The sequence below is a fragment of the Marinobacter sp. BW6 genome (assembly GCF_008107725.1).
In the GTDB taxonomy this organism is placed as follows: Bacteria; Pseudomonadota; Gammaproteobacteria; order Pseudomonadales; family Oleiphilaceae; genus Marinobacter.
Genome location: NZ_VIRN01000054.1, coordinates 1 through 115,343, shown reverse-complemented (window position 1 = coordinate 115,343; position 115,343 = coordinate 1). Strand labels below are relative to the sequence as shown.

Annotated in this window: 114 protein-coding genes, 5 tRNA genes, 1 rRNA gene and 1 riboswitch (1 of these 121 running past the window's edge); of the genes, 21 read left to right on the top strand and 99 right to left on the bottom strand. The window is 56.4% G+C overall.

Annotated features, from left to right (window positions below; genetic code table 11):
* The 4 genes from argS to hslU form a co-directional block, all read left to right on the top strand.
* On the top strand, positions 1-89 hold the final stretch of the coding sequence (argS, locus tag FMN52_RS05340) for an arginine--tRNA ligase (protein ID WP_148607628.1). 1,597 nt of this gene lie to the left of the window's left edge; only the last 89 of its 1,686 coding nucleotides appear in the window; the start codon falls outside the window, past its left edge; its stop codon occupies positions 87-89.
* Positions 90-94: 5 nt separating this feature from the next.
* Positions 95-733, top strand: coding sequence for an SPOR domain-containing protein (locus FMN52_RS05335; protein ID WP_148607627.1), 639 nt, complete (start codon positions 95-97; stop codon positions 731-733).
* A 90-nt stretch (positions 734-823) separates the two neighbouring features.
* Positions 824-1,354, top strand: coding sequence for an ATP-dependent protease subunit HslV (hslV, locus tag FMN52_RS05330; protein WP_008170810.1), 531 nt, complete (start codon positions 824-826; stop codon positions 1,352-1,354).
* 12 nt (positions 1,355-1,366) lie between these two features.
* The gene (gene hslU, locus FMN52_RS05325; protein ID WP_148607626.1) at positions 1,367-2,695 is read left to right on the top strand and encodes an HslU--HslV peptidase ATPase subunit; all 1,329 of its coding nucleotides are present in this window, start codon (positions 1,367-1,369) and stop codon (positions 2,693-2,695) included.
* A 53-nt stretch (positions 2,696-2,748) separates the two neighbouring features.
* Here the strand turns inward: hslU and FMN52_RS05320 are convergent, their stop codons facing one another.
* The 3 genes from FMN52_RS05320 to FMN52_RS05310 all read right to left on the bottom strand — a co-directional run bounded on the left by FMN52_RS05320 (position 2,749) and on the right by FMN52_RS05310 (position 6,965).
* A complete protein-coding gene (locus FMN52_RS05320; RefSeq protein WP_148607625.1) occupies positions 2,749-3,990 on the bottom strand; it encodes a patatin-like phospholipase family protein in 1,242 nt (413 codons plus the stop codon).
* A 122-nt stretch (positions 3,991-4,112) separates the two neighbouring features.
* Entirely contained in the window at positions 4,113-6,419 is a 2,307-nt protein-coding gene (ptsP, locus tag FMN52_RS05315; RefSeq protein WP_148607624.1) for a phosphoenolpyruvate--protein phosphotransferase, read from the bottom strand.
* A gap of 15 nt (positions 6,420-6,434) precedes the next feature.
* Complete coding sequence (locus tag FMN52_RS05310) at positions 6,435-6,965, bottom strand: RNA pyrophosphohydrolase (RefSeq protein WP_148607623.1); 531 nt, start codon at positions 6,963-6,965, stop codon at positions 6,435-6,437.
* A gap of 173 nt (positions 6,966-7,138) precedes the next feature.
* On the opposite strand from FMN52_RS05310, the gene FMN52_RS05305 reads away from it, so the two are divergent.
* Positions 7,139-7,795 (top strand): HAD family hydrolase, encoded by a 657-nt coding sequence (locus FMN52_RS05305; protein WP_148607622.1) that lies wholly within the window; start codon positions 7,139-7,141, stop codon positions 7,793-7,795.
* A gap of 8 nt (positions 7,796-7,803) precedes the next feature.
* Here the strand turns inward: FMN52_RS05305 and FMN52_RS05300 are convergent, their stop codons facing one another.
* The 3 genes from FMN52_RS05300 to FMN52_RS05290 form a co-directional block, all read right to left on the bottom strand.
* On the bottom strand, positions 7,804-9,000 hold the full coding sequence (locus FMN52_RS05300) for a class I SAM-dependent rRNA methyltransferase (RefSeq protein WP_148607621.1): 1,197 nt from the start codon (positions 8,998-9,000) through the stop codon (positions 7,804-7,806).
* A 207-nt stretch (positions 9,001-9,207) separates the two neighbouring features.
* Positions 9,208-9,600 carry a glycine cleavage system protein GcvH gene (gene gcvH, locus FMN52_RS05295; RefSeq protein ID WP_148607620.1) on the bottom strand — a complete coding sequence of 131 codons (393 nt, stop codon included), beginning with the start codon at positions 9,598-9,600 and terminating at the stop codon, positions 9,208-9,210.
* 46 nt (positions 9,601-9,646) lie between these two features.
* Positions 9,647-10,537 carry a LysR family transcriptional regulator gene (locus FMN52_RS05290; RefSeq protein WP_148607619.1) on the bottom strand — a complete coding sequence of 297 codons (891 nt, stop codon included), beginning with the start codon at positions 10,535-10,537 and terminating at the stop codon, positions 9,647-9,649.
* Between the two features lie 119 nt (positions 10,538-10,656).
* Between FMN52_RS05290 and metE the strand changes: the two genes are divergently transcribed.
* Positions 10,657-12,936 (top strand): 5-methyltetrahydropteroyltriglutamate--homocysteine S-methyltransferase, encoded by a 2,280-nt coding sequence (gene metE, locus FMN52_RS05285; protein ID WP_148607618.1) that lies wholly within the window; start codon positions 10,657-10,659, stop codon positions 12,934-12,936.
* On the opposite strand, the gene cpdA is transcribed toward metE, so the two are convergent.
* From cpdA to thiC, 4 genes are all read right to left on the bottom strand, one after another.
* Positions 12,930-13,736, bottom strand: coding sequence for a 3',5'-cyclic-AMP phosphodiesterase (cpdA, locus tag FMN52_RS05280; RefSeq protein ID WP_148607617.1), 807 nt, complete (start codon positions 13,734-13,736; stop codon positions 12,930-12,932). The two genes, metE and cpdA, sit on opposite strands and share 7 nt — an antisense overlap.
* Positions 13,737-13,938: 202 nt before the next feature.
* Positions 13,939-14,424, bottom strand: a complete 486-nt coding sequence (locus FMN52_RS05275) for a DUF1249 domain-containing protein (RefSeq protein WP_148607616.1) — start codon at positions 14,422-14,424, stop codon at positions 13,939-13,941.
* Complete coding sequence (locus tag FMN52_RS05270) at positions 14,424-15,041, bottom strand: NUDIX domain-containing protein (protein WP_148607615.1); 618 nt, start codon at positions 15,039-15,041, stop codon at positions 14,424-14,426. Before FMN52_RS05270 ends, FMN52_RS05275 begins: the two co-directional genes overlap by 1 nt.
* Before the next feature lie 61 nt (positions 15,042-15,102).
* Positions 15,103-16,980 (bottom strand): phosphomethylpyrimidine synthase ThiC, encoded by a 1,878-nt coding sequence (thiC, locus tag FMN52_RS05265; protein ID WP_148607614.1) that lies wholly within the window; start codon positions 16,978-16,980, stop codon positions 15,103-15,105.
* Between the two features lie 88 nt (positions 16,981-17,068).
* Positions 17,069-17,191: riboswitch (TPP riboswitch) on the bottom strand.
* Positions 17,192-17,373: 182 nt separating this feature from the next.
* Here thiC and FMN52_RS05260 point away from each other — a divergent pair.
* Positions 17,374-18,756, top strand: a complete 1,383-nt coding sequence (locus FMN52_RS05260) for a TolC family outer membrane protein (RefSeq protein WP_148607613.1) — start codon at positions 17,374-17,376, stop codon at positions 18,754-18,756.
* A 49-nt stretch (positions 18,757-18,805) separates the two neighbouring features.
* Here the strand turns inward: FMN52_RS05260 and waaA are convergent, their stop codons facing one another.
* Positions 18,806-20,059 (bottom strand): lipid IV(A) 3-deoxy-D-manno-octulosonic acid transferase, encoded by a 1,254-nt coding sequence (waaA, locus tag FMN52_RS05255; protein WP_148607612.1) that lies wholly within the window; start codon positions 20,057-20,059, stop codon positions 18,806-18,808.
* Positions 20,060-20,201: 142 nt separating this feature from the next.
* Between waaA and lpxL the strand changes: the two genes are divergently transcribed.
* Genes lpxL through FMN52_RS05235 form a run of 4 tightly spaced genes read left to right on the top strand, consistent with a single transcriptional unit; the run spans position 20,202 to position 24,341 of the window.
* Entirely contained in the window at positions 20,202-21,128 is a 927-nt protein-coding gene (gene lpxL / locus FMN52_RS05250; protein ID WP_240339400.1) for an LpxL/LpxP family Kdo(2)-lipid IV(A) lauroyl/palmitoleoyl acyltransferase, read from the top strand.
* A 47-nt stretch (positions 21,129-21,175) separates the two neighbouring features.
* On the top strand, positions 21,176-22,171 hold the full coding sequence (locus FMN52_RS05245; protein ID WP_148607610.1) for an ELM1/GtrOC1 family putative glycosyltransferase: 996 nt from the start codon (positions 21,176-21,178) through the stop codon (positions 22,169-22,171).
* The gene (locus FMN52_RS05240; protein ID WP_148607609.1) at positions 22,168-23,283 is read left to right on the top strand and encodes a glycosyltransferase family 4 protein; all 1,116 of its coding nucleotides are present in this window, start codon (positions 22,168-22,170) and stop codon (positions 23,281-23,283) included. Before FMN52_RS05245 ends, FMN52_RS05240 begins: the two co-directional genes overlap by 4 nt.
* Entirely contained in the window at positions 23,280-24,341 is a 1,062-nt protein-coding gene (locus FMN52_RS05235) for a glycosyltransferase (RefSeq protein ID WP_148607608.1), read from the top strand. Before FMN52_RS05240 ends, FMN52_RS05235 begins: the two co-directional genes overlap by 4 nt.
* Before the next feature lie 16 nt (positions 24,342-24,357).
* Here the strand turns inward: FMN52_RS05235 and FMN52_RS05230 are convergent, their stop codons facing one another.
* Entirely contained in the window at positions 24,358-25,152 is a 795-nt protein-coding gene (locus FMN52_RS05230) for a glycosyltransferase family 2 protein (RefSeq protein WP_148607607.1), read from the bottom strand.
* Between the two features lie 132 nt (positions 25,153-25,284).
* On the opposite strand from FMN52_RS05230, the gene FMN52_RS05225 reads away from it, so the two are divergent.
* The 3 genes from FMN52_RS05225 to FMN52_RS05215 are packed head-to-tail and all read left to right on the top strand — an operon-like array spanning position 25,285 to position 29,611.
* On the top strand, positions 25,285-26,706 hold the full coding sequence (locus FMN52_RS05225; RefSeq protein ID WP_148607606.1) for a mannose-1-phosphate guanylyltransferase/mannose-6-phosphate isomerase: 1,422 nt from the start codon (positions 25,285-25,287) through the stop codon (positions 26,704-26,706).
* A complete protein-coding gene (locus FMN52_RS05220) occupies positions 26,703-27,608 on the top strand; it encodes a lysophospholipid acyltransferase family protein (RefSeq protein WP_148607605.1) in 906 nt (301 codons plus the stop codon). The genes FMN52_RS05225 and FMN52_RS05220 overlap by 4 nt, the downstream gene beginning before the upstream one ends.
* The gene (locus FMN52_RS05215) at positions 27,602-29,611 is read left to right on the top strand and encodes a glycosyltransferase (RefSeq protein WP_148607604.1); all 2,010 of its coding nucleotides are present in this window, start codon (positions 27,602-27,604) and stop codon (positions 29,609-29,611) included. The genes FMN52_RS05220 and FMN52_RS05215 overlap by 7 nt, the downstream gene beginning before the upstream one ends.
* Here the strand turns inward: FMN52_RS05215 and FMN52_RS05210 are convergent.
* The 4 genes from FMN52_RS05210 to FMN52_RS05195 are packed head-to-tail and all read right to left on the bottom strand — an operon-like array spanning position 29,570 to position 33,562.
* Positions 29,570-30,616, bottom strand: coding sequence for a polysialyltransferase family glycosyltransferase (locus FMN52_RS05210; protein ID WP_148607603.1), 1,047 nt, complete (start codon positions 30,614-30,616; stop codon positions 29,570-29,572). The genes FMN52_RS05215 and FMN52_RS05210 overlap by 42 nt on opposite strands.
* Before the next feature lie 34 nt (positions 30,617-30,650).
* Positions 30,651-31,730 (bottom strand): CDP-glycerol glycerophosphotransferase family protein, encoded by a 1,080-nt coding sequence (locus tag FMN52_RS05205; protein WP_148607602.1) that lies wholly within the window; start codon positions 31,728-31,730, stop codon positions 30,651-30,653.
* Complete coding sequence (locus FMN52_RS05200; RefSeq protein ID WP_148607601.1) at positions 31,731-32,849, bottom strand: glycosyltransferase; 1,119 nt, start codon at positions 32,847-32,849, stop codon at positions 31,731-31,733.
* Positions 32,846-33,562 carry a 3-deoxy-D-manno-octulosonic acid kinase gene (locus FMN52_RS05195; protein ID WP_148607600.1) on the bottom strand — a complete coding sequence of 239 codons (717 nt, stop codon included), beginning with the start codon at positions 33,560-33,562 and terminating at the stop codon, positions 32,846-32,848. The genes FMN52_RS05200 and FMN52_RS05195 overlap by 4 nt, the downstream gene beginning before the upstream one ends.
* A 156-nt stretch (positions 33,563-33,718) precedes the next feature.
* Here FMN52_RS05195 and FMN52_RS05190 point away from each other — a divergent pair, with 156 nt between their 5' ends.
* Positions 33,719-34,783 (top strand): glycosyltransferase family 9 protein, encoded by a 1,065-nt coding sequence (locus FMN52_RS05190; protein WP_148607599.1) that lies wholly within the window; start codon positions 33,719-33,721, stop codon positions 34,781-34,783.
* Between the two features lie 88 nt (positions 34,784-34,871).
* Here the strand turns inward: FMN52_RS05190 and FMN52_RS05185 are convergent, their stop codons facing one another.
* The 3 genes from FMN52_RS05185 to glnE all read right to left on the bottom strand — a co-directional run bounded on the left by FMN52_RS05185 (position 34,872) and on the right by glnE (position 39,278).
* Complete coding sequence (locus FMN52_RS05185) at positions 34,872-35,279, bottom strand: DUF6165 family protein (RefSeq protein WP_148607598.1); 408 nt, start codon at positions 35,277-35,279, stop codon at positions 34,872-34,874.
* 88 nt (positions 35,280-35,367) lie between these two features.
* A complete protein-coding gene (locus FMN52_RS05180; RefSeq protein ID WP_148607597.1) occupies positions 35,368-36,294 on the bottom strand; it encodes a branched-chain amino acid transaminase in 927 nt (308 codons plus the stop codon).
* A 77-nt stretch (positions 36,295-36,371) separates the two neighbouring features.
* Entirely contained in the window at positions 36,372-39,278 is a 2,907-nt protein-coding gene (glnE, locus tag FMN52_RS05175; protein ID WP_148607596.1) for a bifunctional [glutamate--ammonia ligase]-adenylyl-L-tyrosine phosphorylase/[glutamate--ammonia-ligase] adenylyltransferase, read from the bottom strand.
* Positions 39,279-39,358: 80 nt separating this feature from the next.
* Between glnE and FMN52_RS05170 the strand changes: the two genes are divergently transcribed.
* The gene (locus FMN52_RS05170) at positions 39,359-40,537 is read left to right on the top strand and encodes a potassium channel family protein (RefSeq protein WP_148607595.1); all 1,179 of its coding nucleotides are present in this window, start codon (positions 39,359-39,361) and stop codon (positions 40,535-40,537) included.
* A gap of 27 nt (positions 40,538-40,564) precedes the next feature.
* Here the strand turns inward: FMN52_RS05170 and FMN52_RS05165 are convergent, their stop codons facing one another.
* From FMN52_RS05165 to typA, 6 genes are all read right to left on the bottom strand, one after another.
* Positions 40,565-41,428: a CYTH domain-containing protein gene (locus FMN52_RS05165; protein WP_148607594.1), complete on the bottom strand. Its 864-nt coding sequence runs from the start codon at positions 41,426-41,428 to the stop codon at positions 40,565-40,567.
* A gap of 94 nt (positions 41,429-41,522) precedes the next feature.
* The gene (locus tag FMN52_RS05160) at positions 41,523-42,545 is read right to left on the bottom strand and encodes a porin (RefSeq protein ID WP_148607593.1); all 1,023 of its coding nucleotides are present in this window, start codon (positions 42,543-42,545) and stop codon (positions 41,523-41,525) included.
* A 137-nt stretch (positions 42,546-42,682) separates the two neighbouring features.
* Positions 42,683-43,696 (bottom strand): porin, encoded by a 1,014-nt coding sequence (locus tag FMN52_RS05155; RefSeq protein ID WP_148607592.1) that lies wholly within the window; start codon positions 43,694-43,696, stop codon positions 42,683-42,685.
* Between the two features lie 488 nt (positions 43,697-44,184).
* Positions 44,185-44,643, bottom strand: coding sequence for a D-aminoacyl-tRNA deacylase (gene dtd / locus FMN52_RS05150; RefSeq protein ID WP_148607591.1), 459 nt, complete (start codon positions 44,641-44,643; stop codon positions 44,185-44,187).
* Positions 44,644-44,735: 92 nt separating this feature from the next.
* Complete coding sequence (pip, locus tag FMN52_RS05145) at positions 44,736-45,698, bottom strand: prolyl aminopeptidase (RefSeq protein WP_148607590.1); 963 nt, start codon at positions 45,696-45,698, stop codon at positions 44,736-44,738.
* Between the two features lie 112 nt (positions 45,699-45,810).
* Positions 45,811-47,622, bottom strand: a complete 1,812-nt coding sequence (typA, locus tag FMN52_RS05140) for a translational GTPase TypA (protein ID WP_148607589.1) — start codon at positions 47,620-47,622, stop codon at positions 45,811-45,813.
* 560 nt (positions 47,623-48,182) lie between these two features.
* On the opposite strand from typA, the gene glnA reads away from it, so the two are divergent.
* From glnA to ntrC, 4 genes are all read left to right on the top strand, one after another.
* The gene (gene glnA, locus FMN52_RS05135; protein WP_148607588.1) at positions 48,183-49,586 is read left to right on the top strand and encodes a glutamate--ammonia ligase; all 1,404 of its coding nucleotides are present in this window, start codon (positions 48,183-48,185) and stop codon (positions 49,584-49,586) included.
* A gap of 176 nt (positions 49,587-49,762) precedes the next feature.
* A complete protein-coding gene (locus tag FMN52_RS05130) occupies positions 49,763-50,287 on the top strand; it encodes a DUF4124 domain-containing protein (RefSeq protein ID WP_148607587.1) in 525 nt (174 codons plus the stop codon).
* A 254-nt stretch (positions 50,288-50,541) separates the two neighbouring features.
* Entirely contained in the window at positions 50,542-51,636 is a 1,095-nt protein-coding gene (glnL, locus tag FMN52_RS05125) for a nitrogen regulation protein NR(II) (protein WP_148607586.1), read from the top strand.
* Positions 51,633-53,060: a nitrogen regulation protein NR(I) gene (gene ntrC, locus FMN52_RS05120; RefSeq protein WP_148607585.1), complete on the top strand. Its 1,428-nt coding sequence runs from the start codon at positions 51,633-51,635 to the stop codon at positions 53,058-53,060. Before glnL ends, ntrC begins: the two co-directional genes overlap by 4 nt.
* Before the next feature lie 62 nt (positions 53,061-53,122).
* Here ntrC and FMN52_RS05115 read toward each other — a convergent pair whose 3' ends face one another.
* From FMN52_RS05115 to FMN52_RS05025, 19 genes are all read right to left on the bottom strand, one after another.
* Entirely contained in the window at positions 53,123-56,785 is a 3,663-nt protein-coding gene (locus FMN52_RS05115; RefSeq protein WP_148607584.1) for a DUF6701 domain-containing protein, read from the bottom strand.
* Positions 56,782-57,195, bottom strand: coding sequence for a hypothetical protein (locus FMN52_RS05110; RefSeq protein ID WP_148607583.1), 414 nt, complete (start codon positions 57,193-57,195; stop codon positions 56,782-56,784). Before FMN52_RS05110 ends, FMN52_RS05115 begins: the two co-directional genes overlap by 4 nt.
* Positions 57,185-57,970, bottom strand: coding sequence for a type II secretion system protein (locus tag FMN52_RS05105; protein WP_148607582.1), 786 nt, complete (start codon positions 57,968-57,970; stop codon positions 57,185-57,187). The genes FMN52_RS05110 and FMN52_RS05105 overlap by 11 nt, the downstream gene beginning before the upstream one ends.
* Positions 57,970-58,461 carry a type II secretion system protein gene (locus tag FMN52_RS05100; protein WP_148607581.1) on the bottom strand — a complete coding sequence of 164 codons (492 nt, stop codon included), beginning with the start codon at positions 58,459-58,461 and terminating at the stop codon, positions 57,970-57,972. The genes FMN52_RS05105 and FMN52_RS05100 overlap by 1 nt, the downstream gene beginning before the upstream one ends.
* Entirely contained in the window at positions 58,458-58,916 is a 459-nt protein-coding gene (locus tag FMN52_RS05095; protein WP_148607580.1) for a type II secretion system protein, read from the bottom strand. The genes FMN52_RS05100 and FMN52_RS05095 overlap by 4 nt, the downstream gene beginning before the upstream one ends.
* A gap of 75 nt (positions 58,917-58,991) precedes the next feature.
* A complete protein-coding gene (locus tag FMN52_RS20080; RefSeq protein ID WP_141697248.1) occupies positions 58,992-59,462 on the bottom strand; it encodes a type II secretion system protein in 471 nt (156 codons plus the stop codon).
* 41 nt (positions 59,463-59,503) lie between these two features.
* Complete coding sequence (locus FMN52_RS05085) at positions 59,504-60,016, bottom strand: prepilin-type N-terminal cleavage/methylation domain-containing protein (protein ID WP_148607579.1); 513 nt, start codon at positions 60,014-60,016, stop codon at positions 59,504-59,506.
* 37 nt (positions 60,017-60,053) lie between these two features.
* Complete coding sequence (locus tag FMN52_RS05080; RefSeq protein ID WP_148607578.1) at positions 60,054-60,635, bottom strand: hypothetical protein; 582 nt, start codon at positions 60,633-60,635, stop codon at positions 60,054-60,056.
* Entirely contained in the window at positions 60,636-61,865 is a 1,230-nt protein-coding gene (locus FMN52_RS05075; RefSeq protein WP_148607577.1) for a type II secretion system F family protein, read from the bottom strand.
* Positions 61,865-63,634, bottom strand: a complete 1,770-nt coding sequence (locus tag FMN52_RS05070) for a GspE/PulE family protein (RefSeq protein WP_148607576.1) — start codon at positions 63,632-63,634, stop codon at positions 61,865-61,867. Before FMN52_RS05070 ends, FMN52_RS05075 begins: the two co-directional genes overlap by 1 nt.
* A complete protein-coding gene (locus FMN52_RS05065; RefSeq protein WP_148607575.1) occupies positions 63,634-64,668 on the bottom strand; it encodes an MSHA biogenesis protein MshN in 1,035 nt (344 codons plus the stop codon). The genes FMN52_RS05070 and FMN52_RS05065 overlap by 1 nt, the downstream gene beginning before the upstream one ends.
* The gene (locus tag FMN52_RS05060; protein WP_148607574.1) at positions 64,659-65,498 is read right to left on the bottom strand and encodes an AAA family ATPase; all 840 of its coding nucleotides are present in this window, start codon (positions 65,496-65,498) and stop codon (positions 64,659-64,661) included. The genes FMN52_RS05065 and FMN52_RS05060 overlap by 10 nt, the downstream gene beginning before the upstream one ends.
* A gap of 1 nt (position 65,499) precedes the next feature.
* A complete protein-coding gene (gene mshL, locus FMN52_RS05055; protein ID WP_148607573.1) occupies positions 65,500-67,212 on the bottom strand; it encodes a pilus (MSHA type) biogenesis protein MshL in 1,713 nt (570 codons plus the stop codon).
* 17 nt (positions 67,213-67,229) lie between these two features.
* Entirely contained in the window at positions 67,230-67,535 is a 306-nt protein-coding gene (locus tag FMN52_RS05050) for a hypothetical protein (protein ID WP_240339399.1), read from the bottom strand.
* A 43-nt stretch (positions 67,536-67,578) separates the two neighbouring features.
* Positions 67,579-68,268, bottom strand: a complete 690-nt coding sequence (gene gspM / locus FMN52_RS05045; protein ID WP_148607571.1) for a type II secretion system protein GspM — start codon at positions 68,266-68,268, stop codon at positions 67,579-67,581.
* The gene (locus FMN52_RS05040; RefSeq protein ID WP_162851857.1) at positions 68,268-68,873 is read right to left on the bottom strand and encodes a PilN domain-containing protein; all 606 of its coding nucleotides are present in this window, start codon (positions 68,871-68,873) and stop codon (positions 68,268-68,270) included. The genes gspM and FMN52_RS05040 overlap by 1 nt, the downstream gene beginning before the upstream one ends.
* The gene (locus FMN52_RS05035) at positions 68,870-69,802 is read right to left on the bottom strand and encodes a biogenesis protein MshI (RefSeq protein WP_240339398.1); all 933 of its coding nucleotides are present in this window, start codon (positions 69,800-69,802) and stop codon (positions 68,870-68,872) included. The genes FMN52_RS05040 and FMN52_RS05035 overlap by 4 nt, the downstream gene beginning before the upstream one ends.
* Before the next feature lie 236 nt (positions 69,803-70,038).
* On the bottom strand, positions 70,039-70,569 hold the full coding sequence (gene ssb, locus FMN52_RS05030; RefSeq protein WP_148607570.1) for a single-stranded DNA-binding protein: 531 nt from the start codon (positions 70,567-70,569) through the stop codon (positions 70,039-70,041).
* A gap of 57 nt (positions 70,570-70,626) precedes the next feature.
* Positions 70,627-71,997 carry an MFS transporter gene (locus FMN52_RS05025; protein WP_148607569.1) on the bottom strand — a complete coding sequence of 457 codons (1,371 nt, stop codon included), beginning with the start codon at positions 71,995-71,997 and terminating at the stop codon, positions 70,627-70,629.
* Positions 71,998-72,181: 184 nt separating this feature from the next.
* Between FMN52_RS05025 and uvrA the strand changes: the two genes are divergently transcribed.
* Positions 72,182-75,022 carry an excinuclease ABC subunit UvrA gene (gene uvrA, locus FMN52_RS05020; protein WP_148607568.1) on the top strand — a complete coding sequence of 947 codons (2,841 nt, stop codon included), beginning with the start codon at positions 72,182-72,184 and terminating at the stop codon, positions 75,020-75,022.
* A gap of 203 nt (positions 75,023-75,225) precedes the next feature.
* On the opposite strand, the gene rplQ is transcribed toward uvrA, so the two are convergent.
* The 55 genes from rplQ to rrf form a co-directional block, all read right to left on the bottom strand.
* The gene (gene rplQ / locus FMN52_RS05015; protein ID WP_064230334.1) at positions 75,226-75,624 is read right to left on the bottom strand and encodes a 50S ribosomal protein L17; all 399 of its coding nucleotides are present in this window, start codon (positions 75,622-75,624) and stop codon (positions 75,226-75,228) included.
* A gap of 33 nt (positions 75,625-75,657) precedes the next feature.
* Positions 75,658-76,662 (bottom strand): DNA-directed RNA polymerase subunit alpha, encoded by a 1,005-nt coding sequence (gene rpoA, locus FMN52_RS05010; RefSeq protein WP_008174911.1) that lies wholly within the window; start codon positions 76,660-76,662, stop codon positions 75,658-75,660.
* Between the two features lie 35 nt (positions 76,663-76,697).
* Entirely contained in the window at positions 76,698-77,318 is a 621-nt protein-coding gene (rpsD, locus tag FMN52_RS05005) for a 30S ribosomal protein S4 (RefSeq protein WP_069185086.1), read from the bottom strand.
* A gap of 18 nt (positions 77,319-77,336) precedes the next feature.
* Positions 77,337-77,726, bottom strand: coding sequence for a 30S ribosomal protein S11 (gene rpsK / locus FMN52_RS05000; RefSeq protein WP_007153992.1), 390 nt, complete (start codon positions 77,724-77,726; stop codon positions 77,337-77,339).
* Positions 77,727-77,739: 13 nt separating this feature from the next.
* A complete protein-coding gene (gene rpsM / locus FMN52_RS04995) occupies positions 77,740-78,096 on the bottom strand; it encodes a 30S ribosomal protein S13 (protein ID WP_148607567.1) in 357 nt (118 codons plus the stop codon).
* Positions 78,097-78,236: 140 nt separating this feature from the next.
* On the bottom strand, positions 78,237-78,350 hold the full coding sequence (rpmJ, locus tag FMN52_RS04990) for a 50S ribosomal protein L36 (RefSeq protein ID WP_008174902.1): 114 nt from the start codon (positions 78,348-78,350) through the stop codon (positions 78,237-78,239).
* Positions 78,351-78,380: 30 nt separating this feature from the next.
* Positions 78,381-79,703, bottom strand: coding sequence for a preprotein translocase subunit SecY (gene secY / locus FMN52_RS04985; RefSeq protein WP_064230335.1), 1,323 nt, complete (start codon positions 79,701-79,703; stop codon positions 78,381-78,383).
* A gap of 17 nt (positions 79,704-79,720) precedes the next feature.
* The gene (gene rplO, locus FMN52_RS04980) at positions 79,721-80,155 is read right to left on the bottom strand and encodes a 50S ribosomal protein L15 (RefSeq protein ID WP_088558160.1); all 435 of its coding nucleotides are present in this window, start codon (positions 80,153-80,155) and stop codon (positions 79,721-79,723) included.
* A gap of 1 nt (position 80,156) precedes the next feature.
* Positions 80,157-80,345: a 50S ribosomal protein L30 gene (rpmD, locus tag FMN52_RS04975; RefSeq protein WP_148607566.1), complete on the bottom strand. Its 189-nt coding sequence runs from the start codon at positions 80,343-80,345 to the stop codon at positions 80,157-80,159.
* A gap of 4 nt (positions 80,346-80,349) precedes the next feature.
* Positions 80,350-80,850 (bottom strand): 30S ribosomal protein S5, encoded by a 501-nt coding sequence (gene rpsE / locus FMN52_RS04970; RefSeq protein ID WP_008174892.1) that lies wholly within the window; start codon positions 80,848-80,850, stop codon positions 80,350-80,352.
* 12 nt (positions 80,851-80,862) lie between these two features.
* Positions 80,863-81,210, bottom strand: a complete 348-nt coding sequence (gene rplR, locus FMN52_RS04965; protein ID WP_148607565.1) for a 50S ribosomal protein L18 — start codon at positions 81,208-81,210, stop codon at positions 80,863-80,865.
* A gap of 9 nt (positions 81,211-81,219) precedes the next feature.
* Positions 81,220-81,753, bottom strand: coding sequence for a 50S ribosomal protein L6 (gene rplF / locus FMN52_RS04960; protein WP_148607564.1), 534 nt, complete (start codon positions 81,751-81,753; stop codon positions 81,220-81,222).
* Between the two features lie 9 nt (positions 81,754-81,762).
* Entirely contained in the window at positions 81,763-82,155 is a 393-nt protein-coding gene (gene rpsH / locus FMN52_RS04955) for a 30S ribosomal protein S8 (protein WP_008174886.1), read from the bottom strand.
* A gap of 88 nt (positions 82,156-82,243) precedes the next feature.
* Positions 82,244-82,549: a 30S ribosomal protein S14 gene (gene rpsN, locus FMN52_RS04950; protein ID WP_008174884.1), complete on the bottom strand. Its 306-nt coding sequence runs from the start codon at positions 82,547-82,549 to the stop codon at positions 82,244-82,246.
* A gap of 12 nt (positions 82,550-82,561) precedes the next feature.
* Entirely contained in the window at positions 82,562-83,101 is a 540-nt protein-coding gene (rplE, locus tag FMN52_RS04945; protein ID WP_088558161.1) for a 50S ribosomal protein L5, read from the bottom strand.
* A 15-nt stretch (positions 83,102-83,116) separates the two neighbouring features.
* Positions 83,117-83,437 (bottom strand): 50S ribosomal protein L24, encoded by a 321-nt coding sequence (rplX, locus tag FMN52_RS04940; protein WP_008174881.1) that lies wholly within the window; start codon positions 83,435-83,437, stop codon positions 83,117-83,119.
* Positions 83,438-83,454: 17 nt separating this feature from the next.
* The gene (rplN, locus tag FMN52_RS04935; RefSeq protein WP_007154005.1) at positions 83,455-83,823 is read right to left on the bottom strand and encodes a 50S ribosomal protein L14; all 369 of its coding nucleotides are present in this window, start codon (positions 83,821-83,823) and stop codon (positions 83,455-83,457) included.
* 15 nt (positions 83,824-83,838) lie between these two features.
* Complete coding sequence (gene rpsQ, locus FMN52_RS04930) at positions 83,839-84,105, bottom strand: 30S ribosomal protein S17 (RefSeq protein WP_008174879.1); 267 nt, start codon at positions 84,103-84,105, stop codon at positions 83,839-83,841.
* A 1-nt stretch (position 84,106) separates the two neighbouring features.
* Positions 84,107-84,298: a 50S ribosomal protein L29 gene (gene rpmC / locus FMN52_RS04925; RefSeq protein ID WP_148607563.1), complete on the bottom strand. Its 192-nt coding sequence runs from the start codon at positions 84,296-84,298 to the stop codon at positions 84,107-84,109.
* Entirely contained in the window at positions 84,298-84,711 is a 414-nt protein-coding gene (gene rplP / locus FMN52_RS04920; protein WP_148607562.1) for a 50S ribosomal protein L16, read from the bottom strand. The genes rpmC and rplP overlap by 1 nt, the downstream gene beginning before the upstream one ends.
* 12 nt (positions 84,712-84,723) lie before the next feature.
* On the bottom strand, positions 84,724-85,407 hold the full coding sequence (gene rpsC / locus FMN52_RS04915; protein WP_064230338.1) for a 30S ribosomal protein S3: 684 nt from the start codon (positions 85,405-85,407) through the stop codon (positions 84,724-84,726).
* A gap of 11 nt (positions 85,408-85,418) precedes the next feature.
* The gene (gene rplV / locus FMN52_RS04910) at positions 85,419-85,751 is read right to left on the bottom strand and encodes a 50S ribosomal protein L22 (protein ID WP_008174870.1); all 333 of its coding nucleotides are present in this window, start codon (positions 85,749-85,751) and stop codon (positions 85,419-85,421) included.
* 16 nt (positions 85,752-85,767) lie between these two features.
* The gene (rpsS, locus tag FMN52_RS04905) at positions 85,768-86,043 is read right to left on the bottom strand and encodes a 30S ribosomal protein S19 (RefSeq protein ID WP_007154011.1); all 276 of its coding nucleotides are present in this window, start codon (positions 86,041-86,043) and stop codon (positions 85,768-85,770) included.
* A 23-nt stretch (positions 86,044-86,066) separates the two neighbouring features.
* The gene (rplB, locus tag FMN52_RS04900; protein ID WP_069185080.1) at positions 86,067-86,894 is read right to left on the bottom strand and encodes a 50S ribosomal protein L2; all 828 of its coding nucleotides are present in this window, start codon (positions 86,892-86,894) and stop codon (positions 86,067-86,069) included.
* 17 nt (positions 86,895-86,911) lie between these two features.
* Positions 86,912-87,205 (bottom strand): 50S ribosomal protein L23, encoded by a 294-nt coding sequence (gene rplW / locus FMN52_RS04895; RefSeq protein ID WP_008174862.1) that lies wholly within the window; start codon positions 87,203-87,205, stop codon positions 86,912-86,914.
* Positions 87,202-87,807 carry a 50S ribosomal protein L4 gene (gene rplD / locus FMN52_RS04890; RefSeq protein ID WP_064230340.1) on the bottom strand — a complete coding sequence of 202 codons (606 nt, stop codon included), beginning with the start codon at positions 87,805-87,807 and terminating at the stop codon, positions 87,202-87,204. Before rplD ends, rplW begins: the two co-directional genes overlap by 4 nt.
* Positions 87,808-87,818: 11 nt before the next feature.
* Positions 87,819-88,457, bottom strand: a complete 639-nt coding sequence (gene rplC / locus FMN52_RS04885; protein ID WP_148607561.1) for a 50S ribosomal protein L3 — start codon at positions 88,455-88,457, stop codon at positions 87,819-87,821.
* 76 nt (positions 88,458-88,533) lie between these two features.
* A complete protein-coding gene (rpsJ, locus tag FMN52_RS04880; RefSeq protein ID WP_004580743.1) occupies positions 88,534-88,845 on the bottom strand; it encodes a 30S ribosomal protein S10 in 312 nt (103 codons plus the stop codon).
* A 185-nt stretch (positions 88,846-89,030) separates the two neighbouring features.
* Positions 89,031-90,227, bottom strand: coding sequence for an elongation factor Tu (gene tuf / locus FMN52_RS04875; RefSeq protein ID WP_008174851.1), 1,197 nt, complete (start codon positions 90,225-90,227; stop codon positions 89,031-89,033).
* 35 nt (positions 90,228-90,262) lie between these two features.
* Complete coding sequence (gene fusA, locus FMN52_RS04870; RefSeq protein WP_148607560.1) at positions 90,263-92,368, bottom strand: elongation factor G; 2,106 nt, start codon at positions 92,366-92,368, stop codon at positions 90,263-90,265.
* 18 nt (positions 92,369-92,386) lie between these two features.
* Positions 92,387-92,857: a 30S ribosomal protein S7 gene (gene rpsG, locus FMN52_RS04865; RefSeq protein ID WP_008174847.1), complete on the bottom strand. Its 471-nt coding sequence runs from the start codon at positions 92,855-92,857 to the stop codon at positions 92,387-92,389.
* A 114-nt stretch (positions 92,858-92,971) separates the two neighbouring features.
* Entirely contained in the window at positions 92,972-93,346 is a 375-nt protein-coding gene (gene rpsL / locus FMN52_RS04860; protein WP_148607559.1) for a 30S ribosomal protein S12, read from the bottom strand.
* Positions 93,347-93,513: 167 nt separating this feature from the next.
* The gene (gene rpoC, locus FMN52_RS04855) at positions 93,514-97,728 is read right to left on the bottom strand and encodes a DNA-directed RNA polymerase subunit beta' (RefSeq protein WP_148607558.1); all 4,215 of its coding nucleotides are present in this window, start codon (positions 97,726-97,728) and stop codon (positions 93,514-93,516) included.
* A gap of 76 nt (positions 97,729-97,804) precedes the next feature.
* Positions 97,805-101,884 carry a DNA-directed RNA polymerase subunit beta gene (gene rpoB, locus FMN52_RS04850; RefSeq protein WP_148607557.1) on the bottom strand — a complete coding sequence of 1,360 codons (4,080 nt, stop codon included), beginning with the start codon at positions 101,882-101,884 and terminating at the stop codon, positions 97,805-97,807.
* 241 nt (positions 101,885-102,125) lie between these two features.
* Positions 102,126-102,503, bottom strand: a complete 378-nt coding sequence (gene rplL, locus FMN52_RS04845) for a 50S ribosomal protein L7/L12 (RefSeq protein WP_008174836.1) — start codon at positions 102,501-102,503, stop codon at positions 102,126-102,128.
* A 40-nt stretch (positions 102,504-102,543) separates the two neighbouring features.
* On the bottom strand, positions 102,544-103,074 hold the full coding sequence (rplJ, locus tag FMN52_RS04840) for a 50S ribosomal protein L10 (RefSeq protein WP_064228578.1): 531 nt from the start codon (positions 103,072-103,074) through the stop codon (positions 102,544-102,546).
* 225 nt (positions 103,075-103,299) lie between these two features.
* Complete coding sequence (gene rplA, locus FMN52_RS04835; RefSeq protein WP_088829385.1) at positions 103,300-103,998, bottom strand: 50S ribosomal protein L1; 699 nt, start codon at positions 103,996-103,998, stop codon at positions 103,300-103,302.
* A 1-nt stretch (position 103,999) separates the two neighbouring features.
* Positions 104,000-104,431 (bottom strand): 50S ribosomal protein L11, encoded by a 432-nt coding sequence (gene rplK, locus FMN52_RS04830; RefSeq protein WP_008174831.1) that lies wholly within the window; start codon positions 104,429-104,431, stop codon positions 104,000-104,002.
* Between the two features lie 119 nt (positions 104,432-104,550).
* Positions 104,551-105,084 carry a transcription termination/antitermination protein NusG gene (nusG, locus tag FMN52_RS04825; RefSeq protein ID WP_088558168.1) on the bottom strand — a complete coding sequence of 178 codons (534 nt, stop codon included), beginning with the start codon at positions 105,082-105,084 and terminating at the stop codon, positions 104,551-104,553.
* 12 nt (positions 105,085-105,096) lie between these two features.
* A complete protein-coding gene (secE, locus tag FMN52_RS04820) occupies positions 105,097-105,465 on the bottom strand; it encodes a preprotein translocase subunit SecE (protein ID WP_064228582.1) in 369 nt (122 codons plus the stop codon).
* A 33-nt stretch (positions 105,466-105,498) separates the two neighbouring features.
* Positions 105,499-105,574: transfer RNA gene (locus FMN52_RS04815), tRNA-Trp, on the bottom strand.
* A gap of 37 nt (positions 105,575-105,611) precedes the next feature.
* The gene (gene tuf, locus FMN52_RS04810) at positions 105,612-106,808 is read right to left on the bottom strand and encodes an elongation factor Tu (protein WP_008174851.1); all 1,197 of its coding nucleotides are present in this window, start codon (positions 106,806-106,808) and stop codon (positions 105,612-105,614) included.
* Between the two features lie 51 nt (positions 106,809-106,859).
* Positions 106,860-106,935, bottom strand: a tRNA-Thr gene (locus tag FMN52_RS04805).
* A gap of 13 nt (positions 106,936-106,948) precedes the next feature.
* Positions 106,949-107,023 (bottom strand) — tRNA-Gly (locus FMN52_RS04800).
* Between the two features lie 10 nt (positions 107,024-107,033).
* Positions 107,034-107,118: transfer RNA gene (locus FMN52_RS04795), tRNA-Tyr, on the bottom strand.
* Positions 107,119-107,157: 39 nt separating this feature from the next.
* Positions 107,158-107,233: transfer RNA gene (locus FMN52_RS04790), tRNA-Thr, on the bottom strand.
* 31 nt (positions 107,234-107,264) lie between these two features.
* A complete protein-coding gene (locus FMN52_RS04785) occupies positions 107,265-107,939 on the bottom strand; it encodes a hypothetical protein (protein ID WP_240339397.1) in 675 nt (224 codons plus the stop codon).
* A complete protein-coding gene (locus tag FMN52_RS04780) occupies positions 107,936-108,670 on the bottom strand; it encodes a type III pantothenate kinase (RefSeq protein WP_148607556.1) in 735 nt (244 codons plus the stop codon). Before FMN52_RS04780 ends, FMN52_RS04785 begins: the two co-directional genes overlap by 4 nt.
* Positions 108,667-109,632 carry a biotin--[acetyl-CoA-carboxylase] ligase gene (locus FMN52_RS04775; RefSeq protein ID WP_148607555.1) on the bottom strand — a complete coding sequence of 322 codons (966 nt, stop codon included), beginning with the start codon at positions 109,630-109,632 and terminating at the stop codon, positions 108,667-108,669. Before FMN52_RS04775 ends, FMN52_RS04780 begins: the two co-directional genes overlap by 4 nt.
* 102 nt (positions 109,633-109,734) lie before the next feature.
* On the bottom strand, positions 109,735-112,137 hold the full coding sequence (locus tag FMN52_RS04770; protein ID WP_148607554.1) for a DUF6160 family protein: 2,403 nt from the start codon (positions 112,135-112,137) through the stop codon (positions 109,735-109,737).
* Between the two features lie 20 nt (positions 112,138-112,157).
* Entirely contained in the window at positions 112,158-112,706 is a 549-nt protein-coding gene (locus tag FMN52_RS04765) for a hypothetical protein (RefSeq protein WP_148607553.1), read from the bottom strand.
* Positions 112,703-113,782: a hypothetical protein gene (locus FMN52_RS04760; protein ID WP_148607552.1), complete on the bottom strand. Its 1,080-nt coding sequence runs from the start codon at positions 113,780-113,782 to the stop codon at positions 112,703-112,705. The genes FMN52_RS04765 and FMN52_RS04760 overlap by 4 nt, the downstream gene beginning before the upstream one ends.
* A gap of 10 nt (positions 113,783-113,792) precedes the next feature.
* A complete protein-coding gene (locus FMN52_RS04755) occupies positions 113,793-114,905 on the bottom strand; it encodes a hypothetical protein (RefSeq protein ID WP_240339396.1) in 1,113 nt (370 codons plus the stop codon).
* 89 nt (positions 114,906-114,994) lie between these two features.
* Positions 114,995-115,150: a hypothetical protein gene (locus FMN52_RS19745; protein ID WP_153245339.1), complete on the bottom strand. Its 156-nt coding sequence runs from the start codon at positions 115,148-115,150 to the stop codon at positions 114,995-114,997.
* Between the two features lie 73 nt (positions 115,151-115,223).
* Positions 115,224-115,338: ribosomal RNA gene (rrf, locus tag FMN52_RS04750) — 5S ribosomal RNA — on the bottom strand.
* Positions 115,339-115,343 lie beyond the last annotated feature (5 nt).

The window sequence follows — 115,343 nt, the reverse complement described above, 5'->3', positions numbered from 1 at the left end:
ATGCCAGGGTCAGCCTCTATCTTGCCATCAGGCAGGTAATCGCCAACGGCCTGGACTTGCTGGGCGTCAGCGCACCGGAAGAGATGTAAGACGAATGTCCCGAGATTACGCCCGCAAGGACAGACCTGCCAAAGCCTCAGCCACTTCGCGCAAAAAATCTGCGAAGCAGGCAAAGCCGAAGGCTGCCCGCCCAAAGCCCACCGCCAGCGCCCGATCCCAGCACGGCAGCCTGTCGCTCAAGTGGATACTGTCCCTGGCGGCCGTGGGCGGATTTATCGGGTTTATTGTCTACCTGAACTCCTTGCCAACGAGTCCGGGTGCGCAGCAACCAGCAGTCACTGAAAAACCGGCCCAGAAACCTGCGAAGACGCCCGCAGAGACCGCGAAGGAAGAGGAAAAACCCGGGTTCCGCTTCTACGAGATGCTGCCGGAATCCGAGGTGGTGCCGCCGAAAGTCGAAGAATACACACCCGGACCGACACAAACGGATTTTAATTATCTGCTTCAGTCCGGCTCCTTCCGCAGCAAGGAGGACGCCGAACGACAGCGGGCCCAGATTGCCTTCCAGGGTTTGCGGGCAAGTACCCAGAGAATTGACCTGGACAACGGTTCGGTCTGGTACCGCGTCAACGTTGGCCCCTTCACCTCCAGAAGCCAGATGAATTCCGCCATAGATAAACTGGTTTCCCTGAATATCCAGCCACTGGTCCGGAAGATCCCCAAGGAAGGTTGATCTTTCGGGCACGGTGCGAACACCTTGAATTCGCACCAGAAGCCTCCATAACAACGGGATACCAATTTCAATCAGGCAATTGGAGCCCAAATGACTACCATTCTTTCCGTCAGGCGCGATGACGAAGTTGCCATGGGTGGCGACGGCCAGGTTTCCCTGGGCAACACCGTAATGAAAGGCAATGCCCGAAAAGTTCGCCGCCTCTATAACGGCCAGGTGATCGCCGGTTTTGCGGGCGGCACCGCCGATGCCTTCACCCTGTTTGAGCGATTCGAGGCTCAGCTTGAGAAACACCAGGGCAACCTCACCAGGGCCGCGGTGGAACTGGCGAAAGACTGGCGAACAGACCGTGCGCTGCGCAGGCTCGAAGCTTTGCTGGCCGTGGCGGACAAAACCGCCTCCCTGATCATTACCGGCAACGGCGATGTGATAGAGCCGGAACAGGGCCTGATTGCCATCGGTTCGGGCGGCCCCTTTGCCCAGGCATCGGCCCGCGCTCTGCTGGAAAATACCGACCTGTCCGCACACGAGATTGTCGAAAAAGGTCTGGATATCGCTGCCGATATCTGTATCTACACCAACCACAATCGCACCCTTGAAGTGCTCTCCAAAAACGACTGATCCGGAGCGACCATGTCTGCAATGACTCCCCGTGAGATTGTCCACGAACTCAACAAACACATCGTGGGCCAGGAAGAAGCCAAGCGGGCGGTGGCCATCGCCCTGAGAAATCGCTGGCGCCGGATGCAGCTGGACAGCAGCCTGCGCGACGAGATCACACCCAAGAACATCCTGATGATTGGTCCCACGGGTGTGGGTAAAACCGAGATTGCCCGGCGCCTCGCAAAATTGGCCGACGCACCGTTTCTGAAAGTGGAAGCCACGAAATTCACGGAAGTCGGTTATGTCGGCCGTGACGTGGAATCCATTATCCGGGATCTGGCGGATATGGCCGTCAAAATGCTGCGCGAAGCTGAAATGAAGCGCCACGAAGAACAGGCACTGGATGCTGCGGAAGAGCGTATTCTGGACGCGCTGCTTCCGCCGCCCCGAGATTTCGGTGAGGACAGCCAGCGTAGCTCCGATTCATCCACACGCCAACTGTTCCGGAAGAAACTCCGGGAGGGCGAGCTGGATGACAAGGAGATCGAGATCGACCTGCGCAACTCCAGCGCCGGGGTGGAAATCATGGCGCCCCCGGGCATGGAGGAGATGACCAACCAGCTGCAGAGCATGTTCTCAAACCTGTCCTCGGACAAGCGCAAGACCCGGAAGATGAAGGTTGCGGACGCAATCAAGCGCGCCAAGGAAGAAGAGGCTGCGAAGCTGGTCAACGAAGAAGAGATCAAGCAGAAAGCCATCCAGGCGGTGGAGCAAAATGGCATCGTGTTTGTGGATGAAATCGACAAGGTGGCCAAGCGGTCAGAGAACACTTCGTCAGATGTTTCCCGCGAGGGCGTCCAGCGGGATCTGCTCCCGTTAATCGAGGGCAGCACCGTGAGCACGAAATACGGTTCTGTGCGCACCGATCATATTCTGTTTATTGCCTCCGGCGCGTTCCATCTGTCCAAGCCCTCAGATCTGATTCCGGAGCTTCAGGGTCGCTTGCCGATCCGCGTTGAGCTTCAGGCCCTGACACCCGAGGACTTCAAGCGCATCCTGACCGAACCGGATGCCTCCCTGGTGCAGCAGTACGAAGCGCTGATGCTCACCGAAGGCGTAAAACTGAACTTCCGGGAAGATGCCATTGCGCGCATTGCCGAGGTTGCCTGGAAGGTGAACGAGAGCACTGAAAACATCGGTGCCCGTCGTCTGCATACCGTACTCGAGCGTTTGCTGGAAACACTGTCCTTCGATGCCGGCGACAAGGTTACCGATGGCTTCGAGGTAACCGCTGAATACGTGGATGAAAAGCTTGGAGAGTTGTCTGAAGACGAGGATCTGAGCCGGTATATTCTGTAAGCCTGAACAAGGGGCCAGATGAAACGGTCATCTGGCCCCTCACCCACTGAGAACTATTGCGCCTTTGAGAAGAGGTGCGACACGTTACTCAAGCTACCCGCCAATCGGCCCTTCTCGGCTTCTTTCTTCCTGCCCTTGGCGACATACAGTGGCAGCATTTCGCCATAAAGACTGGTACTGATTGTCCGCTGCTCGTCTTCAAGGCGATCCCGTCTCAGCGTGATGCCGTATTTCGCCAGCTTGGGCTCCAGCTGATCGGCACGGTTCAGAAGATCACGCCGGGTCATCTGGTAGGCGTGCTCACACACCATTCTCCGGGACTGGAAACTGAATACGTTGGAGAAGAACAGCTTGGCGTCGTCACGGGTAGGCTCGAACAGCAGAATGTCCTTGTCGGGATAATCCCGGGCGTACTGGGCAATGCCCGACTGCATCCGGGAGTACACTATGGTCCTGAAGGTCTGTGACAGAAGGTTGGGCATACCTGAGCGGGTCAGCTCGCCCGGTTTCATGGAGCCGGCCCGGACCGCGGCGCTGGCATCGATAGGAACCTGGGGATTCACGGCAAAAACCAGATCCGCCCCGTCTTCAAAAGCCACAGAGGCGTGCAAGCCCTTACGCAGCGTGCCATCTACATAATAGCGGCCGTCAATTTCCACTGGCACATACAGACCTGGCGATGCGGTACTGGCCTGGATGGCTTTGGAAATTGGCACGTGGTCAAAGCCGGGAGCGCCAAAGCAGACTGCTTCGGTACTCTCAACATCGGCAGCGACTATGTAGAGGCTGCGCTTGAGCTGACGAAAATCGTTGGTGCGGCCCAGCATGGTAAAGGCCCGCTTGAGATACTCATGCAGGCCTTCGTTATCAAACAACCCGGCCGGCGCCGCTTGGGCCAGGATGGTCATGGCTTCCAGCAGACTCTGATCGTAGGGGTTGTTGATGAAACGACTGACCGCTGTCGAAACCAGGCCCGGAATTGCCAGCAAGCGACTGCCGATCTCCCGGAGAGCCGGGCGATAGAACACCTCCGGATGGAACGGGTGGACTTCCGCCTCATTGCGCACGAAAATCCGGCACAATTGCGCTGTAGTCATCTGGTTGGCGAGATTTGCCGCCACAAAAGAACCACCATTAACGCCAACATAAACATCGATGTTGTTGAAATCGAGACCATCAAGCGCTTCATCCAGCGCCCGAAGCGCTCCGATTTCATAAATCCCGCCCAAAGGACCACCGCCACCAAGGGCAAGCCCGATGCGGGGAGCGGATTTATGATCAGCTGGCGAGCTCATAGCCTTCCCTTTTCCGGATAAAGAATGCGGGTCCGTCAGGCGGACCGCCGGATACTTCAGTTACCAAGATAACAACCGCATTTAGAGTGCACACCCTATATTGCCGAAAACCGTGCCAGTGATCAGGAAACGGCGGCCTCCGATACCGCCATGGCCGTTGACTTGCCTGGCCGCAGATAGCGGCCGAAGCCGGCATTTCGCAACGCCAGATCGACGCAGCTCTTGATGACGTGAGGCGAATCCAGCAGTAATACGTCCTCCAGCAACTGAATGGCCCATTCCCGACTAACACTGCGAATCACCGACTTGACCTTCGGCAAGCTGGCCGCGTTCATGGACAGGGAGTCGTACCCCATCGCCATCAATAGCAGCGCCCCACCGGGATCACCCGCCAGCTCGCCGCATATGCCAACCGGTTTGCCCACCGAGTGCGCATCCTGGGCAATGCGCACCAGCGCCTGAAGCACCGCCGGGTGGTAGGAATGATAGAGCTGCGCAACCCGGGGGTTGTTACGATCCACCGCCAGCAGATACTGGGTCAGATCGTTTGAGCCAACAGAGAGAAAGTCCACCCGGTCCGCAAGTTCCCGAATCTGGTAAACGGCAGCGGGGATTTCGACCATCACACCCACTTTGGGCATGTGAATGTCGTAGCCCTCTTCTCGAACCTCGTGATACACCCGGTAGATCAGGTGCAGGGACTCCTCCACCTCCGAGATATTGGAGATCATTGGCAACATGATCTGGAGATTGTTCAGGCCCTCGCTGGCCTTGAGCATAGCCCGGACCTGCACCAGGAAAATCTCCGGATGATCCAGGGTTACCCGGATACCTCGCCAACCAAGGAACGGGTTCTCCTCCTGGATCGGGAAGTAGGTCAGCGCCTTGTCGCCGCCGATATCCAACGTCCGCATGGTCACCGGGCTGGGCGCAAAGGCTTCAAGCTGTTCCCGATAATACTCACGCTGCTCCTGCTCGGAGGGGAACCGGTCTTTGATCATGAACGGCACTTCGGTCCGGTACAGACCGATACCCTCGGCACCGTGGGAGAGCGAGCGAACAACATCGGTCATCAGACCGGTGTTCACCAATAGTGAGACTCGATGGTGATCGGTGGTTTCGCAAGGCTTGTCCTTGAGGACTTCGAGCCCCCGGATCAGCTCGTCTTCTTCGTCACAGATCGCCTGATAATAGGAGCGGAGGTCCGCAGAAGGTGAGGCAAATATCTGGCCTTCAAAGCCATCAACGATCAGCTCCTTGCCATCGAGCTGATTCACAGGAATGTCCACCAGCCCCATGACTGTGGGCACGCCCATGGCTCGGGCCAGGATGGCTACGTGGGAGTTACTGGACCCCTTGACCGACACCAGCCCCACCAACTGCCCCTTGGGAACCTCCCCAAGCATGGCTGGCGTCAGCTCTTCGCTGACCAGCACCGTCCGCTCGGGGTAATTCAAGTGTTTCTGCTCACCCTCCTGCAGGTGAGACAGCAGGCGGCGACCGAGATCCCGGATATCAACAGCGCGTTCCTGAAGATAGTGATCATCCATCATCTCGAAATGACGAATGTACTGCTGAACCACCTGCTTCAGGGCGCCCTGGGCCCAGATACCTTCCCGGATCTTGTTAGCCACCTCTCCGGGCAGAGCATCGTCGCCCAGCATTCTCAAGTAAACGTCGAACAGGGCCTGCTCTTCCGGGCGTAACTGAGAAGCCAGACGCTTGGCCACACGTTCTATATCTTCCCGAACTGCTGTAACTGCCGATCGGAAAAGGGCCAACTCCTGATCAATGTCCTCGGTTGGTTTTTCCGGAACAACATCCAGATCCGCTGCCGGATACACCACGACGCTTTCGCCGATGGCTACGCCGGGGGCACCGGGCACACCGTTGAAGCTGACATCGTGGGTCTCCTCTCCGGTCAGGGAGAGTCCACTGATGGCGCCGGTGGCTTCGCTGTGGGCGATGACCCCCGCCAGTTGAGCGGAAACGGTGACCAGGAAGGCCTCTTCACCCTCATCAAAGCACCGGGAACTCTCCCGCTGCTGGACAACGAGCACGCCCAGAACCCGGCGATGGTGAATGATCGGAACACCGAGGAAAGAGCGGAATCGCTCCTCACCTGTCTCCGGGAAATAACGGTAGCGCGGGTGAGAAGGGGCATCCTCCAGGTTGATGGGCTCCTCACGGGAGCCCACTAGCCCGACGAGGCCCTCGGAGTAAGCCAGGCTCACCTGGCCAACCGCCTTGCGGTAAAGCCCCTCGGTGGCCATTAGAATGTAGCGATTGGTGGCCGGATCAAGGAGGTAAACGGAACAGACCTCGGTTCCCATGGCTTTCTGCACCCGCGATACAATGATATCCAGCGCCTCCTGCAAATCGCGGGCACTGTTTACCTCTTGTACAAGACTTCGCAGAATGCTCAGCATGGCGGTGTCAGTCCGTCATTTCTGGTGTTCTTGTAAACGCTGATTCTGCTCCGCCCTGTGCAACTGATCCATGTCGTAGAACAGCCGCGGCGCAAGCTCTCTCAGCGCGCGTCGATATACTTCTCGTTTGAATGAGACCACCTGGCCCAACGGATACCAGTAGCTTACCCATTGCCAGCCGTCGAACTCCGGTGAATCCGTACCGTCCACGCAAACCTGCGCGTCCGGTGATAACATCCTCAGCAGGAACCATTTCTGTTTTTGGCCCACACAAACGGGGTGGGAGTTTTGGCGTACCATCCTCCTCGGGAGTCGATACCTCAGCCAGCCTCGTGTGCAACTGATGATTTCAACATCCTTTGCACACAGGCCGATTTCCTCTCCAAGCTCCCGGTACAGTGCGTCCTCAGGGGATTCATCATGTTTGATGCCACCCTGGGGGAACTGCCAGGAGTCCTGCCCTATTCGCCTTGCCCAGAGAACTTCTCCTCTGTGATTGGCCAGAATGATTCCGACGTTGGGTCTGAAACCGTCTGAATCGATCACGGCACAGTCCTCTTAAAAGTCGGTGGACCGGTTCAAAAATTCACCGGTCGGATTTGTCCAAGTTGCTCTCATTCTTACAGAATCCCAAGGGTTCGGCAAACGGAGCCGTCGGGGACAGGTCATGGTAGACTTGGCGCTTTCCTGCAAGTCCTGTGAACACCGGAGGTAACCGCTTGACGCTCGCAATTTTTGATCTGGACAACACCCTTCTGGCCGGCGACAGCGACCACGCCTGGGGCGATTTTCTGGTGGAGGAAGGCATTGTCGATGCCGAGGAATACCGCCTTGCCAACGACCGCTTCTATCAGGAATACCTGAACGGCGAGCTGGATATCCTGCATTACCTGGGCTTTGCCCTTCAGCCGCTGGCAAACCACAACATGGGCGAGCTACTAACCTGGCGGGAAGCCTTCATGGAGAAAAAGGTGCGTCCCATGATGCAGGCCAGTGCAAATGCGCTGCTGGACAGCCACCGGGAGCAGGGCCACACCCTGATGATCATAACTGCCACCAACCGTTTCGTGACCGAGCCCATTGCCGAGGCCCTCGGCATCGAACACCTGATAGCCACCGAACCGGAACTGGTCAACGGCCGTTATACAGGCGAAGTGGCTGGCACTCCGAGCTTTCAGGATGGCAAGGTAACGCGGCTGGATGACTGGCTGGCCGCCCACAACAGGACACTGGAGGGGGCGTGGTTCTACAGCGACTCCCACAACGACCTGCCGCTGCTGAAGAAAGTGGATAACCCGGTCGCCGTCGACCCGGACCCGACCCTGGAGCAATTTGCCCGGGACAACGGCTGGAAAGTGATGTCACTGCGGGGTTAATGACGGGATTAAAAGAACCCCGTCAGTGAACGAACAAAGCAGGACTTGATGTAATCGGTCTCGGGAATACCCGGAATCACCGGATGATCCGGGGCCTGATGCCCCTGCTCCAGCAACTGGACAAAGCGGTCAATCTTACGGCCGCTGCCACGAATGATGTCCACCAGCTTCTCCTGCGACAGGTGCATGGAACAGGATGCGGACACCAGTATGCCGTCGCGCTCGAGCAACCTCAGACCCAACTGATTCAGCCGTGCATAGGCCTCTTCCCCCGCTTTCTGGTCCCGGCGCCGGGGAATCAGTGCCGGCGGATCAAGAACCACCACATCAAACTTCTCCTTCTCATCCGCCAGCGCCTTCAGGGCTTCGAAGGCATCGCCCTCAATGGTTTCCACATTGTCCAGACCGTTAAGCCTGGCGTTGTGGTGAACCGAATCAATGGCGCCGGCCGAACTGTCGACACAGGTCACTTGAGTGGCCCCGGCACAAGCCGCCTGAATGCCCCAGCCACCGACATAACTGAACACGTCCAGCACCCGCTTGCCCGGCGCATAGGCCTGCAAGCGGGCACGATTCATTCGATGATCATAGAACCAGCCCGTCTTCTGGCCGCCTTCCAACGGCACCTCGAACCGAACACCGTTCTCCTCCACCTCCAGCAGACTCACTTCAGCGCCATGGGCCTGCTCCACGTAGGTATCCAGCCCCTCCACTTTGCGCATCTTGCCATCGTTCTTGAGGATGATCGCCTCCGGGTGTGCCAACCGCTGCACCGCCCGAACAACCGCCTCCTTCATCATCTCCATGCCGGCCGTGGAAATCTGCACCACCACCGTGGAATCAAACCGGTCAATCACCAGCCCCGAAAGCCCGTCACTGTCGCCAAACACCCAACGGTAAAACGGCTTGTCAAAAAGCCGCTCTCTAAGTGCAAGCGCAGCCTCCATCCTCTGGGTCAACCGCTGCGGCGTCATACCGTGGCCCGGGTCCCGACTGATCAAACGGCCACAAATCAACGCATGAGGGTTCACGAACACCGTACCCAAAGGCTTGTCATTGGAAGCCCGAAGCTCCGCCTGAACACCGGCCTCGAAATCCGTCAGCGGACTGCGGCGGGTGTCCACCTCATTGCTGTAAACCCAGAGATGACCAGCACGAAGACGGCGCTCTGCGCCTTTTCGAAGATACAAAATCGGAAAATTCATGAAAAATATCAGCCAAACAAGGGTAAAAGGATGCGCGATTGAAATTCACGAGGCATCGCACAGAAGCACGGGAGTGGGCGGGCAGGGCTGTCGAAAACTGTGCGGAGCCATGGATGGCGGAGCCCAAGCGTCACATGGACGTGCCGCAAGGAGCGTGTTTTCGACAGCCCTGCCCGCACGCTCCTGCACGGAGATCAACCGGTGGTCTTATCCCTCGGCAGCCACATGCTCCGCATAAGCCGCAGAGTCCATCAGGCCATCCAGCTCACCAGCATCCTCAAGCCGGACCTTGTAAAGCCAGCCGTCACCATAGGGATCTTCATTCACCTTCTCCGGCTCATCCTCGAGACTCTCATTCACCTCGATAACCTCACCAGTCACAGGACTGAACACATCCGAAGCCGACTTTACAGACTCCGCCACGCCAGCTTCCTCTCCACCGTTTACGGTAGTGCCAACATCCGGAACACCGATGTATACCACATCACCCAGTTGCTCCTGGGCAAAATCGGTTATGCCGACCGTCGCCGTGCCGTCATCGGACACGCGAACCCATTGATGGGTCTCAATGTATTTCAGGTCTGCGGGTATCTCACTCATAGTCTGGTTTCCTGAACGAATTTTTTGCGCAGTTTAACTGAAGACGTTAACTCCAGCGAACCTCACTTGCCAGCTTCATGAACGAATTCAGGTAATCCACGCCCCGGTCGCGTTCGCGAAGGCCCAGGAAGATCTGTTTCGGGATCCCCGCCTCGCCCAATTGAACCGGTCGAACCGGAATCCGGGCACTGTAATCCTCTACCAGCCAGCGCGGAAGCGCAGCCACTCCGCGGCCTGCAGCGACCATTTGCAGCATGATATCGGTGGTCTCAATGGTTTTGTGCCTTGCCGGGCTGGCGTGAGCCGGCAGCAGGAACCGCGTATAGATATCCAGCCGTTCGATTTCCACCGGGTAGGTGATCAGGGTTTCTTTCTCCAGATCCTCGGGTTCAACCCATCCCTTACCTGCCAGCGCGTGGTCCGCTGCCACCACAAGCACCTGCTCGTAGTCGAACACCGGTTCAAAGACCAGACCCGGGCGGTGCAGGGGGTCCGGAGTCACCAGCATATCGATATCGTGACCAAACAGCGCACCAATACCACCGAACTGGAATTTCTGTTTTACATCCACATCTACCCCCGGCCAGTCTTCCAGGTAGGGCCCGACCACTTTCAACAACCATTGATAGCACGGATGGCACTCCATACCGATGCGCAGCGTGCCACGCTGGCCCTTGGCAAACTGACCGATCAGCATTTCCGCATGTTCCATCTGCGGCAACAGCCTGTTCGCGAGAGACAGTAAATAGTCACCAGACTGAGTGAGCCTGAGCTGCCGCCCTTCACGCACCCAGATGTCGGTACCTAGCTGTTGCTCAAGCTTACGAATGGAATGGCTGAGGGCAGACTGGGTCAGATGCAGGCGCTCGGCAGCTGCTGTTAGAGAACCCTGCTGATTGACCGCCCTGAGAATCTCCAGATGGCTCCGCTCGATCATCGACACTCCATATATGACCAATATTCATCGTTACCTGAAATAATACCATTATTCTTCATTTCACCAGCCCGATATTCTGCATTTTCTTGCAAACCACAGGATCAAGCAGAGGAAAGACCATGGTAACCACGCATAACCTCGGGTTCCCCCGAGTTGGCGCCCGCCGAGAGTTGAAATTTGCCCAGGAAGCCTTCTGGAAAGGCCAGATCACAGAGGACGAACTGCAGATTACCGGTGCCGGCCTTCGGCGCAGGCATTGGCATAGCCAGCAACGCCTCAGTCGTGTGCCTGTTGGCGACTTCTCCTTCTACGATCAGGTGCTGGACATGAGCTTCACCCTGGGCAATCTGCCTGAGCGGTTGAACGACACCGAAGGTAGCGAACTCGATCGCTATTTCCGGGTAGCCCGGGGCCGTTCCGGGCATGAGTCGGCCTGCTGCGGTGTTCAGGCGGGGGAAATGACCAAATGGTTCGACACCAACTACCACTACATCGTGCCTGAGTTCCACCAGAACACCCGCTTTCAGCTCAAGGCCGACCGGCTGATCGAACAGATCACAGAGGCGCGAGCCCAAGGGCTGGCACCGAAGCCGGTAATTATCGGACCGGTCACTTATCTCTGGTTGGGCAAAACCAAAGACGAACATGATCGGCTTTCGCTACTGGAGTCTCTGCTACCCGTTTATTCAAAGCTTCTGGATGTGCTTGCCGCGCATGGCGTGGACTGGGTACAGGTAGACGAACCCGCTCTCGTCACCGACCTCGACGCAGATTGGCGCCACGCATTCAGCCTGGCCTACCACCACCTCAAGACCAGCGCTCCGAAGCTGTTGGTAACCACTTACTTCGGTGAGTTGCGAGAAAACTTGCAGCTAGCCTGTGAGTTGCCCGTGGCAGGATTGCACCTGGATGCCATCAGTGCCCCACAGGAAGTCGCCCGGGTGGTCGACTGGCTACCGCCCCACAAGCAACTGTCGTTGGGCATCATTAATGGCCGGAATATCTGGCGAACGGATCTTGAGAAGACCCTGGACTGGCTGGAACCGGTCCACGAAAAATTGGGTGGCCGCCTCTGGCTCGCGCCATCCTGCTCACTGCTCCACGTGCCTGTCGATCTCTCGAGCGAAGAAAAGCTGGACCCGGAAATCCGCAACTGGATGGCATTCGCTACCCAGAAACTGGATGAACTGAATACTCTAGCCACCGCATTGAATCACGGTAGAGCAGCCGTTCAAAAAAGCTTGGTGGAATCGACCGTAGCCATCAACAGTCAGAAAACGTCAGAGCGAGTCCATAACGCGTCTGTCCAGGCCCGACTCAAAGACGTCAGACCGGCACTCGGCCAGCGGCAAAGCCCATACCCGGACCGCATCGCCATACAGCAACAGAAGCTTGGCCTGCCACGCTTCCCTACAACTACCATCGGGTCCTTTCCCCAAACACGGGATATCCGCCAGACCCGCTTGCAGTTCCACAAGGGCGAACTCACGGAGGCGGACTACAACGCCCGGATTCGCGAGCACGTGCGCCACTGCATTACCGAGCAGGAAGCCCTGGGGCTCGATGTGCTTGTTCACGGCGAGGCCGAACGCAACGACATGGTCGAGTATTTCGGCGAACAATTGGACGGCTATGCCTTCAGCCAGTTCGGGTGGGTTCAGTCCTATGGTTCCCGCTGCGTAAAACCACCGATCCTGTTCGGCGACATCTCACGCCCGAAGGCAATGACCGTCGAGTGGACCCGTTATGCCCAATCTCTCACGGAAAAGCCTCTGAAGGGGATGCTGACCGGCCCAGTCACCATCCTTAACTGGTCATTCGTTCGGGACGATCAGTCAAGACAGGAGAGCTGCCTGCAGCTGGCACTGGCTATCCGGGAGGAGGTGCTTGATCTGGAAGCCTCGGGCGTCAGAATTATCCAGATCGATGAAGCCGCCCTGAGGGAAGGCTTGCCGCTTAGGCAATCCGATTGGAAGAGCTATCTGGACTGGGCCATCGACGCATTCCGCATAGCCGCCAACGGCGTTCGCGACGAAACCCAGATCCACACTCACATGTGCTATTCAGAGTTCAACGACATTATCGAAGCCATCGCCCGGATGGATGCGGATGTCATTACCATCGAAACCTCCCGGTCGGACATGGAGCTTCTCGACGCCTTCCGTGGTTTCCAGTATCCGAACGACATCGGGCCCGGGGTCTATGACATCCACTCACCGAATATTCCTGACAGCGAGCAGATTCGATCATTGATGATAAAGGCGGCAGAGCGGATACCGGTGGAGCGGCTATGGGTGAACCCGGACTGCGGCCTTAAGACTCGTCAGTGGGAAGAGGTCCGCCCTGCCCTTAGAAGCATGGTCGCTGCCGCCCGGGAACTAAGGGAAAGTATTCAGTAACCCGAGCTGTTCTGATCCAGTTCGAACTGGAAATCTTCGGCCCGGCGGACTTCCGTGGCGAAGTCGCCGGAATCGTGGAATTCGAACCAGCGGTAGCCCGGCGGCAAATCCTCAACCGAGAACTTGCTGGAACCGGAAGTGAATTGAATGCAGGTGGACGGCGTGGCCATCAGTTGCACGCCGTTGCGTTCGCGCTCATGCTCCTGATGGATATGCCCCCACAACACGATCCTGACCTGAGGGAATCGATCGACCACCTGCCAGAACGCATCTCGATTGGTGAGGCCAATTTTCTCCATCCAGTCAGAGCCGATATCCACCGGGTGATGATGAAGTGCAATCACTGCCGGTAAGTCCGGATGCCGCTCAAGCGTTTCCGAAAGAAAGTCCAGCTCGGATTCAGCCAGAGCGCCAAAAACCTTACCGGGCACGGAAGAGTCCAGCATGACGAACTGCCAGCCTCCCCGGATCACATGACGGTGGCAGGCATTGTACTCGCCAGCGGCTTTAACCAGGTTATCCGCATGATCATGGTTACCGGCAATCCAGACTGATGGGCAGGAAAATACGCTCAGGCTCTCGCCAAATACGCGGTAGGCTTCCAGCGACCCATCCTGGGCAAGATCTCCGGTAGCCAGAATCAGGTCCGGCTGGCCGTGTATTTTCAGCACTTCTGCAATAACCGCCTGCAGGCTTTCCCGGGTTTTGACACCCAAAAGGTCTCCATCGGCACGCGCCATCAGGTGCGGATCAGTCAGCTGAAGTACCCGCAGTGGCCGGGCTTGTTCCTTCGTGGTCATGGCGTTCTGGATCTACTCGCTGGCAATACGTGGTCTGAGCACAAGTGTACGACGCCGATTCACAGATTTATCACTTTCGAATCGAACCGGGGTCACATTCTGGCAAGGCTTAGACGATATATTGCAATTTTTGACAACTATGGCACATCGGTGAGCCATAGCCACACCACTTTAGTACAGGATAAGCCTGTAACAGGCCGCCTCAGTCAACGCCTTCACCGGCAGACCAGGCTGCATGTTCCATGGGCAGATGACCAAAGCGCAGGCAGTAGTCCAGCCAATCGGCGAGGAAACCATTGACCTGGACCTTTTCATCCGGATGGTGCATGAAGCGATTGGGGTAATCGTTGACGGGGGCAATCTGGCGATCACGATAGCAGCTGATCACTTCCGCCATGTTGGCGTCGTGGTAGACCCGCACGGTCATTTGAGGGTTGTTCAACCAACGCCCGGAATTGTGAACCTGCTCAAGCAAAAGGGTTTCGGTGAACTTTGCGGTCTGGAGCACCTGAATCCGGACTCGTCCCAGGTAATGGTTCTCCCGGTGCAGCTCAAATTCGCAGACGGGCTTACCGTCCACTTCCAGTTGCCTCAGCTTCTGTAGCCTCTGATAGTTTCCGTCACACAGGGCACCAAGTTGCCTGAGATCCGGAACGTACCGCCTGGGTTTCATGGTCCACTCGCCCATCACTGCCACCCTTTCCTCAAACGGGCCCGATTCAGCTCGAGCCACTGCAAGGCAATAATGGCGGCCGCGTTGTTGATACGACCATCGTGGATCATCGCTATGGCGTCGTCGGATGACACCACATGGGCACGGATATCCTCGTGTTCATGTTCCATACCATATAGACCGCCTGCATTTTCGGTGCTCACGCGCCCGCAAAACAGGTGAATCATTTCGGTGCTGCCACCGGGTGATACCAGGTAATCGCAGATTTTTTCCAGCGGTTCAAAGGTAAGCCCGGCCTCCTCCTGGCCCTCACGTTGGGCGACTTCTTCAGGACTCTCTCCGTCTTCGTTCATACCGGCTACGAGCTCCAGCAGCCACGGCGACTGATACCGGCCCAGAGCACCAAGGCGAAACTGCTCGAGAAGAACCACCTCGTCCCGTTCCGGATCGTAGGGAAGTACACAGGTGGCGTCGCCACGAATAAAGAGTTCGCGGGTAAATACCGGCATGTCCCGGCCATCAAAACGCGGGTGGGTCAACCAGAGCTTGTCCATGCGGAAGAAGCCCTGGAAGACGGTTTCACGTTTTTCGACGTTGACGTCGTCGGCTTTGAACTGGAACGGTTTGGCCATTTTTTGTCCGGTCGTTGAATCGACTTGGAACGATAGCCTTTAGTTGGGTATTACTTCAAGCTCAAACCTTGTCGTAAAGCTTACCCCCGGACTCTACGAACTCGCGGGATTTCTCCTGCATGCCGGCATCCACTGCGGATATTTCGTCCAGGCCGTGCTCCTTCGCATAATCCCGAACCTCCTGGGAAATCTGCATGGAGCAAAACTTGGGACCGCACATGGAGCAGAAATGCGCCACCTTGGCGGATTCCTTCGGCAAAGTCTCGTCGTGATAGGCGCGGGCCGTATCCGGGTCCAGTCCCAAATTGAACTGGTCTTCCCAGCGAAACTCGAAGCGGGCCTTGGAGAGCGCATTGTCGCGAACCTGGGCGCCCGGGTGCCCCTTGGCCAGATCAGCGGCGTGGGCGGCGATCTTGTAGGTTATGATGCCGGTTTTCACGTCATCCTTGTTGGGCAGCCCCAGGTGTTCCTTGGGCGTGACGTAGCAAAGCATGGCGCAGCCGTACCAGCCGATCATGGCGGCACCGATGCCGGAAGTAATGTGGTCGTAGCCCGGGGCAATGTCCGTGATCAGCGGGCCCAGGGTGTAGAACGGCGCTTCGTCGCAGCATTCGAGCTGCTTGTCCATGTTCTCTTTCACGAGATGCATGGGCACATGGCCCGGCCCTTCAATCATGCACTGCACATCGTGTTTCCAGGCGATCTTGGTGAGTTCACCCAGGGTTTCCAGCTCGCCAAACTGCGCCGCGTCGTTGGCATCGGCAATGGAGCCGGGGCGCAGGCCATCGCCGAGGCTGAAGGACACATCGTAGGCCTTCATGATTTCGCAGATGTCTTCGAAATGCTCGTACAGGAAGCTTTCCTCGTGATGAGCCAGGCACCATTTGGCCATGATGGAACCGCCACGGGAGACTATGCCGGTGGTGCGCTTGGCCGTCATCGGCACATGATGCAGGCGAACACCCGCGTGGATGGTGAAGTAATCCACGCCCTGCTCGGCCTGCTCAATCAGCGTATCCCGGAAGATTTCCCAGGTCAGGTCTTCGGCCACGCCGCCGACTTTTTCCAGGGCCTGGTATATAGGCACGGTGCCGATGGGAACCGGGGAGTTACGGATGATCCACTCCCGGGTTTCGTGGATATTCTTGCCGGTGGACAGATCCATGATGGTGTCGGCGCCCCAACGGATCCCCCAGGTCAGCTTCTCCACTTCCTCTTCGATAGAAGAGCTCACTGCAGAGTTACCGATATTGCCGTTGATTTTCACCAGGAAGTTGCGACCGATGATCATCGGCTCGATTTCGGGGTGGTTGATGTTCGCGGGGATAATCGCCCGACCTCGGGCGACCTCATCACGAACAAACTCCGGCGTAATTTCCGGAGGCAGGCTGGCGCCGAAGGACTGACCGGGATGCTGATCTTTCAACAGCCCTTGCTCTCGAGCTTCCTGCAGCTTCATATTCTCCCGAATGGCGATGTACTCCATTTCCGGGGTAAGAATGCCCTGACGGGCGTAATGCATCTGGGAAACGTTATGGCCAGGCTTGGCACGCACGGGTTTGCGCTCATCCATAAACCGCAGCGGGTCGAGCTGCGGATCTTTCATGCGGCGGCGGGTGAATTCCGAGGAGTAATCGGGGAGTTGTTCCACATCACCGCGCTCCGCAATCCACTTAGCTCTCAAAGGCTCCAGGCCATTGCGCAGGTCAATCGTCGCTTCCGGATCGGTGTAGGGGCCGGACGTGTCGTACACCACAACCGGCGGATTCTTTTCACCGCCCATCTCGGTTGGCGTGTCCTGCACGGTAATTTCCCGCATGGGCACCCGCAGATCGGGTCGGCTACCCTGTACGTAGATTTTACGTGAACTTGGCAGAGGTTTAATGGCGGCGGAATCCACCTGGGCGGAATCGCTGAGGTAATCAGGCAAGTTGCTCATCATTCGCTCCCGGAACAATTTTTGGATTTCGGGTCGCGTATGACGGAGCTTTCGACACGGATTCCCTCTGATGAGAACACTGGTCTTTCAGCACTGTGGTCTTAAATCCCTACGCCGGTATTATCCGGATCAGGTCGCGGGTTCTGCGATGCAATCTCAGCCGGTTGCTCCCAGTTTTTCGGAAAGCAGACCAGCACCCCGTCAAGACGCGAATCTGTAATGCGTGACACCCAAAATGGGTGCCATTTGCAAGTGTAGAGCTGCGGGCAATTATTGTCCATAATGGCCAACCAGACCCGTCGGCCCGTAAAACGGAACAAAGCTGCGTGCCCGCCAGCCCGACACGCACCCCGACTGCCGGGCAAAGATGCGTAACTGTATTCAGGAGACAGAATGAAGAAGCGATTGCTTTCCGGACTTATTGGCCTCATGGCGGCCCAGCCCGCTCTTTCCATGGATCTGGTCGAGACCTATGAGAAAGCACTTTCCTACGACTCCGGCATTGCCGCAGCCCAGGCAAGCTTTGAAGCCCAGCAGGCGGCCAGCGATGTCAGCCAGAGCGCATTGCTCCCCCAGATCGGCGCCTTTGGTGAGGGCAATTACATCGATGTGGACGGCCCCAGCCAGGACAACAGCTACCAGGAACTGAATTACGGCGTTCAGCTTACCCAGCCACTGTTTCGGGCCGACGCCTGGTTCCGTTACGACGCGAGCAAGTTCCAGACAGAATCGGCTCGCGCCGAATACAACCTCGCCCAGCAGCAGCTGATCCTGGATGTTGCAACTGCTTACTTCGACGTTCTGAGAGCCAAGGATACCGTTTCGACTGCCAAGGCCGCAGAGGCAGCGATTCAGCGCCAGTATGAGCAGGCTCAAGAGCGTTTTGATGTAGGGCTGATTGCCATTACTGAGGTTTATGAGGCTCGAGCGAGCTTTGACGACACCAAGAGCCAGCGCATTGCGGCAGAGAACCGGTTAAACGTGGCAAGAGAGCAACTGGCCCGATTGACCGGGGAGTATGCGGAGAGACTCGACAACCTGCGCCAAAACTTCCCCCTGGGTCGCCCGGATCCGATGGACCCGTCCGCCTGGGAAGCAACCGCTCTGGAACAGAACTGGTCTATCCAGTCAGCTCTATATGAGCTGAATGCCAACGAAGCCAGCCTCAGGGAAGCAAAGGCCGGACACTATCCGACTGTGGATCTGAACGCGTCCTACGGTAAAACAGATCTGAATGGTATTGATGGTTCCAGCGCTCCGATTACCAGCCAGCAGGATGGTACTACGACTCGCGGGACTATCGGGCTTACGCTGAACGTTCCCCTGTATTCAGGCGGTGGCACTCAGGCCGGTGTCCGCCAACAACGCTCATTGGTCACTGTCGCGGAACAGTCATTGAACACCGTTCGGCGCGATGTTCGGGTTACCACTCGAAGCCTGTTTCTCACCGTCAACAATAACGTTGAGACAGCCTCTGCGCTGGAGCAGACGATCATTTCCCGACGAAGTGCTCTGGACGCTACCCGAGCTGGCTATGAGGTGGGAACAAGGAACATTGTCGAAGTGTTAGATGCAGAACGGGCCTACTATGTCGCCCTGTTGGATTATGCAAACGCCCGCTACGATTATGTAATCAACTCACTTCAGTTGAAACAGGCCGCAGGCACACTAAGCCCTCAGGATCTGATCGAGTTGAACAACTGGCTGAGTGCTGCTGCACCCGGCATCGAGGCGCTGGCCAACGAAAAGAAGACCTTGGACAACCCCGCCCAGTAACAACCAGGGCGGGCCTGAAGGCTCGCCCGCCTCTTATTGGGCGGACTTGTCACACCCGCTCAATGATCCCATCGACCACTTTGTCCAGCGCCCCCCGATTCTTGTTCACAACCGCCAACGCTCTCTGACCAATCGCCTCCCGTTCCTGGTTGTCACTAAAGAGAGACGACACGTGAGCGGCCAGATCATCTACATCGGCAACCAGTTTTACCCCCCGGTCATCGAGAAGACGCTGGTAAATAGTCTCGAAATTGAAGATGTGCGGGCCTGAAAACACCGGAATCCCCCAGCCGGCGGGCTCTAGAGGATTATGACCGCCGCGCTCGATCAGCGAGCCGCCAACGAACGCCAGATCGCTGGCTCCGTAAAGCATCATCAGTTCCCCCATGGTATCTCCCAGATACACCTGGGCCTGGGCAGGGTCCTGTCCGAGCGACCGACGAGCCAGTGTCAGCCCTTCCTTGACCGCATTTTCCGCCACAGACTCAAACCGGTCGGGGTGTCTTGGTACAAGAATAAGCAGAGCGTTCGGATGCTCTGTCAAGACTTCCCCATGGGCCGCAAGTAGTTGACCGTTCTCGTTCCCGTGTGTGCTGCCAGCAATCCAGACTGGCCGACCCGCCAGCTTCTGTCGGAGCGCTGTGGCCGATGCTCGCACATCCTCCGGAATATCCACGTCAAATTTGACACTACCCGTAACGGCCACCTTGTCAGGTGCAACCCCGATTCGCCGGAACCGCTCAGCGTCTTTCTCGGCCTGGGCCGCTACCCAGCTGATACTGCGCATGATGGGGGCCGCAAGGCCTCGAATACGCTCGTAGCCCCGGGCGGAACGCTCCGAAAGCCTGGCGTTGATAAGAAATACGGGAACCCGGCGAGCCCTGCACTGGCGAATCATGTTTGGCCAGATTTCGGTCTCCATGATAACCAGTATCCGGGGATTCGCCCGATCCAGGAAACGCCGGATAGCACCCGGCGTGTCATAGGGCGCGTAGGCGTACTGCACCTGATCACCGAACATCTTGCGCGCCTGAGATAGGCCGGTGTCTGTCATGGCTGTCATGAGGATAGTGATACCCGGATTTCGGGCCAGCAGACGCCGCACCATTGGCGCAGCCGCTATGGTTTCCCCCACCGACACGGCATGAACCCATACAACCGTGCCGCCCGCCCTGGGCACGATACCCAGGCGCTGGTACCAGTTACGCCTGAGCTCCGGAGCTCGACGTCCGTTCCACCACAGGCGCAGCAGGATGAACGGCAGAATCAGCCGAATCAGCTGGGAATAGATAAATTGCAGCACAGAGGACTCCGGGCAAAACAGTGCGTTATCATATCGCAAAACCTATTGATTTGCTTCCGATTGATCGCTCGGGCCAGTGTGGCTACATCATTCGATTCAGACTTTTCAGGACCCGCTTTACGTGAAGAAGAAATATCGGAAAATGCCGCGAAACACGGATTACTCAGCGTACCGCCATCCCCGCTGGTGGCTCACCTGGCTGGGAATCTCCTTGATGTGGTGCGTATCCAGGTTGCCATTACGCTTTCAATGGTGGCTTGGCAAGCTGGCGGGCCTGTTGGCGTTCCGCCTTGCCCGCAGTCGTCGGCACATCGCCGAGGTGAACATCCGGCTTTGCTTCCCGGAACTCACGGCCGCTCAGCAATCTGCCCTGGTTCGGAGCGCGTTTATTGCCAATGGTATTGGCTTACTGGAACTTGGCATCGCCTGGTTTCGCGATCCGGCCAAACTGACAGGCATAACGCAAGTCCATGGCCTTGAGCATTTCGAGCATGCTCTGGCCCAGGGCAAAGGCGTTTTATTATTGGGCGGCCATTACAGCACTCTGGATCTGGGCGGGAGCCTGGTGACTGAATTCATAGAAGCAGACGTCATGCAGCGCGATCATAATAACCCGCTGATGAACGCGGTTATGACGAGAGCCCGTGAACGCCGCTATGGCACTGTGCTGGGCGCCAGAGACCTTCGGGGCCTGTTTCGCAGCCTGAAGAAAAATCGAGCGGTCTGGTATGCCACCGATCAGGATTACGGCCGCAAGGATATTGTTTTTGCGCCGTTCTTCGGAATACCGGCGGGCACGATTACGGCTACGTCCAGGATTGCAGAGCGCAGCGGCTGCAAGGTGGTTCCATTCAGTCATTTCCGGCGCGAAGAAGGCCCGGGTTACGACATTTACTTCCACCCTGCCCTGGAAAACTTTCCCAGCGGCGATGATCTCACGGATGCAACATTAATCAACCAGACTATCGAGCGGGAAGTGCGGCGCGCCCCGGACCAATACCTGTGGATGCATCGTCGTTTCAAAACCCGCCCGGATGAGAACGATCCGGGGTTCTACAAACGCCGGTAACGAAGAATTCAGGCAACACGGAGGCCGGCAATGCATGCCGGAACACCATGGCCAAACCCGACCCCAGAACGCAGGATGCATCCACACCCGTGGTGTGGCTACTGACCGACAATAAGCCGGGCCATCGGAATCAGTTGAAAGGGCTTGGCAATCGGCTTCGCGTCCTGGCCGGGGCAAGCACCTACTGGGTTGATGCCTCCTGCATAAAGGTACCGCTATGGCGTGCATTGCTGGCCTCTCCGCCCCGAATGGAGGCGTCACTGCCTCGACCCGATCTTGTCATCGCGGCTGGATCTGGCACGCATCGATTACTGCTTGCACTGCGAAAACTTCGTGGAACCCGGACACTGGTCATTATGAAGCCCGCGTTTCCGCTATCTCTGGTCAGCGGCGCCTTGATTCCGGCCCATGATCGCGTCCAATCAGGCCCGCGGGTTTTGTTAACCGAGGGAGTTCTGAATACCATCACACCCCTGGCCAGAATCACCGAGAAACGGGAAGCGTTATTGCTCATTGGCGGGCCTTCTCCCCACTTCGACTGGGACGACGATGTCGTCCTGGGACAGATATCACACCTGATCGGCCAGTACTCTGACTGGCGCTGGACCATCAGCACCTCACGGCGAACACCAGAGCCCTTGCAGGACCGCCTCGACGACATGGCCGGGCTGCAGGTTACCGTTGTTCACCCCAAGCAGACCCACGAAGACTGGCTAAGCCATCAACTATCCGCCTCACGAGCGGTCTGGGTGACCCCTGACAGCATGTCCATGGTCTGTGAAGCGGCAACTTCCGGGGTGCCAACGGGACTTTTCGAGCTACCGGCCAGATCCGGCAGCCGGGTTGTGGAAGGAGTGGAGCGGTTGGTACGGGACGGGTATGTTGCCCAGTGGACGGACCACGCCAGCGTGATGGCGGGCAGGGCCGAACATGACAAGTCGCTCTGGGAAGCCAATCGCGCAGCGCGATGGATACTCGAAAACGGGTTACTGCCAAAGAGCCAGAGCACCAATCAACGCCTGCACAAGGGGATCCAACCTTGAGAATTCTTCAGGCACTTCCAGCGCTGTACAGTGGCGGCGTGGAAAGAGGCACCGTAGAGTTTGCCGCTGACCTCGTAAAACGCGGTCACGAATCCTTTGTCGTTTCCAAGGGCGGCCCAATGGCCGAGCAACTGCGGGGACAGGGTTCACAGCATATTTTCATGCCTATACACCGGAAGACCCCCGCGTCTTTCGGTCAGATTTTGCCGATGCGAAAACTGCTTCTCGAACTGAAGCCGGATATCGTTCATGTCCGCTCGCGCATGCCTGCCTGGATTATCTTCCTGGCCCTGAAAAGCATACCCCGGCATGAGCGCCCGGCGGTTGTCTCCACATTCCACGGCATGTATTCGGTGACCCCCTACAGCGCCATCATGACTCGCGCCGATCACATCATTGCTGTGTCCCAGTGTGTGCGGGATTACGTGATGAACAACTACCCGGTGCCGGAAGAAAAGCTGACCGTCATACAGCGGGGTGTCGATGTGGATGCCTTTCACCAACGGGAGCTCACCCAGCAATGGCTGGACCGCTGGTTCCGCCAATACCCGCAGCTTGCGGGCAAGAAAATCATCATGATGCCCGGGCGAATTTCCCGCTGGAAAGGCCAGCTGGATTTCCTGGCCATGATGGCGAAACTGGTGCAGGAGCGGCCCGACTGCCACGGCATTATTGTCGGTGGGGCGGAACCCGGTAAGGAGCATTTCCTCGATGAGCTGGAAAAGGAGCGGGCACGCCTGGATTTGACCGACAAGGTCAGCCTTCTGGGCCAGCGCAATGACATGACCAATCTGTACCTGCTCTCTGACGTGGTCTGTCATATGAGCACCAAGCCCGAGCCCTTTGGCAGGACAGTGACCGAAGCCCTTGCTTCGGGCACACCTGTCGTGGCTTATAATCGGGGCGGAGCAGCAGAAACCCTGCAGGCCTGTTTCAGGGATGGGCTGGTGACACCGGACAACGTGGAGGAATTCGCCCAGTCCGTTTCCCGGATGCTGGATGCCGAACCGCCGGCCATCGAGATTCCTTACCGTTTCCGGTTGGAAGCACAGACAGAAGCGAGCCTGAAGGTGTATGAAAAGGTGCTGACCAACGCCGCCGCCCGATCATGACTTCACCCACAAAACTAACCATCGCCCTACTGGTCGCCACACCCGGCACCACCTGGGGCGGTATGGAAAAACACACCGCCGATCTGGCGGGCGCGCTGGACGAACGGGGGCATAGCGTCCATGTGCTGGGACATAAAACCTACCGGGACAGGTTCCCTGCTGGCGTCCACTTTCATCCACTGCCTGTTCAACTCGGACGCCGGAACCTCTGGCTTCAACTGGCCCTCCGAAGGCGACTTCGCGAAATATCACCCGATATTGTTCACGCCCAGGGCAATAAGGCTGCGCAACTAACAGGTAAAACCGAAAAACTTGCCCGTGTGCTCATCGGTACGGTGCACGGCACCAAGTCCAGCCACAAAGCATTTGATCGCCTCGACGAGATCATTGCCGTAAGCCCACGGATTCTGGCAACTCTGCGGCATCCCCGAAAACACCTGATCTATAACGGCGTGAACTCCAAGAGTCAGCGAATGACAACTGACGACGGCCCGGAGCTACCCTCAGGTGTCACCAATGTCATCGCCGTAGGAAGGCTCGAATCCGTCAAAGGTTTTGATGCACTGATCAGAGCCTGGTCCATGCTCGGCGACTCGGCATATCGCTGCCATCTCACCATTTTCGGCGAGGGCAGCCAGCGGCCCCAACTGGAACAGTTAATCCGTCAGTTAGCACTGGAGCACTCAGTCACTCTGGCAGGGTTCAAAGAAAATCTGGCGTCCGTCTACGACACGGCCGAATTGACGGTGATCAGTTCCGAGCGGGAAGGTTTTCCCTATGTGCTGGCGGAGTCGCTTATCCACGGCTGCCCGGTTATCTCCACTCCGGTATCGGGGCCTCGGGATCTTCTCCCGACTTCGTCGCTCACACCGGGACACCGGGATAGAGACCTTGCCGACCTGATGACCCGGGCGCTCGCCGATTTGGAGACTCTGAAAAAGAGCCAGCAGTCCGCTGTGGCATTCGCGCGTGAAACGCTGACGGTTAAAGCCATGGCTGAACAAACAGAAGCCCTTTATCTGAGAGCAGTTGCCGAGCGGCTGGGTACTCAAAGGTAATTTTGGGGCGCGCGCCCTACCGGGTACTTTCCTGCTCAAACTCAGCCAGCATTTGCATCTCACGAGCCTTTGCAAGACGCATAAAATTCCGATTGGCCGCAGTAATGGCGACGCTAAGGCCAAACCAACCATTCAGAATCTGGCGGTGCAACAGGTAATACTTCAGGAACTTCACGGGAAACTCGGCGAACAGGCGGGCACTGGAAATCCGCCGTCCCTTTGCGGCAATAAAGCGGGCCTGCTCCGTCGACAACTGGCAGTACTTGCGCTCCATCTGCTCAAGGGAAATCAGCGTGCGATGCAATACATCACCCTTGAGATCCAGAACCCGGCCGGCTTTCACCTGGGGCCGGTCATTGTTGCTGTCTTTTTCAGCCTCAATCACCGCCTTGGTCCGATTGTAGAGTCTCAGGATTTTCTTCGATTTATCATGACGGAACGGATGCCGGGAATCTGGCTGGGACAGCACCCAGCGCATCCGAAACCCCGCAATATTCGGGTCGACAGGCTTTGAAAACAGGGCCTTGATGTTGGCCACAAGCTCGTTCGACAACACCTCATCCGCATCCAGATCCAGCACCCAGTCATTGCGGCACAGGCTTGCGGCGAAGGCCTTCTGGCAGGCAAACCCCTGCCAGTCATTATGAACAAACCGGGCGCCCGCCGCTTCTGCAATTTCACGGGTTCGGTCAGTGCTTCCGGAATCGACTACGATAATCTCATCGACCCAGCCGGAAACCTTCGCAAGTGACTCTGGCAATCGCAGTTCTTCGTCCTGGGTGATGTAATAAACAGACAACGGAAGCTTCATCACAATTCCTGGTGTCGGGCCAATCAGTTTACGGATTGCTCAGAACAATATCATGGTTGCCTTATGATAAGATGATGCGCCTGATTTTGATGTTTTTCTTGGCATTCTTTAACTCAAGCCCGGAGTGTACAGATGATTCACCCCGTCATTATGGCTGGCGGCACTGGCTCACGCCTTTGGCCGATGTCGCGCCAGCTGAATCCGAAACAGTTCCTGAAACTGACCAACGGTCCCCTGTCGATGTTGCAGGCCACCGTTGCGCGGCTTGAGGGCATGGACGCAGCAAACCCTCTTCTGATCTGCAACGAGGAACACCGGTTCCTGGCTGCGGAGCAAATGCGGCAATCCGGCCACGAAGATACGCGCATCATTCTGGAGCCCTGTGGCCGGAATACGGCGCCGGCCATCGCATTGGCAGCGCTACAGCTGACCGAGGCTGCGGACAAAGGTGCCGATGATCCCCTGATGCTGGTGTTGGCAGCGGACCATTTGATCAAGGACGTCATGGCCTTTCAGGAGGGGGTAAAGAAAGCCATTCCGCTGGCACGGGAGGGTAAACTGGTTACCTTCGGCATCGTGCCGAACCATCCGGAAACCGGCTACGGCTACATCCATCGTGGCACGGAGCTTGGCCCCGACAGCTACCTGGTGGACAAGTTTGTCGAGAAGCCGGACCAGGCGACTGCAAATCGCTACCTGGATTCCGGCGAGTACCTTTGGAACAGCGGGATGTTCCTGTTTGGCGCCCGTCAGTACCTCGAGGAACTGGAAGCCCATCGCCCGGACATCCTGGCCGCGTGCCGTGCCGCCATCGCAGATACCGCCGATGACTTGCATTTCACCCGGATTAACGCCGAACGATTCGCGGAATGCCCCTCGGACTCTGTGGACTATGCCGTCATGGAGAAGACCGACAAGGCTGCCGTGGTTTCGCTGGATGCCGGCTGGAGCGATATCGGCTCCTGGTCGGCGCTATGGGAAGTCAGTGACAAGGACGCGGACGGCAACAGCCTCACCGGCGACGTGATTACCCACAATACCGCCAACACGCTGGTCCGTGCCGACAGCCGGCTGGTAGCAACGGTTGGCGTGGACAACCTGGTGGTTATCGAAACCAAGGATGCCCTTCTGGTCGCTCACAAAGACAGTGTCCAGGACGTCAAAACCGTGGTGGAAAGGATCAAAACCGATGGTCGCCACGAACACATGAACCATCGGGAAGTCTATCGGCCCTGGGGCGTTTACGATTCCATCGACAATGGCGCCCGATACCAGGTCAAACGCATCACGGTCAAACCCGGCGCCAAACTCTCTGTACAGATGCATCACCATCGCGCCGAGCACTGGATCGTGGTCAGTGGCACCGCCCGGGTCACCAACGGCGAGAAAACCTATCTGGTCACCGAGAACCAGTCCACCTACATTCCGGTTGGCCAGGTGCACTCGCTGGAGAATCCGGGAGTCATCGATCTGGAACTGATCGAAGTCCAGTCGGGCTCTTATCTGGGTGAAGACGACATTGTTCGTTACGAGGATCGGTACGGCCGGAAATGAGCAAGATCAAATATTTCGTCATTGCCGGGCTGCTCAGGGTTGCCGGCTGGTTATCCCTTGCCGGCGCCCAGCGGGTGGGTCGTTTCGTGGGTTATCTGGTGTGGCGACTGCCCACCAAGTCGCGACAGGTAACCGACATTAACCTGTCCATATGCCTCCCCGAGCTGTCAGACACCGAACGCGCAGTTATGTCGAAAAGGTCCCTGGCCCAGACCGGCATGACGATGCTCGAGGTCCCCCTGATGTGGGAGTGGCCGGTGGAGAAATGCCTTGGCCTGATCCGGGAAACCGAGGGGCTGGAACTGATCGACAAGGCCATGACCGGCGACAGGGGCCTGATTCTCCTCGCGCCGCACCTGGGGAACTGGGAGCTGGCCGGGCTGTTCTTTTCCTCGCGCTACAAGATGGCAGCGCTTTATAGCCCACCGAATATGCCCGAGTTCGAAGACTACATGATCAAGGTGCGCGGGCGGCTTGGCTCTGAGCTGGTGCGGGGCGACCGTCGTGGACTGGCCCGACTTGCCTCGATTCTCCGGGAAGGCGGTGTTGCCGGGATTCTGCCGGATCAGTCACCCCGGGGCAAAGGCAACGCCTTTGCGCCGTTCTTTGGCATGGAAGTGAAGACCATGACCCTGGTGTCCAAACTGATCCAGCGCACCGGCGCCAACGTGCTGATCACCTATGCCGAACGCCTGCCCGATGCTTCCGGATTCCGGATCGTCGTGCGCGAGACCGGCCCGGGCCTCGGCGACAAGGACCCTGTGGCCGCAACTACGGCCATGAATCACGCCATCGAACAATGCGTGCGAGAAATCCCCGAGCAGTATCAGTGGGAGTACAAGCGCATGCGCCATCGGCCACCCGGCGAAATCAACCCCTATAACCCGGACCGCGTATGTTGAACCCCAGACTGGCCTTCCATGCACTGCTGATCATCGGGCTCGGCGGCGCACTGCTGTCTTCGAGCATCCTGGCCGGCGCAACCCTCTTGCTCGCCATTGCAGGCATGGCCCTCAGTGCCCGGAAATCACTGTATAGAACCGGCTGGGACAAGCCCAAAGAGCTCAGGCTACTGCACTTTTCCTTCTGGTTCTTCGTTCTCGTGAGCTTTCTGTCCTGGACCCTGGAAGGCTTTGACTACGAGGGCGGAAAGACATTTGGCACGCACGCCAGGTTTATCCTGTTCTGGCCCCTCATTGTTGCCATCAGTTATGCGCGGATCGGCGCCCGCACGACTTTTGCTGCCATCGGACTGATGGCTGTGTCTGTCATCGGGATTTTTCTGGTGACCATTGCTGCCCGCCAGGGCGCGCTTGGTCAGGTGTTGAATTCCCGTTTCGGTGGCGGGATCAACCCGATCAGCTTCGGAAATCTCGCCCTTCTGGGGGGCATGTTGACGATCGTTGCTGCCATGTTTTTTATTCGGGATAAACGGACGGGCCTGGCGATACTGTTTTTCACCGGTGGAACGGCTGCGGTCCTGATTTCGATGCTGTCTGAAACCCGCAGCAATCTGGTTGCTCTGCCATTTCTTCTGGTCGCGCTTGTACCGCTGCTCAGCAAAAGGCTTCGAATTGCCGGATTGGTTGTTGTGCCACTGCTCGTCGCCGGCGCGATTATCACCAGCGATCGCATGTCCAGTTCACTCAATGGTTTGCTTCACAACGGGCACCTGGATTCAGGTATGGAAATTCGCCTGGAAGTCTGGGGGCAGGCCTTGAATATGCTCAGCGACAACCCCTGGACTGGCGCTGGCCTCGGTGGCTACACCCACCGCATAGAATCGGAAGTTGCAACTGGCAATCTGCCGGAGCACTTCCTGGACTGTTGCACGGGACATGCCCATAACGATCTGCTCAATAACGCTGCCACCAGCGGTATTCCCGGCGTTCTCAGCTGGGCCCTGCTTATTTTCATTCCGCTGGCCATCTTTGCCAGAAACCTGTCCAGCCGCCATGCCGCCACGGCGCACCTTGCGGCGGCTGGCTGTATGGTATCCCTTGGGTACTTTTTCTTTGGCCTGACCGAAGCCACATTCAATCGAACCCTGTTCCTTACCTTCTACCTGCTTGCGGTTGCCTCCATCGCCTCGGCTATGTTCACTGAGTTGAGCGCGTCCTATGTTCGAAACAGGGCCCGGAAGGTTTCAGCGACCATTATCACGAAAAACGAAGAAGACCATATTACCGACTGCCTGAAGTCAGCGAGGCTGGTTGCAGACGAAATCATCGTTCTGGATAGCGGCAGTACTGACAGGACTGTGGAACTGGCCAGAGAATTGGCCGATGTTGTTGAAATCACCGACTGGCCCGGTTTTGGCATCCAGAAGCAGCGCGCACTTGAGAAAGCGACCGGTGAGTGGGTGCTGTCACTGGATGCCGATGAGCGTGTCACACCAGAGCTGGCAAAAGAGATCAACGATCACCTTGCAGACCCTGACGCGGACGCCTATAAGCTTCCCTGGGCGGTAACGATTTATGGCAGTCGCCTAGATTTCGGGCGCAGCGGCCGAGCACCGCTCCGACTGTTCCGTCGGGAAGGCGTCAGTTTTTCAGATGCTCTGGTACACGAGCGGATACTGATTCCATCAGGACGCAAGATCAAAACCCTCAGAGGCCGCCTGACGCACTACACACACCGGGATTTCGGCCATTCTCTGGAGAAAAGCGCGAAATACGCCTGGCTTGGTTCTCTGGAGAAGCATCGCAAAGGCAAGAAGACCCGCACCATGATCTACCCTACTCTGCGAGGCTTGATGACGTTCGTGCAGGTTTACTTCATACGTTTCGGCTTTCTGGACGGCTCTGTGGGTTATCTGACAGCGGTCACCTATGCTCAGGTAACGTTCAACAAGTATGCCGGGTTATGGACTCTGGACAGGCCGGCCCGTTTCGAAAAGTCGTGACCCCCGCAGGAGCGTCGTTTCCACGCCTACGCTCCTGAACATACTCCTTATCTCCTCATAATAGGGGAGCCGAGCGCCAAGTGCGGCGTCATCAATCTGGAACACCCGGATCTCCGGGAAAATCTTCTTCAGCGTAAACAGCGCGGTTGAAGCAAAGCTGTAGAAAGCCAGATACATTTCTCCGGATAGAGCTACCTCGACCTCTATCGGACGACCGGCCTGTCGTATCTCGAGCGGAAATTCTGCCAGCAACTTCTCCAACTCTTCCCGGCTTTCCTTTCGGTGCATAAAGTACACAACGCGGCTCTCAGGATGACGTTCCACCACGTGCTGAATTTGCAGTTTCAGTTGCTGAAGCCGCTCTTCTCCACCGAAGGGCTGGCCAAGAAATCCAACCATGGGCATTTGCCTGCTGTCTCGGGCAGAGGTCTTGAAGGTTTTGCGAAACACGGGAAAATCATGGACTTGCACCTGAACCAGCTCCGAGCTCTGCAAAGGAAAGAAGGTGAAGAAAGCGATCACATCCGGAACTACGCGATGAATCCGGATGCCCATGGTTTTCAGAAGCCGTTTTTTGGCCGCTGAAATCCGGGAGGCAATACCCTCGTCGTGAATGGCGTGGTAATAGGTTACCGTCGCCAAGCCGTCATCCACAAAAATCAGCTGTTCGCTATCGAAGCCCCTGTAAAACACCTCATGGATCCAGCTGGACTTGTTTCCGATAAACAACCGTTCGATTTTTCGTCGCGAAAGGCTCTTGGCAACCGCTCCCAGACGAAGATAAAAGGAACTCTTTTTCAGATAGATGGTTTCGATACCCTGCCAGCCCAGCGCTTCGGCAAGGAAAGCAATTTGCTCCTCGGTCTCCCGATTGTCAGGTCGGGCAATAATCAGAAGTGTCGTTTCAATACTGCAGCCATAGTGGTGACGAGCCTCGGAGCAACTGATCAGCTGCAAAGGAGTGCTCGCAACAAAGACATTGATAGGACTGGCGGCGCTGCTCACATTATTCGATTCCTGGTCTGGACCTTTGCAGCATCTATCCTGAGCTTTCCGGTGCCATACGTGCAAGTTCCTTGCGCAACCGGCGCCTGACTTTCAGTTTGCGCAACAGATTTATCGGCTTGCGCTTGAGTTGGCTACGTTTGTTGATCAGGAAATCCTCAACCGCATCAAGAACCCGCTCGCTGGAACGACCATCGCGGAAACTGTGCAATTGATCGCAAAGTGCTCGCGTTTCTCTCATCAACGCATCGGGGTACTTAACCGCTTCCTCCAGCGCCGACTCAACGCTCTCCACGTCGTGGACGTCGATCAGATAGGGACCCGGCATTTTAGTTCTGAAGGTAACGACCGGCCGATCCAGGAACATGAATTCGAACATGATGGATGAGGTATCACAAAGCATCACGTCTGCCTGAGGAAGCAGGGGCAACAAATCTTCATCGCTCTCGACGAAGCGAAGGTTCTCGCCACTCAGCTTGCGATACTGATCCACCACGAAAGGATCCATCTTCGGATGCAGGGTCACAATGAACTTCCAGCGGCCGTTCCTCGAAAGCTCACCAATTTTCTCGACAAGCTCCGGCGCCGAGGTAACGGATCGGCTAAAGGTCGAGGCGTAAAATACCACCGGCAATTCATTTTCAGAGCGACTTCTCTTGCCCGCCTCTCGTTGCGATAAAAGAGGATCCAACTTGGGCCAGCCGGTATGGGCGACCCCGAAATGCTGGTATTGCGCTGCCAACTCACGGAATTTCTCCGTGTCTTTCAAGGCGTGGGTGCAATAGAGGTCAAACCATCCTCGAATCCGGTAGTGATCACTTTCGTCCTCGCTGCTGTGCCCACGCTTGTTACGGGCCATGCCATGGAACACCTCCACTTTGATTCCTGGAAAAAAGTAGGGTGCCCAATCCCCGGGCACAAAGGTTGCGTCTGCGTTGTAATCCATGACCTCTTTAACGGAGGCAAGACGTCGCTCGTCCGATTGAAGCGGAGCCGTCGAGCAACCCGCTACGAACCAGGCTGTCTCGCCACCCCGGCGCCGAATCTCATCCTGGAGGGGGCGCAGGATTGAATAGGAATAGGGCTGGTTAACAAAAAACAGATACCGGCGCATTCAATCCCTGCCCGTCAGTGCTTTGTATATCTCACCCGTCTCCCTGACGGTCTGTGAGGTGTGAAAATCCCGGGCTATCCTTTGCCGCGCCGCTTGCCCAAGCGAGGCGGCCAGCTCCCGGTCGCGGTACAGCCGCTCAATGGCCTTTGACAGCTCATTGGTATTTTCCGGCGGGACCACCAATCCACTAACGCCATCCTCCACAAGCTCGGGCATGCCACCAACATTAGTCACCACCGGCGTCACACCATAGACCATAGCCTCGATAACAGCTCGGGGCAGCCCCTCCCTTTCCTTCGAAGGCAGCACAAACACATCGCTAGCTGCGGCAATGGCCGGCGCATCGGTACGGAACCCCGTGAAGTGAATGCGTTCGGGGTGAGACGCGGCGGCAGCCTGCGCCTGAATCTCGCCGTTTTCGATGACATCCCCGACCAACAACAAATGCGCATTCACATCCTCTGCCAGCTTATCCATAGCCGCTATCAGGTCATCGAAGCCTTTTCGAGGACTGTTGCGTCCGGTACAGCACACCACGAATGCGTCCTCCGGGACGCCAAACTGGCCAAGGTCGGCCTTGGGTGACTGATACCAATCCAGGTCATGCCCCTTGTAGATTCTTTGGAGCTTTCTTTCAGGGATGTGCATCCACAGGAACCGAAGGCTCGCGAGGTAGTCCTTGATGGCATCGGCGACACAGACAATCTTGCTGACACGTGGGTGCAGGAACGTAATCCAGGACTCCGGATTGAGAAAGCTGATGTTACCGATCACACCACGATAGGCGACGATCTTGATATCTGTCCCCCGGGAAGCCCGCAATCCGCAGGCCAGGGCTCGGGGATTATAGGCGTGGATGACATCGTATTTTTTCTTCGCCAGTTGTTGGCGGATGGCCTCAGTGCCTTCCTTGTCAAAGCGGTTCTTCAAGGCGATAGGACAAGCAACCATGCCCTCGTCGACGAGGCGCTGATAATTCCTGCCCTTCGGGTTACACATGACGTCGACGTCGAATCCGGCCTTTCTGAGTCCGATAAAGAGTTCAGTCTCCGGACGATCGCAGGCATCCGTAAGACAAAGTACCGACGGTAGCGATCCGCCCTGTTGTGGATGGGTCAAGTGGCCATTCCCCTGTTGTATCCGTTCATAAAATTACTCCAGACCTTTGCCCGGGCGCCCTCTCCGGCCACCTTCACAAGCGACCGCGAGAAGCGATCAAGATTGGCCTCTTTCCAGCGCGCCGGGGCACTGCCTGTAATCAACCTGCTCTTGTCGAAATCAATCAGAAAGTATTCTTCGCCTCGAACCAATACATTGAAGCAGTTAAGGTCTGCATGCATGACGCCGGCGTCGTGAAATCGACGAATGGTTTCTCCGATGGACGCCCAGGCCTCTTCGTCCAATTCGGGAATAAGATCAGCCAGCGGCGACGTGTTCTCCAACCGCTCAATGATGATAGCGGCCCGATACTGAATCGGTGACAGTTTCCGATACCAGGCTGCAACCGGCCGGGGTACGGGAAGCCCCTGGCCGACCAGTGTGTTCAGCAAGCGGAATTCTGCAAAGGAGCGTACATCCGCCTCGCGAGTGAAGGCATAGGCATATCGCGCAAATTTCGCCATCAACCCGCCCCGGCGATATTCCCGAAGCACCAATCTGTCCTCTCCGGCCTGCAAAAACCAGGCACCGCCGCGACCGCCACTGCTAACCGGCCTGGCCTGATCGCCCCAGGAAGCGGCATTGAACCAGTCTTCGGCAACCCTGCCCTCGTAATCGGGGTGAATCAGCATTGCCGAAGCCTTCTCCCGAATACAGATTTCAGACTCCACCATACTGGACACCTGGTCACCAAAGTGAAAGAAGACACGCCTCACCCGCACTCGCCGGGACGGACACGCGCGAGTGCGTTAGAATGGCGGCCAGTTTACCAATGATTGCCGACAAAGCTCCACAGCACCCGGCCACAACCTGAACCGGATCAATATCTGATGAACTCCATTTGCATTCTTCGCCTGTCCGCCATCGGCGACGTGACCCACGTGATACCTGTCGTCCTGAGCCTCCAGGAGCAGCTTCCCGGCGTGAAGATCACCTGGGTTATCGGCAAGATTGAGGCAAAGCTGATCGGCGATCTGCCCGGCGTTGAATTCATTGTTTTCGACAAAAAGGCCGGCCGAAAAGGTTACGCCGAGCTTCGCAGACAGATGCAGGGTCGCAAATTCGACGCGCTGCTTCATATGCAGGTGGCGTTTCGAGCCAACCTTGCAGCCGCCTGCATTCCCGCTCACACCAGGATTGGCTATGACAAGGCCCGCAGCAAGGATCTTCACGGCCTGTTTATAAACCGCCGAATCAAACCGGCACCCAAGCAGCATGTGCGCGACTGCCTCGCCAGCTTCCTGGAGCCTCTGGGGCTTGAGGCGGCCCCACCTAACTGGCAGATTCCCCTGAGTGACTCGGACCATCATTTCGCCAGGGACCAGCTGTCAGCGGATCGCAGAAACCTTGTGATCAGCCCGTGTGCCAGCCACACCCTGCGAAACTGGCCATCAGAGCGCTATGCCAAGCTGGCAGATCATGCAGTACAGAAACACGGAATGAAGGTGATCCTGGTGGGCAGTCCCGCCCCCTTCGAGGCCGAGTATTGCGCCTCAATCGAAGCCGCAATGAAGGAAAAAGCCCACAATATCTGCGGCAAGGACACCCTCAAGCAACTGACCGCCCTGATGACCCACGCCGATCTGGTGGTGGCACCCGATACCGGGCCTGCCCATATCGCCAGTGCCGTGGGTACCGATGTGCTTGGGCTGTTTGCGGCGAGCAACCCGCACCGGTCCGGACCTTACAATTCACTGGAGTGGTGCGTGAATCGTTACCCTCAGGCTCTGGAAAAATTCACCGGAAAAACGGTGGAACAGGCGCGATGGGGGGCAAAAGCAGAGTTCGAGGGGGCGATGGAGATGATCACGGTGGCAGATGCAACGGGAATGCTGGATCAGTGGATTGAAGCTCACCCCACATCAGATACAAAAACAGCGCCCGAGTCTGACTGACTTGGCGCCGCTTGAGATCGTTGTCGGATTGCGCCTTGCTAATCCGACCTATCGGTACCCTTACAACCTACGGCCAAAACGTCGACGGTTACTTGCGGGCGGTGTAATCCTGGTAGGACTTCTCTTCCACGAAACGTGACCCCAGTGCCAGGTTGACGTCTTTTTTGATGGCTGCGCGCTTGTCGTTGGTCACATACACAGCGCGGGCCAGCTCAATGAATCTCGAGCCAAAGTCCTGAGCCGCTTCCTGATCACGAATGTCGTCTTCGATCACCCACAGCTCTTCGTTTACCGTCTTCAGTTGCTTGCGAAGATCGGCAATTTCAGCAGCCTTGTCCTTTACCGCCTCGTCCCAGGTGGCACTCAATTCGTCCAGCTCAAGCCGAACGTTCTTGACCTTCGTTTCGTCCTTGATGCGCTCGGACTTGATTTCGAGAATGGTAATTTTGTCCAGCACCTCGCCGAAAGATACCGGTACCTTGATAACGTCTGCCATTTGCTCGTCCCGCCAGTAAACAGGGTGTGTTCAACAACAAAGCCGCCGGGCTGAAGCAGTCAACGGCGGCTTGCTACCTTTTCTGGAATCAGCCTTTGACGTGAGTCAGCCAACCGCTGTGCTCGGCCAGCTTGCCCTTGACCGCATCAAAGTACATGCCCTGCAGCTTCTCGGTCACCGGGCCGCGCTTGCCGGCACCGATCACACGGCCATCCAGCTCACGGATCGGCAGCACCTCAGCCGCTGTGCCGGTGAAGAAGGCTTCGTCAGCGATGTAGACTTCATCGCGGGTGATCCTGCGTTCCTTGACCGGAATGTTCAGCTCGTGGGCGAAATCCAGGATCGTAGCGCGGGTAATCCCTTCCAGGCAGGAGGTGAGCTCCGGCGTGTGCAGCACACCATCACGCATGATAAAGATGTTCTCCCCGGAACCTTCAGCAACATAACCTTCGTTGTCCAGCAGCAGGGCTTCTTCAGCGCCGCCGGAGATGGCCTCATTCAAGGCCAGCATCGAATTGATGTAGTTGCCGTTCGCCTTGGCCTTACACATGGTGATGTTTACGTGGTGGCGCGTATAGGACGACGTGCGCACCTTGATGCCCATCTCCTTGGCTTCCGGAGACATGTAGGAAGGCCAGCTCCAGGCCGCAACCATTACGTGCACCTTGAGATTATCGGCTCTGAGACCCATACCTTCGGAACCGAGAAACGCCATCGGACGGATATAGGCTTCGTCGAGGTTGTTTTCACGAACAGCCGCGCGCTGCGCTTCATTGATCTCGTCCTTACTGAACGGCATTTTCATGTTCAGGATATGGGCGGAGCGGAAGAGTCGATCGGTATGCTCTTTCAGGCGGAAAATGGCCGGACCGTTCGCGGTATTGTAGGCCCGCACACCTTCAAAACAGCCCAGGCCGTAGTGCAGGGTGTGAGTCAGGACGTGAGTCTTGGCTTCCCGCCAGGGAACCATTTCACCGTCCAGCCAGATAACGCCATCGCGATCAGCCATCGACATTCTTCATTGCTCCTAAAAAAGCGTTTTTCGGGGGAACCGGCATTCTAGCAGGAAATTCTGCCGGAATTGAATTTGCCTCAGGCATCAATCATCACTTTTTTCCACATGGCGCGGATGTAGTCACGTTCTTCGGTAAAGCCATCGCCGTCCACCCGGCTATTGAGGTTCTGAAGCGCCCTCCGGTGTATGGTCGAGCGGAGGGCAATGAAGGTTTCCCTGAGTTTCTCGGCATCTTCCACCGCCATTACACCGGCGCGCCCCAACTCTTCCATCTGGCGAATGTTGTCGGACCACTGGGTCAGCTCCGGATGGTCTGAGCACCAGGCCAGCATCAGATACTGGACCATAAACTCGATATCAACGATGCCCCCGCTATCATGCTTGATATGAAACACCTCGGCCTGCCGGCTTTCCGGCGTGGCGAGGCTGGCGCGCATTTTCTCCCGCATTTCCAGCACATCGGTGCGAAGCTTTTCACGGTCGCGAGACTGGCAGAGGATGTCATGGCGTATGGACTCAAACGCTTCAAGCGTCTCGCTGCATCCTGCAACGCCCCGGGCACGGGCCAACGCCTGATGTTCCCAGGTCCAGGCATCTTCTCGCTGATACTTTTCGAAAGCCTGGAGAGTGCTGACCAACAGACCCGAGTTGCCGGACGGCCGCAGGCGCATATCGACCTCGTAGAGCTGCCCTGACGGCGTCTGGGTGTTGAGGATGTGGACGATCCTTTGCCCCAACCGGGTGTAGAAAACCGCGTTATCGATGGGTTTTTCGCCGTCGGTAGCCAGCTCCGGATCAGCTTTATGCACAAACACCAGATCAAGATCGGAGGTATACCCAAGCTCGATCCCACCCAGCTTGCCATAGCCAATGATGGCGAAATCGGTCTCACAGGCAGAACCATCTTGCCTTCGAGGATACCCGTGACGGCTAACCAGGTTGGCGAAGGCCACGTCCACCACGTGTTCCAAAACGACCTCTGCAATCCAGGTCAGGTAGTCACTGACCTTCATCAACGGCAATGTGCCTTTGAGTTCGGACGCCGCCACCCGCAGGATGTGAGCTTTCTTGAAATGCCGCAGGGACTCCATCTGCTCTTCCAGATCTTCAAACGGAATCCGCAGCATCTGCTGGCGCAAATCATCCTGTAACTCGGCCTTGGCGGGAGGGTGATACAGGCTTTCGGCATTCAATAGCTCATCCAACAGGAGCGGCGTTTCCGCCAGTTGCCGGGCAATCCAGGGACTCTCACTGCACAACCGGACCAGCTGGGTACAGGCGCCCGGGTTTTCCAGCAGCAACACCATGTAGGCAGTTCGCCGCAGAATGGCCTCTACCAGCTGCAACACCCTCGACAGAGTCTCGGAAGGGTTATCAACCTGGGTGAGCGCCTCAAGCAGCATGGGCATGAACTGGTTGAGACGCCTCCGACCCTGGGTTTGAAGGTTCTGTACGGTCCGGTTGTCACGTAGGTCAGCCAACTCCGCCAACGTATTCCCGGGATCTTCATACCCCCGGGACTTCAACCACTCGGCTGCGGTACTCTCTTCCATTTCAGACAACCAGAGCTCGAACCACCCCTCTTCAAGGGACGCCTGGTCCTCATCCTCGTCGTCGTCAGTGGTGATGATATTGGCAAAATGGGTTGCCACGCGCTCCCGGTGCTCCTTGAGACTCTGCTCACAAGCCTGCCAGCTCTCAAAACCCATGATCGTGGCTACCCGCGCCTGGGAGAGTTCATCCTCCGGAAGCAGTTGGGTCTGTTTATCCTCCATACCCTGAAGCGCATGTTCCAGGTTTCTCAGGAACACATAGGCGTCGCGAAGCTCACTGACCACCGCCGAGGGCAGCAGCTCCAGCTCCTCAAGCTCTTTCAGAATGACCAGCAACTCCCGCTGCTGGAGCTCCCGATCCCGTCCACCGCGGATGAGCTGGAACGCCTGGACTACAAACTCGATCTCGCGGATACCACCACTACCCAGCTTGATGTTGTTTTCGAGTCCCTTGCGGCGCACCTCCCGGCCGATCATGGCTTTCATGCTGCGGAGGGATTCAAAGGCACTGAAATCGATGTACTTGCGATAGACGAAGGGGCGTAGACTCTCCATCAGGACCTCGCCGGCTCTCTGTTCGCCGGCCACCACACGGGCCTTGACCATGGCATAGCGCTCCCAGTCACGACCCTGATCCTGGTAATACGTTTCCAATGCGGCAAAACTCAGTGCCAGGGCTCCGCTCTGGCCGTAGGGCCTGAGACGCATATCTACCCGGAACACGAAACCATCCGCCGTTATCTGGTCCAGAGCCTGGATCAGCCGCTGCCCCAGGCGGACGAAAAACTGCTGATTGTCCATCGAGCGGCGCCCGCCGACGGTTTCCCCCTTGCTCGGAAAGGCAAAGATCAGGTCGATGTCCGAGGACACGTTCAGCTCCCGACCACCCAGTTTGCCCATACCCAGGACCACCATTTTCTGGTCTGCCTCCTGACCAGAAACCGGATCAGCGCCACGGGGCGTGCCATACTGTTCACACGCATCCCGGTACAACCAACTGAGCGCTCCATCAATACAGATATCAGCGAACACACTCGTCGCCGCCATGGTTTCTGTCAGGTCCGCCCACCGCATCAGATCCCGCCATATAATCCGGAACTGAGTCTCCATGCGAAACTGCCTTAGGGCCGAATGCAACGTCAGTTCGCCATCGACTTCAGAAAGATACTCCTGCCAACGGCTTTCCAGGTAATCCGTCGTGGTGGGCTCTGTCAGCGAACGGGAGGCCATCAGGGCCTGAATCTGCCCGGGATGGCGCTCCAGAGTCTGGCGCAGGAAAAGGCTGCGGGCTATCGCCGTGGTCACCACGGCGTCATCCATTCCCTCTGATGAGGTTAACCAGGCCGGAACTCCCTCCGGAAACACCGATTCCCAACAACCGGCGACATCATCCACCAGCGGTTTCGGAAGGCTGTGCCACGGCTCGGACATAATGCAAACCCCTGTCTCTCTGTTATATTTCCGGTACTGTATAACGAACTTCCCCGCAACTGAACAGGCCGCCGACACGGATGCAAAGAAACCGCCGCCCCCTGAATCCGGAGCATCAGGAAACCCACCTGCCCATGGGCGGACTCATTCGAAGCCGGATGAAGCGCCTGTTCGCGATACTGGGCGTGTTGCTGTCGGTACAGGTTCTGATCATCTGGACGGTGGAGGACCTGTCACTGTTCGAGGCCGCGTGGTTAACCATGACCACTCTCGTGACTGTGGGCTACGGTGATTACGCACCGCAGACGATGGTCGGCCGTTTCAGCACCATCGTACTGATGTTTATCTCTTCAATTACCTTGCTGACACTGATCGTCAGCGACTATATCGAATACCGGTTCTACCGCCGGGAACGCATTTTGTCAGGAAGGTGGATCTATAAAATGAATGACCACATCATCATCATTAACACACCCCAGCATGGCGGAGACCAGTACTTCATGAGATTCGCCTCCCAGATTCGGGCGATTCCGGGCTACGAGACCATTCCCATCATGATCCTGACTCGTCAGTTTCCGATGGGGCTTCCCAACGAACTCTCAGACATCGGAGTTGTGCACTACCACGGTGCAGGCTTTGATTCTGAAGCGCTAAAAGCGGTTCACGCCGGCAGCGCGAGGCATATCATCGTACTCGCAGCAGATGAAGCTGACCCTTATTCTGATAGCCTGACCTTCGACATCGCCCATCGATTGACGGAGTTGAATCTCGGAAACCACACCATCGTCGAGTGCGTCAATGATGAGAACCGCGGGCGCTTCAAGGCCCTCGGTATCCGAACGATCCTCCGCCCGGTCCGAACCTACCCTGAAATCATGGTGCGCTCCGTCGTGGCTCCCGGCTCCGAGAAGGTTCTCGAAGATCTTTTCAACTACGAACATGACCACCCCCACCGGTACGACCTGAAATTGGACGACCTCAATTGGGCCGATATTGTCAGTGCTCTGGTGCGCCATGGCATTGGAACAGCGCTCGCCTATATTGACGACGACAATGAAGTCATCTGCCATCCGCCGACCAACGAGGAAATTGAAGGTAAAGGTTTAATTGTGCTGGTTAAATCCGCCGAAACGCCGGAAGTCTCTGTGGTGGAGGAAGCACTGGAGCGATACCGGGTATTCCTGAAGCAATGGCGCGCTCATTCGGCTGCCCAGGAGACCGGCGAAGCAGAGCCATCACAAAACAACTCACCCGGCTAGTGAGCACCAGGCTCTAGAATGCAATACTTACTGCCCGCCAGTCGCAAGCTGCAATTGAAGAATCCCCATATTCGTGGAGCTTTCGGCCAGCTCACGAACGGCAGTCCCCTTTGCCAGCTCAGCGATCACACGCGCCCAGAGCTCGCCACACCCTGCGGTATCGGCCGCCGCTGCCACACGCGACAAATCATACTGGCCAGCGGGAAACGGCTTGTCGAGCAGCCAACAGACGCCCAACGTCTGAAGGAATTCAGTTATTGAAAGCGGCTCACTTTGGTGAGCAACGTCCGGGCAATACAAACCCGCAAGAAAATAACCCTGCTCGGCCTTACTGACGAGATTCAGGAAAACCGGCACTTCGCGGGCCAGTTCGAGCGCCCAGGCCACCAGCTTTCTGCCGTCCCCGCTTTTCAGCTCAAATTCCACCTCGTGCAACGGCCATCTGGCATCATTGCCAGCCACACTGCCGGAATCTACGGCTATTTCGATGACACTCTGCCCTTCTTCCAGCCAGAGCACCTGACGCTGAAAGTTGGTTTCAAACACCACCAGGAGACTGCTGAGGTCCAGCTCGGAATTCAGCGGTGTCTCTTCCAGCAACGACAAATCCAGTTCAGGACCAGAGACAGGCCACTCCCACTCTTCGCGCCGGTGAGCGCCATCGACGAATTCACCCCGGGTTTTCAGGGTCTGTATATAGTCATCGCCCGCTTTGCGAACCCTCAGCGCGGCTTTGGCCCGATTCAGATCGGCACTGGGCGTGTCGAAATAGCGATTGATCAGCGATTTGGTTTTTCCGGGGCGCACCTCAGGACGGGAGGAAAGCCACTCCAAAGCCTGCGCCTGGGCCGCGTCAGAAACACTGAGTTTGATTTCCAGTTCGGTTGCCATATCAACGCCCTGTTTTTTTCGGGATTCAGAAACGCAAAAACCGGCGACCCAAGGGTCACCGGTTTTCATACTACAGGATTAGCCGGCTGGCTGATCAGAAGTAGTAGACAGCACCAACAGCTGCAATGGACTGCTCGTCGCCAGACGCGCCTTCCAGGGTGTACTCGTCTGCGGCATCGGAACCGGAGAGGTAACCCTCGAAGTAGACGTACATGTGATCCGATACGTTGTGCAGAGCCTGCAGGATGACGGTGTCGTTCTGATCGCCAGAAGCGGAGTCTTCATCGCGGAGCTGGTAGGACAGCGCGAACTGATTGGCGCCCATCGTGTAGATACCCATCATACCAACAACGTCTGCAACATCCTTGCGGGTTTCGTAGGAGGCTGTCAGACGAAGGTTATCCAGGTTATAGCTGGCACGAAGGCCATAAGAGTTTTCGTTGTTGAACTGCACGCCTGCCGTGTCTGGATCAAGGTCTTTGCTACCGTCGTTTGAATCGACCGCGAAAGCTAGCTCGATAGCATCCATTTGATACATAGCTGCGAGCTGCCATGGGTATGACTTCTTACCCTCGGCATCACCACTTACCTCAACAGCTGCCCCAACCGTTAGACCGCCGAGAGAGGGTGACATGTACTGCACAAGGTCGCCTTCACCCGTTTCGTAATTAAAGCCGATGTCAGACCCCACCTCATGGAATTGGGCAACCTCGTCGACAGCGACCTCATAAATTGAGTCATCTGAGCCCACCCAGATCTGGCCAATGTTATCGCCTTTGATACCGATGTAGGCTTCGTCCAGGGCATCTATGCCGCTGCTCTCAGACTTATCGTCAGCGTTGATACCCTCGAGTTCCAGCTTAAAGAAACCCGTAATGCCAGGTGCAATATCGTGATCGTGCTTAACACCCAGAGTAGAACCATTGTCTGCGTGCTCCAGCTCGGAACCGGCTCCATCTACATTGGTATGTTTGAGAACATACTGAATGTTGCCGTAAACCGTTGGCATAGAATCCATCTGAGCGGCCAACTCAGATGCTGACCTAGTCTCCTGAGCCAGCAATGCACCAGAAAATGTAGTGGCTGCAATGGCCGATGCGATGAGCCTTTTTTGCATATGTCATTTTCCTTATAAAATTATCTCAGGTTTTAACAATCTTATTATCTTTACAAAGACTTGCCTTTGCCAATATCAAAAAACCGGCGACCCCAAGGTCGCCGGTTTTCATACTACTGGATTAGCCGGTTGGCTGATCAGAAGTAGTAAACAGCACCAACAGAAGCGATGGACTGCTCATCGCCGGCGTTGGCAGCACCAGTGTCCGGATCTTCATAGATAGCTGAGTCCGCACCAGACAGGTAGCCTTCGAAGTAAACGTACATGTGATCCGACACGTTGTGCAGAGCCTGCAGAATGATGGTGTCGTTCTTGTCGCCAGAGGCATCGTCGTCCAGCATCTGGTAAGACAGAGCGAACTGATTCGCACCCATGGTGTAAACACCCATCACGCCAACGATGTCATTAACGTCTTTGCGAGTCTGGTACTCACCGATAACGCTGAAGTCACCAGCGCTATATGTTGCAGTCAGACCGTAGCTGTTTTCGTTATTGGGGCCAGCACCGCCGTCGTTGGAATCAACACCAGCAGAGATTTCAAGTGCGTCAACCGCGTAGGTAGCAACCAGCTGGTAAGGGTAAGACTTCTCTGAACCACCTTTGGTGTCGTTGTCGCCGTTAACCTGAACAGCGGCAGACAGAGTGAGGCCACCGAAGGACGGAGACATGTACTGAACCAGATCACCTTCGCCGGTCTCGTAGTTGGCAAAGATATCAGAACCAACCTCGTGGAAGTTGCCGATTTTGACAATGGCGCTTTCGTATACAGAGTCGTCAGAACCAACCCAAACCTGACCGAAGCTGTCGCCCTTAACACCGACGTAAGCTTCATCCAGAGCATCGATACCGTTGCTGCTGGACTTGTCGTCAGCATTGATGCCTTCCAGCTCCAGCTTGAAGAAGCCGGTGATGCCCGGAGCGATTTCGTGGTCGTGCTTCACGCCCAGAGTGGAGCCGTTGTCAGCGTGCTCTACGGTTGAGCCAGCACCATCAACGTTGGTGTGCTTCAGAACGTACTGGATGTTGCCGTATACGGACGGCATGGAGTCCATCTTGGCAGCCAGCTCGGAAGCTGACATTTCAGACTGGGCGAAAACACTGCCAGAGAAGGTAGCGGCTGCAATAGCAGATGCGATGAGCGTTTTTTTCATGTTGCGTCTTCCTTTTTGAGTTAACTCAGGTTTTAGCGACGGGTTCTTATCCCGATTTTATAAGGCTTCACCAGTCAGGCTGGATGAGGCCGATTCTGTATTACCTCCATGTCAGTTTGATGACACGGGAGTAACTTTTCTTCTTTTTCGATTAAATCTGACAGATTCCAGATCTATACAGCTCAAACACTTACAGAACTTTCTTAAAGCTCTGAATGATGAAACTGTTTTAATACAATAATTCTCATTTTGCAAATTAACTGGTGTGCATTTTTAGCTCTTTTGGCAGCAGAAACGCAAATATTTATGCTATTTCGCACTTGTGAGCAGCGTTACAGTTGCACTTCAAATCCGAGGCCAGATTCACATTAATTCTTTATAAACAAAATATTAGAACGCCGTCGCTCGGTGTCGCCAAAGACTGTCACGATATTTTTGCACCATCAGAGCCCCGCATGGCGGCCTGCGCACAATACTAGTGCAAGTACTTACGCACCCTTTTTTTTACTCTCAAGCATGAACGTGACAGGACCGTCATTGACTAAACCAACCTCCATATCCGCGCCAAACCTCCCTTCACTCACCTTGTCCGCCCCCAACTGCGATCGTGCATCTGCCATAAACGATTCGTATAGCTTATTGGCATGCTCCGGCTCCGCGGCAAGAGAGAAACCGGGCCTGGTTCCGGAAGACGTATCAGCTGCCAAAGTAAACTGAGGAACAACAAGAAGGGACCCACCGATATTCTGCAGGCTGCGATTCATCCGGCCTGCATCATCGGGAAACACACGGTAAGTGAGGATTTTTCGGCAAAGTTCCCTTGCCTCGCGCTCGCCATCTCCTTTTTCGACACCCAGCAACAGCAGAAGGCCTGTGTCGATCGAGGCTATCTGCTCACCGCCCACGGTAACACTGGCTTGCGAAACTCGCTGGATCAATCCTTTCATCAACTGCCTTGAGGACGATTGAACAGGCAAAAATTAAGATCGAGCAAGAGTGTATCCATGGCCGTTACCGGCCGCAACCCTGAAAACGGAATTCAGCCAGCACTTTTGTCAGTTTTTGCAACAACGGACTCAACACCACGAATGAGTGCATCGATTATGGCAGGCTCAGAAGCGGAGTGACCTGCGTCGCGAATGATCTGAAACTCTGCCTCCGGCCAGGCCCTGCTGAGTGCAAGGGCATTGTCCAGCGGGCAAACCATATCGTATCGGCCATGAATAATTATTCCGGGAATGTCCGCCAGGCGGTCCGCGTCGCGAATGATTTGGTCTGACTCGAGAAAGGCGGAGTTCATGAAATAGTGGCATTCGATGCGGGCCAGCGCGATGGCCACATGGGGATGGCCAAAGTGCTCAACCACCCTGGGGTTAGGATGCAGAGTTGCACACCGGCCTTCCCAAACCGACCAGGCCTTGGCCGCCTGGATCTGCTCCAGCTCGTTGGAACTGGTCAGTTTGCGGTAATAGGCCGCCACCATATTATCCCGCTCGTCTTCCGGGATCTGTGCTTCGAAGTCAGACCAATAATCCGGGAACACGCGGCTGGCGCCGTCCTGATAGAACCACTGGATATCCCGAGGTCGGCATAGAAAAATACCCCGAAGAACCAGGCCGGAGACCCTCTCTGGATAAGTCTGGGCATAGACAAGACTCAGGGTCGACCCCCAACTACCGCCAAACAGAAGCCACTTGTCGATACCAAGGAACAAACGAACCACCTCCATATCCTCAACCAGCTTGTCCGTGCTGTTACCCTCAAGCTCAGCCAGCGGGGTGGATCGACCGGCACCACGCTGATCCATCAGAATGATCCGGAATCTCTCGGCGTCAAAGAAGCGACGGTGATAGTCCTCGCACCCACCACCAGGCCCACCGTGAACGACGAGCACCGGTATCCCGTCAGGGTTCCCGCTTTCCTCAACATAGAGCTCATGAGGCAGATCAACAGCAATACGGTGCTGGGCGTTGGGTTTGATTTCCGGGTATAGAGTGAGCATTGACCGCTCCGTTCAGAGGATTTAACCGGAGTTTAGCTTAAGCCCATAAAAAAAGGGCCAGATGATTCATTCATCCGACCCTTTCTCATTACACGAAACAACAATCAGAAAATTACTTCTTGTTGGCTCGCTTGCGCTCGTTTTCGGTCAGGAGCTTCTTGCGCAGTCTGATGGACTTCGGTGTCACCTCCACCAGCTCGTCGTCATCAATAAACTCGAGCGCCTGCTCAAGGGTGAACTTGATCGGCGGCACGAGACCAATGACTTCATCCTTGCCAGAGGCGCGCATGTTGTCGAGCTTTTTGGCCTTGGTGGGGTTGACCACCAGGTCGTTGTCCCGGCTGTGAATACCACACAACTGCCCTTCATAGATTTCCTGCCCCGGATCCAGGAACAGCTTGCCACGGCTCTGCAGGGTTTCCAGAGAGTAGGTAAAAGCGGTACCCGTAGCCATGGACACGATGACACCGTTCTGGCGACTGGTGACATCGCCAACTTTGATCGGGCCGTAGTGGCTGAAAGTCGAAGTCAGAATGCCAGTGCCTGAAGTCATGGTAAGGAAGGTGTTCCGAAAACCAATCAGGCCCCGGGCTGGAATGGTATAGTCCAAACGCATCCGGCCCTTGCCATCCGGAACCATGTTGGTCAGGTCGCCTTTACGCAGACCCATTTGCTCCATGACGGCGCCCTGATGCTGCTCCTCGATATCAACAATGACGTTCTCGTAAGGCTCCTGCTTCACGCCGTCAACTTCGCGGATAACAACTTCCGGACGGCCAACCGCCAGCTCAAAGTTCTCGCGACGCATGTTTTCAATCAGTACAGACAGATGTAACTCGCCACGGCCGGATACCTTGAACTTGTCCGCGGAGTCACCCTCTTCAACACGCAACGCCACATTGTGCAGCAACTCCTTTTCAAGGCGCTCCTTGATGTTCCGGCTGGTGACGTACTTGCCTTCCTTGCCGGCAAAGGGCGAATCGTTGACCTGGAAGGTCATGGACACGGTCGGCTCATCCACCGTCAGTGCCGGCAGAGCTTCAACGTTGGCCTGATCACAAAGGGTGTCAGAGATAAAGAGCTCGTCCATGCCACTGACACAGACAATGTCGCCAGCCTGAGCTTCGTCGACTTCCACACGCTGAAGACCGGAGTGTCCCATGATCTTGAGGATACGGCCGTTACGCTTCTTGCCGTTGGCACCAATGGCGGTTACCGGCGAATTGGTCTTGACCTTGCCGCGCATGATACGACCAATACCGATTACACCGAGGAAGCTGTTGTAGTCCAGCTGGGAGATCTGCATCTGGAACGGGCCATCCGGATCCACGTTCGGCGCCGGCACGTGATCAACAATCGCCTGGAACACGGCATCCATATTGTCATCCAGGTTTTCGTGATCCATCCCGGCAATGCCGTTCAGAGCGCTGGCAAACACAATCGGGAAGTCCAGCTGCTCGTCAGTGGCTCCCAGGTTGTCAAACAGGTCGAATACCTGGTCCACGACCCAGTCTGGACGAGCGCCGGGACGGTCAATCTTGTTAACCACGACGATCGGGCGCAGGCCCGCGGCAAATGCCTTCTGGGTAACGAACCGGGTCTGGGGCATGGGGCCGTCAATGGAATCAACCACCAGCAGCACGCAATCGACCATGCTCATGACCCGCTCAACCTCACCGCCGAAATCAGCGTGGCCCGGGGTGTCCACAATATTGATATCGTAGTCGTTCCATTTCAGGGCCGTGTTCTTGGCCAGAATGGTGATGCCCCGCTCTTTTTCCTGATCATTGGAATCCATGACCCGCTCGCTATCCAGCTCCTTCCGATCCAGGGTACCGGATTGGCGCAAAAGCTGGTCTACGAGGGTGGTTTTACCATGGTCAACGTGGGCGATGATGGCGATATTACGAAGTTTTTCAATCACAAAAATATTCCTGCGGCATGCACTCAATGACCTGAGAAGGTCGTTCGCAGGGGGAATCCCAGCACATGCCGTCTCAAATCCGTAAAATGAACTCATTCACCGGAGCTGGCTGCCCGGCACCCTGAACGATGCTTTCCGATCATGGATCTGGAAATGACAGGGTAAAAAATGAAGCGGCGCGCAGTATAGCGAAAAGTCTGTGTCGTTAATATGAAGAAAAACGCCTATTCTTTATATAAGGCAAGCGCACCCGGATAGGGCGCCCACTCCATAAATGCACCAACAAGGTGCACCAATTAAGTGCAGGTGTCCGCCTCGGAGCGACGATTTTCCTCCTGATATGCCCCAAACCCTTGCAGTTGCGCTGTTCTGGAGCATGCCCTAAAAATTGGCAAGCGCCTTGCTTTATCGAAATCAGCCGAATTTTGCAGGTAAGACGCAACGGCATTTGCTAAGCTGCGCAAACCTGAGAAACAGATCGGAACCCGTTAACCCGGGCGATCCGGCACCACGAACATGAATACAGCCGCCTGTGCGGTATAACTTACGGAGCATGCACAATGTCCAAGACAGTTGATTTGATCAAAGAGCACGAAGTCAAATGGGTTGATCTGCGCTTCACTGACAGTCGCGGTAAAGAGCAGCACGTTACACTGCCTGCCACCGAAGTAGATGAAGACTTTTTCGCAGACGGCAAGATGTTTGACGGCTCCTCCATCGCGGGCTGGAAAGGCATCAACGAATCCGACATGATCCTGATGCCGGACGACGAGACCTCTGTACTCGATCCGTTCACCGAAGAAACCACCGTGAACATCACCTGCAACATCGTAGAGCCTTCTACCATGCAGGGCTATGAGCGTGATCCGCGCTCCGTTGCCCGCCGCGCAGAGGAATACCTCAAGTCCACCGGCATCGCAGACGGCGCCCTGTTCGGCCCGGAGCCGGAGTTCTTCGTGTTTGACTCCGTAAAGTGGAACGTAGACATGCAGGGTGCGATGTACCACATCCACTCTGAGGAAGCTGCCTGGGTATCCGGCGAAGATTTCGATCGCAACAACATCGGGCACCGCCCGGGCGTTAAAGGCGGCTACTTCCCGGTTCCGCCGGTTGACAGTCTCCACGACCTGCGTGGCGCAATGTGTGCAGCTATGGAATCCATGGGCCTGGACATCGAAGTTCACCACCACGAAGTCGGCACTGCCGGCCAGTGCGAAATCGGTGTTGGCGCTAACACGCTGACCAAAAAGGCTGATGAAGTTCAGATCCTCAAGTACTGCGTACATAACGTGGCGCACGCCTACGGCAAGACTGCGACCTTCATGCCCAAGCCGGTTGTAGGTGACAACGGTTCCGGCATGCACGTTCACATGTCCCTGAGCAAAGACGGCAAGAACCTGTTTGCCGGTGACAGCTATGCTGGCCTGAGCGAATCCGCCCTGTACTACATCGGCGGTGTGATCAAACATGCCAAGGCCATCAACGCCTTCACCAACAGCTCAACCAACTCTTATAAGCGTCTGGTTCCGGGCTTCGAAGCACCGGTTATGCTGGCCTACTCTGCCCGTAACCGCTCTGCCTCTATTCGTATCCCGTACGTGAATACCCCGAAAGCGCGTCGTATTGAAGTTCGCTTCCCTGACCCGTCAGCCAACCCGTACCTGGCGTTCGCAGCGCTGATGATGGCTGGCCTTGACGGCATCCAGAACAAGATCCACCCCGGCGATGCCATGGACAAGGATCTGTACGACCTGCCGAAGGAAGAAGCTCTGAGCATTCCGACAGTGGCTGAGACTCTGTCTGAAGCTCTGGACTGCCTGGAGGCGGATCACGAGTTCCTGACACGTGGCGGCGTATTCACCGAAGATATGATCGCGGGCTACGTAGATCTGAAACGCGGTGAAGTCGAGAAACTGAACATGACCACTCACCCGGTCGAGTTCGATCTGTACTACTCCTGCTAAAACCTCTCTTTAGAGGACGAGCAGACAAAGCCCCGCCCCTGTGCGGGGCTTTTTTTGTGAGCGAAAGCACAGTGCCTGCAGCCCTTAACGATATGTAACCAACATCCGGGGCCGCAGGCGTTGAAAAGACTCTGGGCGCCGCCGATAATCGGGGAAACCCAATAACAGGTGAGCTTATGAATCCAAAGTCTGGATTGGTTACCGGCCTTCTGTTTTTTCTGGCAATTCCGGTTTCTGCCGAGGTATACCGCAACGTCGATTCCTACGGCAACGTCACTTACTCTGACGAACCCAGCGAAGGCGCTGAAGCGGTTGAGGTAAAGCCGGTCACGACCATCACCCTGCCCAAGCCAGAGGTCGTTCAGGAAACCGAAAAGCTCCGTGAAGAAGTCCAGCGAGAGGGCGCAGTTTACGACAGTGTCTCCTTCGCCTATCCGGATAACAACCAGGCTTTCCACAGTGGCAGCGGCGATGTCCAGTTCGAGGTGCGCAGCACCCCTGGCCTCCAGTCCGGCCACAAATACGAGGTGACTCTGGACGGACAGCCCGTGGGGCAGAGCACGTCCGGCTCAATCACCGTCAACAACGTCTTCCGTGGATCCCATGAAGCCCGCGTCCATATCGTGGATGAAAACGGTGTTCAGGTGAAAACCGGCTCACCCATTACCTTCACCGTTCATCGCCCTTCCGCACTAAACTAACCGGGCAGACCGAACGGGCCGCACTATTATGGTGCGCACGCACCAGAAAAAAGCCATACTCTGATCAGCAACAGGGCGAAGTTTCCAGGCTGGTCAGAGGCATTCTTTCCATTTGCACCAGCTTACGGCACTTTTCAGCGCCGATACGCCCCTCTGCCCGCACTTTGCCCATTCATTTATGAACATGGTTCAAAGTGGTTCGCTTTTTGCAAAACTCCGGGGGTCACACTATGTCGAACCAACGGGATTCACGCATGGCACTGCCTTCGGCCCATCAAACCGGATACAAGAGTATTCTCGACAGTCTTACTACGGCTGTTCTGGTACTCGAAGATAACCTGACCATCCGGTATCTCAATCCGGCCGCCGAAAGCCTGTTCGAAACCAGCATGACCCGCAGTCACGGCCAGCCTTTCCAGGACATTCTGGTCGAATCCGAAGACGCCCTGAAAACACTTTTTGCCGCCGTCCGGAACGGGCAATCCTACACCCGCCGGGAGGCCGAGTTTCTTCTCACAAGCGGCTCCCGGCTTACGGTCGACTATTCCGTAACGCCAATCAGTCTGGAACCGACGGAACTACTGATCGAAATCCAGCCCAGGGACAGGCTGATGCGGATCAGCCGCGAGGAAGACATCATCTCGCAGCAGGAGACCACCCGTATTCTGGTTCGGGGCATGGCACACGAGATCAAGAATCCGCTTGGAGGCATCCGGGGCGCGGCGCAGCTTCTTGACCGGGAACTCAATAGTGAGGATCAGCGGGAATACACTAGGGTCATCATTGACGAAGCAGACCGGCTCAGAAGCCTGGTTGACCGGATGCTGGGCCCGAACAAGGCGCTGAAGCTGGCACCGACCAACATCCATGAAATCCTCGAACGCGTGGGCACGCTGCTGGAGGCAGAGAGCAAAGGGCGACTGAATTTCGAACGGGATTACGACCCCAGCATTCCAGAGTTCAAGGGTGACAAGGAGCAACTGATTCAGGCGTTCCTGAATATTGCCCGAAATGCTATGGAGGCGGCCTTTGAAAATCAGGCTGGCCCCAGTTCCGAAGAGCCGCCGACGATTACCTTCCGCACCCGGACCCTGCGTCAGTTCACGATTGGCAACCGACGCCATCGGCTGGTGTGCCGGATCGATGTTATCGACAACGGCCCCGGCATTCCGCCGGAGCTCGTGCAGAACATTTTCTATCCGATGATCAGTGGCCGTGCCAGTGGCACCGGTCTGGGCCTTTCCATAACCCAGAGCATCATCGGCCAACACCGTGGACTGGTTGAATGCGAGAGCGAACCAGGCCGCACCGACTTCATCATCTTCCTGCCTCTGGAGGACACCCCATGAGCCAACCGGCGAACGTCTGGATCATAGACGACGACCGCAGTATTCGCTGGGTGCTGGAGCGCGCCCTTAACCAGGCCGGTATGCAGCCCCGAGTTTTTGACAGTGGTGAAAGCATCATGATGCGGCTGGAACACGAGCAGCCGGATGCCATCGTAAGCGATATCCGGATGCCCGGCGTCGACGGCATCACCCTGCTTTCCCAGATTGTGGACGTTCACCCGGACGTTCCCGTCATCATCATGACCGCGCACTCGGATCTGGAAAGCGCGGTAACCAGCTACCAGACTGGCGCGTTCGAATACCTGCCAAAACCCTTCGATGTGGATGATGCCGTAGCGTTGGTCAAACGTGCCGTTGCCCATAGCCACGAAAAACGTGCCAGTGGTGAACCCCAGGCAGAGATGGCCCAACGTAACGCCGAAATCATCGGTGAAGCACCGGCCATGCAGGAAGTCTTTAGGGCTATTGGCCGGCTTTCCCACTCCAACATCACCGTGCTGATCAACGGCGAGAGCGGCACAGGCAAGGAGCTGGTGGCCCAGGCGCTGCATAACCACAGCCCGAGGGCGAACCACCCGTTCATCGCCCTGAACATGGCCGCGATCCCAAAAGACCTGATTGAATCCGAACTCTTTGGCCACGAAAAAGGTGCGTTTACCGGCGCCGGCGCCGCCCGTCAGGGCCGTTTTGAACAGGCCAATAGCGGAACCCTGTTCCTGGATGAGATCGGCGATATGCCCGCTGACACCCAGACACGACTATTGCGGGTTCTGGCTGATGGCGAGTTCTACCGGGTGGGTGGCACAACGCCCATCAAGGTGGACGTGCGGATTATCGCTGCAACCCACCAGGATCTCGAAAAGCTGGTCCAGGCGGGCACCTTCCGGGAAGACCTGTTCCACCGTCTGAACGTCATTCGCGTGCATCTGCCCAAGCTGGCCGAACGCCGGGAAGACATCCCCCGCCTGATGCAGCATTTTCTGAAACGGGCCGCGAAAGAGCTGGCCGTAGAGCCCAAGATCCTGCGCGAAGAGGCCGAGGAATACCTCACCACCCTGCCCTGGCCGGGCAACGTCCGCCAGCTGGAGAACACCTGCCGCTGGCTGACCGTGATGGCCAGTGGTCGCGAGATCCACATTGATGACCTGCCGCCGGAACTGCTGCACCAGGCGGAGACACCGACCACGGGAACGACCTGGCAGGAGGGTCTGAAAAACTGGGCCGAACAGGAGCTCAAGCGGGGCAAGAAAGGGATTCTCGATACGGCGGTGCCCGAGTTCGAGAAAATCATGATTGAAACAGCCCTGAAGCACACCGGCGGCCGCCGCCGTGATGCCTCGATTCTGTTGGGATGGGGGCGAAATACGCTGACCCGAAAGATCAATGAGTTGGGGATGGATCATCCGGAACACGAAGACGACTGACGATTGGCGAGCCGCCGGGGTTCGTTGATGTTTTGGGGCAGGACTCAGGTCCTGCCCTTTTTTTATCGTTCCTGCCAGTAGATCACTCTGTCGTGGCCCCGATAGACGCCGAACGTTGCCAGCCCAACCGGATCATCGAGAGCACCATCACCGTCGCTGTCATCTTCAAGCCAGAGTGGGACGTCCCAAACAATCATATCTGTGCCTTGCGTACCGTTCGGTTGAAGGGTGAGCGGGCTACCGACCCCACTCCCCAGAGTCCCGGTGTCTGAAATAAGCGAATGGTGGACCTCTGGATCCGATATCGACGCCGTTGACCATGAAGAACAGCTGTCGTCCTGATTTGTCACCAGACGGGTTCCATTCCAGAACTCCGCTCTGAAGGGCATTGATAATGACGCCACATCCTCTGGACCATAAACGTTGTCCATGCTCCACACACCGTACCGGAGTTCCAGAGGAGCAGCCGGGTTCACCAAAACGGGCATTGCCGCTGCGGACACATTGTCCGAATCCTGAACTGCATCCACCGAGATAGTCAGGTCGGGCGCAAAGGGCGCGACTCGCGATTCGGTGGATTTTTGGTATGTGATCTCGTCCGCTGTTGAGAAGGTGTAGGAAACCACGCCCGGCGATCCGACTGAAACCAAACCAGCCTGAAGTGAAGACGTTACTGGATAGTTCACACCAGTGCTATCAATAGCACTGTTATCGCTGGTGGGGCTGCTGCGTAGCACTGAGGAAGGCGTCAGCTTCATGAAGCCGCCTTCTGTGTAGTTCTTGGTGGTGTAGGTTCCCGGCCCCTTGGCCTCAATCAGTAACTCAGGAGCAATAAACCAACCGGTAGGCTGGCCTGCGTAAAGGAAGGGCGCACCGGAATCACAGAAAGGGTCTAACTCTCCCGACAAGACCGTGACGTCAAAACGGTCAGGCACAAACCGCCCTACGCTCCCGGATACGCCACTCACACCTGGCGCCACCCCAAGATAAGCAGGGTTGCTGGAAACGAGCTCCAGAATACCGACCTCATTCCAGCTCAAATCACTGATGGTCGCCACCCCGGCGCTGAAGGTGCTTCCGGGTAGTTGCGAGGTACCCGACAAAGTACCGGTCTCACCGCCGGCTGGCTGGAGCAGATTGTGCGTCAGCTCAGCCCCCTGTGGCGAACCTTCCTGACCATAACTGACCAGTGTATTGCCTGCAGCGCCCAACGCAGAAAGGACCAGCTCAAATGCGTCTCCTGTCGCCCTGAAAACATCGCCCGAAGCGTTGTTCGCTGAAGGGTTACCGGTTACCGTGAGAGAGAAACGGTCCGGCCTGATCGTCCACTGCCCCCCGACTCCTGAGACGGGCAACGGATCGCCCCCCGCATCCACCACAGCCCCCGATGTGTCGTCCAGCAGATTCAGCCGATACTGTCCGACATCGCTGGTTGCAAGCGAAAAGCTCGTGGTCCCGCCACTGAATGCAAGCGTTAGGTTGTCAGTAGAAGGCCGGGAATTCCCCGGTACCACGGCACCAGCGCCGCCCTGAAGCTCTGGTGGAGCCCCACCGGGATCGTCCCCGCTGCGTGAGAGCCAGGCTTTCAGATCAATCAGTCCATCATACTCGGTTACCAGGCCACATTCGCCGGTGGTCTGGTCCCGACGAACCGCTCGGACTGAAAAGTCGTGATTGCGTTCAGCCACGATATCGAGGCCATTGGTATCGTTAGCCTCGATAACAAAGGCATTTTCAAGGAACTGAACCGGTCCGGAACGCCCCTGTTGCCCATCTGCGAGATCTTCTACCACCACCGTTAGTTCGTCGGCAGAGGCGTTCTCCAACAGCAACGACACGGTACCTTTATCGGCATTGGCAAACATGTACGAAACCGTGCCGTCATTATCCGTATCAGGGCTGGGCGCGAGGGCCCCTTGGGGGCGATCGGTCAAGCGGGGAGAGCTGCCGCTCCAATTCCCACGACTTGAACTGGTTACGAGTGAGACAGCGCCTTCATACCCGGTCACCAGATCACCACTCTGGTCCAGCGCCCTGATGACGACCTCCGCACCCTCACAAACACTGGCCGTTGCTGGCACCGAAACCTCAAAACGATCCAACTGATTGAAGCCACAAGGCCGAGCCCGAAGGTAAAGTTGCTCGATTCCCTTGTCGTCAAAAGCAGCACTGAAAACCGTAACCTCATCAATCAGTCCATCAAAGTAACGTCCTCCGAAAAACTGATCCTGTCCGATATGGAAGGGGTCATTGTTGGTCATCAGATTGCCCGACCAACTGGCTGATCCCGACTCCACACCATCGATATATATGGCCTGACGCCCAATCTCGTAGACAACAGCAACATGGTACCAACGGTTCTCTGTCAGATTGGCGCCGTTTGTGGTGAACGAAAAGGTGCGGCCATTGTCGGTTCGCCACCACCAGTAGATCTCGCGGCTGGAATTGATGTGGAACTCGAAGTTCTCGTCTTTGGAGACGATGGTCCGGATGCCAGAACGCGGGAAGCTCGCTGGATTGATCCAGGCGCTGATGGTCAGAGGTCCTGAAAGATCCAATGCAGGCTGGTCACCGATCTCGATATAGTCATTGTTGGCAGAGTCAAAGCGCGCATATCCGCAGGTTCCCGGGCTTCCGGGACGCGCTGGACCTTGTGTGGAGAAATTTGGCGGGCCTGAAGCTTGTCCATGAAGTCCATTTCCGGAAGCATCAAGAACCTCACCGGCGGATCCATTCCAGGGGCCATTGTCCAGATGCCAATCGGCAACCGGCGCAGGGAGAATGGTGCCCACCCCAATCTGGGATCTGAACACGCCATAGCGATCTCCAGAGCTGTCCTGCGCCGACGTGAGCTCCAGAAAGAACTGGCGCTCTTCAAGACTTCCGGACTGCAATGTTGGCACACTGATGATGGCCTGATCCTGGCCAGCTGGAATTGCGACGGTTCCGGAGCGTGCACTGTAGTCAGTGCCAGCGGTCGCGGAGCTGTCTCGCGTCTGATAGCCAATCGACAAATCCCGGCCGGCAATGGCATTGAGGGTAACCTTAAAACTGGCGGTCTGCCCCTGAAACACAGTCGCGCTTTCAACGCTAATGTCAGGCCCGGGGATGGCACCCTCATTGGTATCCCCTTCCGTATCCTTTCCATCAGAAGCCCCGGAGCTCATGCTCCAGGATCCGGTGCCATCAGGAAGCCTACGGGCATATTTGCCACTTTCCCCTCCCACGAGAGGCAAATAGGTATCAAAAGGCAGCTCGTCAGGACTGGAAGAACAGGAGGTATCCTGTGAACCAGAGACAGTGTTGCCAACCTGGACGTAATCAATGGTGTTACCGGCTGCATCGGAAAGCCTCGCATCCATGCCCGCCAGATTTATGTCCGTGTTTCCGAGCGCATTACCACCCATGATCAACCACGGTGAATCGCCGCGATCCGCCAATGTGAGAGACAGCGCGCCGCTGCAGGAAATCGTGGGATTGTTTTTGCCGTCCGTTGAACAAAACTGAAGCTGCCAGGAGGAATACTCAGATGGCTCGACGCTGGAAGAGAGCAACTTAATCTCTATAAAGCCATCTTTTTCCGATATTTCGTTAATGGTCGCCAGACCCGCAAACTCAGAACAAGCCGCATAAGCCCATTGGGGCGCAACCACCATCAGCAACAGGCAGACGATCGAAGCCAGGTTTTTTAATCCGTGTCGGGGAGCACCACAGTAATTTCTCATCGGACCTTAACCTCCACCACTCGCTCCGCACGATCAATGCCGGTACCACACTGTCCGGTACTGGTCAGGGTAAAGATCTCCTCCAACGGAGCGCTACCATTCAGCTCCGCGGAAACCGACTCACATGCCAGAACTGCGCGGCAACCGGAAAGACCGCTAACCGAGAAGGTTCTAGGCGTCGTTACCGAGCTGCACGCGCCTCCTTCAAGAACCTCCCGCACTGCGACCTGGGCGCCACTCTCTGCAGCAAAAAAGGCGCGTTGGGACTGGACCTGCAGGCTGATCGCTTCTCCGCTGCTCTGCTGCAGCTGAGCCATGACAACGACGAACAAAGCCAAAACAGTGATTACAAATAGCGCTACCGGCAGACCAGCGCCAGACTGTCGGTTCAAGAGGTTGTCAGGGCACATTACGAATCTGAACCTCCTGACTGACGCTAGTTACTTCCCCTGTTTCCGGGCTGACCAGCTCGAAGCTGAAAGACACCACACCATTTCTCTGTAGCGAGGGAGGAACAACCTCGAAACGCAGAGAATCAGCCACCAGCTCCGCCGCAAGGACTTCTCTGCCAGGCATCGCTAAGGGCAAGGCTGTCGCCACCGAGGGTTGAATATCATAATCGCGGTAACGGAACAGAAACCTGCCTTGCTGACAAAAGGTCCTAGGCTCATCAATTATGAAGAATTTACGCTCTGGGGATTGAGTAGAGAAGCGATGGTTAGCGCCACCATCAAACGTCACGGTTACCGGAGAGGGACCGCTCGGCAATATTGCTGGAGGTGATACAGGGCCGGGACTGCCGGTCGAATAGAGGTTGCTGCCATAACCATACACAACGACCCGCCCATTGGCACCGGTACCACCGGCCAGAGGAGCCGCCTCGAACGAATCAGGGTTGGCTCCCCGAGGCAAGTTAAGATAGTTTGATACTGCAACAACCGGCATCCACTCAATACAGGATCCACTACCGTCGACACGAACGGAACCTGGCAGGGCTTCACGCAGCGCCCGACTGATCTGCTCACTGATGACAACGGCCGAGAAAGAGCGGAGTTGCCTTGATCCCAGATCGATCGCTCCGGTTGTCGACAAAGCAACGAAACGGACCGAAATCGTGGCCACAATCGCGAGCAGAACAATCACCATAATCAGCTCGACTAACGTAAAGCCCCGGCTAGCGTTCATTAGAAGTTCGCCCTGTACGCAGAGAAAGCAAACTGACCGTCGCCCGGCGCAGAAATAACCAGGTCAATCCGTTTAGCCTGAGAGACCGGCAATCCCACTTCATCCCCAGCACAAACCACTGTCACAGATACTGAAAAACCGGAATAACCGGACAAGGCCGACACGGCGCTGGCAGGCGGGGTTTCGTTCAAGCCATCGTAGTCGTCTACGTCATCAAACGTTGATCGCGTCTCCGAGCCTTCAGAACCGATCGAGCAACTACCGGAATACCGTGGGACGCCACCCTGAGGTGTCTGGTCATCGTATTTATGGGTGATGATTTCATCCATGTAAAGCTGCGCCAGCGCTACTGCCCTCGTCTCGTTCAGCGGGTTGGCACTCCGGCCACTGATCAATGCGAAAGCACCGACAACACCGGCAATCGCAACACTGATGATAACGATGGTGATAACCAGCTCCACCAGCGTTGCGCCTTGGGAACGCCGGTTCATGACTGGCAGCCTCCACGGTAAACAGCGCCGAGGGAGCTGATACATGTCTGATAGGTGCTATCGCCCGTGAAGGTAAGCTTGATATTGGCACCGCCGGATAAATTTCCTTCCTTGGTGAACGTCAGGATAAGTGGGAGGGCAACACCCCCAAGGCTGGATCCGGCGCGCTCAACGCTGAACGTACGGGCATTGCCGGTGCCGACCCCAACCGTGAACACAAAATCATCTGAGGTCTGTTTGATCGTGACTGTTCCAGCTGAGTTTCCAGCCATTGCTGCCTGCTGGGCAAGCAGCGTGGCGGAGGCGAGTTGCTGGTTGGCCACCAGGGGGGAGAAAGCTGAGCTTCTGGCAAACAGGCCAATGCCCAGAGCGGAGAGGACTCCGATCAGGATGATGACCGTTACCAGCTCTACGAGAGTAAATCCCGATTCTCTCTGGGCGTTTCTCATTTTCATGCCCCTACCAGCTCCTAGTGTGGGAGCTGCACAGAAAGCGCTATACCCAAAGCCACCACTATCGGAATTTTTGCATCAACATCCACTTACCGTCGGTGCTGTTGCATTACCCGTAAGGGCATCGTAATTGAAGCTGCAGTTTGTTATCGCATTACCGTCGGAATCCTTTAGAGAAACTACTGCTGTGGTGGCGGTAGTCGCATCAGGAGTTACATCAAACTCCGAACTTAGCTGAGCCGCATCTACAATACCCGAAACAGAGGGATAACCATTTGTGGCGTTCATAGCAACCGAGGTTCCATCCAGCGTGACCGAGGTAGATGAAGAGTCTCCGTCAGCCACCCAGCGTGCATGAGCTATCGAAGCCGCAGACCGAACGGATCCAGCAGCACCATTGATGGTTGCAACACGCGCTTCGTTAGTAAAATTAGCAAACCTTGGCAAAGCAAAAGCCGCCAGAATCCCCAAAATCACAATCACCATGACCAGCTCGATCAGGGTGAAGCCTTTCTCTTTTCTTGCCGCAATGGCTGTCATCGCTTTCATGGTCGTACTCCGTTTTTATCGCCAATTGGCTTTGAGGTTTATCAATTAATGGTTGTGGTTATTTCCCCAGTATCAGCATCGTACGCAATGGTGCTGCCCTGGTTGTCTGCTTGATAGGTGAAAACACAATTTCCACCAGTGACCGAGATCAGGTATTCGGCTGGCGTTGTAGTGCCCACAGTCGGTGCATTCGACTGGAGAACACCCAGCCAGACTTCCTCGCACTTGGTGGCGTCCATCGTGGTACTGGTATCGTTTGAAGCAACGGAGGTCGGCCAGCCATCATCGCTGACATCCACGTTGTCATTACCAAAGCCCACCACATCCGTTTCTGCAGCAGTGAAGCCGTTGGATACCCACTGGGTTTTAGCCAGGGCAACACCCGCCGCCAAGGCCCCCGCAGTTGCCCGAATACTCGACTGATGCGCCTGCTCGGACAGCTGGGCAAATCGTGGCAGAGCAAAGGCGGCAAGAATTGCCAGGATGGCAATGACGACCACCAGCTCAATCAGGGTGAAACCCTTTTGTCTGCTCGTTCTAAAGTCCCGCTTCATAGCGTCGGCCTCTTTACGGTTTCGTTCGTCCGTCTGGTCAGCGTTGGGCATCCTGCGTTTGCGCTGCTTCTTCTGTCAACGACACAGGGGCCAGTTTTAACCCCGTCAGCCGTTCTTCCTGCTCCCGCATGCCATTCCCGTTGCGGTCTGCAAATTCCGTTGTCACTTCCCAGACCAGAGGCTGTCCCTCAATGGCTCGCCGACTGTCTATGGTTATCGGCTGCCCTGGTTTATAAATTAACCAGCCTTTGGGCCCGCTTTCTGTTTCTTTTTGTTCTTTAACCCGGAAGCACCAGGTGGCCGGTGCCAGTTGTTCGGCCTGGCACTGCCCTTTGTAATTGCCCCACTGGTGTTCCACCAGCCCAAACGGATTGATGCCCCGATGCTCCGCAAGACGCCCGTCACGGCTAAGCATAACCTCGGCACCCTTGATCACCAGAGCCGATCTGAGCTGGCCGATCACCATATTGGCCGCCCGTGCTTCGGCGTTTCGTGTTTCCCGCTCCAACACGCCCAGCAAGAACCACCACAGCACGCCCAGCACCATCACCACTACCGCCAGACGAAACTTGCGGGAAAGCGCGTACCCGCTGGCGTCCGACTGCCTTGCCGCTGGCACTCAGCCCCGCCCCATGGCGGCAGCCCCCAGGTCCCAGATCGGGAGGAACACGCCCAGTGCCAGAATCAACACGAGGATGCCCATGGCCACAATAAGGATCGGTTCAATGGACTCCGCCAGCCGTTTAAGGCCGTAGTCCACATCCTCATCATAAAAATCCGCCACGTTGTTGAGCATGTCGTCCACTGAACCGGTTTCCTCGCCCACCGCAATCATCTGCAGAATCAGCGGAGTGAACATTTGGCTTTGCCGAGCGGTTCTGAGCAGGCTCTCGCCTCGCTCGATGCCCGTGCGCATCTCCTTGATGTGGATCGAGATCCAGGCGTTATCTGTAGTGTCCGCTACCACGGTTAACGCGGTTGTTACGGGCATGCCGGCGGACAGCATGGTAGCAAAGTTCCTCGCGAACCGACTGAGCGTGATCAATTCCAGCAGCGGTCCGATAATCGGCAACCTGAGTTTGTAACGATCCCAGGTCAGCCGGCCCTGTTCAGTCTGTTTCCACTGCCGCAGCAACAATCCGCCAGCGGCCACTGCAAACAGCATCACGTACCAGTAGGCCAGGAGGAAATTGGAAGTACCCACCAGGACCTGAGTCAGGAACGGCAGATCCGCCCCCAGCTTGTTGAACACCGAAGCAAATTTCGGGATCACCAGAAAGTTCACGATCATCAGGGCCGATAACAGGGCAATGATGACGAACGTCGGATAACGCATGGCCTGCTTGAGACGCCTTTTGGTATCCCGCTCCAGCTCGAGGATTTCTGACAGGCGCCGGAAGGCGTCGTCCAGCATCCCGGTGTTCTCGCCCACATGGATCATGGCGACAAACAGCTCCGAGAAAACCTTCGGGTGCGCCTGCATGGCCGTCGCCATGGTTGTGCCGCCCTCAAGTCGGGTGGTCACATCGTCCAACACTTCCGCCAATACTGGCGACCTGGTGGTTTCCGCCAGGCCGCGCATGGTCCGGATCAGGGGGATGCCAGCCTTGGTCAGCGCATGCATCTGACGGCAGAATACAATCAGTTCATCCAGGGTGACTTTTTTCCGGAAGATCGGCAGCCGATTCAATCGATCAACAACCGACTCCGTTTCCTCCACCTCCCGGATCGCGAGCGGGGTAATCCCCCGGCGCATCAGCTCCGTGGCAGCGGCATCGGCATTCGGAGCGCCCAGCAAACCCTGCTGGACACTGCCACGTTCATCCTTGCCCCGGTAGCTGAATTGCATCAGGCACCTCCCCCGATCGGCTCATCCGGCAGGGGAACTTCATCCTCTGGAGCGAACTCGCCCTCGGATGTGGCTGCCACTCGGGCCACTTCTTCCAGCGTGGTCGTCCCCTGCAGTGCAAAATCCATGGCGCACTGACCCAGCGGCCGATAGAGAGGGCTCAGACGAGCGGCCTTGGTGAAGCCCGAAACGTCCTGACGGCGCAGGGCATCCAGCATGGCCTCGTTCATCTCGAGCATTTCGTAGACGCCAATCCGGCCCTTGTAGCCCGTGTTGCTGCACTGGTAGCACCCTCGGCCATGGACGAACCCGGCTTCCATATCGAGAGGATCCAGATCAAAGCTGCGCAGCCAGACCAGTTCCTGCTCCGTGGGGGTGTAGGCCTCGGCGCAGTTATCGCACACCCGCCGTACCAGACGCTGGGCAACAACACCGAGCAGGGAGCTGGCCACCAGGAACGGTTCCGCGCCCATATCAATAAGCCGCATCGCACTGCTGATGGAGTCGTTGGTGTGCAGGGTGGAGAGCACCAGGTGGCCGGTCATGGCGGCTCGCAGCCCAATTTCCACGGTCTCGCGATCCCGCATCTCACCCACCAGTATCACGTCAGGATCCTGACGCAGCGCGGCCCGGAGGACATTGGCGAACTCCAGGCCGATTTTTGGGTTCACCTGCACCTGGGTAATCCGGGGCAGACGGTATTCCACCGGATCCTCGGCGGTGATGATCTTTACTTCAGGGTGATTCAGTTCCGTCAACGCGCCATAGAGCGTGGTGGTTTTACCGCTACCGGTGGGGCCCGTCACCAGAATCATGCCGTGGGGCTTCTTGATCATCCGACGGAACCGTTCCAGCAGCTGAGCCGGCATCCCGGTGCCGTCCAGGTTCAGCATACCCTGGCTCTGATCGAGAAGACGCATAACCACCGATTCGCCGTATTGAACCGGCATGGTGGAAACCCGCACATCGATACTGCGGCCCTTGACCCGAACGTTGAAACGCCCGTCCTGGGGCATCCGCTTCTCGGAGATGTTCAGGCCTGCCATCAGCTTCAGGCGCAAGACCAGCGCGGCATTAACCCGTTTTTCCTTCATCACCTGTTCCTGCAGTACCCCATCCACCCGCTGCCGGATGCGGACCACAGTCTCGTCCGGCTCGATGTGGATGTCCGAACTGCGCGCTTGAACAGCATCCTCGAACAGCGTTTGCAGCAGTTTGACCACCGGCGCTTCAGCGCTTTCGGATTCGGCGGAGAGATCCGCCAGGTCGAACGCATCGTCGCCCAGTTCGTCTTCCAGCTCTTCCGCCAGCGACGCAATCTCATCGGTACGCCGGTACACCAGGTCCAGAGTGTTCAGCAGCTCGCTTTCCCGCACCACCGCCTGTTTGATGGGCTGCTTCAGAATGCGGACCAGCTCATCGTAGGCAAAGATGTCCAGAGGATCGGCCATGCCCACAAGCAATTCGCCACTATGCTCCGCCAGCACGATACTGCGGAACCGACGGGCCATGGCTTCCGGGAGTTTCTTTACCAGCTCATTGTTGAACTGGTAGTGACGCAGCTGAACAAAAGGCACATCGAGCTGACGGGACAAGATATTGAGCAGGCTGTCTTCGTCCACATAGCCAAGATCCGTCAGCGTCTTGCCAAGCTTGCGACCGGTACTCTTCTGCTCGCGCAGGGCGGTCATCAGCTGCTGCTCAGTAATGACATCATTCTGAACCAGCAGGTCACCTAACCGGACTTTCTTTCTCGGCTCTGTTGTCATCATCCCGCCTGTAAAGATTTCAGTCGTTCACGAACATAATCCGCCAGGGAAGGCGAAAGCCCGGGTAGCTGGGCGGCCTGGCTGTAGGCCCGAACCGCGCTATTGATCTCACCGCCTGTTTCCAGAGCAATCGCCAGGCCCACCCACCAGGCCGCGCGGCTGTCGTCCTCGGCAATCAGGGCCGACCAGTGTCGGGCCGCCTCGGTATTGCGGCCCGCCTGTTGCAGCAAGGTTGCCAGGGTTACCCGATATTCCACGTTCTGGTTCACAGCGGGAACATTGCTCTCAAGGGTGGCCAGGGCTTCCGTCAGCCCACCCTTGCTATGAAGTGCCCTGGCTCTGAGCAGTCGCAGCCCGGAATGACTGTCTGTGACGGATTCCGGAAGCCAAACAAGGGCCCTGTCAGGCATTCCCTGTACCAACATCTGACGAGCAAAGACTTCCCGGCTGGCCGCCGCAGCCTGGGAGGCTGCCAGTTCCTGCAACCTCTGCTCAGCCTCCCGGTTTTCACCGCTTCGGAGTAATGACGTCAGCTCGCGGCTGACTCGACGGTCAATGGCTTCGGGCGTCTCACGAACCTGTTTCACTGACGGGGTTGGTGCTTCTGCTTCCTGGGCAGGCTTGCTCTCTGCCACCACCGGCTTACTGACGGCGACTTCAGGCTCGGAAGCTTCGACTCTTACTGGTTTGGGCTTTGGCTTTGACTCTGGCTCGACCGCCTCGGCTACTTCCCTGGATTTGGGTTCGGGCTGTACCACAATGGGAGCCTCAGGAGCCGGTGGCGGCTCTGTAACGGTTTCCTGCGCTGGAGAGGCGCTCACATCGGCAGGCATCTCTTCACTGCTGGTGCGAGTCATGAACCAGAAGGCAGACGCGCCTACCAAGCCTGTGCCCAAGAGCAATACGACTGCCCAAAGCCCGGAACGCGGGCGGCCTCGCGATCGGGGATGCCCTGCATAGGCCGCAGCCACTTCCGGCCGATTCTGACGCTGTTCTGCTGCCCGCAGGGCATCGTTCAGGAGACTCAAAACCACCTCCCGATCAGACCAGGCGAGCGGACACTTTCTGTGTCGCGAATAGCCTGCAGGGCATGGCCTCTCTGAACCAGGCGGTCGCCCCGGCCCCAGGCCGCCAGCATCGATTTGTGAGCAAGAATATTAACCAGCCTTGGAATACCGCCGGAGGCCCGTGTAATCAGCCGAAGCGCGCCCGGGGCAAACAGATCGGCGCCGTTATAGCCGGCCTGGGCCAGGCGATGACGCAGATACTGGGCAACCGAGTGTCGGTCCAGTGGCGCCAGACGGTAGTGGAAAGTAATGCGCTGGTTCAGTTGGCGCAGACTCTGTTTCTGAAGCAGCACATCCAGTTCGGGCTGACCAAACAGAACCACCTGCAACAGCCGGACACTCTCGGTCTCCAGGTTCGTCAGCAGGCGCAACGCCTCGATGGTCTCCTCCGGCATCGCCTGGGCCTCATCAATCACCAGGACAACCGGCTTCTGCTCCATGGCGTGGGCAATCAGCCGTTCGTTGATGGCCTTGAGAACCTGGTGGGCATTGGCGCATCCGGACATATCCACACCCAGCTCTTCGGCCACCGCTTCATAAAGGGTATCCGGGGTAAGTTGGGGATTGGGAATATAGGCGGTGTGGGCAATCTGCTCGAGTTCATTGAGCAGCAGCCGGCACAACAGGGTTTTGCCTGTGCCCACCTCTCCGGAGATTTTGATAAAGCCCTCCCGCTCTTTTAATGCCACCAACAACAGTTCCAGCGCATCGCCATGGCTGGGCGCCCGCAGAAAATAGCGGGTGTTGGGCGTCAATGCGAACGGTGCTTCCTGCAGTCCGAAATGGGCTTCGTACATGCTATCGAACGGCTTTCTCCGGTTCTGGTGTGACGGATTCAGACGATTGCAGCAACTCGCGCAGCACATTCATGCGCTCGCGGCTGGCCGAAACATCCGCATTCATCTCGGGCGTTCCGGCCACCACCGGACGCAGAAGGATGACCAGCTCGCTCTTGCGGGACTGGAACCGGCGCTGCTTGAACAGTTCGCCCACCAGTGGAATGTCACTGAAGAAGGGAACCGCGGAGTTGTTGTCTTCACTGGAGTTCTGGATCAGACCACCGATGACCACGATCTGGCCGCTTTCGGCACGGATAACGCTGTCGGTTTCACGAACAGTGCTGCTGGCCAGGGGCAGCGTGACGTCGCGCTCGCCGATGGTAATCACCTTTTCCTGATCGTTCACTTCGCTAACCGAGGGGTGCACGTGCAAAGTGATGACACCGCTCTCGGAAATCTGGGGGGTCACATCCAGAGAAATGCCGGAGAAAAACGGAGTCAGTTCCACCGAGGTAGACGTCGAGTCCGTCGCTGTCACGGCGGAGTTGTTGTCGTCGAAATCAATGTCGGTCACGAAGAACTCGTCGGTACCTACCTTAATCACCGCCTTCTGGTTATTCACCGTTGAAATGCGAGGGCTGGAGAGAATCTGCACATTGCCCTGTTCACCAAGCAGCTCAATCAGGCCGGTAAAGTCACCTGCCCTCACGCTGGCGGAAAACAGGCCTCCGATATCGGATGTCTGAATGACTTGGCCGGCCAAAGCCTGCGCGGTGAAATCCTCGGGCAAACCATCGGAGGCGGTAATGCTGGACGCGCTCTGGATATCCGACCAGTTGATGCCCTGCTGGTAGCCCTCGTTAAGCGCGATCTCCAGGATCTTGGCTTCCAGGATCACCTGACGCTGCATAATCAGCTCGGTACGGCGCAGATACTCTTCAACCATGCGCAAATCCTCGGAACCGGCACGAACCATCACCAGACCAGCGCCCGGATTGACGATCACCTGTTGGCCATCACCGCCACCGATAATCATGCTCAGGGCACTTTGAATGTCCTTCCAGAAATCCGACGCCGTTTCCGTGGAAATGGTTGTGCCTACAAGGTTGCGGATCTCGCCGGAACCAGAACTGTCGCCATTGCTATTAGAGCTACCGGCATTACCACTGCGAGCACCAGTCACCTGCCCGGAGCTTACGCGGGTCTCCGAGCCGCCCCGGCGCTTGAAGTGCAGATAATCAATGGGGAACAGCCGGGTCTGGACCTGATCCGCTTGCACCCGAAACAATCGGCCACTGCGGCGAATATCCAGCCCATATAGGTCGCCTGCGATATCCATCACTTCCGGTACAGTGACATCACCCAGTCGGAGATCGATACTGGTACTGACATCGGGATGAATCACAACGTTGTAGCGGGTCCCCTCAACCAGCGATTCAAAAAAGCTTGCGGCAGGCACGCCCCGGGCATTCACGTCAAAACGTTCATCCAGATCCGCGCCGCCGGACAGTGGCGGCAACAACGCTGCGCTTACGTCCGCAGGCAAAGGCGCTGAAGGCTCGGCCGATGTGGGCGCCGCCGGTTCTGGTTGCGTGGCCTCTTCGAGGCTTTGGTCAATGGCGTCCGCAGCATCAGTGGACGTAGCTGTCGCCGAGCGCATCAACGGGTTGTTACTGCACGCCGTCAACACGAGGCTCAACGCCAGTGCACCGGTGAGTTTAATGGTTGTCATGAGTATCCGATTGTCTGTCATTGAGTTCCCCGAACCTGCGGAAGTCTCTCCAGGTACAACACCCGTTCGCGGCCGTTATCCATTACCACAACCCGATTGGTATAGATCCGGATAACCCGCACGTTGTCAAAACCCTGGCCTTCCCTGAGGGCCTCACCTTCGATTACGGCAACTCGCCTGTCCTTGCTGAAAAGAATGGAATCCAGAGCCAGGGACCGTTCTGGCGCCGGCTTGGTCACTGTTGCCTGAGGGCCCGGCGGCCGGGTCGGGTCCTGCAATGCATGGGCCGGGCCCGCACACAAAAGCACAGAGCCGACCGCCATGCAAAACCACCGGCTTGCTGTTGTATTCAGGCGTCTGCTCATCTCATACCCCCAGCCAGGCCTGATCCAGGCTCAGCGTTTGCACTCTGATGACGGCCTCACCCGAGGGCCAGTCTCCTGCGCTGTATTCCAGTCTGATCCATCCGAGGCGCTCATCCATCGCCTCGAGCCGCTGCAGGTAATTCAGCACATCGAGGTAGCCCCCCTTGATCCGGAGCTCGACATCGTGGGCGTAAAGCAGTGGCTCAGACGCCGCCTGCGGCCCCTGAGAGGACTGCTCGGCCCCCTCTGGAGCAAAAACCGGGGTTGGAGTCTGTAACTCGAGGGCCTGCAACTCCAGTGATTCCTGGGCCGCCAGAATATTCCTGAGCAATGCCACCATGGCCTTGGGTGCGATCAGTTGCCCCGTGGTATCGGCGATCTGCTGATTGAGTCGCTCCAGTCTCTGCTGCCGGGCGTTTAACTGGTTCTGCAGTTCCCTGGAAGGATCAGTCGCGAGCTGTTCATCAAGCGCCTGTTGCTGTGCCAGCAGGTCATCGCGACTGGCGGACAGGGTCTGGAGGCGATTTTCCAGGCTCTGGTGGCGTTGCTGCAATGGCGTCCCCCCCAGCTCCCAGACCAAAACCAGAACGAGCACTAGCGCCGTCAGCAAGATCAAGGCACGTTCACGAATGGGGCGCTGGTTATACCACTGCGCCGCCCGTGCCAGGGTAGTGTTGGACGCATCCGCCATCAGTTGGCCTCCCCGTCGCGTTTACTGGCGACATAAAAATCGATCCATCGGCCTTCCTCCGACCGTGACAATCGGAACACGCCAAAGGTTTTTCCGGAAAAGGCCGCTTCGTCGCCCAGGTTTTCAAGGTATAGGGGCACCAGAGCACCATCACGGCTGCGCCCTTCAATGGTGACTTTGTCCGAGCCCGACTCCAGAGTAACGTCGGTTAGCCAGACATCTTTCGGGATCTGCCGGGCCAGTGCTGACAATCGCGGTGAGAAATTGCGGCCTTCCGAGAGTACCAGGCTCTCCACCCGTTCCAGCAAACGCTGGCGGCGCGCAAGGGTCTGGGTTACTCGATTCAGAGCCGCCCCCACTTCCGCATCCGGCTGACGGGCTTGAACCGCCGCTGAAAGCTCTGCCACAGCCTGCTCGAGCTGCTGATTCTGCCGATCCAGGCGCGAGGCTTTATTGGCCATTAGGGAATTTTCGTAGGTCAGGAAACCGGCCATGAACGCAACCAGTACCAATCCCACAAGCAGAACACCAACCGCCGTTCCCGCCTGGAGCCTCTCCTTACTCGGACGAAGCTCGTCTGTGTACAGATTGACCTGTTGGATCATGGACGCCCGTCCTCCGGCATTGGCAAGCACGCGCTCCAGGCCGGCAGGCAACGACTGTCCAGATCGGCCTGAAGCCCCAGGGCGCTCCAGTCGAGGGTTTCAATTCCAGCGGCCACATAGGAGGAAAGCATCGAAGCAAGCGGAAGGACGCTGTCGCGAGCAACAAGACGGATCATCGCCGGCGGCACCTGGCCCAGTTGGCTTTCGTAGTAGTCCAGGGAACGCTGCATTTCCAGAGCCAGTGACTGAACCGCTGATTCCTGCCGGGCAGCGTCTCGGAGATCCTCGGAAGTCACATCAAGGCGGCGGGACAGATATAGCGTGTTGTCTCTGCAAATCACCATCTGGCCATAGTTTTCTTTGAGGTGCACCAGCGCAGCACCGCGCCCATTCTCATCCAGCCTGCACACCAGATTTCGCAACGCGAGTTCGGCAATATCAATTCGTTCCAGTTCCAGCCCCGCGCCCTGAACCAACGCAATCAATTCCGAGACCAGAGCTCTTCTGGCTGCGACCACGTTGACCAGTTCACCACGGCCTCGGGAAGCATCTCGGGGGAATGGAAACACATCCGAGACCGCCTCGGACGGACTGAAATCCAGAAAATCCTTCAGCTTCCACTTCAGAGCGTCGCCCAGCTCCGATTCCTCGATGCCTTCCGGGCGATCCATCTGGAATACCTGATACTGATCGAGAGGTAGAACGAGAGTCGTCGCAACACCGGGCCAGCCGTGACTTTCTACCAACCCGACAAGCGCCTCATGACGCCTGGCAGGCAGACAATCCGTAAAGCCCGACCGCCCGGCGTTGGGCCCGCCTGATTCCGCCCAGGCTATGCCGTCGGGACGAATCTCAAGACAGACCCGCAGGCGTGCCCCGGAACTCCTGAACAGTCCGGTCAGTTTTCTGAGTATTGATGTCTTTGTCATGGAGTCCATTAAAAAAGGACTCGAAGGCCACTCGCCAGCCTCAAGTCGTTATTATGCTGCCCAAAAAACAGGCGCTTTTTACAACGGATTACATGATAGATGAGAAAGTGAACGTAACTCCACGTTTTTTTGGCTGATTTCACACCGTTTTTGCAAGTCCGTAACAAAAAAGCCCCCGCCATGCGGAGGCTTTATTCACTTCGAATGCTCAGATTCCGCTCCCCTCATCAGGGAAGTCAGAACGGGATGTCATCATCGAAGTCGTCAACCGGCTCAGGCATGCTGCCCTGCGACGGTTGGTTGCTGTAACCACCAGACTGCGACTGGGGCGGCGGATTGTTCTGTTGTCCCGCCGGCGCATTATAGCCGGACTGCTGGGGCCGTCCCGCCGGCGCGCCCTGATTCATGCCGCCTTCTCCGCCACGGCTGTCCAGCATCTGCATCTGGCCGTTGATATCCACCACAACCTCGGTGGTGTAAACATCCTGACCTTCCTTGTTCTGCCATTTCCGGGTCTGCAGCTTACCCTCGATGTAAACCTTTGAGCCCTTGCGCAGATACTGGCCGGCAACTTCGGCGATCTTGCCGAACATGACAACCCGATGCCATTCGGTTTTCGGCACCAGTTGACCGGTCTGACGATCCTTGTAGCTTTCGTCGGTTGCAAGATTCAGGTTCACTACGGCATTGCCGTTAGGGGTGTAGCGGGTATCCGGGTCCTGTCCCAGGTTACCGATGAGAATTACCTTGTTTACGCCTCGTGCCATTTTCTGCTCCTGACTCTGTTTTCAGGGACGCCCGCGTTCCGTGCGCGCTTCCGGATTTCAAGAATTGTTAGCCTGCCGGACAAAGGAAAAGTCCGCAAGCAAGGCTTCATCAAATTGCTGCCGATCCACCTTAAGATAGGCGGTAGCAGCCTCTTCCACAATCACCACATCCTGCACGCCAGGGAGGCGGCGGAGATTGTTATCGATGTCGTCGTACTCATCGTTGATTACCTGCTGCAACTGTACCACGAAACTGGTGGTATGACCGGGAGCGGGCATGGTCAACGCCACCAGCAGCCAGAGGCCCAGCACCACCACCATGAACCAGAGTACGCCCTGAATCTCGGCGACCTCCAAGAGGTAGCCTCCCAGGGCACCACCGAGAAACGCGCCCATAAACTGGGAGGTGGAGTAGACACCCATCGCGGTTCCTTTGCTTGCAGCCGGAGCCTCCTTGCTGATCAATGACGGCAGGCTGGCCTCAAGCAGATTGAAGGCCATAAAAAAGAAGAACAGCACAGCCCAGGCCGCAACCAGGCTGCCGGAAACACCAGTAAACCCGGCAGTGGCCACTGTCAGCAACGCAATCGCCCCGCAAAGCACCGGTTTCATCCTGCGCTTTTTCTCGCCGATGATGATGAAGGGCACCATGGCAAAGAAAGACGTCACCATAACACTCAGATAGAACCACCAGTGTGAACTGCCGGCGAGACCGAACTGCTCCTGAAGCATCGAGGGGAATACCAGGAACAGAGCGGTCAGCACCAGATGCAGTGCAAAAATACCGAAATCCAACCTCAGCAGGCGGTGATCTGAAAGCACACGGCCCAGCATCTCCCTAGCAGGGTGAGTGTCGGCGCTGGTCTTGTGTTGATGGGGAGTCGGGACCAGACGGTTGACGATCACCAGAGCCACTAAGGCCAGCGCTGCGGTGGTGTAGAAGATCCCGGACAGCCCCCACCAGGCACCAAGAAGGGGGCCAAGGACCAACGAGACCGAAAAGGACAGACCAATAGTAATACCGACGGTCGCCATGGCCTTGGTCCGCTCTTCTTCGCGGGTCAGGTCACTGAGCAGCGCCATCAACACACTTGCAATCGCACCGGCTCCCTGAAGAATCCGACCGGCAATCACAACGTATATGGAGTCCGTGGCACCGGCCAGAAGACTGCCAGCGGCAAACAGAACCAGCCCGATGTAGATCATGCGCTTGCGACCGACCCGGTCAGACAGCATGCCAAAGGGAATCTGCAGCAGCGCCTGGCTAAGGCCGTATGCGCCTATAGCCAGGCCCAGCAAGGCTGGCGTTGCACCCTTGAGGTCTTCGCCAAGCAGCATGAATACCGGCAGCACCATGAACAGTCCGAGCATGCGCATGGCGTACACAGACGCCAGGGCCAGAACGGAGCGTTTTTCCAGCGCATTCATGGCAATTACGTACCTCAGCCGGGGTTGAAAGCGGTCAGATTGAGGGCAGATACCCTTCGCAGGCGGCGCATTGTAGCAGAAGGTGCCCTGACGGGGGACAGGTGCCGTGGCCCGAACCCGGTATCATTTTCGCCGCAGCGGGCCCAACGCGGTATAATTTTCGTTTTTACCCAAGCGAGGTGTTATGGACCATATCCAGATCAAAGGGGCACGAACCCACAACCTGAAGAACATCGACCTGGATATGCCAAGGGACAAGCTCATCGTGATCACCGGCCTCTCCGGCTCCGGTAAATCCTCCCTTGCGTTCGACACCCTCTATGCCGAAGGTCAGCGCCGCTACGTAGAGTCACTATCCACCTATGCCCGCCAGTTTCTCTCCATGATGGAGAAGCCGGATGTGGACCATATCGAAGGCCTCTCGCCGGCCATATCCATCGAGCAGAAGTCCACCTCCCACAACCCGCGCTCCACCGTCGGCACCATCACCGAAATATACGATTACCTGCGCCTGCTCTTTGCCCGAGCCGGCGAGCCCCGATGCCCCGACCATGGCCAACCGCTGGAAGCGCAGACCATCAGCCAGATGGTGGACCAGGTGGCTTCCATGCCGGAAGACAGCAAGCTGATGATCCTGGCCCCGGTGATCCGGGACCGGAAAGGCGAACACCTGCAGGTTATCGAAACCATGCGCAGCCAGGGCTTCATCCGCCTGCGTGTAGACGGCACGGTTTATGACATTGACGATGTGCCGGCCCTGGACAAGAAACGCAAGCACCAGATTGATGTGGTCGTCGATCGGTTCAAGGTCAAGCCGGGGCTTGAGCAGCGACTGGCAGAGAGCTTCGAAACAGCACTGGGCCTGGCAGACGGGATTGCTCTCGTAGCCCCGATGACCGGCGAAGGCGAAGAACACACATTCTCCGCTCGTTACGCCTGCACCCAGTGCGGCTATGCCCTGAGTGAACTCGAACCGAAACTGTTTTCCTTTAACAACCCCGCAGGCGCTTGCCCCACCTGCGACGGACTGGGTGTCAAACAGTTCTTCGATCCGGAGAAAATTGTTCACCACCCGGAGGCGACTCTGGCATCCGGGGCGATAAAAGGCTGGGATCGCCGGGCCGTCTACTACTTCCAGATGCTGGGCAGCGTGGCAGATCACTACGGCATCGATCTGGAAACGCCCTGGGCGGATTTACCCGAGGATTTCCGCAACGTCCTCTTGTTCGGCTCGGGCGATGAGGACATCCCATTCCGTTATGTGAATTCGCGCGGCCACATCATGGAGAAGGCCCATCCGTTCGAGGGCATTCTGCCGAACCTCGAACGGCGCTACCGTGAGACCGACTCACAGAGCATGCGGGAGGAACTGGCTCGCAACCTCAGCACCCAGCCATGCAAAGAGTGTGGGGGTTCCCGTCTGCGCCGTAGCGCCCGCCATGTTTTTATTGAAGAGCACAATATTTCCGACGTCACCCACCTCCCGGTTGGCGATGCCCACGATTATTTCGAAACCCTGGCATTGCCGGGCCGGAAAGGCGAAATCGCCGAGAAAATCCTGAAGGAAGTTCGCCAGAGGCTCCAGTTCCTGGTGAACGTGGGCCTGGAATACCTGACCCTCGAGCGAAGCGCCGACACCCTTTCCGGGGGCGAGGCCCAGCGCATTCGTCTGGCAAGCCAGATTGGCGCCGGGCTGGTCGGCGTCATGTACATTCTGGACGAACCATCCATCGGGCTTCATCAGCGTGACAATGACCGGCTGCTCGCCACCCTCACCCACCTGCGGGATCTGGGCAACACCGTGATTGTTGTCGAGCACGATGAGGACGCCATCCGCGCTGCGGATCATGTGATCGATATCGGGCCGGGCGCCGGCGTCCATGGAGGCCACGTTATCGGCCAGGGCACACCGCAACAGATCATCGACAACCCCGACTCTCTTACCGGCCAGTATCTGAATGGCACCCGGGAAATCGCCATCCCCAAACAACGAAACAAGGGAAGCGGAAAATCGTTAACACTGGCCGGAGCCACCGGCAACAACCTGAAAGAGGCGACGCTGCATCTGCCTCTGGGGATCATGACCTGTATCACTGGTGTCTCCGGGTCGGGCAAGTCGACCCTGATCAACAGCACCCTGTATCCGGTGGCTGCCGCCAAACTCAACAAGGCCACCAGCCTGAACCATGCGCCCTATCAATCACTCAAGGGGCTGGATAACCTGGACAAGGTCATCGACATTGACCAGAGCCCCATCGGCCGCACCCCCCGTTCGAACCCGGCCACCTATACCGGGCTGTTTACCCCGATCCGCGAACTCTTCGCCGGCACTCAAGAGGCCCGCTCACGCGGTTACAAGCCCGGGCGCTTTTCCTTCAACGTCAAAGGTGGCCGGTGCGAAGCCTGCCAGGGCGACGGCGTGATCAAGGTGGAGATGCATTTCCTGCCCGATGTCTACGTTCCCTGCGATGTCTGCAAAGGCAAACGCTACAACCGTGAGACTCTGGAGGTCCGCTACAAAGGCAAGAACATCAACGAAGTACTGGAAATGACCGTTGAGGAAGGGCGCGAGTTCTTCGATGCCGTGCCTTTCCTGGCCCGCAAACTACAGACATTGATGGATGTCGGCCTCTCCTACATCCGACTGGGGCAGAGCGCGGTCACCCTCTCTGGTGGCGAAGCACAGCGGGTTAAACTGGCCAAGGAGCTGTCCAAACGGGACACCGGCAAAACCCTCTACATTCTGGACGAGCCAACCACCGGCCTGCACTTCTACGACATCCAGCAACTGCTGAATGTCCTGGAGAGGCTGCGGGACCATGGCAACACCATCGTGGTCATCGAACACAATCTGGACGTCATCAAGACCGCCGACTGGATTGTCGACCTGGGCCCCGAAGGCGGCTCTGGCGGCGGCCAGATCATTGCCGAGGGAACGCCGGAGGAGGTCGCCGAGAACCCCGCTTCTCACACAGGCCGCTATCTGAAGCCAATGTTGGCGAAATCATTGGCGGGCAAGAAATAGCTCTGCCGGAGAGGGGGTGGAGGTTTATTTTCTGCCGGAAAAAGATGTCTGAGCGCAGCGAGTTATTTTTCCAAAGAAAATAAACCTCCACCCCCTTGCCAGCCCACATACTTCCAGGCTACGAGTTATCTACAAACGAGGCACAAAAAAACCGGGAACCTCGCGGAACCCGGTTTTTTTGTGGTTGGCCAAAGCCGAGGGAATTAATCCTCGTCTTCGTCCACCTCTTCCGCTTCGATATCCAGCGGGCGGCCTACCAACTCAACGAATGCCATAGGGGCATTGTCGCCGGCACGGAAGCCACACTTCAGGATACGAAGGTATCCACCCGGACGCTCGCTATAACGGGGACCAAGCTCGTCAAAAAGCTTGGCAACCGCCGCATCGTCACGCAGGCGTGAAAACGCCAGACGACGATTCGCGACCGAATCATTCTTGGAGAGCGTGATCAAAGGCTCAGCTACCCGACGAAGCTCTTTGGCTTTCGGCAGCGTTGTTTTGATCAGCTCGTGTTCAACCAGTGACGCAGTCATGTTACGGAACATGGCCTTGCGATGCGCACTGGTCCTGCTGAACTTACGACCACTCTTACGATGACGCATTGCTCTTATTCCTTACCTTAAACTAATCGGCGATTAACCGCCCAGAACCCGGTCGTCGCCACGAAGGCTAGCCGGCGGCCAGTTATCAAGACGCATGCCCAGTGACAGACCACGGGACGCCAGAACGTCCTTGATCTCGGTCAGCGACTTTTTACCAAGGTTAGGCGTCTTCAACAGCTCAACTTCTGTGCGCTGGATAAGATCGCCGATGTAGTAAATGTTCTCAGCCTTCAAGCAGTTAGCTGAACGCACTGTCAATTCCAGATCATCAACCGGACGCAGCAGGATCGGATCGATTTCTTCCTCTTCCTCAACGCGCTCGGGCTCTTTCTCATGATCGAAATCAACAAAAACCGCCAGTTGCTGCTGGAGGATGGTCGCCGCCCGGCGAATTGCTTCTTCCGGGTCGATGGTGCCATTGGTCTCCAGGTCGATAACCAGCTTGTCCAGATCGGTCCGCTGCTCTACCCGTGCACTTTCCACGGCGTAAGCCACACGACGAACCGGGCTGAATGTTGCATCCAGCTGCAGGCGTCCGATGGCGCGAGTTTCGTCCTCGTCGAGACCACGCTGGTCTGCAGGCTCGTAGCCCCGACCGCGAGCAACACGGAGACGCATGTTCACTTCACCATTCTCGCTAAGGTGACAGATCACGTGCTCCGGGTTGGCAATCTCGACGTCATGATCCAGCTTGATATCACCGGCTGTCACAACGCCCGGGCCCTTCTTGCTGAGCGTGAGCTCGGCATCGTCCCGACCGTTCATTTTTACGGCAACGCCTTTGAGATTCAGCAGAATCTCGATGACGTCTTCCTGGACACCCTCAATGGCGCTGTACTCGTGCAGGACACCGTCGATCTGCGCTTCAGTCACGGCGCAGCCCGGCATCGAAGACAAGAGAATCCGGCGCAGTGCACTACCCAGGGTATGACCAAAGCCTCTTTCCAGAGGCTCAAGCGTAACCTTGGCACGTGTGGCGCTTGATTCCTTCACGTCAATGGTACGAGGTGTCAATAACTCATGTACTGAACGCTGCATAGACGCCCCTATCTGCTATCGTTGCTAACTGGGCTTTACTTGGAGTAAAGCTCGACGATGAGGTTCTCGTTGATGTCGGCCGGCAGTTCAGTACGCTCAGGTACTGACTTGTAAACGCCGGACATCTTGTTGGCGTCGACCTCTACCCAGCTCACCGGTGCACGGCTTGCAGACAGATCCAGTGCGCCTTTAACACGCAGCTGGTTCTTCGCCTTTTCACGCACACTCACAACATCACCAGGACGGACTTGATAAGACGGGATATTTACCGACTTGTCGTTGACCAGGATCGCTTTGTGAGAGACGAGCTGACGGGCTTCTGCACGGGTAGAACCAAAGCCCATGCGATATACAACGTTATCGAGACGGCCTTCCAGCAGCTGCAGCAGGTTTTCACCAGTTGCACCTTTGCCTCGGGCGGCCTCTTTGTAATAGTTGCGGAACTGCTTCTCGAGAACGCCGTAGATACGACGAACTTTCTGTTTTTCACGCAGCTGTACGCCGTACTCGGACAGACGACCGCGACGCGCGCCGTGCATACCCGGCGGAGTCTCGATGTTGCACTTTGAATCGAGCGCGCGAACACCGCTCTTCAGAAAAAGATCTGTCCCTTCACGACGAGACAGCTTGCACTTCGGGCCTATATAACGAGCCATAATTCACTGTCTCCTGTGTTAGACGCGGCGCTTCTTGGGCGGACGACAGCCGTTGTGGGGAATCGGCGTCACATCTGTGATGTTGGTGATCTTGTAGCCACACGCGTTCAGCGCGCGAACTGCAGATTCACGTCCGGGCCCAGGACCCTTAACCTCTACGTCCAGGTTTTTAAGGCCGTATTCAGCAGCCGCATTACCGGCTCTTTCAGCTGCTACCTGCGCAGCAAAAGGTGTACTCTTGCGTGACCCACGGAAACCGGAACCACCAGAGGTGGCCCAGGACAGGACGTTGCCCTGACGGTCAGAAATGGTCACGATAGTGTTGTTGAAGGACGCGTGAATGTGCGCGACGCCATCAACAACCGTCTTTTTCACCTTTTTACGGGTACGTGTACCTGGCTTTGCCATGTTTGCCTACCTGTTACTTACGAATAGGTTTGCGTGGACCTTTACGGGTGCGTGCGTTGGTCTTGGTGCGCTGGCCACGGACCGGAAGGCCATGACGATGACGCAGACCACGGTGGCATCCGAGATCCTTCAAACGCTTGATGTTCATCTGTACTTCACGACGCAGATCGCCTTCGACAGACACCTTGCCCACTTCAGTACGAAGTGATTCAAGCTGCTCGTCGCTAAGGTCTTTGACCTTGACGTCCGGCTTGACGCCGGTTGCATCGCAAAGCTTCTGGGCTGTGGTCTTGCCAACACCAAAGATGTAGGTCAGCGAGACAACAGCATGTTTGTGATCGGGTATATTGACACCGGCTATACGTGCCATCCAAATTACTCCGCGTTCAAAGCTTTGCTGTGTGAATTTTCCGCCACAAAAAGGGCGCGAAATAATAGCGCCTGACCCCACATGGAGTCAAGCGCCATCATTCCGAAACCCTACAATGTCAGGAAGGATCCCTCTCGGAATCAGCCCTGGCGTTGCTTGTGACGAGGCTCCGAGCAAATGACTCGTACCGAGCCATTGCGACGAATTACTTTGCAGTTACGGCAAATTTTCTTTACCGAAGCGCGTACTTTCATTGTCGACTCCAGTTTTCAAGGGGAACGGGATTAACCGTTCCGACCATAGCCCTTGAGATTGGACTTCTTCATCAGTGATTCATACTGATGAGACATCAGGTGCGACTGAACCTGCGCCATGAAATCCATCACCACGACTACAACAATCAGCAGAGAGGTACCGCCCAGATAGAACGGAACATTCCCGGCCACCATCAGGAACTGAGGGAACAGGGAAACTGCTGCAATGTACATTGCACCGAACAGCGTCAGACGGGTCAGAACACCATCGATATACTTGGCAGTCTGATCACCAGGACGAATGCCCGGAATAAACGCTCCAGAGCGCTTGAGGTTATCCGCAACTTCTTTCGGGTTGTACATCAGGGCTGTGTAGAAGAAGCAGAAGAAAACCACTGCTGCCGCAAACAGGATAATGTACAACGGCTGGCTTGGCGCCAGAGCCTGGGAGATGTCACTCAACCATTCCATGCCCTCGCCCTGACCAAACCACTGACCCAGCGATGCCGGGAAAAGCAGGATGGACGAAGCGAAAATGGGCGGGATTACACCGGCCATGTTCACTTTCAGAGGCAGATGACTGGACTGCTGCGCAAACACCCGGCGACCCTGTTGCCGCTTGGCGTAGTTGATCGTCAACCGGCGCTGACCGCGCTCCATGAAGACCACGAAGCCAATGACAGCAACCGCAAGAACGCCAATACCCAGAACCACCAGCAGGCTCATCTCACCATTACGGGCTTGCTCGAGCGTCTGACCGATAGCGCCGGGCAACCCGGCAACAATACCGGCGAAGATCAACAGGGAAATGCCGTTACCGACACCCCGCTCGGTGATCTGCTCGCCAAGCCACATCATGAACACGGCGCCACTGACGAATGACACAACCGCCACAAAGTGGAAGCTGAAGCTGTCATTGAAGGTGACACCCTGTGATGCCAGGCCGACTGAAATACCAAAACCCTGAACCAGGGCCAGGATAACCGTACCATACCGAGTGTACTGGCTGATCTTTCGACGGCCAGCCTCACCTTCTTTCTTCAGCTGCTCAAGCTGCGGACTAACCGCAGTCATGAGCTGCATGATGATAGAGGCCGAGATGTACGGCATGATACCGAGAGCGAAGATACTCATGCGCTCAAGCGCACCACCGGAAAACATGTTGAACATGCTCAGGATTGTGCCCTGGTTCTGTTCAAACAGTGCCGCCAGACGGTCGGGGTTGATACCCGGCACCGGAATGTGGGCACCGATCCGGTACACCAACAATGCCAGGAAGACAAACCAGAGCCGCGATCGCAGCTCTGCCAGTCCTTTACCCGCGCCCGCAGGCAATGATGCGTTCTTGGCCATTTAGTCCTCGACTCGCCTTAGTCTTCGACTTTACCACCCGCGGCAGAAATTGCCTCGCGCGCGCCTTTGGTTACCCGCAGTCCCTTCACGGTTACCGCACGACTTAGCTCGCCGGACAGGATAACCTTGGCTTCGCGAATTTCACCGCGAATAATATCTGCCTTTTTCAGGGCTTCCAGATCAACCACATCGCCTTCAACCTTCGCCAGTTCGTTCAGGCGAATTTCAGCAACGTAACGCTGCTGACGGGATGTGAAACCAAACTTCGGAAGACGACGAGCCAACGGCTGCTGACCACCCTCGAAACCAGGTGCTACGCTGCCGCCGGAACGGGCTTTCAGACCCTTGTGACCGCGACCGCCGGTTTTACCGAGACCGCTACCGATACCACGACCGACCCGCTTGGGGGCTTGGCGTGAACCGGGTTCCGGACTAAGTTCGTTCAGACGCATCTTAGTTCTCCTCAACCCGAACCAGGTAATAAACCCGGTTGATCATGCCGCGGATAGAAGGCGTATCTTCCACTTCCACGGTGTGACCGATTTTACGAAGACCCAGGCCCTTCACACACAACTTGTGCTTGGGCTGGCAGCCGATGGGGCTGCGGGTCAGAGTTACTTTGATCGTATTTGCGTTCGCCATGACTTCAACCCAGAATCTCTTCCACGGTCTTACCGCGCTTGGCTGCAATATCTTCAGGCGCCTGTGTCGCCTGGAGACCCTTGATGGTGGAACGTACCACGTTCACCGGGTTGGTAGACCCGTAACACTTGGACAGTACGTTCTGAACACCCGCCACTTCCAGTACTGCGCGCATCGCACCGCCGGCGATGATACCAGTACCTTCGGACGCAGGCTGCATGTAGACCTTGGAGCCGCCATGCTGAGCCTTGACCGGGTATTGCAGGGTAGTGCCGTCAAGCGGAACTTCTACCATGTTCTTGCGTGCAGCTTCCATGGCCTTCTGGATGGCAACCGGCACTTCACGCGCCTTGCCACGACCGAAACCTACGCGACCTTTACCATCACCCACTACAGTCAGTGCGGTGAAGGCGAAAATACGGCCACCTTTAACAACCTTGGCGACACGATTGACCTGAACCAGCTTTTCCTGGAGCTCAGGCGCCTTCTGTTCGTTAACGCTCATCTTCTCCACCTCTTAGAATTGCAAGCCAGCTTCACGGGCTGCGTCGGCCAGAGCCTGAATACGGCCGTGATAACGGTAACCGGAGCGGTCAAAAGCAACCTGCTCAACACCTGCTGCCTTGGCGCGTTCAGCGATCAGCTGACCGACCTTCTTGGCAGCGTCCACGTTACCGGTTGCACCCTGGCGCAGTTCCTTATCCAACGTGGAGGCAGAAGCCAGCACCTTGCTGCCGTCTGCAGTCGTGACCTGGGCGTACATGTGACGCGGTGTGCGGTGAACGCACAAACGATCGGTACCCAGTTCACGGATCTTCATGCGCACTTTGCGTGCGCGACGCAATCTTTCGTTATTCGCGCTCATAGTCCCGCCTTATTTCTTCTTGGCTTCTTTGCGTCTGACCTGCTCATCCGCATAACGAACACCCTTGCCCTTGTAAGGCTCGGGCGGACGGAACGCGCGGACTTCCGCAGCGACCTGGCCAACCTGTTGCTTGTCGATACCGCGAATCACAACTTCCGTATTGGACGGAGTTTCTGCGGTAATCCCCTCGGGCAGCTCATACTCAACCGGGTGAGAAAAACCCAGTGTCAGATTGAGCTTCTTACCTTGCGCCTGGGCACGGTAACCTACGCCCGTCAGCTGGAGTTTACGTTCCCAGCCTGTGGAAACACCGGTCACCATATTGTTGACCAGTGCACGAGTAGTACCAGCAAGAGCGCGGGACTTTGTAGCACCATCGCGGGCCGCAAAGCGCAGAACATTTTCTTCCTGCTTTACTTCAACCGCCTGGTGAATGGTGATTTGAAGCGCTCCCTTGGAACCCTTCACATTAATTTCCTGTCCGTTCAGCTTAACCTCAACACCGGAAGGCAGCACGACAGGATTATTGGCAACCCTGGACATGTGTATCTCCTAGAATACGGTGCAGATGACTTCGCCACCCACGCCAGCAGCACGTGCGGCGCGGTCTGTCATAACGCCCTTAGACGTTGAGACAATCGCGACTCCCAGACCACCGGATACTTTCGGCAGTTCCCCAGCGCCGTTGTACTGGCGCAGACTCGGACGGCTGACCCGTTTGATCTCTTCAATAACCGGCTTACCACCGAAGTATTTCAGAGTAATCGTCAGCTCGGGCTTCGCGTCGGCTGAAACGGAGAAATCGTCGACGTAACCTTCGTCCTTGAGGACCTGGGCTACGGAGATCTTCATCTTTGAAGACGGCATCGTAACGTCTGCTTTTGATGCCATCTGTGCATTACGGATACGAGTAAACATATCCGCAAGCGTGTCTTGCATACTCATTGGTATGAGGCTCCTGATCTTTTTAGTTGTGCAGCGGCTTGCCGCACCGCTTACCAACAGGCACCTGACCGAAGTCAGGGTACCTATCTTACCAGCTTGCCTTGGTCAGGCCCGGAACGTCACCGCGCATGCCGTATTCACGGAGTTTGATCCGTGACAGCTCAAACTTGCGCAGAACGCCGTGGGGACGACCAGTCACCTGGCAACGATTACGAAGACGCGAAGGAGATGCATCGCGAGGAAGCTGTTGCAGCTTCATCTGTGCGTCCCAACGGTCATCATCGCTGGTATTCGGGTTCTTGATAATCGCCTTGAGCTCGGCACGCTTCGCTGCAAACTTCGCAACGGTTTTTTCGCGCTTGAGCTCACGGTTTTTCATGGAAACCTTAGCCATTACACTCGTTCCTTATTTCTTGAACGGAAAGCCAAAGGCTTTCAACAGTTCGCGACCTTCATCGTCGGTACCGGCAGTGGTGGTAATGGTGATGTCCAGACCACGGATCTTGTCGACTCTGTCGTACTCGATCTCGGGGAAAATGATCTGCTCACGCACACCCATGCTGTAGTTACCGCGACCGTCGAACGACTTGGGATTCAGACCACGGAAGTCACGAATGCGGGGAACCGCAATGTGAACCAGGCGATCAAAGAAGTCCCACATACGCTCGCCGCGCAGGGTAACCTTACAACCGATAGGCCAACCTTCACGGATCTTGAAACCCGCGACGGATTTACGAGCCTTGGTAACAACCGCTTTCTGGCCTGCCAGGCGCTCAAGATCCGCCACAGCATTCTCAATCAGCTTCTTGTCACCAACCGCTTCGCCGACACCCATGTTAAGGGTGATCTTTTCGATACGCGGCACCTGCATAATGTTCTTGTAGCTGAACTCTTTCTGCAGGGCGGGTACCACTTCCTTACTGTACTGCTCTTTCATGTTAAGCATCGTAACCACCACCGCTTACTGGTTATCGACAGCTTCGTTCGTGGACTTGAAGATCCGCACTTTCGCGCCGTCTTCCTTAATCTGGAAGCCTACACGATCGGCTTTGCCGGTCTGCGGATTAAAAATAGCCACGTTGGAAGCCTGGATAGGTGCTTCTTTTTCGACGATGCCACCCGGGGAGCCCAGCATCGGGTTCGGCTTGGTGTGTTTCTTGATCATATTGATCCCTGAAACAACCATGCGGCCATCGTCCTGAACCTTCAGGACTTTACCACGTTTGCCTTTATCTTTCCCCGTAGTGACGATTACTTCGTCATCTCGTTTGATCTTTTTCATAACCGGCCTCTGGTCCTTTAAAGTACTTCGGGTGCCAGTGAGATAATTTTCATGAACTTCTCATTACGCAGTTCACGGGTAACCGGTCCGAAGATACGGGTACCAATAGGAGCGTCCTGATTGTTCAGAAGTACTGCCGCATTTCCGTCGAAACGGATCAGCGAACCGTCGGGACGGCGAACACCCTTGCGGGTGCGTACCACGACAGCTTTCAGGACCTGGCCTTTCTTCACTTTACCGCGGGGGATGGCTTCCTTGACGGTCACCTTGATGATATCCCCTACGCTGGCATAACGCCGATGTGAACCGCCCAGGACCTTGATGCACATCACCTGACGCGCACCGCTGTTATCCGCGACTTCAAGCATTGTTTGAGTCTGAATCATGGTTGTTCTCCGGCGTTACACCTTGGATGCACGTTCGGTAACTTCCACCAGGGCCCAGCTCTTGGTCTTGGAGACCGGACGGGTTTCCTGAATGGTCACAGTGTCACCGATGTTGCACTGATTGCTCTCATCGTGAGCGTGGATCTTGGTTGAACGCTTCATGTACTTACCGTACAGCGGGTGTTTCACCTGACGCTCGACCAGCACCACGATGGATTTCTCCATCTTGTTGCTCACGACCTTGCCGCTCAGAGTTCTGGCAGTTTGGGTAGCTTCGGTCATCTCACTGTCCTGCCTTTTCGTTCAATACTGTTTTCACGCGAGCAATGTCGCGCTTCACCTTGCCGAGAAGATGAGACTGATTCAGCTGACCTGTCGCCTTACGCATGCGCAGGTTGAACTGCTCCTTCAGGAGGTCGATCAGCTCTTTGTTCAGCTCCTCGACTGACTTATCACGCAGCTCTGTTGCATTCATCACATCACCTTCCTCGTTACAAAGGTGGTCTGTACCGGCAGTTTGGCCGCCGCGAGAGTGAATGCGTCCCGAGCAATTTCCTCAGACACACCTTCCATCTCGTAGAGCATGCGGCCTGGCTGGATTTCAGCCACCCAATACTCGACAGAACCCTTACCTTTACCCATTCGAACTTCAAGCGGCTTACCGGTGATCGGCTTGTCCGGGAATACCCGGATCCAGATCTTACCGCCCCGCTTGATGCGACGAGTCATTGTACGACGCGCTGCTTCAATCTGGCGCGCAGTTATACGCCCACGGCTCGTAGCCTTCAATCCGTATTCACCGAAGCTCACCTTGTTGGCGCGGTGAGCAAGACCAGTGTTACGGCCTTTCATTACCTTGCGGAATTTGGTGCGTTTTGGTTGCAGCATAAGAGTGCCCCTTTACTTAGAACCTTTCTTCCCAGAGGCTTTCTTGTCAGCACGGACCTGCTCCATACCACCAAGAATCTCACCTTTGAAGATCCATACCTTGACGCCGATTACGCCGTAAGTGGTATGCGCTTCGTAGGTTGCGTAATCAATATCTGCACGCAGTGTGTGCAGCGGAACACGACCTTCGCGATACCACTCGGAACGCGCGATTTCAGCACCCCCGAGACGACCGCCAACCTGAATCTTGATACCCTTGGCACCCTGGCGCATGGCGTTCTGAACCGCGCGCTTCATAGCGCGACGGAACATCACACGACGCTCCAGCTGGCCGGCAACGTTTTGCGCTACCAGGCGGGCATCGAGGTCCGGCTTGCGGACTTCTTCGATGTTGATGTGCACAGGCACACCCATCATGTCGCTGACTTCGCGACGCAGACGATCAACATCTTCACCCTTCTTACCGATAACAATACCGGGACGGGCAGTATGGATCGTGATACGGGCGTTCTGAGCAGGGCGCTCGATCACAATCTTGCTGACAGACGCCTTAACCAGACGCTTGTCGAGGAACTCACGAACCTGAATGTCATTCAACAGGTTCCTGGAGTATTCCTTTTTGTCGGCATACCAGACTGAGTTGTGCTCTTTGATCACACCCAGGCGAATGCCGGTTGGATTTACTTTATGACCCATCTGAGCATCTCCTACTTGTCGGCGACCTTGACGGTGATATGGCAGGTGCGCTTGAAAATACGGTCAGCGCGCCCCTTGGCTCGAGCTTTGATTCGCTTGAGCGTCGGACCCTCATCCACCATCACGGTGGAAACCCGCAGTTCGTCAACGTCCAGACCTTCGTTATGCTCAGCGTTGGCGATGGCGGACTCAAGAGCTTTCTTGATCACGACCGCCGCCTTCTTCGGGCTGAAAGTCAGAATGTTCAGGGCATCCTCAACAGCCTTGCCACGTACTTGGTCAGCGACAAGACGTGCTTTCTGAGCTGAGAGGTTAGCGCCCTTATACTTGGCTGCTACTTCCATTTTGATTACCTCAGAATCAGCGTTTAGCTTTCTTGTCGGCCGCATGACCACGATAAGTACGCGTTGCCGCGAACTCACCCAGCTTATGTCCAACCATATCTTCGGTGACATAAACCGGCACGTGCTGCTTGCCGTTGTGGACTGCAATGGTCAGGCCTACCATCTCCGGAAAGACTGTCGACCGGCGGGACCAGGTTTTGATCGGCCGCTTGTCGTTAGCTTCCAGAGCTGCCTCGACCTTCTTCAACAGATGCAGGTCTATAAAAGGACCTTTCTTCAAAGAACGTGGCACAGCAATTACCTCTATGTAGTCGTTTACTTGGCCGAACGACGACGTACTATCATCTTGTCAGTACGCTTGTTCTTACGAGTCTTATGCCCTTTGGTCGGAACACCCCACGGAGTAACCGGGTGACGCCCGCCAGAGGTACGCCCTTCACCACCACCATGCGGGTGGTCAACTGGGTTCATAGCAACACCACGTACTGTTGGCCGTTTGCCGCGCCAACGTGATGCACCCGCTTTACCAAGCTGCTTGAGGCTGTGTTCGCTGTTGGACACTTCACCCAACGTTGCGCGACAGTCAACAAGCACCTTACGCATTTCACCTGAGCGCAGGCGGATGGTGGCGTAAGCCCCTTCCCGAGCAACCAGCTGTACGGATGCGCCCGCAGAGCGAGCCAGCTGTGCACCTTTGCCAGGCTTGAGTTCGACGCAGTGGATTACAGAACCGACCGGAATATTCCGGAGCGGCAGCGTGCTACCCACTTTGATTGGTGCGTCGATACCGGAGCGCACAGGATCACCGATCTGCATACCTTTGGGAGCGATAATGTAACGACGCTCACCATCGGCATACTTCAGCAGTGCAATGTGCGCAGAGCGGTTAGGATCGTATTCCAGGCGCTCAATGACCGCCGGGATACCATCTTTGGTCCGCTTGAAATCGATGACACGGTAGTGCTTCTTGTGACCACCACCCGTGTGACGGGTTGTAATGCGGCCTACATTGTTACGACCACCCGTCTTGTTCTTTCTTTCTACCAACGGCTCGTATGGGCGCCCAGTGTGCAGATCCGGGTTGTAAAGCTTTACAACGTGACGGCGTCCGGCAGATGTTGGTTTGGTTTTGACGATCGGCATATTACGACCCCTTTACCTTATTCCACATCCAGAAAATCGATGTCCTGACCTTCTGCCAGCTTTACGTAAGCCTTACGAATGTCATTACGCTTGCCGAACCCGCGGATAGTACGCTTGAGCTTACCCTTACGGTTCAGAACCTGAACACCTTCTACGGTGACGTTGAACAGCTGCTCAACGGCTTTCTTGATCTCGGGCTTGGTGGCATCAGGCGCTACACGAAACACTACCTGGCCACGCTCTGCTGCCAGAGACGCTTTTTCCGATACGTGCGGCCCAAGCAGGACCTTATAAATACGTTCCTGATTCATCCCAGCATCTCCTCGATCTTCTTCAGAGCGGGAACGGTCACAACGACCTTCTCGAAGGCAACCAGGCTAACCGGATCCAGGCCAGCAATATCACGCACGTCTACGTGCGGGATGTTGCGCGAGGCCAGATGCAGGTTCTGCTCGACGTTGTCGGACAGAATCAGCGCATTGGTCACACCGATATCCTTCAGCTTGGCGTTGAATGCCTTGGTCTTCGGGCTATCAACGTTCATATCGTCGACAACCACCAGACGCTCTTGGCGAACCAGCTCGGAAAAAATGGAGCGCATCGCTGCGCGGTACATTTTGCGGTTAACCTTTTGCTCGAAGCCACGAGGCTTGGCTGCAAAGGTAACGCCACCGGCGCGCCAGATCGGACTACGAATAGTACCGGCACGGGCACGACCAGTGCCCTTCTGACGCCATGGCTTCTTACCGCCACCGCTTACTTCGGAACGCGTCTTCTGAGCCTTGGTACCCTGGCGGGCGCCTGCCATGTAGGCAGTCACTACCTGGTGAACCAGCGACTCGTTAAAATCTTTGGCGAATGCAGCGTCGGAAACCGAAATTCCCTTGCCGCTACCTGTAATAGTCAATTCCATCGCACCGCTCCTCAGGCTTTAACTGCAGGCTTGATGACAACATCGCCGCCAGTTGCGCCGGGAACGGCACCACTTACCAGCAGCAGGTTGCGCTCGGCGTCGACACGGACGATTTTCAGGTTCTGCACAGTCACCTGAGCATTACCCATCTGGCCCGCCATCTTTTTGCCCTTGAATACCTTGCCCGGAGTCTGGTTCTGACCAATGGAACCCGGAGCACGGTGAGACAGAGAGTTACCGTGAGTGGCATCCTGCATGGAGAAGTTCCAGCGCTTAACACCGCCCTGGAAGCCCTTACCCTTGGACTGACCGATGGCGTCAACCACCTGACCGTCTTCGAATACAGAAGCCGTGATCTCACTACCAGCGGCCAGGTCTTCGCCTTCGCCATCAGCAAGACGGAATTCCCACATACCACGACCGGCTTCAACGCCCGCCTTGGCAAAATGGCCCGCTTCGCTCTTGGTAACACGAGAGGAACGACGAGTACCGACAGTCACCTGAACGGCGCGGTAGCCATCGCTTTCAAGAGTTTTCAGTTGGGTAATGCGGTTGGGCTCAACCTCAATTACCGTTACGGGCAGCGCCTGCCCATCTTCCGTAAAAATACGGGTCATACCGGCCTTACGACCGACAACACCAATTGCCATGTTTCACCTCTTAAGTGTACGGGGCTCTCACCCTCTATGGCCTTATGACAGTTACACAGACTAGTACCGGGCGGTATTAGCCGAGGCTGATCTGAACGTCTACACCTGCTGCCAGGTCCAGTTTCATCAGAGCATCTACTGTCTTTTCCGTCGGCTCAACAATGTCGAGCAAACGCTTATGCGTACGAATTTCATACTGATCGCGCGCGTCTTTGTTGACGTGCGGAGAGATCAATACAGTGTACTTTTCCTTCCGCGTCGGCAGAGGGATAGGGCCACGCACCTGAGCGCCGGTCCGCTTGGCGGTATCGACGATCTCCTGCGTGGACTGGTCGATCAGGCGATAATCAAACGCCTTCAACCGGATTCGAATTTTTTGGCTTTGCATGATGCACCAAACTCCACTCGTAGCAGCTACTAGTTAGCCGACCTTCAAAAAAAGGAGCCGCATTGTATGCATAATACCCAACCCTGTCAACAGCAATGCTAGTCGACCGGGCCAGGCAAGCTTTACGGCTGAAACAGAAAAAGGGGCTGAAGAATCAGCCCCTTTTTCCTGATCAAGCGAGCAGATTACTCGATGATCTTGGAGACTACGCCGGCACCAACGGTACGGCCGCCTTCACGAATCGCGAAGCGCAGGCCATCTTCCATGGCGATCGGAGCAATCAGGGTAACACTCATCTTGACGTTGTCACCCGGCATAACCATTTCCACACCTTCCGGCAGTTCGCAAGAACCGGTTACGTCGGTGGTACGGAAGTAGAACTGCGGACGGTAGCCCTTGAAGAACGGAGTATGACGACCGCCTTCTTCTTTGGACAGTACGTACACTTCGCACTCGAACTTGGTGTGCGGAGTGATCGAACCCGGAACCGCCAGAACCTGACCACGCTCAACGTCGTCACGCTTGGTGCCACGCAGCAGCGCGCCAATGTTCTCACCAGCACGACCTTCGTCCAGCAGCTTGCGGAACATCTCAACACCAGTACAAGTAGTCTTCACGGTATCCTTGATACCAACGATTTCCACTTCGTCACCGGTCTTGATAACGCCACGCTCAACACGGCCAGTCACAACAGTACCACGACCGGAGATGGAGAAGACGTCCTCGATCGGCATCAGGAACGGCTGATCAATCGCACGCTCCGGCTCAGGGATGTAGTCATCCAGAGCTTCTACCAGCTTCTTGACAGCGGTAGTACCCATCTCGTTGTCGTCTTTGCCTTCCAGCGCCATCAGCGCGGAACCGGTGATGATCGGAGTGTCGTCACCCGGGAAGTCGTACTGGCTCAGCAGGTCACGAACTTCCATCTCAACCAGCTCAAGCAGCTCTTCATCGTCTACCATGTCCGCTTTGTTCAGGAACACCACGATGAAAGGTACACCAACCTGACGGGACAGCAGGATGTGCTCGCGAGTCTGCGGCATGGGGCCGTCAGCTGCGGAGCAAACCAGGATCGCGCCGTCCATCTGCGCCGCACCAGTGATCATGTTCTTCACATAGTCAGCGTGGCCAGGGCAGTCTACGTGTGCGTAGTGACGGTTCGGAGAATCGTACTCAACGTGAGATGTCGCGATCGTGATACCACGAGCCTTCTCTTCCGGTGCGTTATCGATCTGGTCGAATGCACTCGCAGACCCTGTACCCCAAACTTCGTGACATACACGGGTCAGGGCAGCAGTCAAAGTGGTTTTACCATGGTCTACGTGACCAATGGTGCCTACGTTCAAGTGCGGTTTATTACGCTCAAATTTAGATTTAGACACGGTTACACCTCTTCCTGTTTCTTAAGTCCTGGGGATCAACCCTTTTTAATGATCGCTTCGGCAATGTTCGAAGGTGCCTCTGAATAACCAGAGAACTCCATCGCGTAGGACGCCCGGCCTTGCGTTGCAGAACGCAGGTCGGTGGCGTAACCGAACATTTCCGACAACGGAACCTCTGCACGGATGACCTTACCGGCAGGACCCTCGTCCATACCCTGGATAACGCCGCGACGACGGTTCAGGTCGCCTACAACATCACCCATGTAGTCTTCCGGCGTCACAACTTCCACACGCATGATCGGCTCGAGCAGTGCCGGGCTTGCCTCGAGGGCACCCTTCTTCATTGCCATGGAACCGGCAACCTTGAAGGCCATTTCGTTGGAGTCGACGTCGTGATAGGAGCCGTCGTACAGGGTTGCCTTGATACGCAGCAGCGGATAACCGGCCAGACAGCCGTTCTGCATCTGCTCTTCAATACCCTGCTGAACTGCCGGGATGTATTCCTTGGGAACAACACCACCAACAATCTCATTCACGAAGATAAAGTTTTCGCCTTCTTCATCATCCAGCGGCAGCGGCTCAAGCTTCAGCTTGACGTGACCGTACTGACCACGGCCACCAGATTGACGTACGAATTTGCCTTCGACGTCTACCGGCTTGCGGATGCACTCACGATAAGCAACCTGCGGCTTACCGATGTTCGCCTCTACCTTGAATTCGCGACGCATACGGTCGACGATGATGTCCAGGTGAAGCTCACCCATGCCGGAGATGATTGTCTGGCCGGATTCTTCGTCAGTACGAACGCGGAACGACGGGTCTTCCTGAGCCAGCTTGCCCAGGGCAACGCCCATCTTTTCCTGGTCCGCCTTGGACTTCGGCTCAACGGCAACAGAGATAACCGGCTCCGGGAACTCCATGCGCTCGAGAATGATCTTGTGATTCTCGTCGCACAGGGTGTCACCGGTGGTCACACTTTTCAGACCGATAGCCGCAGCAATATCGCCCGCCAGAACCTCTTTGATTTCCTGACGATCCTTGGAGTGCATCTGAACCATACGGCCGACGCGCTCTTTCTTGCCCTTGACCGAGTTGTAAACGGCATTACCCGACTCAAGCTTACCGGAGTAAACCCGGAAGAAAGTCAGCGTACCGACAAACGGGTCAGTGGCGATCTTGAACGCCAGTGCCGCGAAGGGCGCGTTGTCATCCGCCTCACGAAGCTCTTCGGTGCCATCTTCGTCAACTTCACCACGAATGGCCTTGACTTCGTCCGGCGCCGGCAGAAACTCGATAACGGAGTCGAGAACCGCCTGAACACCCTTGTTCTTGAATGCAGAACCACAGGTGGCAACAACGATTTCGTTGGCCAGGGTGCGCATCCGCAGACCCTTCTTGATTTCTTCGATGGACAACTCACCCTCTTCGAGGTACTTCTCCATCAATTCTTCGTTGGCCTCTGCAGCAGCTTCAACCATCTGCTCGCGGTACATGGCGACTTCTTCTTCCATTTCCGCAGGCACTTCTTTCTGCTCGTAGCTGGCGCCAGCGTCAGCTTCGTTCCAGTAGATGGCCTTGTTACGAATCAGGTCCACAATACCGGCAAAGTTGTCTTCGGCACCGATCGGCAGCTGAATGGGGACGCAGTTCGCACCCAGACGCTTCTTGATCTGGTCAACCACCCGCAGGAAGTTAGCGCCGGCACGGTCCATCTTGTTGACGAACACCATGCGGGGAACTTCATACTTGTTGGCCTGACGCCATACGGTTTCGGACTGGGGCTCAACACCGGAGGAGCCACAGAACACTACAACCGCACCGTCGAGTACGCGCAAGGAGCGCTCTACTTCGATGGTGAAGTCAACGTGCCCCGGGGTGTCGATGATGTTGATCCGGTGCTCCGGGTACTGCTTGTCCATACCTTGCCAGAATGTCGTAGTCGCAGCAGAGGTGATGGTAATACCACGCTCCTGCTCCTGCTCCATCCAGTCCATGGTAGCTGCACCATCATGAACCTCACCGATCTTGTGGGAAATACCTGTATAAAACAGGACCCGCTCGGTGGTTGTGGTTTTGCCCGCATCAACGTGCGCACAAATACCAATGTTTCTGTAACGCTTGATAGGAGTCTTGCGTGCCACTGTATAAACCTCGGCTGATTAGAAACGGAAGTGAGAGAACGCCTTGTTGGCTTCTGCCATGCGGTGAACATCTTCACGCTTCTTAACAGCGGAGCCTTTGCTGTCAGCGGCGTCCAGGATTTCACCAGCCAGACGCTGAGCCATGGACTTCTCACCGCGCTTCCGTGAATATTCTACGAGCCAGCGCATCGCCAGCGCGTTCTGACGGGAAGGCCGTACTTCAACAGGCACCTGGTAAGTAGCGCCACCCACACGACGGGACTTAACCTCAACCATCGGCTGGATGTTCTCCAGGGCCTTCTCGAACATGTCGATCGGCTCTTCCTTGGATTTCTCGGCAACAATGTCCAGAGCGCCGTAAACAATGCGCTCTGCGGTAGACTTCTTGCCACTTTCCATCACGTGGTTGATGAACTTGGCAAGACGTGCACTGCCGAATTTCGGATCCGGGATAATTTCCCGTTTAGCTGCAACTCTTCTTCTAGGCATCGATAAGCCCTTATATATCTAAAAGGTCTTCAGGAACCCCTGAGATAGCAAATGCTACTCAGCCTTACTCTTACCGTTCTGACAAGCAACGATAAAAGACACCCGCTCGGGACATCAGGACTTGGGTCGTTTTGCACCGTACTTGGAGCGGCCCTGCTTACGGTTCTGAACACCCTGGGTGTCCAGCGTTCCGCGAACAGTGTGATAGCGCACACCCGGAAGGTCTTTTACTCGACCGCCACGGATGAGCACAACACTGTGCTCCTGAAGGTTGTGACCTTCACCGCCAATGTATGAGGAAACCTCGTAGCCGTTGGTCAGACGAACGCGGCACACTTTACGCAGTGCTGAGTTCGGCTTCTTCGGCGTTGTGGTGTATACACGAGTGCATACACCACGGCGCTGTGGGCAGGCCTGGAGAGCAGGAACATCGCTCTTGGCTACCCGGCGCTTACGAGGCTTACGCACCAACTGATTAATCGTTGCCATGTAAGCAAACTCCAAAAAACCATATCAATGAAACTTACCCCCAGTGCAGGGGGTAAAATTTAAGGGACGCAAGTGTAAGCCTGCGCCCCCGGACAGTCAAGATGACTGGTCTCTTTTTGACCACCTCACGGGTAGGTAACTACCCGGAGGCAGTGCGCCGGCTCAACTCAGCTTTCGCGGTTGAGCTCGGCACTCAGAGCTTCTTCCACGTCGGCCGCGGTTACGCCCTGCTCTTCCAGGTCACGCTTGCGACGACGCTCGTTGTGATACGCCAGACCGGTACCAGCCGGAATCAGTCGACCAACCACAACGTTTTCTTTCAGGCCGCGCAGGTAATCACGCTTACCGGTAACCGCACCTTCGGTGAGTACCCGGGTGGTTTCCTGGAACGAAGCCGCAGAAATGAACGACTCGGTGGCCAGGGAAGCCTTGGTGATACCCAGCAGCAGACGCTCGAACCTTGCGGGCTCTTTGTCTGCCACGTCGGCCTTTTCGTTTTCTTCCAGCACCTGGGTGATTTCCACCTGATCACCGGACAGCAGAGTCGTATCACCCGGATCGGTGATTTCGACCTTGCGCAGCATCTGACGAACGATAACCTCAATGTGTTTATCGTTGATGACAACGCCCTGCAGACGGTAAACGTCCTGGATTTCGTTGGTGATGTACTTGGCCAGCTCAACCACACCCAGCAGACGCAAAATGTCGTGCGGGTTGGATGGACCATCCGAAATCACCTCGCCCTTCTCAACGGTTTCACCTTCGAAGACGTTGAGCTGACGGTGCTTCGGAATCAGCACTTCGTAGGGATCAGCATCCTTCGGAGTGATCACCAAACGCTTCTTGCCCTTGGTTTCCTTTCCGAACGAGACCATACCGCTGATTTCGGCCAGGATGGACGACTCCTTCGGACGACGGGCCTCGAACAGATCGGCAACTCGCGGCAGACCACCGGTGATATCCCGGGTCTTGGAGCTTTCCTGCGGAATCCGCGCAACCACATCACCCAGCTCGACTCGCGCGCCATTAGCCATGGTCACCAGCGCATTCGCCGGCAGGAAGAAGATTGCGGTACCGCCGCCTGGCAGCTCCACTTCCTCGCCCTTTTCGTCAATCAGCTGAATGGCCGGACGAATGTCCTTGCCAGCAGCAGGACGCTCTTTGGAATCGATGACCTCCATGGTGGACAGGCCGGTCAGTTCGTCGGTCTGGGTCCGGACAGTGATGCCCTGATCCATATTGACGAATTTCGCGGTACCACCGGCTTCGGCAATGATCGGGTGAGTGTGTGGATCCCACTTGGCAACCACAACGCCGGCTTCAACGGCATCTCCGTGCTTCACGGAGAGAACAGCACCGTATGGCAGCTTATACCACTCACGCTCACGCCCCTGATCATCCGCAATGGCCAGCGCGGAGGAGCGGGAGATCACTACCAGAGAACCATCGGCCTTCTCGATGGACTTCATATTGTGCAGACGGACCGTACCGCCATGCTTGACCTGGATATTGTCGACCGCGGACGCCCGGCTGGCCGCACCACCAATGTGGAAGGTACGCATGGTCAGCTGGGTACCCGGCTCACCGATGGACTGTGCGGCGATAACACCGACAGCTTCACCCACGTTGACCTCATGGCCACGGGCCAGATCACGGCCGTAGCACTTGGAGCAGATACCGTGGCGGGTTTCACAGGTGATCGCAGAGCGAACCCAGACTTCATCCACACCGGCCCGCTCGAGGGTTTCAACGGCCTTCTCGTCCAGCAGGGTACCGGCAGTGATAACGGCGTTGTCCTTGTCGGTCGGCGTAAACGCATCACGTGCGGTCACACGACCCAGAACCCGGTCACCCAGGGGTACGACAACGTCGCCACCTTCGATGTGCGGCGTCATCAGCAGACCTTCATCGGTACCACAGTCAGGCTCGGTAACGACCAGATCCTGGGAAACGTCCACCAGACGACGAGTCAGGTAACCGGAGTTCGCGGTCTTCAGAGCGGTATCCGCCAGACCCTTACGGGCACCGTGGGTGGAGATGAAGTACTGGAGTACGTTCAGACCTTCACGGAAGTTCGCGGTGATCGGCGTTTCGATGATGGAGCCATCCGGCTTGGCCATCAGGCCACGCATACCGGCCAGCTGACGGATCTGGGCCGCGGAACCCCGGGCGCCGGAATCGGCCATCATGTAAACCGAGTTGAACGACTCCTGCATCAGGTATTCGCCGTCTTCACCCTTCACCGGCTGCCCATCAGGCCCGATAACCTGCTCCTTCGCCAGACGCTCCATCATGGCTTTGGAAACTTTATCGTTGGCACGTGACCAGATGTCGATAACCTTGTTGTACTTCTCGCCCTGGGTCAGCAGACCGGACGCGTACTGGGTTTCGATATCCTTCACCTCGGCGGAGGCGGCATCCACCAGCTCGTATTTCTCCGGCGGGATCTCGAAATCGTTAAACCCGATCGAGATACCGGAGACGGTCGCGTAGTGATAACCCATGTACATCAGCTGGTCCGCGAAGATAACGGTGTCTTTCAGACCGGCATCGCGGTAGCAGGTGTTGATCAAGTTAGAGATCGCCTTCTTGACCATCGGCTTGTTGACCAGCTCGTAGGACAAGCCATCCGGCACGATATCGAACAGCAGCGCCCGGCCAACCGTGGTATCCACAATCTTGTACTCTTCGGTACGAGAACCGTCTTCGGCAATCGTAACCTCTTTCACTCGAACCTTGACGATGGCCTGAAGGTCAACCTTGCCTGCGCCGTAGGCACGATGCGCCTCTTTGACGTCGGCAAACGTCATGCCTTCACCGAGGGCGCTCTTGCGCTCACGGGTCATGTAGTACAGCCCGAGCACCACGTCCTGGGACGGTACGATGATCGGCTCGCCGTTGGCCGGCGACAGTACGTTGTTGGTGGACATCATCAACGCACGGGCTTCGAGCTGGGCTTCCAGAGTCAGCGGTACGTGGACCGCCATCTGGTCACCGTCAAAGTCGGCGTTGTAGGCGGCACACACCAGCGGGTGCAGCTGGATCGCCTTGCCTTCGATCAGAACCGGCTCGAACGCCTGGATACCCAGACGGTGCAGCGTCGGCGCACGGTTCAGCATGATCGGATGCTCACGGATGACTTCGTCCAGGATATCCCAGACCACGCCTTCCTCGCGCTCGACCATCTTCTTGGCGGCCTTGATCGTGGTCGCCAGACCGCGGTGCTCCAGCTTGGAGAAAATAAACGGCTTGAACAGCTCCAGTGCCATCTTCTTGGGCAGGCCACACTGGTGCAGGCGCAGGTAAGGACCGACCACGATCACCGAACGACCGGAGTAGTCCACACGCTTACCAAGCAGGTTCTGACGGAAACGACCCTGCTTGCCCTTGATCATGTCAGCCAGGGACTTCAACGGGCGCTTGTTGGTGCCGGTAATGGCCCGGCCACGACGGCCGTTGTCCAGCAGGGCATCGACGGCTTCCTGCAGCATCCGCTTCTCGTTGCGCACGATGATGTCCGGAGCGTTTAGCTCCAGCAGGCGCTTGAGACGGTTGTTCCGGTTGATCACCCGACGGTACAGATCGTTCAGATCAGAGGTCGCGAAGCGGCCTCCGTCCAGCGGTACCAGCGGGCGGAGATCCGGCGGAAGTACCGGCAGCACGGTCATGACCATGTCGCCCGGCTTGTTGCCGGAATACAGGAACGCCTCAAGAATCTTCAGACGCTTGCTGAACTTCTTGATCTTGGTTTCGGAGTTGGTCTGCGGGATCTCTTCACGCAGGGCATCAACCTCTTCCTGCAGGTCGATACCTTCCAGGAGTTCCTTGACCGCCTCGGCACCCATACGGGCGTCGAACTCGTCACCGAATTCCTCCAGGGCTTCGTAATACTGCTCGTCGTTCAGCAGCTGGCCCTTCTCCAGGGTAGTCATCCCCGGATCGATCACAATAAAGGACTCGAAGTACAGGACCCGCTCGATATCGCGCAGGGTCATGTCCAGCATCAGACCGATACGGGACGGCAGTGACTTCAGGAACCAGATGTGTGCGACCGGGCTGGCCAGCTCGATGTGGCCCATACGCTCACGGCGCACGCTGGCCAATGCGACCTCAACACCACACTTCTCGCAGATGACTCCGCGATGCTTGAGGCGCTTGTATTTACCGCAAAGACACTCGTAGTCCTTGATCGGGCCGAAGATCTTGGCACAGAAAAGACCGTCGCGCTCCGGCTTGAAGGTACGGTAGTTAATGGTCTCAGGCTTCTTCACTTCGCCAAAGGACCAGGAACGGATCATGTCAGGCGACGCCAGGCCAATGCGGATGGCGTCGAATTCCTTGCTTTGGTTCTGGCTCTTGAGAAGATTCAGCAAATCTTTCATCAGTAAAAGCTCCGGATGGCGTTAATCTCGGGCGGGCACTGGTCGTGCCCGCTCACGCTGCCAAAAACAATTCGGCTCACTCGGATTCCAGCTCGATGTCGATACCCAGCGAGCGGATTTCCTTGACAAGAACGTTGAAGGATTCGGGCATGCCCGGCTCCATCCGATGATCGCCATCGACAATGTTCTTGTACATCTTGGTCCGACCGTTCACGTCATCAGACTTGACGGTGAGCATCTCCTGCAGCGTGTAAGCTGCACCGTAGGCCTCGAGAGCCCACACTTCCATCTCACCGAAGCGCTGGCCACCGAACTGCGCCTTACCACCCAGCGGCTGCTGGGTAACCAGGCTGTAAGAGCCGGTGGAACGAGCGTGCATCTTGTCGTCGATCAGGTGGTTCAGCTTCAGGATGTACATGTAGCCAACCGTCACCGGGCGGTCGAACATATCACCGGTGCGACCGTCGTACAGCATGGTCTGACCGGTGGTGCTCAGTCCCGCCAGTTCAAGCATACGCTTGACCTCGGCTTCCTTCGCACCGTCGAATACCGGCGTTGCCATGGGTACACCGCCACGAAGGTTGTGGCACATCTCCAGGATTTCCTTGTCGGACAGGGAATCCAGGTCCACCTTGAACACTTCGTCTGAGTGATTGTAGATCTCATCCAGCAGCTTGCGTAATTCCGCCACCTTGCGCTGCTCGTCCAGCATCTGGCTGATACGCTCACCCAGACCCTTGGCCGCCGCGCCCAGGTGAGTCTCAAGCACCTGACCTACGTTCATCCGCGAAGGAACACCCAGCGGGTTCAGAACCACGTCAACGGTATTGCCGTGCTCGTCGTAAGGCATGTCTTCAATCGGCATAACCGATGAAATAACACCCTTGTTACCGTGACGACCGGCCATCTTGTCACCCGGCTGGATACGACGCTTGATAGCCAGGTACACCTTGACGATCTTCAGTACGCCCGGCGCGAGGTCATCGCCCTGCTGAAGCTTGCCTTTCTTGTCGTCGAAGCGCGCTTCGTGCTCTTTCTTGCGATCTTCCAGACCCTGCTCGGACTTCTCCAGCAGCTCGTTCAGGCTCTCGTCTTTCATCCGGAGCTTGAACCAGTCGGAACGCGGCAGCTCGGCCAAGTAGCTCTCTTCGAGGGTCGCCCCTTTCTTCAGGCCCGGCCCACTGATGACTTCCTGGCCTTTCAACGCACTGTTCAGACGCTCAAAGGTCGCACCTTCAACAATCCGGTACTCGTCTTTCAAGTCCTTGCGATACTGGTCCAGCTGCTCTTTCTCAATGGCCTGGGCACGCTGATCCTTCTCGATACCGTCGCGGGTAAAGACCTGCACGTCGATAACGGTGCCGCGGGTACCAGTCGGCACACGGGAGGAGGTGTCCTTCACATCAGACGCCTTCTCACCAAAGATGGCACGCAGCAGCTTCTCTTCTGGGGTAAGCTGGGTTTCACCTTTCGGTGTTACCTTGCCTACCAGAATGTCGCCAGGGCCTACTTCAGCACCAATGTAAACAATACCGGACTCATCCAGCTTGGACAGCGCACTTTCACCAACGTTCGGAATGTCCGCGGTGATTTCTTCGCTTCCCAGCTTGGTGTCCCGAGCCACACAGGTCAGCTCCTGAATGTGGATGGTAGTCAGACGGTCTTCCTGAACCACTTTCTCGGAAATGAGGATGGAGTCCTCAAAGTTGTAACCGTTCCAGGGCATGAACGCGATGCGCATGTTCTGCCCCAGGGCCAGCTCACCCAGATCGACGGACGGGCCGTCAGCCAGCACGTCGCCACGGGCAATAACGTCGCCCTGACGCACGATGGAGCGCTGGTTGATACAGGTGTTCTGGTTCGAGCGGGTGTATTTGGTCAGGTTGTAGATATCCACACCTGCATCACCCGCTTCAGTTTCCTCGTTGTTGACACGAACCACGATGCGCGAAGCGTCAACGCTTTCGATGACACCGCCCCGACGGGCGGACACACAGACGCCGGAGTCTTGGGCAACCGTCCGCTCAACACCAGTCCCGACCAGGGGAACCTGGGCTTTGAGCGTCGGAACCGCCTGACGTTGCATGTTCGCACCCATCAGTGCCCGGTTAGCATCGTCGTGCTCCAGGAACGGAATCAAAGATGCCGCTACCGACACAACCTGACGCGGAGATACGTCCATGAAGTTGACGCTTTCCGGCGGAGTAACGGTAAATTCGTTCTGGTGCCGCACCGTAACCAGCTCGTCGGTCAGACGCTTGGACTTTTCGTCCATGGCGGCGCTGGCCTGGGCGATGACGTAGTTGCTCTCCTCGATAGCGGACAGGTAAACCACTTCATCGGTTACCACGCCGTTCTCGACCTTCCGGTACGGGCTTTCAAGGAAGCCGTAGGAGTTGGAACGGGCGTAAGTCGCCAGCGAGTTGATCAGACCGATGTTCGGACCTTCCGGTGTCTCGATCGGGCATACCCGGCCGTAATGGGTCGGGTGTACGTCACGAACCTCAAAGCCGGCGCGCTCACGGGTCAGACCGCCTGGGCCCAACGCAGAGATACGACGCTTGTGAGTCACCTCGGACAGCGGGTTATTCTGGTCCATGAACTGGGACAGCTGGCTGGAGCCAAAGAATTCTTTGACAGCAGCAGCCACCGGCTTGGCATTAATGAGGTCCTGCGGCATCAAGCCTTCGCTTTCAGCAAGGCTCAGACGCTCGCGAACCGCACGCTCAACCCGCACAAGGCCAACGCGGAACTGGTTTTCAGCCATTTCACCAACGCAGCGAACACGACGGTTACCCAGGTTATCGATGTCATCCACATTGCCCTGACCGTTACGGATATCGATCAGGGTCTTGAGGACATCGATGATGTCTTCGTGGGTCAACGTACCTTCACCTGTGCTCTCTTCACGGCGCAGGCGACGGTTCAGCTTCATCCGGCCAACCGCAGACAAGTCATACCGCTCTTCGGAGAAGAACAGGTTGTTGAACAGGTTCTCAGCCGACTCCTTGGTGGGCGGCTCACCCGGGCGCATCATCCGGTAGATCTCAACCAACGCTTCCAGCGGCGTACGGGTCGGATCGATACGCAGGGTGTCGGACATGAACGGACCGCAATCCAGATCGTTGGTATAAAGGGTTTCGATATCCTTCACGCCAGCATCGAGGATTTTAGTAACCAGCTCTTCGGTCAGCTCGGAGTTACACTCCACCAGAACCTCACCGGACGCCTGATCGATCATGTCCTTGGCCAGTACTCGGCCGTACAGGTACTCGGTCGGCACCTCAAGCTCGTTGATACCGGCTTTTTCCAATTGCTTGATGTGCCGGGCAGTAATCCGGCGACCTTCCTCGACAATCACGTTGCCGTCATTGTCCTTGATATCGAAGGTAGCGATGTCGCCCCGCAGACGGCTCGGCACCAGCTCCAACTTGCACACTTCCGCGCCAAGGCTGAACTTACTGGTTTCGAAGAACATCTCGAGCATCTGCTCGGAGGTGTAACCCAGGCCACGCAGCAGAATCGAGGCCGGCAGTTTACGACGGCGGTCGATACGAACGAACACGGAGTCCTTCGGATCGAACTCGAAGTCCAGCCAGGAACCACGGTAAGGAATCACCCGGGCAGAATACAGCAGCTTGCCTGAGGAATGGGTCTTGCCCTTATCGTGATCGAAGAATACACCCGGAGACCGGTGGAGCTGGGAAACAATAACGCGCTCGGTACCGTTGATAACGAAGGTACCGTTCTCGGTCATCAGGGGCATTTCGCCCATGTAGACTTCCTGCTCTTTAATGTCCTTGATCGCCTTATTGGACGATTCCTTATCGTAAATGATAAGGCGGACCTTCACCCGCAGCGGCGCTGCATAGGTTACGCCCCTAAGCTGGCATTCCTTGACATCAAAAACCGGCTCGCCAATACGGTAACTCACGTATTCGAGCGCGGCATTGCCAGAGTAACTGACAATCGGGAATACGGATTTGAATGCTGCGTGAAGACCGGTTTCCCGGCGGTCTTCAGGAGCGGCTTCCATTTGGAGGAAGTCCCGGAACGAATCCAGCTGAATAGACAGCAAATAGGGGACGTCCATCACGGAAGGCAATTTACTAAAATCTTTGCGAATCCGCTTTTTCTCAGTGTAGGAGTAAGTCATCTGCATTCCCCAGCTTTAGACCTGATACCTGGTATCAAGAAGCAACCATTGTTCTGCTTCGGGGCCGAATTGCTCGGCTTATCGCGCCGTCTTGAACAAGACTCTGGCTGTAGGTTATAGATCTGACATCAACCTGCAATTGCTCACCAGACTCTATAGCATATACAACAGAAAAAGGCCGGTGGCCCAAAGCCACCAGCCTGTCCATGCTTATCGCACGGTTTCGATCAACAGCCGACTCTTACTTGAGCTCAACAGAAGCGCCTGCTTCCTCGAGCTTCTTCTTGGCTTCTTCAGCGTCGTCTTTGCTAGCTGCTTCCTTGATAACGGAAGGAGCGCTGTCGACCATTTCCTTAGCTTCTTTCAGACCCAGGCCGGTAAGTTCACGAACGGCCTTGATTACGTTTACTTTCTTCTCACCAGGACCGGTAAGTACAACGTCAAACTCGGTCTGCTCTTCCGCAGCGGCTTCGCCACCACCAGCAGCAGCCGGCGCAGCAGCAACGGCCGCAGCGGCAGAAACACCGAATTTCTCTTCCATTGCTTCAACCAGCGCAACAACGTCCATTACGCTCATTTCAGCAATTGCGTTCAAAATGTCTTCGTTAGACAGAGCCATGACTTTCTCCCAAAAATATAAAAAATGGTGTTCAACAGAATCAAGCAGCTTCTTGCTTCTGGTCGCGAACTGCCGCTACAGCACGAGTCACTTTCGAAGGAACTTCGTTCAGTGTCCGTGCCAGCTTGGTGATCGGTGCCTGTGTTACTGCGGCCAGCATTGTCAGCGCTTCGTGACGTGTTGGCAGCTTGGCAAGACGATCGATCTGGTCTGCACCCATCAGCTCTCCGCCGACGGCCAGTCCTTTAATCTCGAACGCTTCTTTCTCTTTGGCAAAATCCTTCAGCAGACGCGCTGCCGCGCCCGGATCTTCCATAGAGAATGCCAAAATGGTCGGGCCGACCAGAGCTTCGTCGATGCACTCGAACTCGGTACCGCGAATCGCGATCTTCGCCAGGTTGTTACGAACAACCTTCAGACGCACGTTTTCGGCACGAGCCTTGGCACGAAGCGCCGTCATGTCACCAGAGGTAACACCACGGTAGTCAGCCATAACCACAGACAGAGCACCACCGGCAGTCTCGTTGACTTCAGCGACGATCGCTTTCTTGTCTTCGAGTCTAATTGCCACTGGATTTCTCCTCGATTTCGCCGGGTCTTCCCGGCAAACCCACATATACCCCTCACGGGGCTCCTAACGGTGTTTGGGTTCAGAGAGAACGTCTTCACACCGTCTGCGCAGGCGTTGCTTTAACCCTTGCAGCACTTCCAGTCAAACCGAAAGTGCTTCGGGGGCCTGCGGTCTTTGACAGCCTTGGCTTCCGCCCAGACTACAAAGTAACCACCGATCAAAGGATCAAATAGCGAGACCGCTCTGATCGATAGTCAGGCCAGGACCCATAGTCGAGGAAACGGTGATCTTCTTGAGATACACACCTTTCGCCGACGACGGCTTGGCCTTTTTCAGATCTGCTACCAGAGCTTCAAGGTTTTCCTTGATGTTCTGCGCAGAGAATTCAACGTTACCCAGCGGAGCGTGGATAATGCCGTTCTTGTCGGTGCGGTAACGAACCTGACCGGCCTTGGCGTTCTTGACCGCAGTCTCGACGTCAGGAGTCACAGTACCCACCTTCGGGTTCGGCATCAGGCCACGGGGACCAAGAATCTGGCCCAGCTGACCAACAACACGCATGGCGTCCGGAGTGGCGATAACCACGTCGAAATCCATGTTGCCTTTCTTAACTTCGTCCGCCAGATCGTCCATGCCTACAATGTCTGCACCAGCAGCCGTTGCTTTCTCAGCATTGGCGCCCTGGGTAAACACAGCAACGCGAACGGTCTTGCCGGTGCCGTGGGGCAGAACAGTGCTGCTACGAACCACCTGGTCGGATTTACGTGCGTCAACGCCCAGGTTAACGGCTACGTCGACAGACTCTTTGAACTTCACGTTCTGGCCCAGCTCAACCAGCAGTGCAACTGCCTCGTCAACAGAGTAGGAACGGGTAGAGTCTACCTTTTCACGAATAAGCTTCTGACGCTTGCTCAGCTTTGCCATGTTACAGGCCCTCCACGTTCAGGCCCATGCTGCGGGCTGTTCCTGCAATGGTACGTACCGCTGCGTCCATATCGGCTGCAGTCAGATCCGGCTCTTTGGTCTTGGCAATCTCTTCAAGCTGCTCACGGGTCACGGTACCGACTTTCTCAGTATTCGGACGACCCGAGCCACTCTTGATACCAGCAGCCTTCAGAAGAAGAACCGGCGCAGGCGGCGTCTTGGTAATAAAGGTAAAGCTGCGATCACTGTACACAGTAATCACAGTAGGAATCGGCAGACCAGGTTCCATGTCCTGGGTCTGGGCGTTGAACGCCTTACAGAATTCCATGATGTTTACGCCGCGCTGACCCAGTGCAGGACCAACGGGGGGACTCGGGTTGGCCTTACCGGCAGCAACCTGAAGCTTGATGTACGCTTCAATCTTCTTTGCCATGATAGATCTCCTATGGGTTCAAACGCCTTCCGGCTCCCCGGTTTTTTACAACTGCTAAGAGCAGACACAAAAAGCCCGCGTCGCTTGAGCGCGCGAGCTTTCAGCTTTTTCGTTACTACTCAGTCTTTTTCGACCTGCCCAAACTCCAGCTCTACCGGAGTTGAACGCCCAAAGATCAAAACAGCAACCTTGACCCGACTCTTGTCGTAGTCAACTTCCTCAACCACACCATTGAAATCCGCAAAGGGACCTTCAACAACGCGAACAACCTCACCCGGCTCGAACAGAGTCTTCGGCTTGGGCTTATCGGCACCACTCTCAACACGACGAAGGATGGCTTCTGCTTCCTTCTCGGTGATCGGTGCAGGCTTATCTTTGGTGCCACCAATAAAGCCAAGAACACGCGGGGTATTCTTCACAAGGTGCCACGTCGCATCGTCCATTTCCATCTGGACCAGTACGTACCCGGGATAGAACTTGCGCTCACTCTTGCGCTTCTTCCCTTCTCGCATCTCAACGACTTCCTCGGTCGGAACCAGGATTTCGCCGAAACGGTCTTCCATCTCATGAAGCGCAACGCGCTCCCTGAGAGTGCGCATTACCTGCTTTTCAAAGCCAGAATACGCATGAACGACGTACCAGCGCTTAGCCATTGCCCACTCCTGTTAACCGATAAACCCGGCGACCAGCCAGCTGATCAGCGAATCCATACCCCACAACAACAGAGCCACAACCAGCACAAACACAACAACAATCGCTGTGGTCTGCACGAGCTCAGGCCTGGTGGGCCATACCACTTTCCGGATCTCTACTCTCGCTTCCTTCAATAGCGTCGCGAAACGACGACCACGGTCGGTTTGGAGAGCAACAAGCGCCGCCACAATGGCGAGACCTACAAGAGCCAGAACCCGATATAGCAGAGACTCGGCACTAAAATACTGATTCCCCACCACACCGATGGCGATCAGAACGAAAACAACCAGCCACTTCAGGAAATCGAAACGGCTGGCTGACTGAACGGCTTTTGACTCCATAGGAATCAACTTATGTATCCGGATGTTAAAAAATGGCAGGCCAGGAGGGAATCGAACCCCCAACCTGCGGTTTTGGAGACCGCTGCTCTGCCAATTGAGCTACTGGCCTGCACCGAAACAACTCAGCGCACTTACTTTCGAGTCAATTACTCGATGATCTTGGAGACTACGCCGGCACCAACGGTACGGCCGCCTTCACGAATCGCGAAGCGCAGGCCATCTTCCATGGCGATCGGAGCAATCAGGGTAACACTCATCTTGACGTTGTCACCCGGCATAACCATTTCCACACCTTCCGGCAGTTCGCAAGAACCGGTTACGTCGGTGGTACGGAAGTAGAACTGCGGACGGTAGCCCTTGAAGAACGGAGTATGACGACCGCCTTCTTCTTTGGACAGTACGTACACTTCGCACTCGAACTTGGTGTGCGGAGTGATCGAACCCGGAACCGCCAGAACCTGACCACGCTCAACGTCGTCACGCTTGGTGCCACGCAGCAGCGCGCCAATGTTCTCACCAGCACGACCTTCGTCCAGCAGCTTGCGGAACATCTCAACACCAGTACAAGTAGTCTTCACGGTATCCTTGATACCAACGATTTCCACTTCGTCACCGGTCTTGATAACGCCACGCTCAACACGGCCAGTCACAACAGTACCACGACCGGAGATGGAGAAGACGTCCTCGATCGGCATCAGGAACGGCTGATCAATCGCACGCTCCGGCTCAGGGATGTAGTCATCCAGAGCTTCTACCAGCTTCTTGACAGCGGTAGTACCCATCTCGTTGTCGTCTTTGCCTTCCAGCGCCATCAGCGCGGAACCGGTGATGATCGGAGTGTCGTCACCCGGGAAGTCGTACTGGCTCAGCAGGTCACGAACTTCCATCTCAACCAGCTCAAGCAGCTCTTCATCGTCTACCATGTCCGCCTTGTTCAGGAACACCACGATGAAAGGTACACCAACCTGACGGGACAGCAGGATGTGCTCGCGAGTCTGCGGCATGGGGCCGTCAGCTGCGGAGCAAACCAGGATCGCGCCGTCCATCTGCGCCGCACCAGTGATCATGTTCTTCACATAGTCAGCGTGGCCAGGGCAGTCTACGTGTGCGTAGTGACGGTTCGGAGAATCGTACTCAACGTGAGATGTCGCGATCGTGATACCACGAGCCTTCTCTTCCGGTGCGTTATCGATCTGGTCGAATGCACTCGCAGACCCTGTACCCCAAACTTCGTGACATACACGGGTCAGGGCAGCAGTCAAAGTGGTTTTACCATGGTCTACGTGACCAATGGTGCCTACGTTCAAGTGCGGCTTATTACGTTCAAACTTAGACTTAGACATTTGACCAATCTCCCTAATCAACCAGGATCGTGACGTTGACCGGATAAATAATGGAGCTCATGGGCGGATTTGAACCGCCGACCTCACCCTTACCAAGGGTGTGCTCTACCAACTGAGCTACATGAGCAATGCAAACAAATTGGAGCGGGCAGCGGGAATCGAACCCGCGTCATCAGCTTGGAAGGCTGAGGTAATAGCCACTATACGATGCCCGCGAGCAATTAGTGGTGGAGGGGGCAGGATTCGAACCTGCGAAGGCGATGCCGTCAGATTTACAGTCTGATCCCTTTGGCCACTCGGGAACCCCTCCGAGTCGGATTTGCCAAAGCAAATCCGTCAAAACTTAAAGTGGAGCTGGCGGACGGAATCGAACCCCCGACCTGCTGATTACAAGTCAGCTGCTCTACCAACTGAGCTACGCCAGCTCACATTCGCCTCGTCAGCGAGGGCGGTATACTACGGATTTTTTTCTGGCGTTGCAACACCTTCACAAGGCCTGATTTCAACGAAATCAAAATTGCTGCCGTAATCCACTTTCACCGCCCGAACCAGTTCTTCAGCGAGTTCCGGTTCAGCCTCAAAAGAGAGCGCGTAGCTTATCTGATTTCGGGGGAAGTTGACCAGTACCGCATTAAGATTCTGACGTTTTTTTTCTTCCAGCACGGATATTGCAGATTCGCGAGACTCAAACAGCCCCAGCGAAATGGCATTGCGGTTTTCGCCCTCGGTGACCAGGTACGAGTCGATTCCCTGCCTCTGAATGTCACTAAACTGACGCAAGGCGACAGCCTCGGGCTGCGGTGGAATAAGAACCCAATGCAGGGGTGCCAACTCTCTTTCGACTTCTTCAACCCTGAAACCTGTTTCGTCCGCAAGAGGTTGACTGTCCACCAGTCTTCGGGCGCGCTCCGCGGTTTCTATCCATCCGAGGCGAACACAGGACATCTCGGATTCGCCGGCTGGTTCACCGACCCCGCCACCAGACTCTTCCGGCGACGGCGATTTGAGGCTGGCCACCCTTGGCAAGCTGCCACTGGCGACACTGGTCATGCTGCCCGATGGCCCTACGAAGTCCGGCAGGTAATAGATAGCAATACTGACCAAAACCAGCACCAACGCCAACCACCTCATCCGGAGGCTTCCTCGGCATGAATTGCACGAAGGCCCGATAACACCAGCTCCGGGCGAGAAATGCCGGGCAGGCCAAGACCGATAAGGCGGTCCGCGTCGCCACCAGTTACCAGCACCTCAGACAGTGACAGTTTTCGGGCATCAGCAATCACCCGCTCAATCATCGCGGCAGACAGCCAGGCAAGACCATGGTTCACGCATTCTCCGGTACTCTTGCCCGGATCCGTTGCCAGCCCCTGATCAGGATCGAACCATATCCGCGCGGCATCGGTCCGGAGACTCCGCAACATCATCTGCAGACCGGGAAGAATATACCCACCCATATGCTTACCATGCCGATCAACGTAATCGACAGTAACGGCACTGCCTGCATCCAACACCGCAAAGCCCTGCTTGTGATCGAGCCAGGCACCGTACATGGCATGCCACCGATCGGCCCCCATTCTCGAGACATCCTGGTAGGCGTTTGTGAGGCCATTCCGAGCCCGTTCGGACCAGTGAAAGCGAACCGGCGCCTGACAAAGCTTTGCAATGGAGCCGGCCAAATTACTTCGCCTTTCTTCAGACGCGACGGTGGATATGGCCACAGCCTCCACCTGTCCGATCCGTTCGCCCGCTGAGCTTAAAGGGTTCTCGTCGTCGAGAGAGCCGGTGCCTGAGGCCAGAACCTCATTTTGGTTTGCGAGACACCATTTCAGGCGGGTATTGCCTGCATCAATAAACAGATTCATTTGGTCACTCGCAGACTGATTTCCCCTGCGCGCACGGGAACAACCCCGTTTTCGGTCCGGATTTGATAGTTTCCGGCTTCATCAATACCGCAGCCGACACCTTCCACATCACCGCCCCGGGCCTTGAGCGATTGTCCCATAAACACATCGCGACGTTGCCAGGACTCTCGAAAATCCGCAAACCCGATATCGGAGAACCGGGCCACGGCATCAAATACCGCATCGATAATCGCACCTCCAATCTGGCTCCGAGACCAATCGACTTCCGGGCAGGCCCTGGCGAGGCTGCTCCAGGGTTGATCGACGCCGTCGGCCCGGGACATGTGTACATTCAGTCCAATGCCCGCAATCACTTGCACCACCCCCTCCTCCAACTCGCCCTGTAGCTCCACCAGGATGCCGCCAAGCTTGCCGTCCGGCAGAAAAATATCATTTGGCCACTTGAGTCCGACCTCTGGCACTCCCAGTCGTTCCAGGGCATTGGCCACCGCAACGCCGAGCACCAGGCTCAACCCATCCAGGACGCCGAAGCCGCCGTGGAAGGTAAGCCCCATGCTGAGGTACAGGTTTTCTCCCCGAGGGCTTTGCCAGACGCGCCCCCGTCGGCCGCGGCCGGAGGTCTGGCAGTCGGCAATAACCACCGGGATACCTTTGCTTCCCTCGGTAATCTGCCTGATCACCTCGGCATTGGTTGAATCAACCTCGTCGAGGACTGTGAGTGAAAGCTCCTGTTCCCGGCCGGAGGCAATTTCACCAAGCACCAGTGTCCGATCGAGCAGGTCTACCCGGGATACCAGCTGATAACCACGTCCGCGAATCGTGGCAATGTCAGCACCTTCTTCCATCGCGCGACGAATCTGCTTCCAGATTGCGGTACGACTAACCCCGAGCTTTTCGGCCAGGGCGGCTCCGGAGTGAACCTGACCGTCACTGAGCAGCTCTATAAGTGCTTTGGATTTCATAAGACGCATCCAGCCATGAAATTGTGTAAGGCCGGATTAAACACCAGGGAAGGGAAAAAGACAAAGTCGGCAGTCTGGCTTTGGGAGCCGCCGGCCGGCAGATCAGGGAATCGGGGTTGCGGTCAGGTTGGCCTTGATATCAAAGTTCTGCATTTTGACGCCATAAACGGCCGTCTGAGCACCGCCAACGGGATGAACCAAATCGATAGTATTGATCGAGAGTTCCTTGAACTGGCTTCTCGCCTTCACCGCAAAACCGAGCGGCCTGTTGTCGGCTTCCGCGATGGTTGGATTCGAGACATAGCGGTAACCGGCAGTGGACGAACCATCCATGATTTTTTCATCGCCCCGGTTGCCAACCACTCCCATCGCATCCGGACCGTCCGCCTTTTTCACAACCCGGGTTTGATAGACATCCACGGAAAGATCGGTGCGTAACCCAAACGAATTGTCGTCTACGCCATCACCATCGAAGTCGCCACCATCGCTGGTATGGATATCGTTCAGGACGAGACTCGTCCCTGTTCCGTTTATGGCTCCACCAACACCGCTGGTTTGCCGGTTGGTTTCCCAGGTCAGCGAGTTTTTCCGGGCTTCATTGATGGCCTTGGCAAGCACCTGCTTCAGGCGGACCGTCAGCCCTTCCTCACCCCGGGTCTCCCAGACGCCCCCGGAGGCCGAGCAGGCGGATGGACTATCACCCATGCCACCGGCACAGACATCACCGGCTCCTCCCGGGACGACGGTCATGCTGCTGCCAGTTTCGTATTTCTGAATCACGAAACGACCGAAACTCCGGCCGGATTCCTTGTTGCCGATCCTCAGATTACCGATGTCCATGGTGCTCCAGGCTTCGCCTTTGATAATCTCAAGCCCCTCCTGCGTGACATCAACGGTCATGTCCCGCACATGCGCGTCATAATCCAGCTCGGTAATCCAGAGGCCCTTCTGGGGAATCTCACCATTACCTTCATCATAGGGCACCGCGATGATCGCGGCCTTTCCGTTCCGAATGCTGACATCAGAATTGATGGTAATACCCTCCCCTGACGCCCCCCCTGCACCAAGCGTTATATGGCCATCAAGCTCGAACTCATAAGCCGGATAGAACCCCAGTGCCAGCAGCAGTTCTGTACCACCCTGCAAGGGGGCATCATCACTTCCTACCCGCAGGCCGTTGATCCGGTAGCCGGCCCTGATATCCTCGAAACCAATCCGAAGACCATCGAAGAACTCGGTGCCGCTGGAGACGCCATCGCGAGTCACATTGACCGTTACATCGCCCTGCCCCCAGGACTGCAGGCCGCTGAAGATCACCCTGTTCCCGTCTTCCGTGTAGCTGAAATCGGCGAGCCGAAGACTCCATTCCGTCGCAAGTCGCAAGCCCTGAGGGCCGGCGTCAGGGTGTCCGCCCCCCTGCAGATAAACCGCATTGGAATAGCTGCGGCCGTCAAACACGTGATCCTCAAGCAGAAAGCTGACATTCACCTGACCAATGCTCTTGCCATCACCGCCTACCTCAATAGCGCCAATGCTGAATTCACCATCCATGGAACCAAGGGTCAGGGCCAGGGCCGGTCGATTCTGCCAATCGGTCGCCACATCGACCCTTAGATCGTTGATCCGATAGACGCCGGTGATGTCTCTGAGGGCCAGAGCATTTCCGTCATCCCTATATAAAAAGGAGGCCGAGTGTATAACGGTCTCGTTATCGATTCGAAGTCCCTCCCCGGAGCGCCCTCCGGCGGTAATGCCCGTGCTGGAAGAGAGTTCATAGCTTCCACTCAGGCTGCCATAACTGGGCAAAAGCTGGCCGCCGCCAGAATCGACGGATACACCATGGTTTAGAGGGTTACTGCTGTAACGAATTGCGCCGACCTCCCAATCACCGGTAACCCTGGGCGCATTCAGGGCCAGAGTGTCGCCGACCACGTCCAGCGTTACACCCAGCGCCTCTACGTTCATGGTGATATCGTCCAGAAAAACTTCATTACCATTGGTACGATACCCCAGACGACCACCGGTCATGGTATAGGCGGAGTCAAACGTATAGCCGGCCCCTCCAACGAAGCCTCCCTGTCTGATGTTCAAATACCCTTGTAGAGAATGGTCGAAGAAGATGCCCCCCATGCTGACACCGGGTGCCCCGGCGAGCCGGATATCGCCGAACTCGATTCTGCGGTCTTCAACCAAATAATTTAGATTAAGGGACGCATCCGCCTCAATATCCACCCGAATCAGATGAAATGCCTGACCTGAAGGATCAATGGCTGAACCGATACGGAAGCCTTCAAGATGAATACCTTTTCCATCGTCGAAATAGGATAATCGATCTGCCGTCAGGGCAAGATCCAGTTCCAAAGACAAGCCACTCTGACCGCTGACGTTCGACAGCGCAGAATCGTCCAGGCTTTTCATGTCGGCGGCCACCCACGGGGCGATGATCACGCAGACCAACCCGTTGGCAAGCAAGGCAAATGGCTTGATGCTGTTTGGAGCGCCCATAACCCTCACCCTCTTCACGATTATGGATTACCTGCCGGAAATACGAGCAGGCTCCCTTCCATCACAACGTCTCCCCGCATATCCACAGAGAATATGTCAGTCTGCTGAAATCCGGGATCGGTGGGCCGAGCCGTACTGCTGGAGGAGATCTTGAATTGAACATCGTTGAACCGGACGGTATTGGGCAGCCCCAGCTCCAGAACATCCCGATTGAACAGCTCCCCATCGCCACCGAATCCGGAATCAACGGTGCGGACCCGGAGTGTTAGGCCCTCAAATGAGAAGTTGCCGCGAATATCATCAAGAACCATCCATCCCCCGTTTTCTTTCAGACGATATGCAAAGCGGGCACCGCACTTCCTGTCGGCATCATCACAGCGTCCGAAATAGCTGTTCTCAATCGGACCACCCATTTCATTAATACTGATGTCGCCAGACAGGTAGATCCCCCCCTGGCCCGAGATCCCCGAGAGCGCTTCATCACCGAGACGGGAGAGTTCCGCAAAGGTCGGCAGTGGAAGCAGCAAAGCAGTGAGAGCGAGTGACGTTCTGCGCAGAATCGATATCATGGGCTCAGGTCCCTCGTTTTAATGTTCAGATGCTGTATCAGCATTCCCTGTACACGGGCAGAGCCAAAGTCACGGTCGCCAACACTGAAATTCCCGATCTTCAGATTGCCGCGAAATTCCGGATTGGTGTAATAGGACTCGTAGAAGTCCCAGGCTTCGGCATCGCTGCTACCCCTGAGACCGTCGGCGCCGATTTCGCCGGGTATAGGACGCCGAATCGCAGCCACCTCCAGCTCAAAGTTTCCACTGCCATCAACATCGAAGAATACCGGCTGAAGCTGGTTTCCAATCGCCAGCTCAAGCGCAAAATTGCTCATCAGTATTCGTGATCCGCAGGTGGAGCCGTCCTGTGTGCAGGCATTGATAGAAAGTTCCGGGGAATAGAAATTGAGCTTGAACTGGCCGACCATCTGGCGCCGATCGTTGTCGCCCCAAAGGCGCAGATAGCTACCATCGATGACAGCACTCTTTGCGTGGATGTTGATATTGGCAGACCGGTCGTCACCAACCGCCACGTTCATCTGCATACCAATATCCGCACGCTCTCCGATGTATCCAGAGGACGCCGGGCGACTCGAGCAGTTGCCGCTGCCAGGACTGGCCCCAGAGTCCATGCAGTCATAACCCTGATCGCTATTGACCATGGCACTGGCTGCGAACTCCAGCACCGCCTTGTTCGCGATACCAATGTCATTGCCATCCACCACATCGATTTTCCACGGGTTAAGGAGCCTCCCAAGATTGACCGGGCCCAGAGTCTCTCCGTAGTTGCTATTGGCCCCGGCGATGTAGAGGTGGTTTACCGTAATATCGACATCACGACCGTCCGTGCTTTTGATCCCGCCAATCCGGAAAATGCGTGCCTGCTCTCCCGAGGCATCTGGCTGATCCGTTCCATGGGAGAATTTGAAATTCTCCAGTACAAGGCCAATGCCGGCTCCATCAATCGAGGACATTTCAGTTTCCGAAAGGCCCTGAAGTTCCGCCTCAACAGGCACTGGGACCGTCAGAACAGCCGCGATCATCGGCAAGAGGCGCGTGAAAACAGGAAGCTGACTGAAATTGAACCATCTCATAAAGAGCTCCTCAGAATAGACCCTTGCCGCGATCAATGTATTCGGTACGGTAACGCGGGGTACCATAAAGGGCTTCGTTGAGATTCACCTCGGTCGCGCCGTTCGGAATATTGAAAAATGCGCCTGAGGTTGCCTTAATGAAATCCTCGGGCGTGAAGTCTGTTTTCTTTACATCCTTCAGCCAATCGAGATCCTTGGTCTGGAAAGAGATAAACGCACCGTCTGCCGGCCCCGTGATACGGCGCTCGCCGTTTACCTCACCGACCTCTCCTACCGGGAAGCTGTTGTAGATATCCAGGTCAAAGCAAGAGTCTATTCCCAATACCAGGCAGTCCTGGGCATAGACATAGATGTCACCGCCTGAACAGCTGAAAAAGGAACAATCCGGAACTTCGATCCGGGAACTCGACCCCCAGCCGATCAGATTCTTTACCGACCAGCGGGTAAAACCGCTAGCGCCCTCAAGAATGAAGCGCTCACCATTTGGAATACCAATGTACTCGGCTCTTATGGGATCCAGCTCGCCAATGTTTGGATCACCCTCGGCGCCATAAACCAGCTCCGCTTTGGTCGATAGCGGGCTGCCACCCTCAAGCAGAGGTGTCAGGAGAACAATCAGTTGGTCGAACAGGTTGCCGGAAGAGTTCGCCTGGGAGAGTCCTTCGCCGCGGTCAATGATATCCACGTTCACATTGCCGGTCAGGGTCTCAATCTTGCCGGAGAGAACACCCATGGATTCACCGAATCCCAGTCGGAAACCGACCACTTCTTCAGTCTGTTCGTCGAAGGCAAACTCAAGGAACGGATTCTGGATGGAGAAAGGAACGATCTCACCCTCGGCATAGGCGCCGCCTTCGGGCTTTCGCTGCTTCGGGGCTTTTGGGTTGGCGTCAAAGTATGCCTGGTTATTAATGTAACCAAGGGCAAAATCTTCAATATAGACATCGGAGGTGCCCGGCTTTTCACCATCCCGTTCGTAACGGCCCATTTCCAGGACATCTACGTTGGTCTGGATGTCGATATCCATTCCAAGATTGACCCGGGTATAGGCGGTATTGTCGTTGGCATCAGGATGGTATTGGCGATCAACCGATACAAAGGCCTGCCCTGTGACTTCAGACATTTGTTGATCTGAAATCGGGCGTAATTCAGCGCTAACCCCGGGCACCAGCAAAGGCAGGAGGAGAAGCGAGGGAATTGTTTTACTCATAGTCACATCTCACCGCTGCCGCTTTTTATTGTTGGCGGCTGATTTAAAGATGACTGATGAGCGTCTCTGAGGCTGGCTTCGATTTTTAATGTTGTTTTAGCCAGTTCTTTTTCAGAAGTGTACCCCTGGTTACATTTTGTCACTGTGCGCAGTGTCATGGTTTTGGGGTTTACCGAATTTCAGGCAATAAAAAACCCCAGCATCGGGGATGCTGGGGTTTGGCTATTAGGCGCCTGACGATGACCTACTCTCACATGGGCAACGCCACACTACCATCGGCGCTGGTCTGTTTCACTTCTGAGTTCGGGATGGGATCAGGTGGTTCCAGACCGCTATGGTCGTCAGGCAAAA

Bases quoted from the DNA above. Each gene is read 5' to 3' on its own strand.
- FMN52_RS05160 (WP_148607593.1), bottom strand. From the start codon at position 42,545: ATGCAAAAAAGGCTCATCGCATCGGCCATTGCAGCCACTACATTTTCT.
- FMN52_RS05035 (WP_240339398.1), bottom strand. From the start codon at position 69,802: ATGACAAAGACATCAATACTCAGAAAACTGACCGGACTGTTCAGGAGT.
- ntrC (WP_148607585.1), top strand. From the start codon at position 51,633: ATGAGCCAACCGGCGAACGTCTGGATCATAGACGACGACCGCAGTATT.
- rplN (WP_007154005.1), bottom strand. From the start codon at position 83,823: ATGATTCAGACTCAAACAATGCTTGAAGTCGCGGATAACAGCGGTGCG.
- FMN52_RS04765 (WP_148607553.1), bottom strand. From the start codon at position 112,706: ATGATATCGATTCTGCGCAGAACGTCACTCGCTCTCACTGCTTTGCTG.
- FMN52_RS05060 (WP_148607574.1), bottom strand. From the start codon at position 65,498: ATGTACGAAGCCCATTTCGGACTGCAGGAAGCACCGTTCGCATTGACG.
- rplL (WP_008174836.1), bottom strand. From the start codon at position 102,503: ATGGCTCTGTCTAACGAAGACATTTTGAACGCAATTGCTGAAATGAGC.
- glnL (WP_148607586.1), top strand. From the start codon at position 50,542: ATGGCACTGCCTTCGGCCCATCAAACCGGATACAAGAGTATTCTCGAC.
- FMN52_RS05190 (WP_148607599.1), top strand. From the start codon at position 33,719: ATGAACTCCATTTGCATTCTTCGCCTGTCCGCCATCGGCGACGTGACC.
- FMN52_RS05095 (WP_148607580.1), bottom strand. From the start codon at position 58,916: ATGAAAATGAGAAACGCCCAGAGAGAATCGGGATTTACTCTCGTAGAG.
- FMN52_RS05270 (WP_148607615.1), bottom strand. From the start codon at position 15,041: ATGGCCAAACCGTTCCAGTTCAAAGCCGACGACGTCAACGTCGAAAAA.
- rpoB (WP_148607557.1), bottom strand. From the start codon at position 101,884: ATGACTTACTCCTACACTGAGAAAAAGCGGATTCGCAAAGATTTTAGT.
- secY (WP_064230335.1), bottom strand. From the start codon at position 79,703: ATGGCCAAGAACGCATCATTGCCTGCGGGCGCGGGTAAAGGACTGGCA.
- rpsD (WP_069185086.1), bottom strand. From the start codon at position 77,318: ATGGCTCGTTATATAGGCCCGAAGTGCAAGCTGTCTCGTCGTGAAGGG.
- rpsL (WP_148607559.1), bottom strand. From the start codon at position 93,346: ATGGCAACGATTAATCAGTTGGTGCGTAAGCCTCGTAAGCGCCGGGTA.
- FMN52_RS05320 (WP_148607625.1), bottom strand. From the start codon at position 3,990: ATGAGCTCGCCAGCTGATCATAAATCCGCTCCCCGCATCGGGCTTGCC.
- gspM (WP_148607571.1), bottom strand. From the start codon at position 68,268: ATGGCGGATGCGTCCAACACTACCCTGGCACGGGCGGCGCAGTGGTAT.
- rpsG (WP_008174847.1), bottom strand. From the start codon at position 92,857: ATGCCTAGAAGAAGAGTTGCAGCTAAACGGGAAATTATCCCGGATCCG.
- lpxL (WP_240339400.1), top strand. From the start codon at position 20,202: ATGCCGCGAAACACGGATTACTCAGCGTACCGCCATCCCCGCTGGTGG.
- FMN52_RS05205 (WP_148607602.1), bottom strand. From the start codon at position 31,730: ATGCGCCGGTATCTGTTTTTTGTTAACCAGCCCTATTCCTATTCAATC.
- nusG (WP_088558168.1), bottom strand. From the start codon at position 105,084: ATGGCTAAGCGCTGGTACGTCGTTCATGCGTATTCTGGCTTTGAAAAG.
- FMN52_RS04755 (WP_240339396.1), bottom strand. From the start codon at position 114,905: ATGTCTGAAGTCACAGGGCAGGCCTTTGTATCGGTTGATCGCCAATAC.
- FMN52_RS05115 (WP_148607584.1), bottom strand. From the start codon at position 56,785: ATGAGAAATTACTGTGGTGCTCCCCGACACGGATTAAAAAACCTGGCT.
- ssb (WP_148607570.1), bottom strand. From the start codon at position 70,569: ATGGCACGAGGCGTAAACAAGGTAATTCTCATCGGTAACCTGGGACAG.
- uvrA (WP_148607568.1), top strand. From the start codon at position 72,182: ATGGACCATATCCAGATCAAAGGGGCACGAACCCACAACCTGAAGAAC.
- FMN52_RS05185 (WP_148607598.1), bottom strand. From the start codon at position 35,279: ATGGCAGACGTTATCAAGGTACCGGTATCTTTCGGCGAGGTGCTGGAC.
- FMN52_RS05100 (WP_148607581.1), bottom strand. From the start codon at position 58,461: ATGAACCGGCGTTCCCAAGGCGCAACGCTGGTGGAGCTGGTTATCACC.
- thiC (WP_148607614.1), bottom strand. From the start codon at position 16,980: ATGAGCAACTTGCCTGATTACCTCAGCGATTCCGCCCAGGTGGATTCC.
- rplB (WP_069185080.1), bottom strand. From the start codon at position 86,894: ATGCCGATCGTCAAAACCAAACCAACATCTGCCGGACGCCGTCACGTT.
- rplQ (WP_064230334.1), bottom strand. From the start codon at position 75,624: ATGCGTCATCGTAAGAGTGGTCGTAAGTTCAGCAGGACCAGTGCGCAT.
- rplK (WP_008174831.1), bottom strand. From the start codon at position 104,431: ATGGCAAAGAAGATTGAAGCGTACATCAAGCTTCAGGTTGCTGCCGGT.
- rpsH (WP_008174886.1), bottom strand. From the start codon at position 82,155: ATGAGTATGCAAGACACGCTTGCGGATATGTTTACTCGTATCCGTAAT.
- rplO (WP_088558160.1), bottom strand. From the start codon at position 80,155: ATGCGTCTGAACGAACTTAGTCCGGAACCCGGTTCACGCCAAGCCCCC.
- FMN52_RS05180 (WP_148607597.1), bottom strand. From the start codon at position 36,294: ATGTCGATGGCTGATCGCGATGGCGTTATCTGGCTGGACGGTGAAATG.
- FMN52_RS05220 (WP_148607605.1), top strand. From the start codon at position 26,703: ATGAGCAAGATCAAATATTTCGTCATTGCCGGGCTGCTCAGGGTTGCC.
- rplC (WP_148607561.1), bottom strand. From the start codon at position 88,457: ATGGCAATTGGTGTTGTCGGTCGTAAGGCCGGTATGACCCGTATTTTT.
- tuf (WP_008174851.1), bottom strand. From the start codon at position 106,808: ATGTCTAAGTCTAAGTTTGAACGTAATAAGCCGCACTTGAACGTAGGC.
- FMN52_RS05230 (WP_148607607.1), bottom strand. From the start codon at position 25,152: ATGAAGCTTCCGTTGTCTGTTTATTACATCACCCAGGACGAAGAACTG.
- FMN52_RS04775 (WP_148607555.1), bottom strand. From the start codon at position 109,632: ATGAAATCCAAAGCACTTATAGAGCTGCTCAGTGACGGTCAGGTTCAC.
- rplD (WP_064230340.1), bottom strand. From the start codon at position 87,807: ATGGAATTGACTATTACAGGTAGCGGCAAGGGAATTTCGGTTTCCGAC.
- FMN52_RS05235 (WP_148607608.1), top strand. From the start codon at position 23,280: ATGACTTCACCCACAAAACTAACCATCGCCCTACTGGTCGCCACACCC.
- rplR (WP_148607565.1), bottom strand. From the start codon at position 81,210: ATGAGCGCGAATAACGAAAGATTGCGTCGCGCACGCAAAGTGCGCATG.
- rpoA (WP_008174911.1), bottom strand. From the start codon at position 76,662: ATGCAGCGTTCAGTACATGAGTTATTGACACCTCGTACCATTGACGTG.
- rplA (WP_088829385.1), bottom strand. From the start codon at position 103,998: ATGGCAAAGCTGAGCAAGCGTCAGAAGCTTATTCGTGAAAAGGTAGAC.
- hslU (WP_148607626.1), top strand. From the start codon at position 1,367: ATGTCTGCAATGACTCCCCGTGAGATTGTCCACGAACTCAACAAACAC.
- hslV (WP_008170810.1), top strand. From the start codon at position 824: ATGACTACCATTCTTTCCGTCAGGCGCGATGACGAAGTTGCCATGGGT.
- rpsN (WP_008174884.1), bottom strand. From the start codon at position 82,549: ATGGCTAAGGTTTCCATGAAAAACCGTGAGCTCAAGCGCGAAAAAACC.
- gcvH (WP_148607620.1), bottom strand. From the start codon at position 9,600: ATGAGTGAGATACCCGCAGACCTGAAATACATTGAGACCCATCAATGG.
- pip (WP_148607590.1), bottom strand. From the start codon at position 45,698: ATGCTCACTCTATACCCGGAAATCAAACCCAACGCCCAGCACCGTATT.
- rpsJ (WP_004580743.1), bottom strand. From the start codon at position 88,845: ATGCAAAGCCAAAAAATTCGAATCCGGTTGAAGGCGTTTGATTATCGC.
- rpoC (WP_148607558.1), bottom strand. From the start codon at position 97,728: ATGAAAGATTTGCTGAATCTTCTCAAGAGCCAGAACCAAAGCAAGGAA.
- secE (WP_064228582.1), bottom strand. From the start codon at position 105,465: ATGGAGTCAAAAGCCGTTCAGTCAGCCAGCCGTTTCGATTTCCTGAAG.
- rpmC (WP_148607563.1), bottom strand. From the start codon at position 84,298: ATGAATGCAACAGAGCTGCGTGATAAGTCAGTCGAGGAGCTGAACAAA.
- FMN52_RS05130 (WP_148607587.1), top strand. From the start codon at position 49,763: ATGAATCCAAAGTCTGGATTGGTTACCGGCCTTCTGTTTTTTCTGGCA.
- FMN52_RS05155 (WP_148607592.1), bottom strand. From the start codon at position 43,696: ATGAAAAAAACGCTCATCGCATCTGCTATTGCAGCCGCTACCTTCTCT.
- FMN52_RS05165 (WP_148607594.1), bottom strand. From the start codon at position 41,428: ATGGCAACCGAACTGGAAATCAAACTCAGTGTTTCTGACGCGGCCCAG.
- FMN52_RS20080 (WP_141697248.1), bottom strand. From the start codon at position 59,462: ATGAAAGCGATGACAGCCATTGCGGCAAGAAAAGAGAAAGGCTTCACC.
- rplX (WP_008174881.1), bottom strand. From the start codon at position 83,437: ATGAAAAAGATCAAACGAGATGACGAAGTAATCGTCACTACGGGGAAA.
- rpsK (WP_007153992.1), bottom strand. From the start codon at position 77,726: ATGGCAAAGCCAGGTACACGTACCCGTAAAAAGGTGAAAAAGACGGTT.
- FMN52_RS04780 (WP_148607556.1), bottom strand. From the start codon at position 108,670: ATGAATCTGTTTATTGATGCAGGCAATACCCGCCTGAAATGGTGTCTC.
- FMN52_RS04785 (WP_240339397.1), bottom strand. From the start codon at position 107,939: ATGAGGTGGTTGGCGTTGGTGCTGGTTTTGGTCAGTATTGCTATCTAT.
- rpsE (WP_008174892.1), bottom strand. From the start codon at position 80,850: ATGAGCGTTAACGAACAGAAGGCGCCTGAGCTCCAGGAAAAGCTGGTT.
- rplW (WP_008174862.1), bottom strand. From the start codon at position 87,205: ATGAATCAGGAACGTATTTATAAGGTCCTGCTTGGGCCGCACGTATCG.
- FMN52_RS05105 (WP_148607582.1), bottom strand. From the start codon at position 57,970: ATGAACGCTAGCCGGGGCTTTACGTTAGTCGAGCTGATTATGGTGATT.
- FMN52_RS05215 (WP_148607604.1), top strand. From the start codon at position 27,602: ATGTTGAACCCCAGACTGGCCTTCCATGCACTGCTGATCATCGGGCTC.
- FMN52_RS05025 (WP_148607569.1), bottom strand. From the start codon at position 71,997: ATGAATGCGCTGGAAAAACGCTCCGTTCTGGCCCTGGCGTCTGTGTAC.
- FMN52_RS05050 (WP_240339399.1), bottom strand. From the start codon at position 67,535: ATGGCGGTCGGCTCTGTGCTTTTGTGTGCGGGCCCGGCCCATGCATTG.
- metE (WP_148607618.1), top strand. From the start codon at position 10,657: ATGGTAACCACGCATAACCTCGGGTTCCCCCGAGTTGGCGCCCGCCGA.
- rpsQ (WP_008174879.1), bottom strand. From the start codon at position 84,105: ATGACCGAAGCTACCCAAACTGCCAGAACTCTGAGCGGCAAGGTCGTG.
- FMN52_RS19745 (WP_153245339.1), bottom strand. From the start codon at position 115,150: ATGACACTGCGCACAGTGACAAAATGTAACCAGGGGTACACTTCTGAA.
- rpsC (WP_064230338.1), bottom strand. From the start codon at position 85,407: ATGGGTCATAAAGTAAATCCAACCGGCATTCGCCTGGGTGTGATCAAA.
- FMN52_RS05290 (WP_148607619.1), bottom strand. From the start codon at position 10,537: ATGATCGAGCGGAGCCATCTGGAGATTCTCAGGGCGGTCAATCAGCAG.
- mshL (WP_148607573.1), bottom strand. From the start codon at position 67,212: ATGACAACCATTAAACTCACCGGTGCACTGGCGTTGAGCCTCGTGTTG.
- glnA (WP_148607588.1), top strand. From the start codon at position 48,183: ATGTCCAAGACAGTTGATTTGATCAAAGAGCACGAAGTCAAATGGGTT.
- FMN52_RS05195 (WP_148607600.1), bottom strand. From the start codon at position 33,562: ATGGTGGAGTCTGAAATCTGTATTCGGGAGAAGGCTTCGGCAATGCTG.
- FMN52_RS05275 (WP_148607616.1), bottom strand. From the start codon at position 14,424: ATGGGCGAGTGGACCATGAAACCCAGGCGGTACGTTCCGGATCTCAGG.
- rplP (WP_148607562.1), bottom strand. From the start codon at position 84,711: ATGCTGCAACCAAAACGCACCAAATTCCGCAAGGTAATGAAAGGCCGT.
- FMN52_RS05040 (WP_162851857.1), bottom strand. From the start codon at position 68,873: ATGATCCAACAGGTCAATCTGTACACAGACGAGCTTCGTCCGAGTAAG.
- FMN52_RS04760 (WP_148607552.1), bottom strand. From the start codon at position 113,782: ATGAGATGGTTCAATTTCAGTCAGCTTCCTGTTTTCACGCGCCTCTTG.
- FMN52_RS05170 (WP_148607595.1), top strand. From the start codon at position 39,359: ATGCAAAGAAACCGCCGCCCCCTGAATCCGGAGCATCAGGAAACCCAC.
- rpmJ (WP_008174902.1), bottom strand. From the start codon at position 78,350: ATGAAAGTACGCGCTTCGGTAAAGAAAATTTGCCGTAACTGCAAAGTA.
- rplV (WP_008174870.1), bottom strand. From the start codon at position 85,751: ATGGAAGTAGCAGCCAAGTATAAGGGCGCTAACCTCTCAGCTCAGAAA.
- ptsP (WP_148607624.1), bottom strand. From the start codon at position 6,419: ATGCTGAGCATTCTGCGAAGTCTTGTACAAGAGGTAAACAGTGCCCGC.
- rplF (WP_148607564.1), bottom strand. From the start codon at position 81,753: ATGTCCAGGGTTGCCAATAATCCTGTCGTGCTGCCTTCCGGTGTTGAG.
- dtd (WP_148607591.1), bottom strand. From the start codon at position 44,643: ATGAAAGGATTGATCCAGCGAGTTTCGCAAGCCAGTGTTACCGTGGGC.
- FMN52_RS05335 (WP_148607627.1), top strand. From the start codon at position 95: ATGTCCCGAGATTACGCCCGCAAGGACAGACCTGCCAAAGCCTCAGCC.
- FMN52_RS05245 (WP_148607610.1), top strand. From the start codon at position 21,176: ATGGCCAAACCCGACCCCAGAACGCAGGATGCATCCACACCCGTGGTG.
- FMN52_RS05300 (WP_148607621.1), bottom strand. From the start codon at position 9,000: ATGAATTTTCCGATTTTGTATCTTCGAAAAGGCGCAGAGCGCCGTCTT.
- FMN52_RS04770 (WP_148607554.1), bottom strand. From the start codon at position 112,137: ATGGGCGCTCCAAACAGCATCAAGCCATTTGCCTTGCTTGCCAACGGG.
- FMN52_RS05225 (WP_148607606.1), top strand. From the start codon at position 25,285: ATGATTCACCCCGTCATTATGGCTGGCGGCACTGGCTCACGCCTTTGG.
- rplE (WP_088558161.1), bottom strand. From the start codon at position 83,101: ATGCTTAACATGAAAGAGCAGTACAGTAAGGAAGTGGTACCCGCCCTG.
- glnE (WP_148607596.1), bottom strand. From the start codon at position 39,278: ATGTCCGAGCCGTGGCACAGCCTTCCGAAACCGCTGGTGGATGATGTC.
- FMN52_RS05070 (WP_148607576.1), bottom strand. From the start codon at position 63,634: ATGACAACAGAGCCGAGAAAGAAAGTCCGGTTAGGTGACCTGCTGGTT.
- FMN52_RS05075 (WP_148607577.1), bottom strand. From the start codon at position 61,865: ATGCAATTCAGCTACCGGGGCAAGGATGAACGTGGCAGTGTCCAGCAG.
- rpmD (WP_148607566.1), bottom strand. From the start codon at position 80,345: ATGGCGAACGCAAATACGATCAAAGTAACTCTGACCCGCAGCCCCATC.
- FMN52_RS05085 (WP_148607579.1), bottom strand. From the start codon at position 60,016: ATGAAGCGGGACTTTAGAACGAGCAGACAAAAGGGTTTCACCCTGATT.
- FMN52_RS05260 (WP_148607613.1), top strand. From the start codon at position 17,374: ATGAAGAAGCGATTGCTTTCCGGACTTATTGGCCTCATGGCGGCCCAG.
- FMN52_RS05110 (WP_148607583.1), bottom strand. From the start codon at position 57,195: ATGTGCCCTGACAACCTCTTGAACCGACAGTCTGGCGCTGGTCTGCCG.
- cpdA (WP_148607617.1), bottom strand. From the start codon at position 13,736: ATGACCACGAAGGAACAAGCCCGGCCACTGCGGGTACTTCAGCTGACT.
- rpsM (WP_148607567.1), bottom strand. From the start codon at position 78,096: ATGGCACGTATAGCCGGTGTCAATATACCCGATCACAAACATGCTGTT.